Source organism: Actinacidiphila sp. bgisy144, from assembly GCF_057708105.1.
In genome coordinates, this window is record NZ_JBYIRM010000018.1 from 57,672 (window position 1) to 170,285 (window position 112,614).

Below are 112,614 nucleotides of genomic sequence, written 5' to 3' on the forward strand. Positions count from 1 at the left end.
AGCGGCGTGAGCACGTATGCACGGCAGGAGGCGGCGAACGTCACGCTGCCTTCCTCGCTCGACGAGGCGGTGGCGGCACTGGCCGACATGCCCAGTGCCGTGCCGGTCGCCGGGGGCACCGACCTGATGGCGGCGGTCAACTCCGGGCTGCTGCGCCCGGCCGCGCTCGTCGGCCTCGGCCGGATCAGCGAGATCCGCGGCTGGCAGTACGCCGACGGCGCCGCCCTCCTCGGCGCGGGCCTGACCCACGCCCGCATGGGCCGCCCCGACTTCGCCGCGCTGATCCCCGCGCTCGCCGCCGCCGCCCGCGCCGCGGGCCCCCCGCAGATCCGCAACGCCGGCACCCTCGGCGGCAACATCGCCACCGCCGCGCCCACCGGCGACGCCCTGCCGGTGCTGGCCGCGCTGGAGGCCAGCGTCATCCTCGCCGGGCCGGACGGCGACCGCGAACTGCCCGTCAGCCACCTGCTCACCGGCATGGACCCGCTGCGCCCCGGCGAACTCCTCGCCTTCGTGCGCATCCCGCTGCTGCACGCCCCGCAGACCTTCCTCAAGGCCACCGGCCGCACCGGCCCCGGCCGGGCCGTCGCCTCCGTGGCGCTCGTCGTCGACCCCGCCCGGCGCCAGGTGCGCTGCTCGGTCGGCGCCGTCGCGCCGGTGCCGCTGCGCCCGCTGGAGGCCGAGCAGTGGGTGGCCGGGCTGATCGACTGGGACGGCGAGCGCAGCCTCGCCCCGGAGGCGTGCACGGCCTTCGGCGAGTACGTCGCCGCCGCCTGCATCCCCGACCAGCCGGGCGTCGAACTGCCGCCCGCCGCCGTCCAGTTGCGCCGCACCGTCGCCGCACTGTCCCGCCGAGCGCTCGGGAGGGCCCTGGCATGACCGACCAGCAGCCGAACGAGCTCGACCAGCGGGAGCAGCAGGAGGTGTACGGCCCGGGCAACGCCGGTGCCTGGCAACCGGTGCCCGGCGGCGGGGACTACGACCCCGACCAGACGATGCACGTGTCGTTCGCCGCCCAACTCCCGCCCGAGCCGCGCCCCGGCGAGGACCCGCTCGGCGCCCACGGCCCGGCCGGCCCCGGCTGGAGCGGCCAGGGCGGCTACCAGGAGGACGGCGGCTACCGGGTCAGCGGGCCGCTGTTCGCACCCGGCCCCGACGACGGCGGCGGCTACGGCTACCCGCCGCAGGAGCACACCGGCCCGCACACCGGCCAGTTCGACCAGCCGCACAGCGTCCCCGAGCAGCCGTACGAGCACCAGGGCGGCGCGGGCTACCCGGACCACACGGCCGACGGCACAGGCGGCACAGGCGGCACTGCCGACACCGGCGGCTACGGCGACTTCGGCGGCGGCCAGGGCACCGGCGACGGCGCCCCCGCCGGGGACTCCGGCGCTGCCCCCGCTCCGTCCGGCGGCGCGCCCGACCCGGCCACCACCTGGTCGATCCCGGTCATAAGGGAGGACGCCGAGGCCGAGTCCGGCGAGTACTCCCTCGGCGCCTTCTCACCCGCCTGGGACCAGACGCCCTCGCCCGCGCCCACCCACTCCTTCCCCGCCGGGATGTTCGGCCAGGGCGCGGCCGCGGCCGCGCAGGCCGCCCAGGAGCGGGCCGCGGCCGAACGGGTGCGCGGCGGCGCCGAACACGCGCCGTCCGACGGCGGCAGCGGCCACTGGGACCTGCCCTACACCGTCCCCGAGGGCGGCGATGCGGTGCCGTGGCTGCCCGCGCACGCCCCGGCCTCGGACGCCGCCTGGTCGGGCATCGTGGACGACCCCGAGGCCCCGCCCGCGGCGCCCCCGGCCGCCGCCGACCCCGAGCGGCCCGCGGGCCACGACACCGCCGCCGGCAGCCAACAGCCTTACGTCGTACCGCAGTTCGGTGGGCCCGCCGCCGCGGAACCTCCCGTGGCGCAGGTTCCCGGGCCGGACGGCTACGGGGAGGTGCCCGCGGGGCCGGAAGGCGCGAGCGGCCCGGACGGCGCCGAGCAGGAGCCCGGGCGGGGCGAGGGCCCCGACCCTGCTGCCGAGCCCGCAGCGGGCGCCCTGGAGGGCGGCACGCCCGCATCTGAGCCCGCGCCCACTCTCCCGTCCCCGGACGATGCCGAACCGGCCCCCGCGCCCGGAAGCGGCGACGCCGCCCAGGAGTTCGGGGCCGACAGCGCCGAGCCCGCGGCCGAACCCGCAACCGACGCCGAGCCCGTCCCCGACGCCGAACCCGTTGCGGACCCCGTACCCGGGCCGGACGTCACATCCGGCGCCGACCTCGTAGCGGACCCCGATCTCGTAGCGGACCTGGACCAGAGGCAGGACCTCGACCCTGCGGCCGAAGCCGCTGCCGGGCCCGACCCCGTATCCGAACCCGACTCCGCGGCCGAGGCCGAGGCCGCGGCGGCCGAACCCGCCGTCGAGACCCGCAGCGAGCACCCGCTCGCCTCGTACATGCTGCGCGTCAACGGCACCGACCGGCCCGTCACCGACGCCTGGCTCGGCGAGTCGCTGCTGTACGTGCTGCGCGAGCGGCTCGGGCTGGCCGGCGCCAAGGACGGCTGCGAGCAGGGGGAGTGCGGCGCCTGCTCCGTCCAGGTCGACGGGCGGCTGGTGGCGTCCTGCCTGGTGCCCGCGGCGACCGCGGCCGGCAGCGAGGTGCGCACCGTCGAGGGCCTGACCGTCGACGGCCGCCCCTCCGACGTCCAGTGCGCGCTGGCCGACAGCGGCGCCGTGCAGTGCGGCTTCTGCATCCCGGGCATGGCGATGACCGTCCACGACCTGCTCGAGGGCAACCACCACCCGACCGACCTCGACATCCGCCAGGCGCTCAGCGGCAATCTCTGCCGCTGCTCGGGCTACCGCGGGGTCATCGACGCGGTCCGCTCGGTCGTCGCCGAGCGCGACACCGGCCGCGACGGCGACGACGGCGCGGCGCCCCCCGGCCCTGACGAAAGCGCCCGCATCCCGCACCAGAGCGGCCCCGCGACCTCGGGAGGCGACCGGTGAGCAGCATCGTCGAGGGCCCCTCAGCGGTGGCCGAGACCCCGGCCGGGCCGAGCGGCGAGCCGCACGGCATCGGCGCGCCGGTGCCCTCCGCCGACGCGCTGCCGAAGACCCAGGGCACCTACCCCTACGCCGCCGACCTGTGGGCCGAGGGCCTGCTGTGGGCGGCCGTGCTGCGCTCGCCCTACCCGCACGCGCGGATCACCCGCATCGACACTTCCGAAGCGGTCGCCATGCCCGGCGTGCGCGCCGTGGTCACCCACGAGGACGTGCCCGGCGACGCCATGCACGGCCGCAAGGTCGCCGACCGGCCGGTCTTCGCCCACGACGTGGTCCGCCACCACGGTGAGCCCATCGCCGCGGTCGCCGCCGACCACCCCGACACCGCCCGGCTGGCCGCGGCCGCGATCCTCGTCGAGTACGAGGTGCTGGAGCCGGTCACCGACCCGGAGAAGGCGTTCGCGGCCCCGCCGCTGCACCCCGACGGCAACCTGATCCGGCACATCCCGCTGCGCTTCGGCGACGCGGACGCGGTCGGCGAGATCGTGGTGGAGGGCCTGTACCGGGTCGGCCGCCAGGACCCCGCGCCGATCGGCGCCGAGGCGGGCCTGGCCGTGCCGCGCCCGGACGGCGGTGTGGAGCTGTACGTCGCCTCCACGGACCCGCACGCCGACCGGGACATCGCCGCCGCCTGCTTCGGCCTGGAGGCCGACCGGGTCAAGGTCGTCGTCACCGGCGTGCCCGGCGCGATGGGCGACCGCGAGGACTCCGGCATCCAACTGCCGCTGGGCCTGCTGGCGTTGCGCACCGGCTGCCCGGTGAAGTTCGTGGCCACCCGGGAGGAGTCCTTCCTCGGCCACGCCCACCGCCACCCCACCCTGCTGCGCTACCGCCACCACGCCGACGCCGAGGGCCGCCTGGTCAAGGTCGAGGCGCAGATCCTGCTCGACGCGGGCGCCTACGCCGACGCCTCCTCCGACGCGCTCGCCGCCGCGGTCTCCTTCGCCGCCGGCCCGTACGTGGTCCCGCATGTCTTCGTCGAGGGCTGGGTGGTGCGCACCAACAACCCGCCCTCCGGCCACGTCCGCGGCGAGGGCGCCCTCCAGGTCTGCGCCGCGTACGAGGGCCAGATGGACAAGCTCGCCGCCAAACTCGGCCTCGACCCGGCCGAGATCCGGATGCGCAACGTGCTCGCCACCGGCGACCTGCTGCCCACCGGGCAGACCGTCACCTGCCCGGCGCCGGTCGGCGAACTGCTGAAGTCGGTCCGCGACGCCGACCTGCCGCCGCTGCCCGACGGCGACGACGAATCGCAGTGGCTGCTGCCCGGCGGGGTCTGCGGCGCCGGCGAGCCCGGGGCGGTGCGCCGCGGCGTCGGCTACGCGCTCGGCATGGTGCACGTCCTGGGCGCCGAGGGCGCCGACGAGGTGTCCACCGCGACCGTCCGCATCCACGACGGCCGCGCCACCGTCATCTGCGCGGCCGTCGAGACCGGGCAGGGGTTCACCACGCTGGCCCGGCAGATCGTGCAGGAGGTGCTCGGCGTCGACGACGTGCGGGTGCTGCCCTCCGACACCGACCAGCCCCCCGCCGGGCCCGCCGCCCGCGGCCGCCACACCTGGGTGTCGGGCGGGGCGGTGGAGCGCGCCGCGAAGATGGTCCGCACCCAGCTGCTCCAGCCGCTCGCGGCGAAGTTCGGCATGTCCGTGGAGCTGCTGTCCATCGCCGACGGCAAGATCACCTCCTACGACGGGGTGCTCTCCACGACCGTCGCCGAGACGCTCGACGGCAAGGAGCTGTGGGCCACCGCCCAGTGCCGGCCGCACCCCACCGACCGGCTCGACGACAACGGCCAGGGCGACGCGTTCGTCGGGCTGACCTTCTGCGCGATCCGCGCCGTGGTCGACGTCGACATCGAGCTGGGCGCGGTCCGCGTGGTCGAGCTGGCCGTCGCGCAGGATGTCGGGCGCGTGCTCAACCCGCGGCAGCTCGCCGCCCGGATCGAGGCCGGGGTCACCCAGGGGGTCGGGCTCGCCCTCATGGAGGACCTGCGGGCGCCGCGCGGCGTCATCAAGCGGCCCAACCTCACCGGGTACTCCCTGCCGACCGCCCTCGACGCCCCCGACGTGCGGGTCGTCAAACTCGTCGAGGAGCGCGACGTCGTCGCCCCCTTCGGGGCCAAGGCGGTCTCCGCGGTGCCGGTCGTGACCTCTCCGGCGGCCGTCGCCGCCGCCGTCCGCGCCGCCACCGGCCGCCCCGTCAACCGCCTCCCCATCCGCCCCCAGGCGGCCGTCGTCAAACCCCCCACCGCGTAACGCTGTTCCCCGCACTCCCCGCACCTCCGAGGGGGCGCGGGGAGCCCGGGCGGTCCGGCGACGGCGGGTCAGGAGGCCAGGCCCGCCGCGACCTCGCGCAACGCGTCCAGCGCCTGGTGGTGGAGCCCCCCGCCGAATGTCACCCGGGCGGCACCGAACACCCCGAGTTCACGCGGCGCCGGCCCACCCGCCCGGCACAGCGCGTTCACCGGCAGGCCGACCCCCGCCGCGATCGCGGCGAGCTGCGCCGGCGGCGCGAGGATCGGGTAGAGCACGTCCGCACCCGCCGCCGCGTACCGCACCCCGCGGGCGATCGCGGCCGCGGGCGTACGGTCCGACCCCCGCAGATACGTATCCACCCGCGCGTTGACCACGAGCGCGTCGCCCGCCGCGGCCCGCACCTCCGCCAGGAACTCCGCCTGCTCGCCCGGGTCCCGCAGGGTCCCCGTCGCCGGGTCGGAGTCCTCCAGGTTGCAGCCGGCGGCACCGGCCGCCAGCAGCCGTTCCACCAACTCCGCGGCGGGCAGCCCGTATCCGGCCTCGACGTCCGCGGTCACGGGGACGTCCACGGCCCGGGTGATCCGGCCGATCGCGGCGAACATCTCGTCCGGGGGCGTGCCCTGGCCGTCGGCGTACCCGAGCGCAGCGGACACCCCCTCGCTGGGCGTCGCGAGCGCCGGGAACCCCGCGTCCGCGAAGACCTTCGCGCTCGCCGCGTCCCACGGCCCGGGCAGCACCAGCGGATCGCCGGGGGCGCGGCCGTGGTGCAGCGCCCGCAGCGCCTGCGCGCCGCCGCTCACACCAGGTTCCCGGGGGCCGTCCGGTACGCCACGTTGAAGCGGTTCCACGCGTTGATCGCCACGATCGCGCTGACCAGCCGGGCGAGTTCGGCCTCGCCGAAGTGCGCGGCGGCCCGCGCGTACACCTCGTCCGGCACGAATCCCTCGGTGAGCAGCGTGACCGCCTCGGTCAGCGCCAGCGCCGCCCGCTCCCGCTCCGTGTACAGCCCGTCGACCTCCTCCCACGCGGCCAGCAGGTCGAGCCGCTCCTCGCTCTCGCCCGCCTTGCGCGCCTCCTTCAGGTGCATGTCCAGGCAGAACGCGCACCGGTTGATCTGCGAGGCCCTGATCTTCACCAGCTCCCCGACCACCGGGTCCAGCCCTTCCACCGCGGCCTGGCCGAACGCCCGCATCGCCTTGAACACGTCCGGCGCCAGCCGTGCGTAACTTCCTCGTTGCGTCATACCCCCGACGCTACGGCCCCCCACCCCGCCCTCCTTGGTCCACTCCACCCCCCGTTCCCCGGGCCAATCCCCGCGGGCGTCAGGGCAGGGCGATGCGCAGGACGTAGCCGGCGTGGCCGGCGAGGGTGAGGCCGGACGGCGTGGCGGCCATGGTGGTGGGCAGGGCGCAGGGGAGGGCGGTGGCGCGGACGGGGAGGGGGAGGTGGCAGGTGCCGGAGGTCGCGTCCGTGGCGGCGCGGGCGACGAGTTGGGCGGTGCCGTCGTGCAGGTGGAGGACGTAGCTGCGGTCGGACGCGGACACCAGGGCGTACACACCGTGGGTGCCGTCGCCCGGGGCGTGCGGGGCCGGTCGGTGCGGCGGTAACGGACATGTCGGTGTATCCCCCCTGCGGACGGTGGCCGGGTGAGCGGCCCCGTGGTCCTGGACGTTCCACCGTAGGTGCCGGGCCGCGGGCCCGGCGCGGATTCGGCGGGAACCGGGGGGAAGGGGGCGGGCGTCATGGGGGTGGCGGGGGTGGGCGGTTGCTAGAGTGCCGGGGTTCGGGCGTGCCCGGGCTTTTGGGCGGTAACAGACGGCAATTGGGGCAAGTCGCGCGTGCAGCGCGGAATGGGGGATGGGCGTGGGACTGTTCGACGCGATCCGCGGCGAGTTCATCGACATCGTGGAGTGGACCGACGACAGCCGGGACACCATCGTGTGGCGCTTTCCGCGGCACGACAACGAGATCAAGATGGGCGCGAAGCTCATCGTGCGCGAGTCCCAGACGGCCGTGTTCGTCAACGAGGGCCAGATCGCCGACGTCTTCACGCCGGGCACCTACACCCTCCACACCCAGAACATGCCGATCCTGTCCACGCTCAAGGGCTGGAAGTACGGCTTCGACTCGCCGTTCAAGGCCGAGGTCTACTTCGTCACGACCCGCCAGTTCACCGACATGAAGTGGGGCACGGCGAACCCGGTGATCGTGCGGGACGCCGAGTTCGGGATGGTACGGCTGCGGGCCTTCGGCTCGTTCGCCGCGAAGGTGGTGGACGCGGCGGCGCTGCTGCGCGAACTGGCCGGTACCGACCCGCAGTTCCGCACCGAGGAGGTGCAGGAGTACCTGCGCCAGCTCATCGTCGGCCGGCTGTCCACCGCACTGGCCACCTCGGGCGTGCCGATGCTGGACCTGGCCACGCAGCAGGACGCGATCGGCACCCGGCTGGCCGGTGTGCTCACGCAGGAGCTGGCGCCGGTCGGCATCTCGGTGCCGAAGTTCGTGATCGAGAACATCTCGCTGCCGCCGGAGGTCGAGGAGGCCATCGACACCCGGTCGCGGATGGGCATCGCGGGCAACCTCGACCAGTACACGCAGTTCCAGGCGGCGAACGCGATCGGGGACGCGGCCCGCAACCCGGGCGGCGGAGGCGAGGGCGTCGGCCTTGGCGTCGGCCTGGCGATGGGCCAGCGGATCGCGGCAGGGCTCGCGCCGCAGGGCCAGCCGGTCCCGCAGGCCCCCGCGGCCGCCGCACCGGCACCCGCCCCGGCCCCCGCGTCCGCCGCGGCCACCCCGCCGCCGCTGCCCCAGCCGGCCCAGTGGTTCGTCGGCGTCGGCGGCACCCAGCAGGGCCCCTACGACGCGGCCGCGCTCTCCGGGCTGGTCGGCGCGGGCACCCTCACCCGCGAGACGCTGGTCTGGAAGGACGGTATGGCCGGGTGGCTGCCGGCCGCTCAGGTCCCGGAGGTCGGCGGGCTGTTCGGCGCGGTGCCGCCGCCGCTGCCGCCGCAGGGGTGACCTGAGGCGGTACGGGCGGTGCGGGCGCTGCGCACCCCGCTCCCGCACCGCCCGCACCGCCCGCGCCGCCCGTACCGCGCGCAGCGCACACTCCGCACGCACGCACACCCCGGCGCCGGGCCGGCGTCCCGCACGGACAAGCACACCAACGGTGGGGAGAGCACAGCCATGACCACGCAGGAGCGGGGCCCGGAGGGCTACGGGCCCGCCGCCGGTTCCACGGAAGCCCAGGCACAAACCCAGCCGGCCGTCGGCGTGCAGTCGTACCCCTGCGACGCCTGCGGCGCGACCGTCGAGTTCTCACCGGGCGCGGGCACCCTCAAGTGCCCTTACTGCGGCCACGAGCGCGCCCTCGCCGAGGTGCCCCGCCAGGTCCGCGAGCACCCCATCGAGGAACTCGCGACCCTGCGCGACAAGCCGCGCGCCCTCGTCCTGGGCGAGGCCCGCGCGTTCGTCTGCCCGGGCTGCGGCGCCCGTACCGAGACCGACGACCTGTCGGCGCGCTGCCAGTTCTGCGCCACCCCGCTGGTCGCCGACGCCGAGCAGACCGAGCGGGTGGTGCCGGAGGCGGTCGTCCCGTTCGGCCTGGACCGCGGCGCCGCCCGGGACCGGCTCAACTCCTGGACGTCCTCCCGCTGGTTCGCGCCGAGCAGCCTGAAGAAGGTCACCGAGGCGGAGACGTTCAAGGGCAGCTACCTGCCGCACTGGACCTACGACGCCGCGACCACCTCGCACTACCAGGGCCAGCGCGGCGAGCACTACTACACCACCGAGACCTACACGGCCACGGAGAACGGACAGCAGGTCACCCGCACCCGCCAGGTCCGGCACACCCGCTGGCACCACGCCTCCGGCACCGTCGCCCGCGCCTTCGACGACATCCTGGTGGCCGGCACCACCCACGTGAAGACCGCGCAGCTCGACAAGCTGACCCCGTGGCCGCTTCAGGAGGCGCGCCCCTTCCAGCCGGAGTACCTGGCAGGCTTTCAGACCGTCCGCTACGACGTCGAGCCCGAACAGGGCCTGGAGACGGCCAAGCAGCGGATGGCCACCACGATCGAGGCGGACTGCCGCGCCGACATCGGCGGCGACGAGCAGCGCGTCACCTCCGTCGACACGCGCTACGACGACGTGACGTACAAGCTGATGCTGCTGCCGGTGTGGTTCCTGACCTACCTGCACGCCGGCAGGAGCTGGCAGGTCATGGTGAACGCCCGCACCGGCGAGGTGATCGGCGACCGCCCGTACAGCGCCGCGAAGATCACGGCGGCGATCGCGGCCCTGGTCGTGCTGGTCGCGGTGATCGTGGCGGTGGTCAAGCTCAGGTGACCGAACGGCCACCGGCCCGGCCCCTTCCTGAAAAAGGGTGCCGGGCCGGCGGCCGTTCCACTGGAGGCCGCGACCGGATTCGAACCGGTGTAGCTCGCTTTGCAGACGAGTCCCTAACCACTCGGGCACGCGGCCGCGTGTCCTTGCACGTACGACGATCCCGCCCCGCCCCCGCCCCGGTCAACGCCCCGCCCCGCCCCGCAACACGACTGCCATACGCCGTTCACGCCGCCCCGCGCCCGCCGGGCGAGGGGATCGGCCGGTACCGGTAGGGGAGCAGGGGCCGCGGCGGCCCTTACCCTGGCCGGATGGCACCGACGAGACCGAACCCGGGTACCCGCCGCGGACGGCGGGCTGCCGGCCCGGCGGTACCGCGGCCGGCGAGGTGGCAGGAGCAGGCGGAAAAGGAGGCACCGCGGGGCGGCGGTGACATCGGCGGGCACGTCGGCGCGGACGTCGGCAGTGACCTCGGTGAGGACCTCGGTGGGGACGTCGGCGGGGTGCTGTCGAGGCAGTACCGGGCGCTGACCTTCGGCATCGTCTCCGTGGTGCTGATGATCGCCTTCGAGGCGACCGCCGTGAGCACCGCGATGCCGGTCGCCGCCCGGGACCTGCACGGCGTCGGGCTGTACGCCTTCGCGTTCTCCGGCTACTTCACCACCTCGCTGCTCGCCATGGTCGTCAGCGGGCAGTGGTGCGACCGCAGCGGGCCGCTGGCGCCGCTGAGCTGCGGCATCGCCGGTTTCGGCGCGGGCCTGGTGGTCAGCGGCACCGCCCGCGCGATGGACGTGTTCGTGCTGGGCCGCGCGGTGCAGGGGCTCGGCGGCGGCCTGGTGATCGTGGCGCTGTACGTGGTGGTGGGCCGCGCCTACCCCGAGCGGCTGCGGCCCGCGGTGATGGCCGCGTTCTCCGCGTCCTGGGTGGTGCCCTCGATCGTGGGGCCGCTGGTGTCCGGCACGGTCACCCAGCACCTCGGCTGGCGCTGGGTCTTCATGGCGATCCCGGTGCTGGTGGTGCTGCCGCTGGCGGTGATGCTGCCGGCGCTGCGCCGGGCCGCCCGGCGCGACCCGCACGAGCGGCCCGCCACCCGGCCGGACGCCGGCCGGATCGGGTGGGCGGGGGCGCTCGCGGCCGGTGCCGCGCTGCTCCAGTACGCCGGGCAGGACCTGCGGCCGCTGTCCGCGCTCCCGGCCGCGGCCGGTCTGGCCCTGCTGGTGCCGGCCGCGCTGCGGCTGCTGCCGCGCGGCACGTTCCGGGCGGTCCGCGGCCTGCCGACGGTGGTGCTGATGCGCGGCATCGCGGCGGGCTCCTTCTTCGCGGCGGAGAGCTTCGTCCCGCTGATGCTCGTCACCCAGCGCGCGCTGTCGCCGACCCTGGCCGGGCTGTCGCTCGCCGGGGGCGGCCTGACCTGGGCGCTGGGCTCCTTCCTCCAGTCCCGGCCGCGGCTCGAACCGCACCGGGAGCGGCTGGCGCAGGCCGGGATGGCGCTCACCGCGGCCGCGATCGGCACGGCGTCGTGCGCGCTGCTGCACGCGGTGCCGCCGTGGATCGTGGCCGTGGCGTGGTGCTGGGGCGGTCTCGGCATGGGGCTGACCATCTCGGTCCTGAGCGTGCTGCTGCTGCGGCTGTCCCCGCCCGCGGAGGCCGGCGCCAACTCCGCGGCCCTCCAGGTCGCCGACGCCCTGGCGAACGTCCTGATGGTCGGCGCCGCCGGCACCGTCTTCACCGCGCTGGGCGGCGGCTCGGTCGGCGCGGCCACCGGCGCCGTGGCGGCGGGCGCGGCCACCGGCCACCCGGCCGCGTTCGCCGCGGTGTTCGTGCCGGCCGCGGGCGTGGCGCTGGTGGGCATGCTGGTCGCGGCGCGGCTGCGTACGGCTCGGGCGGACGCGCGTCAGGTGACGGTGACTTCGAGGGTGTAGTGCACCATGCCGTCCAGGGCGAGCCGGCCGTCGCGGTAGGCCATGCCGGCGGGCAGTGCGCAGGGCAGTTGGAGGGCGCTCACCGCGTGCTGGAGGGTGCAGTCGAGGACGTGCGCGGCGGTGCGGCTGTGGGCGACGACGCTGGCCTTGCCGCCGTGCAGGTGCAGGACGTAGTCGTCCAGGCCGGCGGTGGCGGTGGCGGTGCCGGTGGGGGTGGGGGCGCCGGCGGAGGCGGTGGAGGTGCTCGTGCCGGCGGCGTCCGCGACCGCGTCGACGTAGACCCCGTCGGCGCCGTCGCCCGCCAGTGACCGCACGGTGAGCCGGTCCGGGCCGCCGGGCAGGCCCGGGATCGTGGCCGGGACGGCGACCTGCGTCTGCCTGCCCGCCGGGGTGACCCGGGTGATGCGGTGGGCCAGGCCGGGAGCGGGGTCGGCGCCCGGCACGAAGTACGCGTCGCCGTCGGCGTCGGCGGTGGGGCGTACGGCCCTGGTGTCGGTGCCGTCGTCGAGGGAGGACGCGCCCCCCGGGGTGTCCCGCACCTTGGCGGCCGCGCCGTTCGCGACGGTCCAGACCGCGCTGTCGTCCTGGACGACGAGGGCGCCGTCGGAGCGGGTGCCCAGCGGCCGGGCCACGCCCGTGAAGCCGGTGGTGGCGCCGGTGGCGGTCGAGCCGCCCGCCGAGCCGTCTCCTGAGCTGCTGCCCGAGCTGCTGCCCGATCCGCTGCCCGAACTGCCCTTCCCCGAGCCGTCCCCCGAGCCGTCGCCCGCGGCCGTACCGCTGCCCGGTGCCGGGGCCGGGCTGCCCGCCAGCACGGACGCCTTGCCGTGGGCGTCGATCCGCAGCAGGCCGCCGCGGACGCCGACCGCCACGGCGCCGTCGGCCAGCACCGTCAGACCGCCGGTGGTGTAGCCGCCGGCCCGCCAGACCCGGGTGACGACGCGGTCGGGCGAGACCTTGAACAGGTCGGTGCGCAGCAGGTACAGCGAGCCGTCGGGCGCGAAGGCCATGCCGTCGTCGGCGCGGATCGTGTTGAGGTCGAGCCCGGAGCCGGCCTGGTCCGGGGTGAGCAGGATCGACGCCTGCCCGGTGCGCGGCGGCACGTACGGGCTGCCCTTGTCCCGCTCCCGGTACTTCACCACGGCCACCACCGCGACCAGCACGAGCAGCAGCACCGCCGCCACCGCGACGTTCCGCCGCCGCCCCCCGCGCCACACCCGGCGCCCGGACCACCGCCCGGCCCACCCCCGCGCCCCGCGTCCACCACGTCCACCGCGTCCGGCCCGGGGCCCTTCCCCGCCGTCCGTCCCGCCCCCACCGGTTCCCATCCCGCCCCCCGCTCCCATCCCGCCCCCTTCTCGGCCACCGCCCCTCGTCGGCTACGCAGTCTGCCGCACCGGGTACGCCCCGCGCGCGACCCCGGCGCCTCATTGTGAGGTGGGTCGCACCGCCGCGGCACACCCGCGCCGCCGCCCGGCACCCGCCGCACCGCCCGGTAGGCTGAGGCGGTTTTCGTACCGAACCGCACCGCGCGCGCCCGCCGCGCCGACAACCCCCTTACGGAGACCGTGACTACCGCCGCCTCGCACCCCCACTCCCACCACCTGTCGCCCGCCTTCCCCGGGAGGGCCCCCTGGGGCACGGCGAACAAGCTGCGGGCCTGGCAGCAGGGCGCCATCGACGCCTACGTGGCCGCGCAGCCGCGGGACTTCCTCGCGGTGGCGACGCCGGGCGCCGGCAAGACCACGTTCGCGCTCAGCCTGGCGTCCTACCTGCTGCACAACCACATGGTGCAGCAGATCACCGTGGTCGCCCCGACCGAGCACCTCAAGACGCAGTGGGCGGACGCCGCGGCGCGGATAGGGATCAAGCTCGACCCGGACTACAGCGCGGGCCCGGTCGGCCGCGAGTTCCACGGCGTCGCGGTGACGTACGCGGGTGTCGGGGTGCGGCCGATGCTGCACCGCAACCGCTGCGAGCAGCGCAAGACCCTGGTGATCCTCGACGAGATCCACCACGCCGGCGACAGCAAGTCCTGGGGCGAGGCGTGCCTGGAGGCGTTCGAGCCGGCCACCCGCCGGCTCGCGCTGACCGGCACCCCGTTCCGCTCCGACACCAACCCGATCCCGTTCGTGGTCTACGAGGAGGGCAACGACGGCATCCGCCGCTCCGCCGCCGACTACACGTACGGATACGGCAGCGCGCTCGCCGACGGCGTGGTCCGCCCGGTGATCTTCCTCAGCTACTCCGGCACCATGCGCTGGCGCACCCGGGCCGGCGACGAGCTGTCCGCGCGGCTGGGCGAGCCGATGACCAAGGACGCCACCGCCCAGGCGTGGCGCACCGCGCTCGCGCCCACCGGCGAGTGGATTCCCAACGTGCTCAAGAGCGCCGACCAGCGTCTGACCGAGGTCCGCAAGGGCATCCCGGACGCGGGCGGCCTGGTGATCGCCACCGACCAGGACTCCGCCCGCGCCTACGCCAAGCTCCTCAAGGAGCTGACCGGACACAAGCCGACGCTGGTGCTCTCCGACGACACCGGCGCCTCCAAGCGGATCGAGGAGTTCTCCGCGTCCGACGACCGCTGGATGGTCGCGGTCCGGATGGTCTCCGAGGGCGTCGACGTGCCGCGCCTGGCGGTCGGCGTCTACGCCACCACCATCTCCACCCCGCTGTTCTTCGCGCAGGCGGTGGGGCGCTTCGTGCGGTCCCGGCGGCGCGGCGAGACCGCGTCGGTGTTCGTGCCGACCATCCCGATGCTGCTGGAGTTCGCGAACGAGATGGAGGTCGAGCGCGACCACGTGCTCGACAAGCCGAAGAAGGCGGGCGAGGAGGACCCGTTCGCCGAGGAGGACAAGCTGCTCGCCGAGGCCGAGCGGGCCGAGGACGAGGCCACCGACGACGACATGCTGCCGTTCGAGGCGCTGGAGTCCGACGCGGTCTTCGACCGGGTGCTCTACGACGGCGCCGAGTTCGGCATGCAGGCCCACCCGGGCAGCGAGGAGGAGCAGGACTACCTCGGCATCCCCGGGCTGCTGGAGCCGGACCAGGTGCAGATACTGCTCCAGCGGCGGCAGGCCCGGCAGATCTCGCACAGCAGGAAGAAACCGGACGAAGAGGCCGACCTGCTCGAACTGCCCGCCGAGCGGCGGCCGATCGTCACCCACCGCCAGCTGCTCGAACTGCGCAAGCAGCTCAACACGCTGGTCGCCGCATACCACCACCAGAGCGGCAAACCGCACGGCGTCGTCCACAACGAGCTGCGCCGGGTCTGCGGCGGCCCGCCCAGCGCGGAGGCGAGCGCCGGGCAGCTGGCCGAGCGCATCAAGAAGGTCCAGGAGTGGGCGACCCGAATGCGGTGATCTCCGCCGGATTGTAGGTGATCGGCCCCGCGTCGAACCTCAAAGTCCGGTCAAGGGAACGCCCGGATTGTGGACGACCCCTTCCGCTGAGCGGTACTCCCTCGCTACGGTGCCGGTCACGCACGCGCCGTGGCAGTGCAGCCGCGGAGCGCAGCCGGGTAACGAAACCGACCGGCGGCCTCTCCGCGCACTGCCCCGGGACCGGCAGTGCGCACCCCGCAGCTGGGGCAGTGGGATGCGCCGCCGATTTCACGAGGAGGGGGCGTCGTGACCGCGGAGACGTCTCAAACGCTCGACCGGGGCCTACGGGTCCTCAAGCTGCTCGCCGACACCGACCACGGGCTGACCGTGACGGAGCTGGCGGCCAAGCTCGGGGTGAACCGCACGGTGGTCTACCGTCTGCTGGCCACGCTGGAGCAGCACTCGCTGGTCCGCCGGGACCTCGGGGGACGGGCCAGGGTGGGGCTCGGCGTGCTGGGCCTGGCGCACCAGGTGCACCCGCTGCTGCGGGAGGCGGCGCTGCCCGCGCTGCGGGCCCTGGCCGAGGACATCGGCGCGACGGCCCACCTGACCCTCGTCGACGGCACCGAGGCGCTGGCCGTCGCCGTGGTCGAGCCGACCTGGACCGACTACCACGTCGCCTACCGCACCGGCTTCCGGCACCCCCTCGACCGCGGCGCCGCCGGGCGCGCGATCCTCGCCGGGCGCGGCATGCAGCCGACCGCCGACGGCGTGGGCTGGGAGCGGGTCGAGAGCGAGGAGCTCGCCGGGTTCGCCGCGCGTTCCGCCGGGCTCGCCGAGCACGGCTTCGACGGCACCGACCGCGTCATCGGCGCCGGCGGCGCCGTCGGCCAGGCCCGCTGCGTCATCACCTCCGGTGAACTCGAGGCCGGCGCCGCCGGCGCCGCCGCGCCCCTCCTCGGCGTCCCCGGCATCGAAGGCAGCGTCGGCGTCGTCATGCTCGCGGATTCCGTCCCGGAGCGCGTCGGCCACCGCGTGGTCGAGGCCGCCATCGAGGTCTCCGAAGCCCTCCGCTGACCCTCCGGGGTGGTGCGTTCCGCCGGTTCCGGGACCACCCGCCGGTGGTGGGCTTGTCGCGCAGTTCCCCGCGCCCCTGGATTGCGCTCGGCTCTTCCCACGAAAAGAAGCTCGCGCCCGAAGGGGCGCGGGGAACTGCGCGACAAGCCACCGCGGACCGCAAGGTCCCGTGGCTGACAGGACGGGGCAGGGCCGGGGGTGCCCACCCACCGGCAGGTGGTCCCGGAACGGGCAGGACGGGGGCACCCGGGCGGGTCCCGCCCACCCGATAAGCTTCGCCGCATGCCTGCCGTTTCCCGCCGCACCCTGATCCTCGGCCTGTGCGGCGCGTTCGTGGTCGCCCTGCTGGCCGTCGCCGCGTTCGCGCCGCTGCCGATGTCGATCGTGGTGCCCGGGCTGACCGCGAACGTCCTGGGCGCGGACAAGGGCACCCCGGTGATCACGGTGACCGGCGCGCAGACCCGCACCACCAGCGGCCAGCTCCGCCTGGTGACCGTCGCGGCGACGGCCCCGAACGCGTCGGTGCACTTCTCGGACGTCGCGAAGGCGTGGTTCAGCTCCGGCAAGGCGGTGATGCCCCGCGACTCGGTCTACCCGACCGGCGGCTCCGTCGAGGAGATCCAGAAGGCGAACCAGAAGGAGATGACCGACTCGCAGCAGGACGCCACCACCGCGGCCCTGAAGCACCTGGGCCTGTCGCCGTCGAAGGTGAAGGTCACCCTGCGGCTGGCGGACGTCGGCGGCCCGAGCGCGGGCCTGCTCTTCACCCTGGGCATCATCGACAAGGTCGAGGGCGACGGCCACGGCGGCGACCTGACCGGCGGCAAGGTGATCGCGGGCACCGGCACCATCGACGGCTCCGGCAAGGTCGGCGCGGTCGGCGGGGTCCCGCTGAAGGAGAAGGCCGCGGTCCGCGACGGCGCCACCGTCTTCATCGTGCCGCGCGGCGAGTGCAGCGACGCCAAGGCCGCGCTGCCCGGCGGGCTGAAGCTGGTCCCCGTCACCACACTGGACGGCGCCCTGTCCGCGCTGGCCGACCTGCGCGCGGGCCGTCAGACCCCCACCTGCTGAGCCGCTACACCTCGGCGCCGACCTGCTCCTGGGCCTCGGCGGCCGCCTCCGCCCCGGCCGCGTCCCACGCGCGGAACGCGGGCAGCACCAGCGGGCTCAGCGTGGCCAGCAGGTAGAGCGCGCTGACCGCCAGCATCCCGGTGCGCAGGCCCGCGTACTGCACGACGTACCCGCCGAGCAGGCCGCCCAGCGGCACCGCGACCAGTACGCCCGAGGTCACCGCGCCGAACACCCGGCTGCGCAGCCGCTCCGGGATCAGCCGCACCATCTCGGTGCCGATGATCGGGTTGAGCACGCCCGCGCCGAGCCCGCACACCGCGCAGACCACCAGCAGCGGGGCCAGTCCGGGCAGCAGCGCGGCCACCGCCGTCCGCGGGAAGCCGCAGACCAGGAACCCGCCGATGTACAGGGCCCGTTGCGAGAAGCGGTGCCCGACCGCCCCGAAGAGCAGCGACCCGGCCAGCGCGGAGCAGGCGAACACCCCGGAGACCAGCCCGACGCCGACCGATCCGCCCAGGTGCTCGCGGGCGTCCACCGGCAGCAGCACCGCCGACCACGCCTGGTCCAGCGCGTTGGTCACCATCACCATCGCCACCACCGCGAACAGCAGCCGGGCGCGCAGCAGATAGCGGTATCCCTCGGCGAGCTCGGCCCGGTACGCCGCCAGCTTCCCGCCTCGCCCGCCCCGCGCGCTCCCGGACCGCTCGCCGCGCACCGCGCCGCGGGTCCGCTCGTGCACGCCCAGCCCGATCAGCAGCGCGGAGACCGCGAAGGTGCCCGCGTCCAGCAGCAGGACGTTCGCCGCGCCGATCCCCGCGATCAGCACGCCCGCCAGCGGCGCGCCCAGCATCCGCGCCCCGCGCGTCGCGCCCTCGTACCCGCTGGAGGCGCGGGCGACCGTGGTGCCCGCGCGGGCGGCCAGCCGCGGCATCAGCACCTCGCGGGCGGTCTCGCCGGGGGAGTGGAACAGCCCGCTGACCGCCACCAGCACCAGCAGCAGCCCGTACGTGAGGTGCCCGGTGGCGTGCAGGACGGGGACGGCGACCGTGGCCAGCGCGCAGACCGTGTCGGAGACGACGCTGGTGACGGTGTAGCCGAGCCGGTCGATGAGCGGGCCGCCGAGCAGCGCCGCCAGCACCACCGGCACGGTGGAGGCGAAGGCGACCAGCCCCGCGCGGGCCGGGCTGCCGGTGGTGGCGAGCACGAACCACGGGACGGCGACCAGGGTGAGCATGTTGCCCGCGACGGAGACGACGTTGGCGGTGAGCAGCAGGGCGAGCGGGCGGCGGTCCCTGGGGCCGGCGGATATCCCGCCGGCGGGGTCCGGCCCGGAAGCGGGCATGGCGGATGAACTCATGGCGGGTCCCCCCGTGAGTGCGATGAGCGGTATGGGATCAGTGCGGGTGCGGGTGCGGGTGCGGGTGCGGGTGTGGGGACAGGTCAGTCGACGCGGCGCGGGAACGCGTGGAAGTGGACGCGTACGCTCGCCGAGCCGTCGGCGGCGGGGCTGCGCGGGTGCTCGCCCTCGGCCGGCTCCGGCACCCGGTCGCGGTAGGACTCGATCAACTCCTCGACGCGGCGCCCGAGTTCCGCCGCGAGTTCGGGGGTCAGCCGCAGCGTGAAGCTGCTGATGTCCCCCGACTCCCGCCAGGGCTCGGGCCATTCGTCGGAGGTGCCGAGCCAGGTGGTGAGGGCCTCGGCGTGCTCCACCGCGATCTGGTGCAGGAACGACCGCATGGCGCCGCGCACTTCGGGGTCGGCGTGCCCCAGGAACTCCTGGGCGCTGTCGAACCGGGTGCCGCGGTGCACCGCCTTCCACCACCGCTCGCGGCCGGTGCCGCGCTCCGGGTCGTCGGCGACGAAGCCGTGCGCGGCGAGCTGGCGCAGGTGGTAGCTGGTGGCGCCGCTGGACTCGCCGAGCCGCTCCCCGAGCCCGGAGGCGGTGGCGGGGCCGTACTCGCGCAGCGCGGCCATGATCCGCATCCGCAGCGGGTGGGCGAGGGCGCGCAGCGCGCGCGGGTCCATGACGCGGACCTCGCGCGGCTGGTCGGGGTGGCGGACGCCGTCCGCGGGGTTCTTGGGCACACCACCACGGTAGGGGAATGCAAAGATTCTTTGCAAGACTCCTTTGCAAAGAATCTTTGCATCCATGCGGCGGGGGATCAGCCCGCCTTGATGAAGCCCTCCTTCTCCAGCCAGTCCTTCGCCACGTCGTGCGGGTCCTGGCCGTCCACGTCCACTTTCGCGTTGAGCTGCTGCGCGACCGCGGTGGTGAGCTTCGCGCTGAGCGGGTCCAGCAGCCGCGCGATCACCGGGTGCTTGCGGAACGCCTTGGAGTAGATCACCGGCGCCGCGTTGTAGTTGGGGAAGAAGTTCCGGTCGTCCTTCATGACGGTCAGGTTCATCGACTTGATCCGGCCGTCGGTGGTGTACACCTCGCCCAGCAGACAGGAGTTGCTCTTGTTGATCTGGGTGTAGATGATCCCGGCGTCCATCTTCTGGATGTTCCCCGACGGCAGGCTCATGCCGTACGCCTTCTCCATGCCGACCAGGCCGTCCTGCCGGGACGCGAACTCGTTCTCCACACAGAGCGTGACGGCCTTGGGGTCCTTGCGGGCCAGCGCGGCCACGTCGGAGAGCGTCCTGAGGTGGTACTTCGCCTCGTTGCGCGCGCTGACCGCCAGCGAGTAGGTGTTGTCGAGGGTGGACGGCGGCAGCCAGGTCAGGCCGTTCTTCAGGTCCGCGTCGCGCACCGCCTGCCACTGCGCGTGCGGGCTCGCGATCGGCGTGGTGTGCCCGAGGTAGGTGATCCAGGCGGTGCCGGTGTACTCGTACATCGCGTCCGCCTGGCCGGACTTGACCGCCTCGCGGGCGCCGATCGACCCGGTGATGTTGGTGCGGTCCAGCACCGAGGCGCCGGCCGCCTTGAAGACCAGGCCGATCATCTCGCCCAGGATGATGTTCTCGCTGAAGTTCTTGGAGGTGACGGTCAGCGAGGCGCCCTTGAGCGGCTTGCCGCGCCCGAGGGTGCCCGGCTGCACATCGTCCACCAGCGGGCTGCCGCTGGTCAGCCCGCAGGAGGAGACCACCGCGAGCGCCGCCAGCCCCGCGGCGGCCGCCGCCACCGCCCGCCGCCCCGGTGCCCGGCGGCCGGCCCGCGGCGGCCGGGCGCCGTGCCGCAGCCCCGCGCCCCGCCTCACGCCTTCGCCCCCAGCCCGCGCGGCCGCAGCAGCGCCTCCGCGATCGAGGCGAGCCAGTCCACGAACAGCGCCAGCACCACCGTCAGGATCGAGCCGAGGATCAGCACCGGCATCCGCTGGTTGACGATGCCCGAGGTGATCAGGTCGCCCAGCCCCCCGCCGCCCCCGAACGTGGCCAGCGTCGCGGTGCCGACGTTGAGCACCAGCGCGGTGCGCACCCCGGCCAGGATCAGCGGGACCGCCAGCGGCAGTTCGACCCGGGTCAGCACCCCGCGCGCCGACATCCCGATGCCGCGCGCCGCCTCCACCATCGTCGGGTCGATCGCCCGCAGCCCGGCGATCGTGTTCGACAGCACCGGCAGCACCGCGTACGCGACGATGCCGATGATCGCCGTGCGCGCCCCGATGCCCAGCCAGATCACCAGCAGCGCCAGCAGCCCGATCGCCGGGGTGGCCTGCCCGATGTTCGCCAGCGCGGTGAACGCCGGTGCCACCGGCCGCAGCCGGCGCCGGGTCAGCGCGATGCCCAGCGGGATCGCGATCAGCAGCACCCAGAACGTGGAGATCGCGGTGAGCCGGATGTGCTGCCACAGCCGCAGCTGCACGTTGCCGTTGTCCAGGGAGTTGTGCTCGATCGCGTCCAGGTGGATGTTCGTGATCCACAGGTAGGTGGCGACCAGGGCGACCGCCAGGACGGCCGGGGTGATCACCAGCTTCTGCCAGGTCACCTTCCGGGCCGGACGGCCGCCCCGCCCACCGCCCCGGCCCGGGCCGCCGCCCCCCTGGTCCGTGTCGCGGCCGTCCGGGTCGGCCGCCGGATCGCCTTCGTGCTCCGGCGCGAGCCCGGTGGCCCGGCCCGCGGTGTCCCAGCGGCTCGCCCCGCCGCGCTCGCCACGGTCGTCGCGCTCGCCGCCGTACCCGTCGCGCTCGCCGTCCCGGACCCCGGTCATGACGGCGCCTGCCCGTCCTCGCCGGCTCCCGGCCCGCCCTCCTGCCGCGCCTTGACCTCCTCCAGCTCGTGCCGGTGCTCCAGCGCGGTCAGCCGGTCCGCCTCCAGCATCTCGTGCACCGAGTTCATCAGCGTCTCCATGTCCACCACGCCGATGAACTCCCCGCGCCGCCCGGTCACCGCCACCCGGCCGCCGCTGTCGGTGAGCACCGCCTCCAGCGCGTCCCGCAGCGTCGCGTCCCGGGTGACCGTGTGCGTCACCAGGGTGCCGGAGCGGGCCAGCGAGCCCCGCGCCCGCATCAGGTCGCCGCGCCGCAGCCACTTGTACGGCCGCCGCCGGCGGTCCAGCAGCAGCAGTTCGTTGTGCTGGCCGGCCCGCAGCCGGTCGAAGATCGACTGGAGCGGCTCGTCCACCGTCACCGCCGCGAAGTCGGCGATCTCCACATCCCGCACCCGGGTCAGGTTCAGCCGCTTCAGCGCCGCGCCCGCACCCACGAAGCCGGCGACGAACTCGTCGGCCGGGTTGGTGAGGATCGCCTCGGGGGTGTCGAACTGCGCGATGTGCGAGCGCTCGCGCAGCACCGCGATCCGGTCGCCCAGCTTGATCGCCTCGTCGAAGTCGTGGGTGACGAACACGATCGTCTTGTGCAGCTCGTGCTGGAGCCGGATCAGCTCGTCCTGGAGGTGGTCGCGGGTGATCGGGTCCACCGCGCCGAACGGCTCGTCCATCAGCAGCACCGGCGGGTCCGCGGCCAGCGCCCGGGCCACGCCGACCCGCTGCTGCTGCCCGCCGGACAGCTGCCGCGGATAGCGGCCGTGGAACTCCCGCGGGTCCAGGCCGACCAGGTCGAGCATCTCCTCCACCCGGTCCCGGACCCGGCTCTTGCCCCACCCGACCATCTTCGGCACCAGCCCGATGTTCTCGGCGACCGTCATGTGCGGGAAGAGCCCGGAGGACTGGATCGCGTAGCCGACCTTGCGGCGCAGCTTCACCGGGTCGATGCCGGTGACGTCCTCGTCGCCGATCCGGATGCGCCCGGACGACGGCTCGATCAGCCGGTTGATCATCTTCAGCGTGGTGGACTTGCCGCACCCCGACGGCCCGACCAGGATCACCGTCTCACCGGCGCCGATCTCCATGCTGACGCTCTCCACGGCCGGCCGCGGGTTGCCCGGGTAGCGCTTCGTCAGGTCCTCCAGGACGATCGCGGCGCCCGAGGCCCGCCCCTGGCCGCCGCCGTGCTCCTCGCCGGCCGCCGTACGGTCGGCCGCCACCCGCGCACCCGTGCTCGCGCCCGCGTCCGTGTCGGGCTCCGCCGCTTCGGGCCGGTCCGCTGCTTCAGCCACGAATCCCCCTCGGGATGGTCAGCCGGCCGATCAGGACGTAGACCGCGTCGAAGGCCAGCGCCAGCACGATGATGCCGAGGGTGCCGGCCAGCACCTCGTTGAGGGCGTTGGCGCTGCCCAGCGACGCGATCCCGGTGAAGATCTCGTTGCCCAGGCCCGGCCCGGAGGCGTAGGCGGCGATCGCGGCGATGCCCATCAGCATCTGCGTGGACACCCGGATGCCGGTGAGGATCGGCGGCCAGGCCAGCGGCAGTTCGACCCGCAGCAGCCGGGCCGCCCGGGACATGCCGATACCGCGGGCGGCCTCCACCAGCGACGCGTCCACCCCGCGCAGCCCCACGATCGCGTTGCGCACGATCGGCAGCAGCCCGTACAGCACCAGGGAGGTGACCGTCGGCGGCACGCCCAGGCCGAGCATCGGGATGAGCAGGCCGATCAGGGCCAGGGACGGGATGGTGAGGATCACCGCGGTCGTGGTGATCGAGAGGTTGCCGGCCCACTCGGCGCGGTAGGTGAGCACCCCGATCAGCACGCCGACCACGGTGGCGACCACCATGCACTGGAAGACCGCGCTGGCGTGCTGGTAGGCGTCGAACAGCAACTGCTGGTGCCGGTTGGACAGGTACTGCCAGAAACTCACGGCCGCCCTCCTCCCGTCGCCTCGCGTCCCGCGCCGGCCGCGGGGCCCGCGCGTCCCGCACGGACCGTCAGGTGTCCTGTGCGGCCTGCTCCACCAGCGGGATGATCCGCAGCGGCACCGGGTTCTCCATGACGATCGCCGTGGCGGCCCGGACGATGCCATCAAAGCCGACAACCCGATCGATCACCCGTTGGAGGTCGGCGTTCGACCGGGCCACCAGCCGGCAGAGCATGTCGCCCTCCCCGGTCGTGGTGTGCAGCTCCAGCACCTCCGGCACCCCCGCCAAGTGCGCCCGGACGTCCGTGCCTTGGCCCTGCCGGATCTCCAGCGTCGCGAACGCCGTCACCGGGTAGCCGAGCGCCGCCGGGTCCACCTGCGGTCCGAAACCGCGGATCACTCCATTGGCCCGCAGCCGGTCGAGCCGCGCCTGCACGGTGCCGCGCGCCACCCCCAGCCGCCGCGACGCCTCCAGCACGCCGATCCGCGGCTCCTCGTCCAGCAGTGTGATCAACCGGCCGTCCAGCGCGTCGATCCCCATCCCCGCCCGCCTTCCATGGTCATACTGCACAGATTGACGGTACGAGCCTGGCCTCGGCTGCACATACTGTCCAGTGAAAACCGAAACTATTGCGCACTCTGAAGGGCGGCGGGACGCTTTTCCCATGACTGCACTCACTGGGACCCCGGATGCTTTCCCCGTCAAGGGCATGGACGCCGTCGTCTTCGCGGTGGGCAACGCGAAGCAGGCGGCGCACTACTACTCCACCGCGTTCGGCATGCGCCGCGTGGCGTACGCCGGCCCCGAGAACGGCAGCCGCGAGACCGCGTCGTACGTCCTGGAGTCGGGCGGCGCGCGCTTCGTCTTCACCTCGGTGATCAAGCCGGACACCGAGTACGGCCGCTTCCTCGCCGAGCACGTCGCCGCGCACGGCGACGGCGTGGTCGACCTCGCCATCGAGGTCCCCGACGCCCGCGCCGCCTACGCCTACGCCACCGCGCACGGCGCCACCGGCCTCACCGAGCCCTACGAGCTGAAGGACGACCACGGCACCGTCGTGCTGGCGGCCATCGCGACCTACGGGCAGACCCGGCACACCCTCGTCGAGCGCACCGGCTACGACGGCCCCTACCTGCCCGGCTACGAGGCCGCCGCGCCCCTCGTCGAGCCGCCCGCGCGGCGCTTCTTCCAGGCCGTCGACCACTGCGTCGGCAACGTCGAACTCGGCCGGATGAACGAGTGGGTGTCCTTCTACAACGACGTCATGGGCTTCACCAACATGAAGGAGTTCATCGGCGACGACATCGCCACCGAGTACTCCGCGCTCATGTCCAAGGTGGTCGCCGACGGGTCCCGCAAGGTCAAGTTCCCGCTCAACGAGCCGGCCGCGGGCAAGAAGAAGTCCCAGATCGACGAGTACCTGGAGTTCTACGGCGGGCCGGGCGTCCAGCACATCGCGCTGGCCACCAACGACATCGTCGCGTCCGTCCGCGCGATGCGCGCCGCCGGCGTCGAGTTCCTCGACACCCCCGACTCCTACTACGACACCCTCGGGGAGTGGGTCGGCGAGACCCGGGTGCCCCTCGACGAGCTGCGCGAACTCAAGCTGCTCGCCGACCGCGACGAGGACGGCTACCTCCTGCAGATCTTCACCAAGCCGGTCCAGGACCGCCCGACCGTCTTCTTCGAGATGATCGAGCGCCACGGCTCCATGGGCTTCGGCAAGGGCAACTTCAAGGCCCTCTTCGAAGCGATCGAGCGCGAACAGGAGCGCCGCGGCAACCTCTGACGGCTCCCGTCGGGGGGCGGGGCGGGCGGGTGGGCGGGAGAACGCCCCTCCCCAACGGGGGAGGCATATGACACGCTGTGCGGCATGCACGATGACGTGAGAGCCGAGCTGTCGTCCGTCCTCCCGCCGGAGGCGATCGTCACGGACCCCGACGTCGTGGCGTCCTACGCCCACGACATGGCGAGCTTCTCGGACGCGGGCACCGCAGCCCTCGTCGTGCGCCCCACCTCCGTGGAACAGGTCCAGCACGTGATGCGGACGGCCACCCGGTTCCGCGTCCCGGTCGTCCCGCAGGGCGCCCGCACCGGCCTGTCCGGGGGCGCCAACGCCGTGGACGGCTGCATCGTGCTGTCGCTGGCCGCGATGGACCGCATCCTGGAGATCGACCCGGTCGAGCGGATCGCCGTGGTGGAGCCGGGCGTCGTCAACGCGGTGCTCTCCCGCGCGGTCGCCGAACAGGGCCTGTCCTACCCGCCGGACCCCTCCAGCTGGGAGCAGTGCACCATCGGCGGCAACATCGGCACCGGCGCGGGCGGCCTGTGCTGCGTGAAGTACGGGGTGACCGCCGAGTACGTCCTCGGCCTGGACGTGGTACTGGCCGACGGGCGGCTGCTGAGCACCGGCCGGCGTACCGCCAAGGGCGTCGCCGGCTACGACCTGACCCGGCTCTTCGTCGGCTCCGAGGGCACCCTCGGCGTCGTGGTGAAGGCGGTCCTCGCGCTCCGGCCCGCCCCGCGCCCCCAGTTGACCCTGGTCGCGGAGTTCCCCTCCGCCCAGGCGGCCGGCGCCGCGGTGTGCGCGGTCATGGAGTCCGGCCACGCCCCCTCGCTGCTGGAGTTGATGGACGCCACCACCATCCGCGCGGTCAACGCCATGGCGCGGATGGGCCTGCCGGAGAGCACCGAGGCGCTGCTGCTGGCCGGGTACGACTCGGACGACCCGGCCGCGGACCTCGCCGTGCTCGCCGAGCTGTGCACGGCCGCGGGCGCCACCGAGGTGGTGCCGGCCGAGGACCCCGCCGAGTCGGAGATGCTGCTCCAGGCCCGCCGGCTGGCGCTGCCCGCGCTGGAGCGGGTCTCCACCGCCTCGATGATCGACGACGTGTGCGTGCCGCGCGCCCGGCTGGCGGCCCTGCTCGACGGGGTGGCCGCGATCGCCGCGAAGTTCGACCTGACCATCGGGGTGTGCGCGCACGCCGGGGACGGCAACACGCACCCCATCGTCTGCTTCGACGTGCAGGACCCGGACCAGACCCGCCGGGCCCGCGCGTCCTTCGACGAGATCATGTCCCTCGGTCTGGCCCTCGGCGGCACCATCACCGGTGAACACGGCGTGGGACTGCTGAAGAAGGACTGGCTCGCCCGCGAACTGGGCCCGGTGGGTCTGGAGGTGCAGCGCGGTGTGAAGGCGGTCTTCGACCCGCTCGGGCTGCTCAACCCGGGTAAGGTGCTCTGACCGCCGCCGCGCTCACGCACTGGCGTCCGGGGTGTCGTCGGAGTCCGACCACGGGTCGCGCAGCCACAGCTCGTCGCCGGCCGCGGGAGCCAGCAGCCGGCTCAACCCGTCGTCCATGCCGAGCTGTTCGTGCTCGCTGCCCGGCGGCACCACCCGCAGCGTGCGCTCCAGCCAGGCGGCCACCGGCGAGGACGGCGCCTCCAGCAGCGCGTCGCCGTCGGGCGAACTGAGCGCCATGCACAGCACGCTGCGCCCGTTGACCTTCGTCGGCCAGATCCGCACGTCGCCGTGCCCGCACGGCCGGAACACCCCCTCCACGATCAGCTCACGGGCGAACGTCCAGTTGACGGGCGCGTCGGAGCCGATGTGGAAGGTGATGTGCACCGCATACGGATCGTCCGTGCGGTAGGTCAGCCGAGCCGGCACCGGAATGCTCCGTTCCGGTGAGAGCACGAGCTGCATCTCCAGTTCACGTTCCACCACGTTCTGCATGAGTCCGACGTCCTTTCCTTGGCGCGGTGGCCCCGGGTGCGGGTGTCGCGACGGGGCCTGCACCTGGAAGAGAGCGCGTACCTCTCCAACCATTACGCGGGTTTCCCCGATTCGCTTCAGATTTCTCGAACCCGGAGCGGACGGCGGCGCACCGGGGTAATGACATGTCAACGAGACGTCGTGGAGCGGGGTGCGCGCCGGCGTGGACCCGCCGGGCCGGTCATTCTGGTAGATGTGGACGTGACACCACCCCGCGGTCGAGCAGATACGGAACTGTGACCATGAGCGCACCCACCTCTGGCTCCTCGGGTTCGTCGGCATCCCCCCAGCCGTCCGCGTCCCCGGGTGGGTCCGGCGCTCCTGTGCCCGGGTACTACCCGGACCCGTCGATCCCGCACTACATCCGGTACTGGAACGGCTCCGCGTGGGTGCCGGGCACCAGCCGCCCCGCGCCGGTGGACGGGGCGCTGCCCGGCGGGTCCCCGGCGCCCGTACCCGCGCCGGCCCCCGCCCCCGTACCGGCCCCGGCGCCCGCGCCCGCCGCGCCCGGTCCGCCCGCGCTCGACGAGTCCGGCCCGATGTTCCTCGACGAGGACCCGGCCGCACCTACCGCCGAGCGGTGGAGCGAGACCGGGGTCGGCCCCGTGGCGGCGCCCGCCCCGCAGCGGCCGGTGCCCGACCCGCGGACCCATCTCGCCCAGGAGCAGGCGCCGTCCTGGCCGGCCCCGCACACCGGTGCCGGTGCCGGGCTGCCCCCGATCTCCTGGGGTTCCCCGCAGTCCCCGGCCGTCCAGGAGCCCCTGCCGGCGCCGCAGCCGCCGGCCCCCGCGCCCTTCCCGGCACCGGCCCAGCAGTCCCCGCCGCTGTCGCCCCTGGTGCCCGCACCGGCTCCGGCCCCTGCTCCTGCTCCGGCCGCGCCCGCACCCGTTCCCGAGTCCGCCGCGCAGGCGTCCGCCCCGTGGGCCGCGCAGGTGCAGGACCTGGCCCGGGGCGAGGGCGGGGTGGTGCCGTGGCGGCCGCCGGTGGACGACCCGTTCGGGGCGTCCCGGGCCCCCGACCGGCCCGGCGGGCTGGTCCGCCGGTTCCTGGCCCGGCTGGTCGACGCCGTGGTGCTCGGCGCGGTGACCGCGGTCGCCGCCGTGCCGCTGGGCACCGCGGCCTACCACCACGCCAAGGACAAGGTGGACCAGGCCCGGCTGACCGGGGAGACCGTCCGGGTCTGGCTGATCGACAGCACCACGGGCGCCCAACTCGGCGCCGTACTGGCCACGTTCCTCGTCGCCGGCGTGCTGCTGGAGGTGCTGCCGACCGCGAGGTGGGGCCGTACGCTGGGCAAGCGCCTGGTCGGGCTGCGGGTGCTGGACATCGAGGCGCAACTGCCGCCCGGCTTCGGCCTCAGCGCGCGCCGCTGGCTGCTGCGCACCGTGCTGAACCTGCTGGCGGTCGGCGTGGTCGGCGTGGCCTGGTGCCTCTTCGACCGCCCCTGGAAGCAGTGCTGGCACGACAAGGCGGCCCGTACGTTCGTCGCCCGCGGCTAGCTTCGCCGTACTCCGATCGGCTGCGGCCCGCGGGCGGGGGAGCGGCACCCGGGCTTGACTCGGGGCATGAGTAGCGATCAGCCCGGCGGCGGCTCACCGTACGACAAACCGTCAGGCGGGCAGCAGCCCCCGCCGGACCAGCCGCCGCCCGGCAACCCGTACGGCGGCAACCCGTACGGCGGGGGCCCGGGCGGGCAGAGCCCGTACGACCAGAACCCGTACGGTCAGCAGCCCTACGGCGGCGGCCCGGGCGGCCCCGACCCGCTGGCGGGGATGCCGCCGCTCGCGGAGGCCGGCCGGCGGCTGCTGGCGCGGATCATCGACATCATCATCGTGCTGATCCCCTCCTACCTCCTGGACTGGGCGTCCGTCGGGGCGCAGGGCAGCCACTTCACCGCGGGCCGCTCCGCGGTCGGCGGGATCTTCACCGCGGGCATCGGCTTCCTCTACGAGTTCCTGATGACCCGCGCGACCGGGCAGACCGTCGGCAAGCGCCTGCTCGGGATGCGCGCGGCCATGCTGGACAACGGCCGGGTCCCCGACTCCTACGCCGCCGCGATCCGCGCGGCCATCCTGTGGCTGCCCGCCTTCTGCTGCTCCTGCGTCTGGTTCCTCGTCATCGGCGCGACGATCGTCATCGACCGCCCCTACAAGCAGGGCATCCACGACAAGGCCGCCAAGACCGTCGTGGTCCAGGCCACGCCGTAGTGCGGGAGGCCGGGGCGCCGGGCGCCGCGGCTCAGCGCAGGGAGTGCTCCCGGGCCGGTGCCGGGGCCGCCGCGCGCGCCGGCTGTTCGGCGGCACCGTCCCCGGCGGGCCGCAGCGCGGCCGCGACCACCACCCCGAGCAGCAGCCCGAGCGCGGCGAACCCGATCACCGCCCCGGTGGAGGACGCCCCCGTCAGCAGCAGGACCGCGAAGGTGAACAGGACCACGGTGCCGGCACCGTAGGCGACTTGCGCGTGCGTGGGGCGTGGCATGAGGGGACCGTCCTCAAGGGGGTGCGTCGAGATGCGGGGGCCTGCTGACGGGCGTGACTCTACGGTTCGAAATGCCCAGACCCGTCCCCGGGTAAGCGTTGCCTCACCCGCGGTGCGGAGCACGGGGGGCGCACGGGGTCGCACGTGTGACCGATACCTCAACGCCTGTGCGACGCAGTCCCGTTGGGGCCGCTGGCGTCCGGTCGGCGGATCGCGGTCACCGGGAAGCGGCCCAGCTAACCAGCACGTCATGCGCAAGTCAAGATCTGTCTTTTCGCCCGTCGCTCCGGTGCAATGGCATTTCCCAAGGGGAGGTCAAGGATCTTGAAAAGACAGCACTGGATCAGCCAAAGAGCCGCCCTGGCAGCCGCGATAGCCGTGCTCGCGGTCCCGGCCGCCGCCACCGGCGCGGCCGCGGCGTCCGCGGGCTCCGGCAGCACCGGCACCACATCCGCCGCCGCCGAGCACGACCCGGCGCAGGCCGAACCGCACAACCTGCCGGGCCCGTTCAGCAAGCAGCAGGCCGCCGAGCACTCCGCGGCCCTCCAGCAGGTCGTCTCCGGCGACGCCACCGTCCAGCAGCGCGACGGCTCCCAGGTGGTCCAACTCGGCCACGGCAAGGGCAAGCAGAGCAAGTACGTCGAGCTGGGCCGGGAGAAGACCGACAAGATCTTCACCATCCTGGTGGAGTTCGGCGACCAGGTCGACGACACCACGACCTACGACCCCGACGGCCCGGACGGACCCGAGCCGCCCGTGGCCAAGTACGGCGGCGACCCCGGCCCGGCCCACAACACCATTGCCCAGCCGGACCGTTCGCAGGACAACAGCACCGCCTGGCAGGCCGACTACGACCAGCAGCACTTCCAGGACCTGTACTTCTCCCACGCCAAGGACACCGAGTCGCTGGCGAAGTACTACGAGAAGCAGTCCTCGGGCCGCTACTCGGTCGACGGCGAGGTCTCGGACTGGGTCAAGGTCCCCTACAACGAGGCCCGTTACGGCTCCGACTGGTGCGGCTCCACCATCTGCTCCAGCGCCTGGGACCTGATCCGCGACGCCACCACCGCCTACGTCGCCGACCAGCAGGCGCATGGCCGCACCGCCGCGCAGATCAAGGCCGACCTGGCGCAGTACGACCAGTGGGACCGCTACGACTACGACGGCGACGGCGACTTCAACGAGCCGGACGGCTACATCGACCACTTCCAGATCGTGCACGCCGGTGAGGACCAGTCGGCCGGCGGCGGCGCCCAGGGCACCGACGCGCTGTGGGCGCACCGCTGGTACGCCTACGGCAGCGACGCGGGGAAGACCGGGCCCGAGGGCGACAAGGCCGGCGGCACCGAGATCGGCGACACCGGCATCTGGGTCGGCGACTACACCCTCCAGCCGGAGAACGGGGGCCTGGGCGTCTTCGCCCACGAGTACGGCCACGACCTCGGCCTGCCCGACGAGTACGACACCTCCTACGTCGGCGAGAACAGCACCGCGTTCTGGACGCTGATGTCCTCCGGCTCCTGGATGGGCACCGGCCAGAACGCCATCGGCGACCTGCCCGACGACATGAACGCCTGGGACAAGCTCCAGCTCGGCTGGCTGAACTACGGCACCGCCAAGGCCGCGACCCGCTCCACCACCAAGCTGGGCGTCGCCGAGTACAACACCAAGGACAAACAGGCGCTGGTGGTGCAGCTGCCCGACAAGTCCGTCACCACCACCGTCACCACGCCCGCCGAGGGCGACAAGCAGTGGTGGAGCGGCATGGGCGACGACCTGTCCAACACCCTGACCCGCACCGTGGACCTCACCGGCGCCACCACCGCCGCCCTGGACCTCAAGGGCTGGTGGGACATCGAGCAGAACTACGACTTCCTCTACACCGAGGTCTCCACCGACGGCGGCGCGAACTGGACCGCGCTGGAGGGCACCGCGAACGGCAAGGCGCTGCCCCGCGACGGCAGCGACCGCCCGGCCCTGACCGGCACCTCCGGCGCCTACGAAAACCTGTCCTTCCCGCTGGACGCCTACGCCGGCCGGCAGATCCAGCTGCGCTTCCGCTACGCCACCGACGGCGGCGTGGCCCAGCAGGGCTTCGCGGCCGACGCGATCAGCGTCACCGCCGACGGCGAGGCGCTGCTCACCGACGGCGCCGAGACCGACGACAACGGCTGGAGCGCCGACGGCTTCTCCCGGATCGGCGCCTCCTTCAGCAAGGACTACCCGGAGTACTACATCGCCGAGAACCGGCAGTACACCTCGTACGACACCACGCTGAAGACCGGCCCGTACAACTTCGGCTGGACCAGCACCCGGCCGGACTGGGTGGAGCACTACCCGTACCAGACCGGGCTGCTGGTGTGGCTGTGGGACACCTCGCAGCAGGACAACAACGTCGGCGCCCACCCCGGCAGCGGCGAGATCCTGCCGGTGGACGCGCACGCCAAGCCGGAGACGTTCACCGACGGCACCGTCATCCGCAACCGGGTCCAGGCGTACGACTCGCCGTTCAGCTGGTACCCGTCGGCCGGGTTCACCCTCCATGACGACGGCGTCGCCAAGCGCATCGCCGCCAAGCCCGGCGCCCCGGTCTTCGACGACCACTACGGAACGTACTGGTACGCGAGCAACCCGTACGGCAGCGTCAAGGTCCCCGACACCAACACCCGGCTGACGATCACCGGCCAGGCCCTCGACGGGAGCACCCTGACGGTCCAGGTGAGCCCGTCACATCGGTAACATCGGTCACACTCGCCGCGCTGACCTGCGGTGACGCGACGTACGGCCGCCGTCCCCTGGTGGGCGGCGGCCGATGCGCAGAAGATGTGCTCATGGCGGTCGGCGGTTTCATCAAGCTCCCGGGCGGCACGGTCGTGGTGGCGCTCGCCCTGCCGCACCCGGCGTGCCCCGAGCTGGCCGTACGGGTGGTGGTGCACGCGGTGAACCGCCAGCGCGCCCTGACCCGGCTGAGCAACCTCGGGTTCCGCGGCGCGCGGCTGACCGGCAACGCCGAGCCGCCCACCCCCGACGAGGTCTCCGCGGTGCTGCACCACCCCGACGGCCTGGTCTGGCGGGAGTACGGGGCCCTGGGCACGGACCCCTGGTACCCGATCTCCACGCTGAAGCGGCTCAGCCACCACGCGTAGCCGGCGGGTTCCCTTGCGCGGGACCCGGGCAAGGGGCAAGGGGCCTGGGGCCTGGGGTCACGCTCCGCCCGCGGCCGCGACCTCTCCGTGCAGCTCCACCCCGGCCGCCCGCAGCTGCACCAGCGCCTGCCGGGTGGTCTCCGGCGCCACCCCCGCGGTCAGGTCCAGCAGCACCCGGGTGGTGAAGCCCTCCCGGGCCGCGTCCAGCGCGGTGGCGCGCACGCAGTGGTCGGTGGCGATCCCCACCACGTCCACCTCGTCGACCTCCCGCTCGCGCAGCCACGCGGCCAGCCCGGCGCCGTTCTCGTCCCTGCCCTCGAAACCGCTGTACGCCGCCGCGTAGGCGCCCTTGTCGAAGACCGCGTCCACCGCGCCCGAGGCCACCGCGGGCGTGAAGTTCGGGTGGAACCCGACCCCCTCGGTGCCCGCGACGCAGTGCGGCGGCCAGGACGACACGTAGTCCGGCTCGTCCGAGAAGTGGTCGCCCGGGTCCACATGGTGGTCGCGGGTCGCCACGACGTGCCGGTACACCCCGGCGGACTGCCCGATCAGGTCGGTGACCGCGGCGGCCACGTCCGCGCCCCCCGGCACCGCGAGGCTGCCGCCTTCGCAGAAGTCGTTCTGCACGTCCACGATGATCAGTGCGCGGTGCATGTCTGTCTCCGAGTGCTTTCCGGTTCGCCGGTGCCGAGCGTAGGGACTGAGCCCCTCCCACGGGAAGAGGGGGCGCGGGCCGCCTCTTCCCGCGGGCGGCCGGGACCGGCCTACATGGTCTCCGTGGGGAGCACCGGCTCGCCACGCGAGAGCTGGGTCGCCGACAGCGGCAGCCCCGCCCGCGCGGCGATGTGCCGGGTGCGCGCGGCGTCCAGCGGCTCGCGCCCGACCACCTCGCCGCCGCGCACCAGCGGCACCAGCAGCTGCCGGTCCACCAGGTCCGCGGGGATCTCGCCGCTGCCCACCACCTCGGCCTCGGCGACGCCGTCGGCGTCCAGCCGCCGCGCGGCCCACTTGCGGCCGCCCACGCTGGTCTTCCCGCCCAGCGCCCGCTTGGCGACCGGGGTGAGCGGCGCGTCCGCCTCGCCGGGCACGGACGCGCGGGCGACCAGCTTGTAGACCATCGCGCAGGTGGGGTGCCCGCTGCCGGTGACCAGCGACGTGCCGACCCCGTAGGCGTCGACCGGCGCCGCGGCCAGCGACGCGATCGCGTACTCGTCCAGGTCGGAGGTGACCACGATCTTCGTCTCCCGCGCCCCGAGGTCGTCCAGCTGCTGCCGCACCCGGTGGGCGAGCAGCAGCAGGTCGCCGGAGTCGATCCGGACCGCGCCCAGCTCCGGCCCGGCCACCTCCACGGCGGTGCGCACCGCCTCGGTCAGGTCGTAGGTGTCCACCAGCAGCGTGGTGCCGCGGCCGAGCGACTCGACCTGCGCGGTGAAGGCGTCCCGCTCGCTGTCGTGCAGCAGGGTGAAGGCGTGCGCGCTGGTGCCGATGGTGGGCAGCCCGTAGCGGAAGCCGGCGGCGAGGTTGGAGGAGGAGCGGAACCCGCCGACGTAGGCGGCCCGCGCGGCGGCGACCGCGGCCAGTTCGTGGGTGCGCCGCGCGCCCATCTCCATCAGCGGCCGGCCGCCGGCCGCCACCGCCATCCGGGAGGCGGCCGCGGCGATCGCCGAGTCGTGGTTGAGGATCGACAGGACCACCGTCTCCAGCAGCACCGCCTCGGCGAAGCTGCCCTCCACCCGCAGGATCGGCGAGCCGGGGAAGTACACCTCGCCCTCGGGGTAGCCCCAGATGTCGCCGGTGAAGCGGTAGTCCGCGAGCCACTTCAGCGTCGCTGCGTCCACCACCCGCTCCCGTTCGAGGAACTCCAGCACGGGAGCGTCGAACCGGAAGTTCTCCACCGCGTCCAGGACGCGGCCGGTGCCGGCCGCGACGCCGTAGCGCCGCCCCTCCGGCAGCCGCCGGGTGAACGCCTCGAAGACCGAACGGCGGTGCGCGGCGCCGCTCTTGAGCGCCGCCTGAAGCATCGTGAACTCGTACCGGTCGGTGAACAGCGCGGTGGACGGCACGTCCACCGGCAGTGCCAGGTCTGCTGTGCTCATGGCGATGATGCTACCCCTCATTTCGTCAAACTGACGAGATCTCGCTCTGTGGGCCCTCTCACACGCCCATTTGTGCGACGGCCCCCCGGGGCGGCAGCATGGAACCTGTGAGTGTCGCGCCTGTTGAGATCGAGCGTCCCGAGTCGAGCGGGGCCCCTTCCGTGGTCCCCGAACCGGACGTTCCGTGGGTGACGCTCGTGCACAACGACCCCGTCAACCTCATGAGCTACGTGACGTACGTGTTCCAGACGTACTTCGGGTACTCGAAGAGCAAGGCCACCAAGCTGATGAAGGACGTCCACTACAAGGGGCGGGCCGTGGTCTCCAGCGGCACCCGCGAGGAGATGGAGCGGGACGTGCAGGCGATGCACGGCTACGGTCTGTGGGCGACGCTGTCCCAGGACCGCTGATGGCGCGCCGACGGGCCCGCGCCGGCTACTTCGAGCCGGTCCGCGGCGGCGGGGCGGCCATCGCGCTGGACGAGGTGGAGATCTCGATCCTGCGCAGCCTGACCGTGCAGCTGCTGGAACTGGTCGGCCCGGGCGAGCAGCCGGACGGCGCCGACGACGACCCGCTCGCGCGGCTCTTCGCCGAGGGCCCCACCAAGCCCCCGGACGACCCCGCGCTGGCCCGGCTCTTCCCGGACGCCTACGAGGAGACCGCCGACGCCTCGGAGTTCCGCCGCTTCACCGAGAACGACCTGCGGGCCCGCAAGCGCGACGACGCGCTGGCGGTGATCCGGGGCCTGGACGCGGGCGGACCGGTGCTGAAGCTGACCGGCGACGAGTCCCGGCAGTGGCTGGGCACCCTCAACGACCTGCGGCTGACCCTGGGCACCCGGCTCGGCGTCAGCGAGGACGAGGGCAGCGAGCTGTACCACCTGCCCGACAGCGACCCCCGCAAGCCGCTGGTCATGGCCTACCTGTGGCTCGGCGGGCTCCAGGAGAGCCTGGTCGAGACGCTGATGCACTGATGCACTGATGCACTGATGCACTGATATGTACTGAGGGCACTGACGGCTCCTCGCGCGGCGCACCCCCGCCCCAAGCTCCCGCGCAACCCGGGCGGCGCGTTCTTCGGCCTTTACGGTGGCGTGCGGCCCGGCTGCCCCGCCGACCGGGCCGCGGCGCCCGCCACGGGGTACACATCCGCGCATGGCGGACGAAACGCGTGTGCGGCCCGGGCCCGGCGAGCCCGCGGACACCGAGGGCTACGCCCGGGGCCTGGGCAGCCGGCAGGTCCAGATGATCGCGATCGGCGGCGCCATCGGCACCGGCCTGTTCCTCGGCGCCGGCACCGCGATCCACCGGGCCGGCCCCGGCCTGCTGCTGATGTACGCCGTCGCCGGCGCGGTCGTCTTCTGCATCATGCGCGCCCTGGGCGAACTGCTCACCTACCGCCCGGTCTCCGGCTCCTTCGCCGACTACGCCCGGGAGTTCCTCGGCCCCTTCACCGGCTACGCCACCGGCTGGACCTACTGGCTGATGTGGGTCGTCACCGGCATGGCCGAGGTCACCGCCGCGGCCACCTACACCGCCTACTGGTGGCCGGCGGTGCCGCAGTGGAGCGCCGCGCTGGTGTTCCTGCTGCTGCTGGCCGGCGTCAACCTGGTCTCGGTGGGCCTCTTCGGCGAGATCGAGTTCTGGCTGTCCACGGTGAAGGTCACCGCGATCCTCGGGATGATCCTGATCGGCGTCGGCGTGCTCACCCTCGGGGTGTCGGCAGCCGGGCACACCGCGTCCGTCGGCCACCTGTGGCGGGACGGCGGCTTCTTCCCCCACGGCGTCGGCCGGTCGCTGCTGACCTTGCAGATGGTGATGTTCGCCTACCTCGCCGTCGAACTCGTCGGCGTCACCGCGGGCGAGGCCCGCGAACCGCGCCGCACCCTGCCCAAGGCGATCAACACGCTGCCGTGGCGGATCGCGCTGTTCTACGTCGGCGCGCTCGCGGTGATCCTGTGCGTGGTGCCCTGGACCCGCTTCCAGCCCGGCGTCAGCCCCTTCGTGGCCGCCTTCGCGGAGATCGGCATCCCTTTCGGTGCTGGGGTGGTCAACTTCGTGGTGCTCACCGCCGCCCTGTCGTCCTGCAACTCCGGGATGTACTCCACCGGCCGCATGCTGCGCGACCTCGCCGCCAACGGGCAGGGCCCGCGCGCCTTCGACCGGCTCACCGCCCGCCGCACCCCGGCCGCCGGCACCCTCGCCTCGGTGGGCGTGATGGGCGTCGGCGTATGGGTCAACTACGTCGACCCGGACGGGGCGTTCACCTACATCACCGCCTTCGCCACCGTGGCCGCGGTGTGGACCTGGGCGGTGATCCTCCTCGCGCACATCCGCTACCGCGCCGCCGTACGCGCCGGTCGGGCCGCACCCGCCTGGTTCACCGCACCCGGGGGAGCGGCCGCCAGCTGGTGCGCGCTGGCCTTCCTCGCCCTCGTCCTGGTGCTGATCGGCATCGACACCGACGCCCGGGTGTCGCTGTACGGGGTGCCGCTGTGGGCGGCGCTGCTCGGCGCCGGCTACCGGGTGCTGCGCCGGCGCGACCCGGCGGCGTTCGCCCGCCGCCCGCACCTGCCGCCGGGTGCCCCCGGCGCGGACGGCCCCGGGCCGGGCGCCCCGGACCCGGCGGTAGGCGAGGCCGGCGGACTGCCCGGCACCCCGGCCGTGTAGCCGCCGCGGCGGCCCCTGTTACTTTTCCCGCATGCTCACCATCACCCAGGACCTGTACGACGCGATCGTCGCCCACGCCCGCGCCGACCACCCCGACGAGGCGTGCGGGATCGTGGCGGGCCCGGCGGGCAGCGGCCGCCCCGAGCGGTTCGTGCCGATGCTGAACGCGGCCCGCTCGCCGACGTTCTACGAGTTCGACTCCACCGACCTGCTCCGGCTCTACCGCGACATGGACGACCGCGACGAGGAGCCCGTGATCGTCTACCACTCGCACACCGCGACCGAGGCGTACCCCTCCCGGACCGACATCAGCTACGCCAACGAGCCCGGCGCGCACTACGTCCTGGTCTCCACCGCGGAGGAGTTCCAGTTCCGCTCGTTCCGCATCCTGGACGGCCAGGTCACCGAAGAACCGGTCGAAGTGGTGCCATCCGCGCCCTGACCTTCCGGATGCTGGGACGGGCTCGCCGGGCGCCGGGCGGGAATCGATACGATGACCGCATGGTTGTCCATGGTGTGAGCGACTCATGAGCGGCACCGCACCCGGTGCGCTGCTCGTGGCGCGGCTGCACGTCGACCTGTGCCGCCGCACCGCCGCGGCGTGTCAGTAGCCACGTACGCCCTCCGCCGAGGCGACCCGCCGCCCGCCGTGGCCCGGCCCCCGTGGTCCGGCAGAAAACCGCACGGCCCGCACCGCACCACCCCGGCTCCAGACCGGCGTCACCCACCCCGCTTCGTCCGCACCCACAGGAGCACCGTCATGGCCATCGAGGTCCGCATCCCGACCATCCTCCGCACGTACACCGACGGCCAGAAGGCCGTCGAGGGTGCCGGGACCACGCTCGACGAGCTGTTCACCGACCTCGACTCCCGCCACGCCGGGCTGCGCGACCGGGTCGTCGACAACGGCGAACTGCGCCGCTTCGTGAACGTGTACCTCAACGACGAGGACGTCCGCTTCCTCAAGGGCATCGCCACCGAGGTCGCCGACGGCGACAGCGTGACGATCCTGCCCGCCGTCGCCGGCGGCTCGACCGCCGTCACCGCCCCGTCCGGCCACCGCTGATGCGGTACGACAGCCCGCTGGCCGCGGTCGGCAACACCCCGCTGGTGCGGCTGCCCCGGCTGTCGCCCTCGGACCGGGTGAGCGTCTGGGCGAAGCTGGAGGACCGCAACCCGACCGGCTCGGTCAAGGACCGGCCCGCGCTGCACATGATCGAGCGGGCCGAGGCCGAGGGCGTGCTCACCCCCGGCTGCACCATCCTGGAGCCGACCTCCGGCAACACCGGCATCTCGCTGGCGATGGCGGCCCGCCTCAAGGGCTACCGCATCGTCTGCGTGATGCCCGAGAACACCTCGTCCGAGCGGCGCGAACTGCTGGCGATGTGGGGCGCGGAGATCATCTCCTCGCCCGCGGCCGGGGGTTCCAACACCGCGGTGCGGGTGGCGAAGGAACTCGCCGCCGAGCACCCGGACTGGGTGATGCTCTACCAGTACGGCAACGCGGCCAACCCCGGCGCCCACTACGCCACCACCGGCCCGGAGATCCTCGCCGACCTGCCCACCATCACGCACTTCGTGGCGGGCCTGGGCACCACCGGCACCCTGATGGGCGTCGGCCGCTACCTGCGGGAGAAGGTGCCCGGCGTCACCATCGTGGCCGCCGAGCCGCGGTACGACGACGTCGTCTACGGCCTGCGCAACCTCGACGAGGGCTTCGTCCCCGAGCTGTACGACGAGTCGGTGCTCTCCACCCGCTACTCGGTCGGCTCGCAGGACGCGGTGCGCCGCACCCGCGAACTGCTGTCCGAGGAAGGCATCTTCGCCGGGGTCTCCACCGGTGCCGCGCTGCACGCGGCGCTCGGCGTGGCCCGCAAGGCGGAGCACTCCGGCGAGCGGGCGGACATCGTCTTCGTGGTCGCCGACGGCGGCTGGAAGTACCTGTCCACCGGCATCTACACCGCCGCCTCCACCGAAGAGGCGGTCGCCGCGCTGCACGGCCAGCTCTGGGCGTAAGGCGCCTGCGGCGAACGGCACTTGGCCCGGCGGCGCCCCCGCGCGGGACGACCGCCCGGACACCGCCTACCACGGACGACCCGCCCCCGGCCGCACGGTCGGGGGCGGGTCGCGTTCGCAGCGGGGTTCGGGGTGACCCGGACTGGTGATTCCGCCCACAACCGGTGCCCGTAAGAGCGCGCTGCGCAGCGGCCCGCTTTACCCTTCCTAGAACGTGGCGGGAGTCCGCCACCCTAGGAGCCGGAATCGGGGCGAGCGCCGCGCCCTCGGAGGTGGACCCCGCGATGAACCTCACCGTCGTCGGCTGCTCGGGCTCGTTCCCGTCCGCGGACTCGGCCTGTTCGAGCTACCTGCTCGAAGCGGACGGCTTCCGGCTGCTGCTCGACATGGGCAACGGGGCCCTGGGCGAACTCCAGCGCCATTGCGGCCTGTACGACCTGGACGCGGTGCTCCTCAGCCACCTGCACGCCGACCACTGCATCGACATGTGCGGCTACTTCGTGGCCCGCTACTACCGGCACGAGGGCGGCCCGGTCTCGGCGATCCCCGTCTACGGCCCGGCCGGCACCGAGCGGCGGTTGAACATCGCCTACGGCGACGTGCCGGACGAGAAGTGCATGAGCGAGGTCTTCGACTTCCGCACCCTGGAGCCCGGCGCCTTCCGGCTCGGCCCGTTCCAGGTCACCACGGACGCGGTCAGCCACCCGGTGGAGGCGTACGGCTTCCGGATCGAGGCGGACGGCCGCAGCCTCGCCTACTCCGGCGACACCGGGCCCTGCGAGGCGCTCAGCGGCCTGGCCGAGGGCGCCGACCTGTTCCTGTGCGAGGCGTCCTTCACCCACGGCAAGGAGGACATCCCCGACCTGCACCTCAACGGGCTCCAGGCCGGGCAGATCGCCGAGAGCGCGGGCGCGGGGCGCCTGGTGCTCACCCACATCCCGCCGTGGACCAACCCGTCGGTCAACCTCCGTGACGCGCAGACCGCCTTCGGCGGGCCGGTCGAGCTGGCGAAGGCGGGCGCGGTCTACGAGATCTGACCGGCCCCCGGCCGTACGCCCGGCGCCGGTGCACCGTCCGTGACCGCCGGTGACGTCCCCCCAACAGTGGGTTAGTGTGACATATCGGAAACACACCGACCCGCCCGGCGGGCCCCGGCACGCCACAGCAGCCGGGGCCAGGACGACAGGAGACGCGGATGGCCACCAAGGCAGAGAAGATCGTCGCCGGGCTCGGCGGGATCGACAACATCGAAGAGGTCGAGGGCTGCGTCACCCGGCTGCGCACCGAGGTCGTCGACCCCGGCCGGGTCGACGAGGACGCCCTCAAGGCCGCCGGCGCCCACGGGGTGGTCAAAATGGGCACCGCGATCCAGGTCGTCATCGGCACCGACGCCGACCCGATCGCCGACGAGATCGACCAGATGATGTAGCCGCGCCGGCCACCTGGGCCGCCCGGGCCGCCCCGCCCGGCGCCCCCGGCCCCGCGCTCCCAAAGGACGGCGGCAGACCGTGACTCCGGGTGGCCGTTCACCCGGATAGGCTCCACACATGTCACGATTCGACGGCCGCACCCCCGACCAGCTCCGCCCCGTCACCATCGAGCGGGGCTGGAGCAAACACGCCGAAGGGTCCGTCCTGGTCTCCTTCGGCGACACCCGAGTCCTCTGCACCGCCAGCGCCACCCAGGGCGTACCCCGCTGGCGCAAGGGCAGCGGCGAAGGCTGGGTCACCGCCGAGTACAGCATGCTGCCGCGCGCCACCAACACCCGCGGCGACCGCGAGTCCGTCCGCGGCAAGATCGGCGGCCGCACCCACGAGATCTCCCGCCTGATCGGCCGCTCGCTGCGCGCCGTCATCGACTACAAGGCGCTCGGCGAGAACACCGTCGTCCTCGACTGCGACGTCCTCCAGGCCGACGGCGGCACCCGCACCGCCGCGATCACCGGCGCCTACGTCGCCCTCGTCGACGCCGTCAGCTGGATGCAGGCCAACCACCTGGTCCGCCTCAAGGCCAAGCCGATCACCGGCAGCGTCGCCGCGGTCAGCGTCGGCATCGTCGACGGCGTCCCCGTCCTCGACCTCCCCTACGAGGAGGACGTCAAGGCCGAGACCGACATGAACGTCGTCTGCACCGGCGACGGCCGCTTCGTCGAGGTCCAGGGCACCGCCGAGGGCGCCCCCTTCGACCGGGCCGAACTCGACGCGCTGCTCGCACTGGCCACCGGCGGGTGCGCCGAGCTGACGAAGATCCAGCAGGCGGCTCTCGCCGAGGGCTGACCGCAGTTGATCGCCCGCCCCCGCGCGGGCGGCCCCGTGTACCGTGTGCCGCGTGTCAACCGACGTGCGGCACACGGCCGTACGCCCGCGACAGGGGAGGGGCCACCGCATGAACGTCCGCCGCCGCACCGCGGTCCGCACCGCCGTCCGCGCCACCGCCCGCACCGCCCCAGGCGCCGCACGCTCCACACCGGCCGCCCGCTTACCGGTCCCCGCCGCAGCCCTCCCGGCCGCCGTCCTGCTGCTCACCGCCTTCCTCACCACCGCCTGCCAGGGCGCCGCCGCCCGCGCACTGGACTGCGCCAAGACCGCCGCTGCCATCGCCGGCGACATCCAGGACCTCCAGAGCACCGCCACCAACGTCGGCCAGGTCTCCGACGCCGGCCGCCGCAAGGACACCGTCTCCGCGCTCGACAAGGTGCAGAAGGACCTCAACCGGCTCGGCAGCGGCCACGGCTCCGACGTCGGCCACGCCGCCTCCGACCTGTCCACCTCGGTCCGCCACGCCCGCACCACCGCCGCCGGCGGCCACGACCCCGACCTGCGCCCCGTCGCCTCGGCGGCCGGCCGGCTGACGGTGGTCTGCGCCAAGGGATAACGGCGCCAAGGGATAATCGCGGCATGACCACCCGCCTCGTCCTCGCCACCCGCAACGCCCACAAAGTCACCGAACTGCGGGCCATCCTCGCGGCGGCCGGCCTCGACCACGAACTCGTGGGCGCCGACGCCTATCCGGAGATTCCCGACGTCAAGGAGACCGGGGTCACCTTCGCGGAGAACGCGCTGCTCAAGGCGCGCGCCCTCGCCGACGCGACCGGACTGCCCGCGATCGCCGACGACTCGGGCCTGTGCGTGGACGTGCTGGGCGGCGCCCCCGGCATCTTCTCCGCCCGCTGGGCCGGCCGGCACGGCGACGACGCCGCCAACCTCGACCTGCTGCTCGCCCAGCTCGGCGACATCGAACACCCCCACCGCGCCGCCCACTTCACCTGCGCGGCCGCCCTGGCGCTGCCCGACGGCACCACCCGCGTCGTCGAGGGCCGGCTGCGCGGCACCCTCCGCCACGCCCCCGCGGGCACCGGCGGTTTCGGCTACGACCCCATCCTCCAGCCCGACGGCGAGGAGCGGACCTGCGCCGAGCTGACCGCCGAGGAGAAGAACGCCATCAGCCACCGCGGCCAGGCCTTCCGCGCCCTGACCCCCCTCCTCACCGACCTCCTCCCCTGAGCAGGCGGAAAAGCAGCGAGCCCGCCGGGAACACCCAGCGGGCTCGCCTTGCACGTGCGGTCGGTGGGACTCGAACCCACATGGGATTTCTCCCACGGCGTCCTAAGCGCCGCGCTTATGCCAGTTCAGCAACGACCGCCAGCAGCCTCATGGTATCGGGTCGCCCTACTTCGTGTCGGCCCCACATCAGGCCACAGCCGTCACCGCTCGGCACCAGGCTCCGTCCGCCCACCGCCACGGCACCAGGTCGATGTGACCGCATGGCAGTTCGGGCAGAGCAGCCGTAGGTTCGGTGCGCGGTTGTCCGCAGGGTCGCCGTTCACATGGTCGACCTCCAACGTGATCGGCTGCCCGCGCCACACCGGTGGTGTCCCGCACTCGGCACACGTCTCCGGAACTCCCGTCTCCAGCAGCGCTCGGCGCAGCAGCGATGTCCTCGTTCGGGCCGCGTCGCCACGCTTGACGAGGATCTCGGCGGGTGCCCGGCGCGGTATCGGGCCCGGCCGGCCTCGGCCGTGCGCCTGGCCGAGGAGGTGCGAGGTGTCGAGCCGGTCCTCGGCCACCCAAGCCCGCAGCAGCGCGCGGGTCCGGCTGCCGTCCGGTATGCCCAGAGCGCGGAGCACACCCGCGATCGAGACCGCGTCGGCGACGGCGTCCCGCAGCCGCTGTGGTGCAGGCCGTGCGGCCGCTCCTTCGCCGGCCGCCCTGCTCACGAGGCACGACCCTTCGCCCGACCGCGGTAGGAATCCGTCGCCGCATGGCAGTTGGGGCAGAGCAGCCGTAGGTTCGGTGCGCGGTTGTCCCGCCAGTTCGCGTCGACGTGGTCGACCTCCAGGGGCAGGGGCCGGCCCCGCCAGACCGGACCTGTGCCGCAATGTGCGCACTGCTCCGGGACACCCCGCGCCAGCAGGGCCCGCTTGAGCCGGTCGCCGGGTATCCGCCGGGCGCGGGCGGGAGCCTGCACCACCAGCAGCGACTCCGGGGACGGCCGTCCGCGACGCTCGCCCTGCCGGGAAGGCGGCGCGAAGTGCGAGGTGTCGATCCCGAGCGCCCTGACCCGGCGGGTGATGTGCGTGTGGTGGCCGCCGGTCACGTCGAGACCGAGTCGGCGTAGAACCTCGCACATGGTGGTCGATGCCGCGACGGCCGGCGCCAGGGCCTCCTTCGTCCACCGAGTGCCCTCCCGCCGTAGGTGGGAGGTGTCGATCCCGTGGCGGCGGATCAACTCCCGGACGTACTTGCGGGTCGGGCTGCGCGGGTCCACCCCGAGGCGCCGCAGCGCCTCGGAGAGCGTCTGCGACGGCGCCACGGCCGCCGCGAGACGCTCCCGCGTGTAAGGACTCACTCTTCGCGCCGCCATGACGCCCCCGCGCTCGTTCGTGTGTTCGCTTCTTCGTACGGGTCAACGAGGCGGGGCAGCCGGAGTTACGTGGACGGAGGGTCAGATCTTGAGGTCGCGGAGGAGTTTGGCGACGTGGCCGGTGGCCTTGACGTTGTAGAAGGCGTGTTCGACCTTGCCGGTGGGGTCGATGACGAGGGTGGAGCGGATCACGCCGGTGACGGTCCTGCCATACATGGTCTTCTCACCGTAGGCGCCGTAGGAGGTGAGGACGGCGCGGTCGGGGTCGGCGAGGAGGGTGACCTTGAGGGACTCCTTGTCGCGGAACTTCGCGAGCTTCTCCGGCTTGTCCGGGGAGATCCCGATCACGTCGTAGCCGGCCTCGGCGAACACCTCGAGGTTGTCGGTGAAGTCGCACGCCTGCTTGGTGCAGCCGGGGGTCAGGGCGGCGGGGTAGAAGTAGACGACCACCCGGCGGCCGAGGTGGTCGGCGAGCGAGACCTGCTTGCCGTCGGCGTCCGGCAGGGTGAACGCGGGGGCGGTGTCGCCGGGGGCGAGACGGTCGGACATGGAGGCTCCTGGGGCAAACGGGGGTGCCGACGAGGCGCGGGCCGCGTCGTACTGACAGACTGTCCGAACGCTACCTAATCAGGCGATGGAGGCAGTGCGGTGTCGGAAGGTGCCAGGACGGCCGCTCAGATCGAGGCGGATATCGCCCGCAGACGGCAGGACCTCGCGGTGACGCTGGACGAGATCGCGGTCCGGGTCCACCCGGTGACGATCATGCGGGACACCAAGGCGAAGGCGGTCTCCGCGCTCGACCACACGGTGGGGCAGGCGTACGTCGCCGCGAACCGTGCGGTCAGCCGGGCGCGGGCGCAGTTCGTCGACGAGGACGGCGCGCCGCGCATGGAGCGGGTCGTGCCGGCCGCGGTGGCCGGGGCGGCGGTCGTGGTCGCGGTGGCCGGTCTCATCGTGCGGCGCCGTCGCCGGTAGGTTCGTCGGCGTGAGTTCGAAGAGTGCACACGACAAGCTGCCCATCCGGATGCTGCACGACCGCGTGCTGGTGCGGCAGGACAACGGTGAGGGCGAGCGCCGCAGCGGCGGCGGCATCCTGATCCCGGCGACCGCGGCCGTCGGGAAGCGGCTGGCCTGGGCGGAGGTCGTCGCGATCGGCCAGCACGTGCGGACCGTCGAGGTCGGCGACCGGGTGCTGTTCGACCCGGAGGACCGGGCGGAGGTGGAGGTGCAGGGCGTGGCGTACGTGCTGATGCGGGAGCGCGACCTACACGCCGTGGCCGCCGAGCGCCTCCAGGGCGACGACTCGACCGGCCTGTACCTGTAGCACGCCGGCACCAGCACCAGCACCAGCACCGGCACCCGCGCCGGGGGCGGCCGCCCTATCCGCCGCGGGTGCCGGTCAGGCTGTCGGTGCCGCCGGTCCGGCCGGTGCCGCTCTGGTCGCCGCCCTGCGGGGCGAGGGTGTCGGTCGGGTCGCCGCCGGTGGGCGGTTGGACCGGGTCGGTCGGGACCGTGCTCGTCGGCGGGGTGGTGGGCGGGACGGTGGTGCCGGTGGTGGGCGGGGTGGTGGTCGGCTGCTGGCTGGGCGGTGTGGTCGCGCCGGTGGACGGCGCGGTGGTGATGCCGCCGTCGTCGGGTGTGGTGGGCTGGTCGCTCTGCGGGGCGACGGTCTGGCTGCCCTGCTGCATGTCGAGGTCGAAGTCGCTGACCTGCTGCCCCTTGAGCGCGGTGGCGGTGTAGTCGGCCCAGAGCGCGCCGGGTGGGCCGCCGCCGTTGATGCGGGCGGTGTTCATGGAGCCGTTGAGCTTCTCCTGGGCGCCGTTGGCGGGGTTCATGCCGAACAGGGCGACCACGGTGGCGAGTTTCGGCGTGTAGCCGGCGAACCAGGCGGCCTTGTCGTTCTCCGCGGTGCCGGTCTTCGCGGCGGACGGCCAGCCGGAGGCCTGTGCGGCCGCGGCGGTGCCGCCGGGGGTGTCGACGACGCTCTGGAGCATCGCGGTGGTGGTGTCGGCGGCGCTGCGCGGCACCGCCTGCACCGGCTTGCGGTCCGGCAGCCCGAGGGTGTCGCCGTCCTTGGTGATCTTCGCCACGATCGAGTAGGGGATCTCCACGCCGTGGTTGGCGAGGGTGGCGTACGCCTGGGCCATGTCCAGCGGGCTGGCGCTGTTGGGGTCGGACTGGCTGCTGCCGAAGGCGCCCAGTGCCATGGCCGGGGTCTGCGGGATGTCCACGGCGTCGGGAATGCCGAGGTCGTGGGCGGTCGCGATGACCTTCTTGGTGCCGACGTCCTGGGCCATCTGCGCGAAGACGGAGTTGACGGACTTGTCCATGGCCCGGGTGACGGTGATGTTGCCGTAGTCGGTGCCGTCCTCGTTGTCCGGGTGGTAGCCGACCGGGCCGTTCGGGCCCTGGACCTGGCGGCCGCTGGTGCCGTTGTAGATCGTGGTGGGGGTGATGGTCCGCCCGTCCTGGGTGGTGGAGTCGTTCTGCAGCGCCGAGGTGAAGATCACCGGCTTGAAGGTGGAGCCGGGCTGGTAGGTCCGGTTGGTGGCGCTGCTGACGTACTGCTTGGTGTAGTCGATGCCGCCGTAGAGCGCGACGACGTCGCCGGTGGCGGGGTCGATGGAGACGCCGCCGGCCCGGACGTACTTGTCCTGCTTGGCGTGGCCGAGCTGGTCGTAGACGTCCTTCTGGGCCGCCTTGACGAAGGCGTCCTCCTTGGGCTTCTGGATGGTGGTGACGATGCGGTAGCCGCCCCGGGACAGCGCGGAGGCGTCCACGATGTGGTTGTCGGTCAGGTACTGGTTGACCGCCTCGATGATGTAGCCGCGCTGGCCGGCCTTGCTCGCGACGGGCTTGGGTTTGCCGATCGTCGGGAACTTGGTGGCGGCGCGCTGGGCGGGGGTGAGCCAGTGCTCCTTGACCATGCCGTCCAGGACGTAGTTCCAGCGGGCCTTGGCGGCGGGCGCGTTCTCGGGGTGCGCGGACAGGTCGTACTCGCTGGGCGCGTTGAGCAGCGTGGCGAGGTAGGCGCCCTGGGCGGTGGTGAGGTCGGAGGCGTTCTCGCTGAAGTACGCCTGGGCGGCGGCCTCGATGCCGTACGCGTTGCGGCCGTAGTAGCTGGTGTTGAGGTAGCCCTGGAGGATCTGGTCCTTCGACTCGTTCTGGTCCAGCTTGATCGCGATGAAGAACTCCTTGACCTTGCGCGAGGCGGTCTGGCTCTGCGTGAGGTAGTAGTTCTTGACGTACTGCTGGGTGATCGTCGAGCCGGACTGCTTGCCCTTGCCGGTGGCGGTGTTCCAGGCGGCGCGCAGCATGGACTTCGGGCTGACCGCGGACTCGTGGTAGAACTTGCGGTCCTCCGCGGCCAGGGTGGCGTAGCGGGCGGTCCTGGCGATCTGGTCGAGCTGGACGTTCTGCCGGTTGACCGCGCCGTCGCGGGAGATCTCGGTCTTGCCGTCGGAGTAGAGGTAGACGTTGCTCTGGGCGGTGGCGGCGGCGTTGGCGTCGGGGATGGACACGAGCGCGTAGCCGACGAAGAACGCGCCGACCAGGAGCAGCAGCAGGGTGAGGGTGCCGCCGAGCGCCATCCGCCAGGTCGGCAGCAGCCGGCGCAGGCCGGTGCGGCGCGGTCGGCCGGAGGCGGCCGGGCGGGGCGCCCAGCCCTCCTGGCGCAGGCCCGCCGCCTGGTGTGCGTCCGGGCTCGCGTTCGAGTCCGCGCCCCGGTCCGTACTCCGGTTCGGATCGTCACTCATGTCTGTAAGGACTCCTCGGCCGCCGCCAGGGTTGGCCTGGGGCGGTACATCATGGACCAACCGTTACGTACGCGTCCGTACACCCACGTAGTCCTCCGACTCCCACACTGTCGCATCATCTGTGCGGTGCTGATCGGCATCGCACTTCCGTGACAGGGCTGTGACGAGCCCTACGGGGTGGCTCGATCACCCGTTCGGCCCAGGAAAACCGTTGGCAGCAGCGGGGTGTGCGGGGCTAGGGTCGGCGGTTTGTGTGTCGGGCCACGTGAGGGGGTTCACAGCCGATGGGCGGTTTCTACGGGGCGGTGGTCACGCGGGGCTTCCGCCGCTACGCCACCTACCGGGTCGCCACCGCCGCCGGGGTCTTCACCAACTGCGTCTTCGGTCTGATCATCAGCTACAGCTATCTCGCGCTGTGGGACCAGCGCCCGCACCTGGGCGGCTACGACCGGGCGCAGGCGCTGACGTACGTGTGGCTGGGGCAGGCGCTGCTGACGCCGATGGCGCTGATGGGCGGCGGGTGCGAGGACGAGTTGATGGAGCGGATCAGGTCGGGGGACATCGCGGTGGACCTGTACCGGCCGGCCGATCTCCAGGGCTGGTGGCTGGCGACGGACCTGGGGCGGATGGGTTTCCAGCTGCTGGGGCGCGGGGTGCTGCCGGTGCTGTGCGGCGCGCTCGTCTTCGACGTGGCGCTGCCGTCGGCGCCGTCGACCTGGCTGCTGTTCGCGGTGTCGGTGGTGCTGGCCGGGCTGGTCAGCTTCGCGCTGCGCTTCATGGTGGGCCTCAGCGCGTTCTTCCTGCTGGACGGCGCCGGGGTGAGCCAGGCGCTGATGCTGACCGGGTTGTTCTTCTCGGGGATGCTGCTGCCGCTGACGGTCTTCCCGGGCGCGCTGGGCGAGCTGGCGCGGGCCCTGCCGTGGGCGTCGATGCTCCAGGTGCCGGCGGACGTGCTGCTCGGGCGGCACAGCGGCGCCGGGGCGCTGCTGGCGCTGTGCGGCCAGGCCGGCTGGGCGGTGGCGCTGCTGGGCCTGGGGCGGCTGCTCCAGTCGGCGGCGACGCGCAGGGTGGTGGTCCAGGGTGGCTGAGGCCGAAGCCGGGACGCGTACGGGCGGTGCGCGGGTGCCGCGGCCGGCCGGGGCGTACGACCGGTCCGGTCCGTGGGGCGATGACGGCGGCGGGCGCCGCGGCCCGTACCGCCTGGCGGTGCGGGCCCGGGAGGCGGTGCGCGCCTACGGCCTGATCGTGGGGATGTGGGTGCGCTCCACCATGGCCTACCGCACGTCCTTCGTGCTGACCACGCTCGGCAACTTCACCGCGACGCTGCTGGACTTCGTCACGATCGTGCTGATGTTCGGGAACATCCACCGGCTGGGCGGCTTCACGCTGCCGGAGGTGGCGTTCCTGTATGGGGCGTGCAGCACCTCCTTCGGCATCGCCGACCTGGTGATGGGCTCCATGGACCGGCTGGGCCGCCGGGTGCGCGACGGCACCTTGGACACGCTGCTGCTGCGCCCGGTGCCGGTGCTGGCGCAGGTCGCCGCGGACCGCTTCGCGCTGCGCCGGATCGGCCGGATCACGCAGGGCGCGGTGGTGCTGGGCTGGGCGCTGTGGCGGGTGGACGTGCACTGGACGGCGGTGAACGTACTCATGGTGCCGCTGATGCTGGTGTCGGGCGGGGCGATCTTCAGCGCGGTGTACGTGGTCGGCGGCGCGTTCCAGTTCTGGGCGCAGGACGCCTCGGAGGTGCAGAACTCGGTGACCTACGGCGGCAACACGATGCTCCAGTACCCGCCGGGGATCTTCGCCCGCGACCTGGTGCGGGGGGTCACCTTCGTGGTGCCGCTCGCCTTCGTCAACTGGCTGCCCGTGCTGCACGTGCTGGGCCGGCCGGACCCGCTCGGCCTGCCCGGGTGGCTGGACTTCGCCTCCCCGGCCGTCGCCGCGGTCTGCTGCGTGCTCGCGGCCGCGGCCTGGCGGCGGGGTCTTCGTACCTACCGCAGCACAGGGAGCTGAGACGGTGAGCGACATCGACCGGCCGGCCGGGCAGGACCCGGACCCGGCCACGGATACGGCCACGGATACGGCCGCGGGTACGGGCAGGGCCACGGCCCCGGGTACGGCCGCGGCTACGGCCCCGGCCGACCCGGTCATCGAACTCGACGGCGTGGAGAAGGTCTTCGACGTACGCCGCAAGGCCGGGTGGCTGCGGCGCGAACGGCACCAGGTGCGGGCCGTGGACGGGATCAGCTTCAGCGTGCCGCGCGGCGAGATCGTCGGCTACATCGGGCCGAACGGCGCGGGCAAGTCCACCACGATCAAGATGCTCACCGGCATCCTCAACCCCAGCGCGGGCCGGGTGCGGGTGGACGGCATCGAGCCGGCCCGCGACCGCACCCGGCTGGCCCGGCGGATCGGCGTGGTCTTCGGGCAGCGCACCACCTTGTGGTGGGACCTGCCGCTGCGCGACTCCTACGAGCTGGTCCGGCGGATGTACCGGATTCCGGCCGCCTCCTACGCCCGCAACCTCGGCGCCTGCGTGGAACTCCTCGACCTCGGGCCGCTGCTGGACGTGCCGGTGCGGCAGCTCTCGCTCGGGCAGCGGATGCGCGGGGACATCGCGGCGGCGCTGCTGCACGACCCGGAGGTGCTCTACCTCGACGAGCCGACGATCGGGCTGGACGTGGTGAGCAAGAGCCGGGTGCGGGACTTCCTGCGGGACTTCAACGCCGAGCGGGGCACCACGATCCTGCTCACCACGCACGACCTCACCGACATCGAGAGCCTGTGCCGCCGGGTCATGGTCATCGACCACGGGAAGGTCATGTACGACGGCGACCTCACCGGGCTGCACGCGGTGGGGGAGAGCGAGCGGACGCTGGTCGCGGACTTCGCCCGGGAGCTTCCCCCGGTTCAGCTGCCGGGGGCGCGGCTGGTGGCGGTGGACGGGCCGCGGCAGTCCTTCGCCTTCCCCGCGCACGCCTCGGCGGCGCCCCTGGTCGCGGAACTGGCCGCGCACCACCCGCTGGTGGACCTCTCCCTGCGCGAGCCCGACATCGAGGACGTCATCGCGCGGATGTACGCCGGGCGCGGCTGACCCCGTTCCGGCAGGCGGGCGGCCCGCACCGTCACAAGGACGCGAGGGCCGCCCGCACGCGGGAGATCGCCGCGGGCGTGGTGGAGGCGTGGGCGGACAGCCGGAGCGAGTCGGTGCGGGTGGTGGGGGTGACCCCGTGCGCGTGCAGGGCGGCTGCGACGTCGGCGGCGGGGGTGCCGGGCATGCGGAAGGAGACGATGCCGGCGCGTTCGGCGGGCGCGTCGGGGGACAGCAGCAGCCCGCCCGCGCCGCGTACGGCGTCGATCAGCTCGCCGGTCCGGGTGCGGATGTGCGCCTCGATCGCCGGTACGCCGACGGCCTCGACCAGGGCGAGGGCGGCCTCCAGCCCGGCGGCGGCGACGGGGCTGAGGTTGGTGACGCTCCAGCGCTGGGCGCCGTCGGCCGGCGGGTGCTCCTCGTCGTCGAAGAGCCCGGCGTCGCGGACGCCGGTCCAGCCGGTGAGGGTGGGTTCGAGCCGCTCGAGGGCGCGGTCGGAGAGGGTGGCGAACCCGGTCGACCAGCTGGCCCGCAGCCATTTCTGCCCGCCCGCGACGACGACGTCGGCGGCCTGCCAGGGCAGGTCGGCCGCGCCGAAGCCCTGGATGGCGTCCACGACGAGCAGCCGGTCCGGCCCGATCACCTCGCGCAGGGCCGCGAGGTCCGCGCGGTGGCCGGTCCTGAAGTCCACCGCGCTGACCGACAGCGCGACCACGTCGCCGGTCAGGGCCGCGCGCACCGCGTCGGGGGTGACCCGGCCGTCCGGGCCGGCGGCCAGCCAGCGCGGCACGGCCCGGCCGAGCCCGGCCGACCGCCGCCACGGGTAGTGGTTCGCCGGGAAGTCCCCGGCGGGCACCAGCACCGCGCCGCCGGGCAGCCCGAACGCGGCGTGGAACATCCCCGTGGAGGCGTTCGGCAGCAGCACCGTGTGCGCCGGGTCGGTGCCGGCCAGCCGCGCCGCGGCCTGCTGGGCGCGCTGCTCGGCCCGCATGAGGTCGTTCACGGTGTGCTGGTCCGCACGGGCGGAACGGGCCAGCGCGTCGGAGGTGGCGGCGAGCACCTGGCGGGACGGCGGCCCGTACCGTGCGAAGTCGAGGTAGCCCTCGGGCTCCTCGAAGTGCTCGGCGTACCCGGGCAGCCCTCCGCCGGTGTGCTGCGGTGTCATCGCGGTGTTCTCCTGGGGTCTGCTGGGGTCTGCTGGGGTGTGCGGGCCGCTGCCGGGGCCCTCCTCGCAACCTCCCGCGGCGCGCGGGGAGGCGCCGGGAACCTGTCGTACGTTGCCGGAGTGTTCCCGGAGTGGCAGTGGCGGTGACAATACGCGGGTGGAGCCGATGGAGGCGGGGCGAGTGGACGGCACGCGCGGCGCGGGCGGTACCGACGGTACGGGAGCCGACCCGGACGAGGCACGGCGGGCGGGCGTACGCCGGATGAAGCTGATCGCGACCGGCTTCCTGCTGGCCGCGACGGTGGTGTACGCGCTGGCGAAGGCGGCCGGGGCGCACGGCGCGGGCAGCTGGGCGGGATACGTCTCGGCGGCCGCCGAGGCGGGCATGGTCGGCGCCCTCGCGGACTGGTTCGCGGTCACCGCGCTCTTCCGCCGCCCGCTGGGCCTGCCGATCCCGCACACCGCGATCATCCCGACGAAGAAGGACGCGCTGGGCGCGAGCCTCGGCGAGTTCGTCGGGGAGAACTTCCTGTCCGCCGACGTCGTACGGGCCCGGCTGCGGGCGGTCGGGATCGGGTCGCGGCTGGGCGGCTGGCTGGCGGAGCCGGCCAACGCGGACAAGGTCACCGAGCAGGCGTCGGCCGCGCTGCGCGGCGCGCTGCGGGTGCTGCGCGACTCCGACGTGCAGGCGGTCGTCGGCGAGGCGATCACCCGGCGGGCCGACGCGCAGGAGATCGGGCCGGGGCTGGGCAGGCTGCTGGAGCGGGTGGTGGCCGACGGCGGCCACAAGCGGCTGGTGGACCTGGTGTGTGTACGCGCCCACGACTGGCTGGTGCAGCACGGCGACTCCGTGATGGTGGCCGTGCAGGGCGGGGCGCCCGGGTGGACGCCCCGGTTCGTGGACCGCAGGATCGGTGAGCGCGTCTACAAGGAGCTGCTGCGGTTCGTCACGGAGATGCGGGACGCCCCGGGGCACCCCGCGCGCGGCGCGGTCGACCGCTTCCTCGGGGACTTCGCGGCCGAGCTCCAGTCCGACCCCGACACCCGGGCCCGGGTGGAGCGGCTGAAGAAGGAGCTGCTGGCGCGCAGCGAGGTGCAGGACCTCATCGCCAGTGCGTGGGGTTCGGTACGGACGATGGTGGTGGCCGCCGCGGACGACGAGCGCAGCGAGCTGCGGCAGCGCGCCCGGGTCTCGCTCCTCGGGCTCGGCGCGCGCCTGGCGGGCGACGCCCGGCTCCAGGCGAAGGTGGACTCCTGGCTGGAGGACGCCGCCACCTACCTCGTCACCACCTACCGGGACGAGATCACCTCGCTCATCAGCGAGACCGTCGCCGGCTGGGACGCGGAGCAGACCTCCCGCAAGATCGAGGCCCACGTCGGCCGCGACCTCCAGTTCATCCGGATCAACGGCACGGTCGTCGGCGCCCTGGCCGGACTGGTCATCTACGCCGTCTCCCGCGCTGTCGGGGGCTGACCGGAACAGCCCGGGACGGCACGGCGCCCCGTGGCGGGGGCTTGTTGACGGCCGGGCCGGCCGCGGGGAGGATGCGAGGAGACATCGGATGACCTGAGGGGTGGAGTGCACCTGTGAAGCTGTTGCGCGTCGGACCTGCCGGAGCGGAGCGCCCGGCCGTGCTGGACCCGGAGGGCACCCCGAGGGACATCGGGGCGGTCGTCCCGGAGATCGACGGGTCGCTGCTCGCGGACCCGGCGGCGCTCGCGCGGGTGGCCGCGGAACTCGCCGCGGGGACGCTGCCCGCGCTGGACCCCGCGCAGCGGGTGGGCCCGCCGCTGGCCGGCATCGGCAAGATCGTCTGCATCGGCCTGAACTACCACGACCACGCCGCCGAGACCGGTGCCGAGCCGCCCGCCGAGCCGGTGGTGTTCATGAAGGCGCCGGACACCGTGGTCGGCCCGGACGACACCGTGCTGGTGCCGCGCGGCAGCGAGAAGACCGACTGGGAGGTGGAGTTGGCGGTCGTCATCGGCCGCGAACTGCGGTACGCCGCCTCGCACGAGGAGGCGATGGCGGCCGTCGCGGGCTACGCGGTGGCGCACGACGTGTCCGAGCGGGCGTTCCAGATCGAGCGCGGCGGGCAGTGGGACAAGGGCAAGAACTGCGAGACGTTCAACCCGCTCGGCCCGTGGCTGGTCACCGCGGACGAGGTGCCCGACCCGCAGGCCCTGCCGCTGAAGCTGTGGGTGAACGGCGAGCTGAAGCAGGACGGCTCGACCGCCCACCAGATCTTCCCGGTGGCCGAAGTGGTGCGCTACCTCAGCCAGTTCATGACCCTCTACCCGGGCGACGTGATCAACACCGGCACCCCCGCGGGCGTGGCCATGGGGCAGCCCGAGCCCAAGCCGTACCTCAGGGCCGGGGACGTGGTGGAGCTCGCCATCGACGGACTCGGCCGCCAGCGCCAGGAGTTCAAGGACGCGTGAGCGTCAGTGCGGGCCTTGGGCCCCGGGCCTGGGTGGGGCCCGGGGTCGGGGCGGGGGCCGGTCACAGCCGTACGCTCTGCCCGCTCGCCGCGGAGCGGTGGGCCGCCTCGATGACGTCCAGGGCCGCGGCGGCCTCGTACGCGGTGACCGGGGCGGCCCCGCCGGTGCGCAGCGCGGTCGCCACGGCCGCGTAGAAGGCGGGGTAGTCGCCCGGGAGGGTCGGCACCGGTGCCGCGTCGTCGTCCGTGCCGGCGGTGCCCCAGGCGGCCGGCGGCACCTCGCCCCAGGGGGAGCCGTCGCCCGGGCGGCGGCCCGCCCGCAGGTCGGCCTCCTGCGGGTCCAGCCCGTGCACGACGTACCCGCCGGTGTCGCCGAGCAGGCGGAAGCGCGGGCCGAGCCGGGGGGTGAGCGCGCTCATCCACAGGTGGGAGCGGACCCCGGAGGTGTGGGTGAGCGCGATGAAGGCGTCGTCGTCGGTGCTCGCGCCCGGCCGCAGCGCGGCGGCCTCGGCGTACACCTGCGCGGCCGGACCGAACAGGACGAGCGCCTGGTCGACGAGATGCGCGCCCAGATCGTAGAGCAGACCTCCGATGTCTGCCGGGTCGCCGGACTCCCGCCAGCCGCCCTTGAGCCGGGGCCGCCACCGTTCGAACCGGGACTCGAAGCGGTGGATGTCGCCGAGCGCGCAGCGCGCCACCAGGTCGCGCACGGTGCGGAAGTCGCCGTCCCAGCGGCGGTTCTGGAAGACGCCGAGCAGCAGCCCGCGGTCGTCGGCGAGCGCGGCGAGGGTGCGCGCCTGCGCGGCGGTCGCGGCGATCGGCTTGTCCACGATGACCGGCAGCCCGGCGGTCAACGCCTCGGTGGCCAGCGGCACATGGGTGCGGTTGGGGGAGGCGAGGACCACCAGGTCCAGTTCCCCGGCCCGCGTCCACAGCTCGTCCGCGCGGTCGGCGAAGCGCACGCCCGGGTGCTCGGCGCCCGCCCGGGCCCGGCGGTCCGGGTCGGCGGTGGCGATCGTGTCCAGGGCCAGGCCCGGGGTCGCGGCGATCAGCGGCGCGTGGAAGAACGAGCCGGCGGGGCCGTATCCGACCAGGCCGACGCGCAGGGTCGGTGGAGTGCTCATACCCGCCACTGTCGCACCCGCCGGCTGCCGGCCGACGCCGGCAGGCACACCGCCCCGGCTACTCTTGGTACATCTCAGGCGGTCAGGTGGCACCCCCAGGACAGGAGCAACCCGTGTCGACACGCAAGCCGATCGAGTCGTGGCTCACCGACATGGACGGGGTGCTGATCCACGAAGGCACGCCGATCCCCGGCGCGGACGCGTTCCTGAAGAAGCTCCGGGAGTCGGGCAAGCCGTTCCTGGTGCTGACGAACAACTCCATCTACACCCCGCGCGACCTGCACGCGCGGCTGACCCGGATGGGCCTGGACGTGCCGGTGGGCAACATCTGGACCTCGGCGCTGGCCACCGCGAAGTTCCTGGACGACCAGCGGCCGGGCGGCACCGCGTACGTCATCGGCGAGGCCGGCCTGACCACGGCGCTGCACGACGTCGGGTACGTCCTGACCGACCACGACCCGGACTACGTGGTGCTCGGCGAGACCCGCACCTACAGCTTCGAGGCGCTGACGAAGGCGATCCGGCTGATCAACGGCGGCGCCCGCTTCATCTGCACCAACCCCGACCAGACCGGCCCCTCGCCGGAGGGCGTGCTGCCGGCCGCCGGCTCGGTGGCGGCGCTGATCACCCGGGCGACCGGCAAGGACCCCTACTTCGTGGGCAAGCCGAACCCCCTGATGATGCGGGCCGGGCTCAATGTCATCGGCGCGCACTCCGAGACCAGCGCGATGATCGGCGACCGGATGGACACCGACGTGCTGGCCGGGCTGGAGTCCGGCATGACCACGTACCTGGTGCTCACCGGCCTGACCACGGTGCCGGACATCGACCGCTACCCCTTCCGCCCGTCCCGGGTGGTCGACTCGATCGCGGACCTCGTCGGCGAGATCTGACCCGCCGGGCCTTTACGCTCCGTATGCCGACAATCACCCTGATGGACCACTGAGCCGCCGCCCGGAGTGCGGGCGGCGGCGGGCGGCGGAATCTTCGTAAGCACCGGGCGCGGGTCCCCGCTCCCGGCTGAGCGGAGGTCCTCATGTTTGGTCTGAAACTGCCCGCCGTCGCTGCCGCCGGCGCCGTCGCCGTGCTGGCCGTGGGCGGGGTCTCCGGACTGCCGAAGCCGGCCGCGGCCGACGACGGCGGGGGAGGGTCGGGCAGCTCCTCGTCGAGCAGTTCGTCCAGCTCGTCGAGTTCGTCGAGTTCGTCGAGCAGCTCGTCGTCCGGCATAGGCGGGATGGACGTCTCGCCGCGCACGGTCGCGCCGGGCGGCGTGGTCTCCCTGCACCTCGCGACCTCCTGCAAGGCCGGGAAGAGCGCGACCGCCAGCGCCGACGTGTTCGTGGACACCGTGACCCTGTCCCCGTCCGGGAGCGGCGGCGGCATGGACGGCGACGCGTTCATCAAGTCCACCGCCGTCCAGGGCTCGTACGCGATCGCGGTGCGCTGCCAGGACGGCACCAGCTCGGCGAGCGCGTCCATCACGGTGCGCGGCAGCAGCACCACCACCCCGGTCAACCCGATCCGCCCGGTGCCGGCCGGCGGCGGTGGCGCCGCCCGGCAGCTCGCCGCGCGCGACACCGGCGCCGAGCAGCTGGCCGCCGGCCCGGCCGCGGCCGGCGGCAGCACCGGGCCGCTGCTGGTCACCGGGGGCGTCGCGGCAGCCGGGCTGGCCGGGCTGGCGCTGTACCGCCGCCGCGGCACGAACCGCGGCTGACCGGGCATGGCGGCAGGGCAGGAGACCGCGGCCGACACCCGGGCCAAGGCCGACGGCAGGACGTGGACGGCCCTCGCGGTCGGCCTGCTCCTGCTCGCGGCCTGGCTCACCGGCCACGGCTCCGGCGGCCGTACCGCGCCCGGCGGGGCCGGCGGCGCCGGCGGGGTCTCGGCCGCGGCGGCGGGCGACCACCCACCGCACCTGTACGCGGCGCACGTGCCGCTGCCCGCGTCCGACCCGGTCCGGATCGACATCGACTCGATCGGGCTGCACGCCGGCCTGGTCGGGCGCGGGCTGACCGACGGCACGATCGACCCGCCGCCGTACTCGACGCCGAAGGTCGCCGGCTGGTACACCGGCGGCCCGACCCCGGGGGCGGCCGGCGCGGCGCTGATCGTCGGGCACGTGGACACCGAGACCGGCCCGGCGGTGTTCTTCCCGCTGAGCACGGTCGAGCCGGGCGCGCTGGTCGCGGTGACCCGGGCGGACCACTCGGTCGCGGACTTCTCCGTCGAGGCGGTGGAGGTGGTCCCCAAGGACCACTTCGACGCGACCCGGGTCTACGGCGCCGACGCGGCGAACCGCCCGGAGCTGCGGCTGATCACCTGCGGCGGCGACTTCGACAGCGCCCGGCAGGCGTACTCGGCGAACGTGGTGGTGTACGCCTCCCTGACCGGCTCGCGCGCGGCGTCCGGCAGCGGGGCTTAGGGTGCGCACAGGTGCAAGGGTGCCCAGGAACGGTGTGCGAAGCGGTGTGACGATCCCCTGACCCGGAGGAACGGATGCCCAAGCGTGACCCGCAGCGGGACAGGTGGCGGCCCGCCCCCGCCACGGCCGTGCGCCCGGCGCCGGACCGGGTCGAGGAGGCCCGCGCGGGCGGCACCCCGCCCGGCCTGCGCGCCGACCTCGAAGCGCTGCTCGGCCCGGGCAAGGTGCTCGGCGGCGCCCCCGACCTGGTGCGCTACGCCACCGACGCGAGCCCGTACCGGTTCGTCCCGCAGACGGTGGTGGTCCCCGACAGCGTGCAGGACGTCGTCAAGCTGCTGGGGTACGCCCGCGCGCAGCGCCGCAACCTGGTCTTCCGGGCGGCCGGCACCAGCCTGAACGGGCAGGCCCAGGGCGAGGACATCCTCGTGGACGTGCGGCGCCACTTCGCCGGCGTCGAGGTCGAGGCCGGCGGCACCCGGGCGCGGGTGCTGCCCGGGACGGTGCTGGCCCGGGCGAACGCCGCGCTCGCCCGGCACCGCCGGGTGCTGGGGCCCGACCCGGCGAGCGCGGCCGCCGCCACGGTCGGCGGGGTGCTGGCGACCAACGCCGCCGGGGCGGCCGCCGGCAGCGCCCGCGACTCCTACCGCACCGTCGTCTCGCTCACCGCGGTGCTGGCCTCCGGCACCGTCGTGGACACCGCCGACCCCGACGCCGACGCGGCGCTGGCCGCCGCGGAACCCGAGCTGTACCAGGGTTTGCTGGACCTGAAGGACGAGATCGAGGGCGACCCGGCGCTGACCGCCCGCATCCGCGCCAAGCACGCCGTCCGCAACACCGGCGGCTACCGGCTGGACGCCTTCCTCGACGCCGAGACCCCGGTGCAGATCCTGCGCGGGCTGATGATCGGCTCGCAGGGCACCCTCGGGTTCGTCGCCGAGGCGGTCTACGCCACGCTCCCGGCCCGGCCCGCCGCCACCGCCGGGCTGCTGTTCTTCCCCACGCTGGACGCCGCCGCGGGCGCGGCCGCGCCCTTCGCGCAGGCCGGCGCGGCGGCGGTGGAGCTGATGGACGGCCAGGTGCTGGCCGCGGCCGCCGGCCTGCCCGGCGCCCCCGGCGACTGGCACCGGCTGCCCGCCGACTGCGCCGCGCTGCTGGTGGAGTTCCGGGCCGCGGACGACACCGAACTGGCCGCCTACGAACGGGCCGCCCGCCGGGTCCGCGACGACCTCGGGCTGGTCACGCCGGTGGCCTCCGCGGACAACTCCTTCAGCCGCGACCCGGCGGCGGTCTCCCGGCTGTGGCGGCTGCACCGGGCCGCCGCGGCCGCGGTCGGCGGCGCCCGGCCGCCCGGCACCACCCTGGTCACCGTGGACTTCGCGGTGCCGCCGCACCGGCTCGCCGAGGCGTGCGCGGAACTGCGGGCGCTCCAGCGGCGGCACGGCTTCGAAGGTGCCGTGGCCGGCCACGCCGCCCACGGCACCCTGCGCTTCCCGCTCGCCCTCGACGCCGCGGAGCCGGCCGACGTCGAGCGCTACGCCGCCTTCACCGACGACTTCTGCCGCACCGTCACCGAGCGGTTCGACGGCTCACTGGCGGCCGGGCACGGCACCGGGCGCACCCTCGCGCCGTTCCTGGAACGGGAGTGGGGGCCGCGCGCCACCGCCCTGATGTGGCGGGTCAAGGCGCTGCTCGACCCCGTCGGCGTGCTCGCCCCGCGGGTCGTGCTCGACCAGGACCCGCGCGGCCACCTGCGCGGCCTGAAGACCCTCCCGGTCACCGGGGAGGCCGCCGACGCCTGCACCGAGTGCGGCCTGTGCGAACCGGTCTGCCCCAGCCGGGAGGCGACCACCACCCCGCGGCAGCGGATCGCGCTGCGCCGCGAGATGTTCCGGCAGCCGCCCGGCTCGCCGGTACTCCGCGCCCTCCTGGACGCCTACGGCCACGACGCCGTGGACTCCTGCGCCGGGGACACGCTGTGCGCGACCGCCTGCCCGGCCGGCATCGACACCGGCGCCCTCATGCGGGACCTGCGGCGGGTCCGGCACACCCGCGCCGAGCAGCGCGCCGCCACCGCGCTCGCCACCCACTGGCAGACCGCCGCCCGCGCGGTGCGGGCCGGGATGAGCGCGGCCGGCGCCGTACGCGGCAGCGGGCGGGTGCAGGCGCGGCCCGGCCTCGCACCGCGCCTGCCGCGCACCGAACGGCAGGGCGCCGCCGCGGTCTACCTGCCGTCCTGCGCCAACCGGATCTTCGGCCCGCCGAGCGGCGGCCCGAGCGGCGGCCCGGGCGGCTGGGTGGTGCACGCGCTGGTCGCCCTGGCCGAACGGGCCGGGCAGCCGCTGTGGATTCCGCCCGGCGTCACCCGCACCTGCTGCGGCGCCGGTTGGCACGCCGGCGGCTACGACGAGGGGCACGCGGTCATGGCGAACCGGGTGGTGGAGCACGCCTGGGCGTGGACCGGCGGTGGGCGGCTGCCGCTGGTCGTGGACGCCCAGTCCTGCGCGCTCGGGCTCACCCGGGACCTCGCCCCCCACCTCACCGCCGCCAACCGCGCGCTGCACGTCGAGCTGACGATCCTGGACGCGGTGGCCTGGACGGCGGCGCAGCTGCTGCCGAAGCTCACCGTCAGCAGGCCGCTGGACTCCGCGGTGCTCCACCCCACCTGCGCGGCCGCCCACCTCGGCGCGGACCCGACCGGCGCGGACCTGCTCGGTGCGAGCGCCCTGGAGACCGTCGCCCGCGCGTGTGCCCGCGAGGTCGTCGTCCCCGACGACGCCGGCTGCTGCGGCGCCGCGCCCGACCACCGGCTCCGCCGCCGCCCGCACGGCCCCCTCACCGCGGCCGCCACCCGCCCCGAGGCCGAGGAGGTCGCCGCCCGCCCCTTCACCGCGCACCTCTCGGCCGACCGCAGCTGCGAGCTGGCCCTCGAAGACGCCACCGGGGAGCCCTACGCCTCCGTCCTCACCGCACTGGAACGCGCCACCCGCCCCTGAATCCCGCCCCCGGCGCACGGGCCCGGGCCACGGCGGCCTGTGGAGCGGGGACTCAGAACAGGGGCGGGTCCGGGGGGTGGGTGGGGAGGGGGCGGGGGATGGGGGCCAGCAGGAGAAGGACCACGTCGTCGGAGAGGGAGCCGCCGGCGTGGGCGAGGAGGTCGGCGTAGACGCGTTCGACGGCGCCGTCCAGGTCGTGGCCGCAGCCGGCGACGAGGGGGCCGACCCGCTCGGAGAGCGGGTAGAAGGTGTTGTCGCGGGGGCTGCGCGCCTCGATGACACCGTCCGTGCACAGGACCAGGATGTCGCCGGGCAGCAGCGGCACCCGCCAGGGCACCGGCCCCCGGGTGACGGGCGGGGCGACGTCGGCGGCCGCGGGCGCGGACTCGGGCACCGCCACCGGCAGCGACCCGGGGCCCGGCGCCGGATCGTCCGAACCGCCCGAGCCGGCGCCGACCATCCCGGCCAGCCCCAGCGGCACCCACGGGTCGACCGGCTCCAGGGTCTCCACCTTGCCGTCACGGGAGACCCGCAGCGGCGCCACATGGCCGTAGTGCAGCAGCTCCACGCTGTCCGGCCGGTCGAACTGGGCGAAGAGCGCCGTGATGAAGTCGCCGGTGTCCACGTGCCGCGCCACACTCGTGTCGACCCGCGCGGCGACCGTGTCGAGCCCGCCCTCGTCGTACGCGGCCTCGCGGAACGCGCCGAGCACCACCGCCGAGGTCTGCACGGCGGCCAGCCCCTTGCCGCGGACGTCGCCGATCATCGCCCGCACACCGTGCGGGGTGTCGAGCACGGCGTACAGGTCCCCGCCGATCTGCGCGGCGTCGGCGGCGGAGACGTACCGCACCGCGAGCCGGATCGTGCCGACGCGCGGCGCGGGCGGCCGCATCAGGGCGTGCTGGGCCGCCTCGGCGACGGACGTGATCGCGCTGAACGCCTTCGCCCCGGTCTCCCGCCGCCACGCGATGTACACGCTGAAGAGGCTGACCAGGCAGTAGGAGATGAGCTGGCCGACCAGGACGTCGTGGTTGCGGATGTGGGTGATGCCGTCGTAGGGCGACAGCGCGGCCTGGATGGTGGCGCCGAGCACGCAGATGAACAGGGTCCGCTTCCACGTCACGGTGATGGCGGCGAGCGGGGGCGCCACGATGATGCCGGGGGTCAGGTAGTGGTCCCGGCCCGCGGACACGTCGATCAGCGTGACCAGAACCAGCGCGAGGAGCGGCAGCGACATGCCCATGCGGGAGAGGTAGTCGGTCTCCAGCCGCTGCACGGCTCGCATCCAGGCGTTCTTCACGTGGAGTACCTGTCTGGCCTTCCCGGTCGCCTCGGCCGCGTGCCTCCCGCGCCACGCACCCGGCCGGCCGCGGCCGGCACACCGTGGCCAGGAACGCTGCGCACACATCCAACGTTCCCCAGCTTCACGCACGCGTGCAACCCGATGGCGGGCGCCGTCCCCGCGCGCCCGACCCGGCAGACCTCCCGGCGGCCCGGTTTCCGCGGTTTCCGCGTCCCCCGGAGAACCCCGCCCGGGCTCGCGGCGGGGGCCGCCCGCCGCGTAGGGCACCATGGACGCGGGCGGGGCGTCGGTCCGGCCGGCGGAACGGACCTTGCGAAGGGGCGCGCGTGACCACGACGGAGGACGCCCCGGCGGCCCGGCCGGGCGGGGAGCCGCCCCTGCTGCGGGCGGACTGCGCGAACTGCTTCGGCCTGTGCTGCGTGGCCCTGGCCTTCACCCGCTCCGCGGACTTCGCCGACGACAAGGACGCCGGCGATCCGTGCCGCAACCTCGCCGCCGACCACCGCTGCGGTATCCACGCCGGGCTGCGCGACGCCGGCTACCGCGGCTGCACGGTCTACGACTGCTTCGGCGCGGGCCAGCACCTCTCGCAGGTGACCTTCGGCGGCCGGGACTGGCGCGGCGCGCAGGACGGCGGCCGGGCGATGTTCGCCGCGCTGCCGCGGATGCGCCAGCTGCACGAACTGCTCGCCTACCTCACCGAGGTACGCGCCCGCCCGGCCGCCGCCGCGCTCCACCCGGCCGCGGACCGCGAGCTCGCCCGGGTCCGCGCGCTGACCGCCCTCGCCCCGGACGCCCTGGCCGGCCTCGACCTCGACGCCGAGCGCGCCGCGGTCAACCCGCTGCTGCTGCGGGCGAGCGAGCTGGTGCGGGCCGCCGCCCCGGACGGGCGGCGCCGGCCCGGCCGCCGCGGCGCGGACCTGCTCGGCGCCCGGCTGCGCGGCGCGGACCTGCGGGGCACCGACTTCCGAGGCGCCTGCCTGATCGCGGCCGACCTGCGCGGCGCCGACCTGCGGCTGGCCGACCTGATCGGCGCTGACCTGCGGGACGCGGACCTGCGCGGCGCCGACCTGACCGGCGCCCTCTTCCTCACCCGGTCCCAGGTGAGCGCGGCGCGCGGCGACGCCCGCACCCGGATCGCCGCGGACCTGGGCCGCCCCGCGCACTGGTCCTGACCCGCGCCCGTCCTGACCCGCGTCCGGGACCGATCCGCGCGCCGGTCCCGATCCGCCCGGGCCACGCGGAAAGGGTCCGGGCCCTGACCGTCGAAACCGACCGGTCAGGGCCCGAACCCTTACGTCATGTGCGCCGCCAGGGACTCGAACCCCGGACCCGCTGATTAAGAGTCAGCTGCTCTAACCAACTGAGCTAGCGGCGCCTGCTGACGTGGAAAACCATACCGCATGGCCGCCGTGCGGCGAAAATCAGATGCTCATGCTCAGCAGCACCGGAGCGGCCCGTTCGTGCAGGGTGTCCACGGCCGGCCGCAGCCGGTGCGCCTGGGCGTACGGCATGGACAGCGCCAGGCACGCGACGGTGCTGCCGATGGTGACCGGGATCGCCGCGCAGACGGTGCCGACCGCGTACTCCTGGAGGTCGAGCGTGGGGATGCTGGCCGGCTGCCGCTCCAGCTTGGTCAGCAGCACCCGGTCGTCGATCACGGTGCGGGAGGTGAGCCGGGCCGGGCGGTGCCGGGACAGGTGCTCGCGGCGGCCGTTGTGGTCGAGCTGCGCCAGCAGGCACTTGCCGACCGCGCTGGCGTGGGCGGCGGAGCGGAAGTCCACCCACTCGTTGACCTTCGGCGCGTTCGGGCCGTCGGCGAAGTCGATGATCCGCACCTCGCCGTCGTCGTACCGGCTGAAGTAGACGGCGGCGCCGACCTCGTCCCGCAGCTCGGTCAGGATCACCCGGAGCTTCTCGGCGAGCGCGGCATCGCGCTTGGCGGCGCCGAGCAGCACCAGCGACTCTCCGATGACGTAGCCGCCGCCGGGTACGAATCCGAGGTAGCGTTCCCTGCGCAGCATGGCGAGCAACTGGTTGAGGTAGCTCAGCGGCACGCCGATGTCGCGGGCGAGCTGCTCGGCGGTGATGCCGCTGCTGTGCGTGGTGACGGATTCGAGCACGCGCAGCGCGTACTGGACCGCTTGCACCCCCGGCCCGACCTGTCGGTGTTCCAGCGCCACGGTGACCCCCTGCAAGGTAAGACCGTCTGCGTGTGTGGTCCGACCGCTGGTCGTGGGTCAGTATCAGGGCTGACCCGCGGCGGGACCGGAACTCCACGATAGCGCCAATGCCCTTTCCGGCAGAGGCGGTTGAAAGCGATTCGAACCGCTCGCGTACGTATACCCAGGAAGAGGGCACGGTGGCATATGACATGGTCATTGCCCTCTTCGGGCTGATCTGCAAGTGCTGATTCGCGCCGGTCCGATGGGAGCGCGCGGAAGCGGGAATAAGGCGGCCGCGCGCCCCGGTTGCACTGGGCGGACGATCACACGCGTCCGCACCCGCACTTCATCCACTCGCGCAGCACAAGGAGGCGCCCACCGTGGCCGACGCAAGCCTGCCCGACCCGGGACACGGTATCCGGGGGACGGTCCGCGGGAGCGCTCCGGTGCCCCTGTCGGTGCTCGACCTGGCCACCGTCGGCAGCGGCTACACCGCCGGGGACGCGCTGCGCACCAGCGTGGAGATCGCCCGGGTCGCCGAGACCCGCGGCTATCACCGGATGTGGGTCGCCGAGCACCACTCGATGCCGGGCGTCGCCAGCTCCTCGCCCGCGGTGATCCTCGCCCACCTCGCCGCCCACACCCGCACGCTGCGGCTCGGCTCGGGCGGCGTCATGCTGCCCAACCACGCGCCGCTGGTGATCGCCGAGCAGTTCGGCACCCTCGAAGCGCTCGCCCCCGGCCGCGTCGACCTCGGCCTCGGCCGCGCCCCGGGGACCGACGGCGCGACGGCCGCCGCGCTGCGCCGCACCGAGTCCCTGCACGAGGGCGCCGACGACTTCCCGCGCCAGCTGGCGGAGTTGACCCGGTTCCTGGACGACTCCTTCCCCGACGGCCACCGCTTCGCGCGCATCCACGCCATCCCCGGCCCGGTCCAGGGCACGGCGGCCGGCGGGGTGCAGTCCCCGGCCCGGCCGAGCGTGTGGCTGCTGGGGTCCTCCGGCTTCAGCGCGCAGCTGGCCGGTGCGCTCGGGCTGCCGTTCTCCTTCGCGCACCACTTCTCCGCGGCCAACACGCTGCCCGCACTGGCGCTGTACCGCGAGTCGTTCCGCCCCTCGGAGGTCCTCGACCGGCCGTACGCCTCGATCGGCGTGGCCGCGCTGGCCGCCGAGGACCCGGAGGAGGCCCGCCGCCAGGTGCTGTCCGGGGCGCTGAGCATGCTCCGGCTGCGCACCGGCCGCCCCGGGCTGGTCCCGACGCCCGAGGAGGCGGCGGCGTACGAGTTCAGCCCGATCGAGCGGGACTTCGTCGACTCCTGGCTCGGCAACGTGATCTACGGCGACCCGGCGGCGGTGAAGGCCGGGCTCGACGAACTGGCGGGGCGCACCGGCGCCGACGAGCTGGTGATCACCGCGAACGCGCACACCCCGTCCGCCCGGCTGCGGTCGTACGAACTGATCGCGGACGCGTACGACTTCCCGAAGGACATCGCCGCGTCCGCCTGAGCGGGCGCGGCTCTGGCAGGTGAGCCGCCGTCGGCCGAAGGGGCCGGCGGCGGCTTCGTCGTGCGCCGGCGGCGGTTAAGGGAGGGTTACCGGCCGGTCGGTGGTCCGTTCGGTGCGCGGCGGCCGGCGGGCGCCGAACGCCGACTTAAGTACGACTTAAAGCCCTCGTCACGGCTGTCGCCGCACGTCGGCGCCATGTCGGCGGGGTGCCGCGCCGCGCCCCGGCACCGTCCGATTGGTCTAGTCCAACTCTGGTTCAGACCATTGACGTGCACTTGACCAAGGGTTAACCATTCTGGACGCCCCTTGTTGTTCCTCCCTCTCCCCCCGGAGGTCCTTGTGCACTCAAGGTCAAGGAAGAGAGCGTTCGTGGCCGCGGCCACCAGCGCCGCCGTCGGACTGGGCCTGTTCGCCGCCCTGGTCGGCGGGGTCGGCACCGCGCAGGCGGACTCCGCCGGCGCCGCGGCGAAGGCCGCCGCGGCCCAGCCCGCGGCCGCCGCCGCGAGCAGCGGCGGGGCCAAGATCGCCTACTACGACCAGTGGAGCGTCTACGGCAACGCCTTCTACCCGAAGAACCTGGACACCGAGGGCATCGCCGGCAAGCTCGACATCCTCAACTACTCGTTCGAGAACATCGACCCGACCAACCTCACCTGCTTCGAGGCGACCAAGGCGTCGGACTCCACGAACGAGTCGGACCCGAACGCGGGCGACGGCGCGGGCGACGCGTTCGCCGACTACCAGAAGTCGTTCGGCTCGGACATCAGCGTCAACGGCACCGCCGACGTCTACAACCAGCCGATCGTGGGCAACTTCAACCAGCTCAAGGAGCTGAAGGCGAAGTACCCGAACCTGAAGATCCTGGTCTCGCTGGGCGGTTGGACCTACTCCAAGTACTTCTCCGACGCCGCGGCGACCGACGCCAGCCGCAAGAAGCTGGTCAGCTCCTGCATCGACATGTTCATCAAGGGCAACCTGCCCGTGCAGGGCGGCTACGGCGGCGACGGCAGCGCGGCCGGCATCTTCGACGGCTTCGACATCGACTGGGAGTACCCGGGCTCGGCGAACGGCCATGTCGGCAACCACTACAGCGCCGACGACAAGGCCAACTACACCAAGCTGCTCGCGGAGTTCCGCAGCGAGCTGGACGCGTACGGCACCGCCAACGGCGGCAAGCACCTGCTGCTGACCGCGGCCCTGCCGTCGGGCCAGGACAAGATCGCGAACATCGAGACCGACAAGATCGGCCAGTACCTCGACTACGCGAACGTCATGACGTACGACATGCACGGCGGCTTCGAGGCCACCGGCCCGACCAACGAGCAGGACCCGCTCTACGAGTCGCCGGACGACCCGTCCACCGCGGTCGCCCCGGGCACCGAGAAGTACAGCACCGACAACGCGCTCAAGGCGTGGACCCAGGGCGACGCGGCGTACGGCATCCCGGGCGGCATGCCGGCGGCCAAGATCACCATGGGCTACCCGCTGTACTACCGCGGCTGGACCGGGGTCGCGGCCGGCAGCAACCACGGCCTCTACCAGTCCGCGACCGGCCCCTCCGCGGCGCGCGGGATCAGCGCGACGGCCGGGATCGCCTACTACAAGGAGCTGAGCGGGGTCGTCGACAACTCCGCCGACACCTTCTACGACGCCAAGTCGCAGTCCGCGTACTTCTACGACGGGTCCACCTTCTGGACCGGCCTGAGCGACCAGTCCATCACCGCCAAGGCCGACTACGCGCACTGCAACGGCCTCGGCGGGTCGATGATGTACTCGCTGCTCGACCTGGACGCCTCCGCGACGCTCTTCAACAAGATCGTCACCGCGACGAACGGCTCGGCCACCGACTGCTCCGGCAGCTCCACGACCGGCGGCACCAGCAGCGGTACCACCAGCGGCAGCACGACCGGCGGCACCACGTCCGGGACCACGTCGGGCACCACGTCCGGCACCACGGACGGCGGGACCACCTCCGGCACCACGTCCGGCACGACCTCGGGCACCACGTCCGGCACCACGGACGGCGGGACCACCACCACCGGCGGGACCACCACCGGCGGCACCGGCGGCACCTGCACCCTGGCCTCCTGGAGCGCCAGCGCCGTCTACGTCGGCGGCAACCAGGTCTCCTGGAAGGGCCACAACTGGCAGGCCAAGTGGTGGACCACCAACGAGGAGCCCGGCACCACCGGCGAGTGGGGCGTCTGGAGCGACCTCGGCGCCTGCTGAACCGCCTCTTTGCCCGCGGGGCGGGCTGCCCCCACGCTCCCGCCCCGCCCAAGGGCCCGCGTCCTTACTCCCCCCGAGGACGCGGGCCCCTCCCTCGCGCGCCTTCACGCCCCCGTGGCCGTCATCACCACCAGGACCACCAGCAGCAGCCCCACGTACGCCGCCGAGTGGACCCGGTCCGGGACCCGGCCGGCGGTACGCCGCAGCAGCGCGATCACCGGCAGCGAACCGGCCAGCAGGGCGGCGCCCGCCGCGGGGTCGACGTAGCCGAGCCGACCGGCGCCGCCGGCCGCGGTCACCGCGGGGGCGAGGGCGTAGACCAGGGTGCCGGTCAGCGCGACGGGGACGCTGAGCGGGTTGGCCGTCGCGGTCGCCTCGGCCATCGGCAGCCCGCGCCGCCGCAGCAGCGGCACCGTCATGACGCTGCCGCCCACCCCGAGGCCCGCGGCCACCAGCCCGATCCCGACCCCGCCGAAGGTGACGGTGGAGCGGCCCAGCGGCCGCGGCCGCTCCCGGGCCACCGCGGCGAGGAAGCCCTTGCGCAGCAGGCTGTCGGCGATCGTCACCAGCAGGTAGGCGGCGAACAGCAGCCGCAGCGCGGTGCCGCCGACCAGGGTCGCGGCCAGCGACCCGGCGGCGGCGCCGAGCGCGATGTAGCCGGCCAGCGGCCAGACGTACTCCGTGCGCAGCCGGTCCGCGCGCCACTGGGCGAGCGCCGCCGCGGAGGCGTTGACGGCCATCACGGCCGCCGAGGTCGCGACGGCGACGTGCATGGCGTCGGCGCCGCCCGCCGCCGGGCGCGCGGCCACGGTCAGCACGCCGTAGACGACGGGCACCGTGACGAAGCCGCCGCCGAAGCCGAAGAACACCGTGGTGACGCCGGTCAGGCAGCCGAAGCCCACCAGCGTGAGGAACGAGATCAGCACGCCCACGACGCTAGGCAGCGGCCCCGATGGCGGGCAATCGATGCTCGGCCACCTTCCTACGCGCAGCAGACAGCGCGGGTGATCGCGCGTAGCCTCGTGCGCATGCGCAACGTCCCGCTCGCCGAGGTGGACAGCCTCGACCGCGCGGTGCTGGCCATCGGCACCGACTACCCGCGCGAGCACCTGCTCGCCTGGCACGAGCACCGCCGCGCCCAGGTGCTCTACGCGGCCACCGGCGTGATGCGGGTCGAGGCCGCGGACGGCCGCTGGACCGTGCCCACCGCCCGGGCCGTGCTCATCCCGCCGCGCACCCGGCACCAGGTCGCGATGACCGGCGTCAGCACCCGCAGCCTGTATGTCGAACCGGCCGCGGTGCCCTGGTTCCCCGACCGCTGCCGGGCCGTGGACGTCTCCCCGCTGCTGCGCGCGCTGCTGCTGGCGGCCGTCGACATGGAGCCGCGCTATCCCGAGCACAGCCGGGACGCGGCCGTGGTCGCCCTGATCCTGCACGAGCTGAAGGACCTCGCCCCGCTGCCGCTGGACGTGCCGCTGCCGGCCGACCCCCGGCTGCGCGACCTGTGCGAGGCGTTCTGGCGGCACCCGGACATCCACGACCCGCCGGCCCGCTGGTGCGCCGTGCTCAACGTGAGCGAACGCACCCTGGCGCGGCTGTTCCGCCGCGGCACCGGCCTGAGCTTCGCGCAGTGGCGGCAGCGCGCCTGCATCCTGCACTCGCTGCCGCACCTGGCCGCGGGCACCCCGGTCACGCAGGTCGCCGCGCTGCTCGGCTACGACAACCCCGCCGCGTACACCGCCGCGTTCGGCCGGCTGCTGGGCCGCCCGCCCACCGCCTACGCGGGCCCGGCGCCGGGGCGCGCGGGGCGCCCGGACCACGCGGGCGCCGGTCAGCGCGGCGGGGTCCGCGCCAGCAGCTCGGAGATGGCGGCGGCGGCCACCGGACGGGAGTAGTGCCAGCCCTGGCCGGTGTCGCAGCCGATCCGGCGCAGCCGCTCGGCCTGTTCGGCGTTCTCCACGCACTCCGCGGTGACGGTCAGCCCCAGCCGGTGCGCGAGGTCCACCAGCGCCTCCACGATCGTCTCGTCGGCGGGGTTGGGGTGTTCGGCCGAGCGGAAGCCCTGCACGAAGGAGCCGTCGAGCTTGAGGGTGGAGACCGGCAGCCGGCTCATGTAGGCGAGGTTGGAGTAGCCGGTGCCGAAGTCGTCGATGGCGATCCGCACCCCCATCTCGTGCAGCGCGTGCAGCGCCTGGAGCGGGCGGCCGGCGCTGCCCATCACCGCGGACTCGGTCAGTTCGAGTTGGAGCAGCCGCGCGGGCAGCCCGGTCTCGCGCAGGATCGCCGCGACGTCGGCGACCAGGTCGGAGTCCCACACCTGGCGCACCGCGACATTGACGCTGACCACCAGGGGAGTGCCGGGCCGCTCCCGCCGCCATGCGGCGGCCTGCCGGCAGGACTCGGCGAGCACCCAGCGCCCCAACTGCACGATGGAGCCGTCCTCCTCGGCCAGGCCGATGAAGCGGCCGGGCGCGAGCCGCCCGAACCGCGGGTGCTCCCAGCGCACCAGGGCCTCCACCCCGCGCACCTCGCCGCTGCCGAGCGCGACCAGCGGCTGGTACTCCAGCACGAACTCGCCGCGCTCCACGGCCTGCCGCAGGGTGCTGGACAGGGACTGGCGGGTCATCCGGTGCTCGTTGCGCTCGGGGTCGAAGAGCGTCCAGCGGCCCTTCCCGTCGTCCTTCGCCCAGTACAGCGTGGTGTCGGCGGCCTGCATCAGGCCGGTCGGCGTGGTGCCGTGGGCCTCGCGTTCGACCACGCCGATGCTCGCGGAGACCGCCAGGCGGTGCCCGGCGACGTCGAACGGCTGCCGGAACGCCTCGAGTACGGCCTCGGCGAGCGCGGTGGCCTGCCCGGTGCCGGTGGAGTCCCGCAGCAGCAGCGCGAACTCGTCGCCGCCCAGCCGGGCCGCGAGGTGGCCGCCAGGACCGGCGCAGGTCAGCAGCCGGTCGGCGACGGCGGCCAGCAGTTCGTCGCCGACCCGGTGCCCCAACGTGTCGTTGATCGCCTTGAACCCGTCGAGGTCGAGGTAGCACACCCCGATCCGGCCGGTGCCGCGCTCGGGGGCGCGGGCGCAGGCGTCCGCGAGCCGCTCGAAGAACAGCGCCCGGTTGGGCAGCCGCGTCACCGGGTCGTGCATCCGCAGGTGCCGCAACTGCCGCCGCAGCGACTCGCGTTCGCTGACGTCCTCGACGCTCAGCAGCAGCGTCCGGCCCTCGGTGCGGCACAGCGCCAGCTCCGCGCGCAGGTCGCCGCCGTCGGACCGGGTCAGCCGGCGGGTGCAGCGCAGCCGGCGCCGCCGGCCGGCCAGGACGTCGTCGAAGGCGGTGGAGACGTGCGGGTCGCCGGCCAGGCCGAGCAGAGTCCGGGCGTCGGCCGCCAGCATCCGCTCCCGCGGCATTCCCAGCAGCCGGGCCAGCGCGGCGTTCGCCGCCAGCACGCCGCCGTCGGGGCCGAGCAGCGCCAGCGCCGAGCGGGCGGCCGCGAAAGCGGCCCGAAAGTCACCTGGCTCCGCGGCGTACGAGGACCTGCGCGACCGGTCACAGCGGGTGATGGTGGCTGCTGTGCTGTCGGGCTCGACGCCGGGGCCGCCCGAGGGTCCGCCCATGGACTGCTCCCTGTTCGCACTGTCGTCAGTCGCGATCATATGGGCAGGCGGAGCGGGCGATCCAGCGTCGCACCGGCGATGTGTCGCGGGGGTCCCACCCAGGCGGGCCGTTACCGCCGGTCCCGCTCGATCACCTGAACGCCCCCCGCACACCACGACGCAGGGTAGTCACCCGCAGGGGTGGCGACCGACCCGCGCCGGCGCCCGCGCCCACCCGTACCGGCGCGCCGGTCGTACGTTTCTGCGCCTCTTCCACCTCCCGCGCCCCGCACGCCCGTACGTCGGTATGCCCACCCCGGTCGACGCCCGCCGCGGCACCGTTCCGGCGGCAACCCGCACGGAGCAGCCGAAGCCGACATAACGCCGTAATCCATAGCAATGTGGGGAAAGTCCCGGACCGGAACCCGAACCTCCCGGAGGTCCTTGTGCGGCGGTCAGACCTCGCGTCAGGCAACCCGGCGGACGGTCCCCCCGCGACGGGCGCCGGCCGCCGCCCGCGGGTGCTGCGCGCGTTCGGCGCCGCGCTCGCCGGGTTCGCCGCGCTGGTGGCCTGGACCCTGATGACCGGACCGGCCGCGGGCGCCGCCGAGGGCACCGCGTGCCTGCTGCCGCGCACCGCCGTGCACCACTCCGAGGGCGTCGACAGCTGGGACGGCGACTACGCCCGGCCCGACGGCGACGTCAAGGCGCTGATGGTCTTCCTGTCCTTCCCCGGCTCCCCTCCGCAGCTCACCCCCGCCCAGGTCGCCGCCGACCACTACCCGGCCACCAGCCGGTTCTGGGAGAACGCCTCCTACGGGCAGTTCCGGCTGCACCTGCACGCCGACACCCGCTGGCTGCGGATGCCCCGCCCCGCGACGGACTACCTGATCAGCCGGAACTGGGACGCCGCCGACCGGGACGCCTACCTGCGCGACGCGATCGCCACCGCCGACCCGACGGTGGACTTCGCCGGATACGACGTGGTCTACCTCGTCGCCGACCCCGACGCGCCCGGCGTGGACTCCGACGCCACCAAGGTCGTCAACCTCGCCGCCCCGATCACCGTGGACGGCAACCCGATCCGCCACATGGTCACCGTCTTCGAGCACCACCCGCCGGACCGCAACGTGCTCGCCCACGAGACCGGCCACATCTTCGACCTGCCCGACCTCTACTACCAGCCGCCGCCCGGCAGCGACGCCGACTGGGACACCCACGTCGGCGACTGGGACCTGATGGGCAGCCAGTTCGGCCTGGCCCCCGACCCCTTCGCCTGGCACAAGTGGCGGCTGGGCTGGCTGCGCCCGGACCAGGTCGGCTGCGTCACCGGCGTCGGCACCACCTACCACGACCTCAGCCCCGACGAGACCCCCGGCGGCACCAAGCTGCTGGTGCTGCGCACCGGCGAGGACACCGCGCTGGCCATGGAGGCCCGCACCCGCACCGGCAACGACCGCATCGCGTGCAGCGAGGGCGTCCTGCTCTACGACGTCCGCTCCGACCGCGAGTCCGGCGCCGGGCCGATCGACGTGGTCGACGGCCACCCGGGGCACTCCGCCTGCCCGGCCACCTCCGTCTACCCGCCGCTGGCCGACGCGCCGCTGGGCGTCGGCGAGTCGTACACCACGCCCGACCACAGCACCGAGGTCACCGTGCTCGGGCACCTGGGCGACGGCACCTGGTCGGTGCGGGTCACCGAGGCGGCCGCCGGCACCCTGGACCGGCCCGCCGACGGCGGCACCGCAGGCACCGGCGGCACCGCCTCCGGCCCGGGCACGGGCGGCACCGGCACGGACAGCACGGGCACGGCGGGCTGACGGGTGGACCTCCGCCGCCTGCGCCGGCGCCCCGGCATACGCGCCGCCGCCCTCGCGTTCTGCGGGCTGCTCGCCGTCGGCTCCGCCATCGTCGCCGAACCCCGCCCGGCCGGCTCCAACGCCGCACCGCCCGCCTCCCGCCCCTGCGCGCTGCGCGCCCAGCCCGGCGTCGCGATGTCCGAGGGCTTCCCGCCGCACCCGTACCACGGCAGCGACGAGGAGTTCGCGCCCTCCACCGGCAAGGTCCGCGCGCTCACCCTGCTGATCGACTTCCCCGACGCCAAGGCCCCCTACAGCGCCCGCGAGCGCTACGGCGAGTTCTTCCCCGCGGTCAAGCAGTGGTACGCCGCCGCCTCCTACGGCCGGCTCGACTACGAGTCCACGCCCGTGCTGCGCTGGATACGCATGCCGCGGCCGTTCTCCGCCTACGGGATCGGCCGCGGCTACGGCTGGGACCAGCACACCGCGATGATGCGGGACCTCGTCAAGGCCGCCGGCCCGAGCGTCGACTTCCGCGGCTACGACATCGTCAACATCCTCGTCACCCCCGACGCCGGCCCGCCCGCCGACCAGGCGGTGCTCTCCGTGACGTGGACCGGCGCCTCGGCCGCCACCACCGGCGACGGCACCCGCCTGGACAAGGTCTCGCTCATCTACGGCCACGACCAGTCCGGCTTCCGGGTGCTGGCCCACGAGAACGGCCACGCGCTGGGCCTGCCCGACCTGTACGCCGTCGACGACTTCCAGCGCACCGACCGCCTCGCCGGCCAGTGGGACAGCATGTCGCTGGACTGGGGGCTGCAAGGCGACCTGCTCGCCTGGCACAAGTGGAAGCTCGGCTGGATCGACGACCAGCAGATCGACTGCGTCACCACCGCCGGCACCCGCACCTACACGCTGCGGCCGATCGAGGTGCCCGGCGGCGGCAAGGCGGTGATCGTGCCCTTCGGCGACACCACCGCCTACGTCCTGGAGCTGCGCGAACCGCTGGGCGACGACAAGGACGCCTGCCGCAAGGGGATACTCGCCTACCGGGTGCGCACCGACGTCGACTCGGGGAAGGGCCCGGTCACCGTGGAGGACGCCCATCCCCGCACCGCTGCCTGCACCTACAGCAGCGCGTCCTTCAACTCGCTCAACGACGCGCCCTTCGGCCCCGGCGAGGGGTGGACCGACCGGGCGGACGGCTTCGGCTTCAAAGTGCTGGCGCCGGACGCGGCCGGCGACTGGCGGGTGCGGGTCACCCGCCGCTGAACCCGGCCGGCCGGCGGGGCCGACCGGGCTCGTGCCACGGCGCGGGGATCAGGCCAGCAGCTCGGCCTCGAGGGTGATGTCCACACCCGCGAGCGCCTTGCTGACCGGGCAGTTCGCCTTCGCGTCCTGCGCGGCGGCCTCGAACGCCTCGGCGGTCAGGCCCGGCACCCGCGCCTTGACCGCCAGGGTGATCCCGGTGATGCCCTCACCCGGCTGGAAGGTGACGTTCGCCACGGTCTGCACGGTCTCCGGCGGGGTGCCCGCGCCGGCCAGGCCGTGCGAGAGCGCCATCGAGTAGCAGGACGAGTGGGCGGCGGCGATCAGCTCCTCGGGGCTGGTCTTGCCGTTCGCGGCCTCGGCGCGCGACGGCCACGACACCTCGTACGTGCCCACGCCCGAGGTGTCCAGCGAGACCGTCCCGGCGCCGCCCATGAGCGGGCCCTTCCACTGGGTGGTCGCGGTACGAGTGGTTGCCATGGTGAAAGCCTCCAAGAGTACGAACCGGCCGGCGGATCGGGCCGCCGTAGGAACGCTACCCCGCGGCGGGTTCGCCGTGTGTGAGGTACCCGCGCTCCACGTGCGGGGCGGGCGCGGGCGCGTCCCGGCGGCACGACGAAGGCCCCCCGCTTCCGCGGAGGGCCTTCGCCTCTCAGGTGCGCCGCCAGGGACTCGAACCCCGGACCCGCTGATTAAGAGTCAGCTGCTCTAACCAACTGAGCTAGCGGCGCCTGCTGACGTGGAAGACATTAGCACCCGGCTGAGCAGGGTGTGAAATCGATGGCCGGCGCCCGCCGGACCGCCCGTACGCAGGCCCACAGCAGCACGTCGGCGCCGGGCAGCCAGGGCTTGCGGGTGTCGGGCGCGACCACCCAGCGGGAGCGGCTGTCCCCGGGGCGCGGCGCCCGTCCGGCAGGCGGGCTGTCGTACAGCGGCGGCACCGTCACCGCGTCGCCGCGGCCGTGGCAGAGCAGCGGCGGCACCCGGCGGCCCCACTCCTCCCACGCCAGCAGCGAGGGCAGCCGGTGGGCGGTGCCCGGCGCGGCGAGCACCAGCACCCGGCCGCGGTGCACGGCCGCGGGGCCGGAGCCGGGCCCGGCCGCCCACAGCTGCTCCAGCACCTGCCGCCCGAAGAGCAGGGGGAGGTTGACCACGTCGAAGACGGTGCCGCAGGGCAGGACGCTCGGCGCGGCCGGGCGGGCCGCCCACAGCGCCTGCACGCTGCGCGGGAAGGCGCTGGCGGAGGCGAGCCATGCGGCGCCCGCCGAGGTGACGTAGGAGGTGTGCTGCTGACGCTGGATCTCGTCCATGTCTCCACATCTACCGACGTCACGCCCGCACCCCGGCGGAATCGGGGGAACGCGGGACAGCGGTGACGGGTGGCGGGTACCGTGCCCCGGGCCAGGAGGGTACTGGGGGTACGGTGCCCCGGCTACGGGGTGAGGCCGCCGCCCTTGATCAGGCTCTCGCCGTGCTCGACCATCTTCCGGGCGTAGTCCTCGGTCCACCCCGCCTGCTCGGCCAGGGTCGCCAGGGTCAGCCGGTCGAAGCGGCGCGGGTCCGCGAGTTGGGCGGCCGCCATCGCCTGGAAGTCGGTGGCCCGCTCGGCCGCGGCGCGGAACGCCACCGCCAGTTCGGTGGCGCGGACCAGCAGATCGCGGGGGTCCTCCATCGACTCCAGGTCGAAGAAGCGGTCGGACCCCTCCTCCACCACGGCCCCCGGTTCGAAGAGCAGCGGCGCGGGCCTCTTCGGCCGCTCCCCGCCCGGCCGACGCGCCTGCGGCGGCTGGCTCATCCCTACCTCCACCAGTCTCGACAACACCCCCCCATTGTCCCGCACCCCGAAGCCGAAGGGGCGGGGGACCTGGGCGCCCTGCCACGACGGTGCCGCAGGCGGGACGGGGGCGGCGGCGGGACGCGGGCCGTGCCTCAGGACGAGGCGAGCATCCAGTGGCTGAACGCCGCGTAGCGCTCCGCGAAGTCGGCTGCCCCATCGGCGTGTTCGACGGCGCGGGAGTGCACGCGGACCTGGTCGAAGCGGGCCCGGCGCTCGCGCTCGTAGCGGGTGAAGGCGGTGGCGGCGTCGGGGCTGCTCGCGAGGTGGGTACGGAGGACACCGATGTCCTCGACGCCGAGGGTGCCGCCGGCGGCGATGTGCGGGGACAGCCCGTGGGCGGCGTCGCCGACGAGGGCGACGCGGCGGCCGGTCCAGCGCGGGAGCGGGGGCACCAGCGTGATCAGGTTCTCCAGGATGGCGTCCTCGGGGGTCGCGGCGATCATCTCCAGCAGGTCGTTGTGCCAGCCTTGCGCGGCGAGGTGCCGGGCCCGGGTGAGGGCGCGGTCCCGCTTGGTGCCGGTCGGCTCGCCCGCGTCGAACTGGTTGACCATCCACATGGTCCGGTCCGCGGAGACCCGCGCGTAGCCGCCGCGGGTGCGCTCGGCGCCGATGGTCAGGACGCTGCCCTCGGGCCGTTCGGCCCCCGCGGGCACCAGCGCGCGCCAGGCGTAGTGCCCTTCGTGCGGAACGGCGTCGCTGCCGGGCACGAGGCTCGCGCGGATGCGGGAGTGCACGCCGTCCGCGCCGATCAGCAGGTCGGCCCGCAGGTCCGTGCCGTCCGCGAGGTGGACGACGACCTCGGTGCCGGTCTCGGTGCAGCCGGTGGCCCGGGCGCCCAGGCGGATACGGTCCAGGCCGATCCGGTCGGCGAGCAGTTGGTTCAGCGCGGGCCGCGGCACCAGCAGTAACCGGTGGTCGTCGGGGCCGTAGCCGGCGGCGCGCTGGGGCCGGCCGGCCGGGTCGAAGAACCAGGTGTCGATCCAGGCGCCCAGGTCGCGGACGTCGGCGCCGACGCCGATGTGGTCGAACTCCCGCAGCGCGTTGGGCCACAGCCCGATGCCCGCACCCGCGGCCCGGATCTCCGGCGCCTGCTCCAGCACTGTGACCTCGTGGCCGATCGACTGCAGGGACGCCGCCGCGGTGAGTCCCACCAGGCCGCCTCCGGCGATCACTGTACGCATCACTGCCTCCTCGTTCTCCGGTCCGCGGTCACCGGTTCGCGTTCTCCGGTCCGCCCGTGCCCCGTTCGGGACTAGTCCCAGTGAACAAGCGCACTCGTATAACCTCAAATGCATAGAGCTGATCGATAGCATTACCTCCATGCATATGGATCTGAACCTGCTCACCGCGCTGGACGCCCTCCTCGACGAACGCAGCGTGGGCGGCGCGGCCGACCGGCTGCACCTGTCCCAGCCCGCCATGAGCCGCACGCTCAGCCGGATCAGGCGGGCCACCGGCGACGAGATCCTGGTCCGCTCCGGCCGCGAGATGCTGCCGACCCCGTACGCCGAGCAGGTCCGCGAGGAGGTCCACCAGCTCGTCACCCGGGCGCAGGCCGTGCTCTCGCCGAACGCCGAGGTGGACCCGGCCGCGCTGGAGCGCACCTTCACCCTCCAGTGCAACGACGTCGTCGCCGGCGCCCTGCTGCCGCGCCTGACCCCCGTCCTCGCCGGCACCGCCCCCGGGGTGTGCCTGCGGCTGCTCGGGGAGGGCTCCACCACCGCGGACGAACTGCGCCGCGGCCGCGTCGACCTCCAGATCAGCGACCGGGCGGCCGACCACGCCGACATCCGCAGCACCACCCTGTTCACCGACGAACTGGCCGCCGTGGGCCGCCGCGACCTGCCGTACGACCCGACCGGCTGGGACGGGTTCGCGGCCCTGCCGCACGTCGTCGTCTCCCGCCGGGGCCGCACCCGCGACCGCATCGACGACCTCCTCGACGAGCGGCGCCTGCGCCGCCACGTGGCGTTCACGGTGCCCACCCTGGCGCTGGCCCTCGGCGCCGTGGCCGCCCATCCGATGGTCACCGTCGCCCCGGCCGCCCTCACCGAGGGCCTGCTGCCCGCCGCCCTGCGCACCTACCCGCTGCCCGCCCCCACCCCGCCGGTAGCCGCCGTCCTCGCCTGGCACGCCCGCCACGACCGCGACGCTGCCCACCGCTGGCTCCGCACTCTGCTCACCACCACCCTCACCGGCTGACCACGTTCGACGGCTCGTCCAGCCACACCGCCTGGCGGTCCGCCGTGACCGTCAGCCCGAAGCGCCGGAACCCGGGCCGCCCCTGGTCCTGCCACCAGCGGAAGGCCGCCGACACCTCGTCCCACAGCCGCCGCTTCCCGGACTGGTGGACGATGGCGGTGTCCTGGCCGTCGCGGAAGACGACCACGGCCCACGACCTGTCGGTCAGGCCGTAGAACCACACGGGCCGGCGCCCTGCCTGCTTGCGGTCGGGGACATGCGTGCAGTGCGGCACCCGCAAGCCGATCGCGAACCCCGCCACGTCCAGGTCGCCGGTCAGGAACTCCGCTTCCGTGACGGTGGTCGTCGACCTCTCCGCGTCCCCCGTGCCGCGCGCCGGGACGTAGGCGCTGTGCCCGGGGCGGACGAGGCGCTGCGCCCGCAGGCGCATGAAGGCGACCGGCCGCGTGAAGTGCCCGGACGCGCTGCCGCCGTCCCCGGCCACCACCAGCCGCACCGTCGCCTCGGTATACGTGTAGTAGGTGCCCCAGGGTGCGACGACCACGCCGCCCGGGGCGGTCTGCCGCACCCACGTGAACAGACCGGACCGCACCCCGCACGTGGCGATCACCCGGTCGTAGGGCGCGCCCGGCGGATGGCCGAGCAGACCGTCCCCCGTGACCACCCGCACCCCGCCGTATCCGGCCCGCCGCAGTGCCTGCCGTGCCGACTCGGCCACGACCGGGTCCACCTCCACCGACACCACGTTTCCGGCGCCGGCCCGGTGCGCCAGGAGTGCCGCGTTCCACCCGGTGCCGGTGCCGATCTCCAGCACCCGCCGGCCGGGCCGTACATCGAGGTCCGTGAGCATCGAGGCCACCACGCTCGGCATGGACGACGACGAGGTGAAGACGGTGCCCGGCGCCGTTCCGGTGTGCGCTCCGTCGTCCCACTGCGTGACGATCGGCACGTCGGCGTCCGCGTACCGGTGCCAGGCCTCCGGGTCCACCGCCCTGTCGACGGCGACCGCTCGGCCGCTCGCGGCGTCGTGCGGCCACATCAGGCCGGGCAGGAAGGCGGTACGGGGCACCGCGGCGAACGCCGGGGCCCAGTCGGCCGGCACGAACCCCGCCTCGGCAAGGGGGCGGCCCGAATCCGGCCGCCCACCGTATCCGTCGGTCACTTGCGGTGCTTCCCGTCGCCCTCTGGGCTGCCGCCGTCGGGGCTGGGCTCCGGCGGCGTCCAGGGAGTACCGGGCAGGTTGTCCTCATCCCCGTCCCCGCCCGCTGCATCTAACGTTCCGAGCGACTTCATGAGCCCTCTCCTTTGCTTCGGTACGCGCCGCGTACCCCTTCGCGCGGCTTTGTGAGCGTAATGCCGTGCCTCCGGGCCGGGGCCGGAAAGGCCGTTGCTCAAGGGCGCGGGCAAGCGGGCGCCGCGTTCGGGTCGGGCGGGGTCAGGGCGTGGCGGGGGTGCGGGCGCGGTGGGCGCGGATCTCGTCGTGGTGGTCGGAGACCCAGGCGATCAGCGAGGTGACGATCGCGTGGACGCTGCGGCTGAGCGGGGTCAGGGCGTACTCGACGCGCGGCGGCACCTCGGCGTACGCGGTTCTCGACACCAGCCCGTCCTCCACCAGTTGGCGCAGGGTGAGGGTGAGCATGCGCTGGGAGATGCCGGGGACCTCGCGTTGCAGGTCGGTGTAGCGCAGCGGGCCGGCCTCCAGGACGGCGATCACCAGCATGCTCCACTTGTCCCCGATCCGGTCCAGCAACTGCCGGATGAAGACCATCTGTTCGGCCGGGATGCCGGCGCACGGCCCCCGGCCTGCGACGCCACCCGTCTGGGCGCTGACCTCCATGGCGCACATTCCTCTCCGGTACGGACACCGGTGTTCCTTTTGTACGGCCTCCCATACTGGTCCACCATGGCGTTACGCACAAGTTGTAGGAATTGGTTGGCGCCGCGCTCGTCGGCGGCCCATCCCGCCGTGTCCGCACGGCTTCCACCCACCTGAGAGGCCCCGCCATGTCCTATCTGCTGCACATCGACGCCTCGTCCCTGGGCGCCGGCTCCGTATCCCGCCAGGTCGCCGGGTCCTTCCGCGACGCGTGGCGGGGCGAGGTGGTGCACCGCGACCTCGCCCTCGCGCCGGTGCCCCACATCACCGCGGAGGGCATCTCCGCCCGCACGACCGACCCCGCGCGGTACACCCCGGAAGAGGCGGCGGCCGCCCGGCTCCAGGACGAGCTGATCGAGGAGTTCCTCGGAGCCGGCGCTTACTTGTTCACGGTGCCCCTGTACAACCTGTCGATGCCGTCGGTGTTCAAGGCGTGGCTGGACCAGATCATGGTCGTCGGCCGGACCCTGGGCTTCACCGGCACCGCGCCTTCCGCGGGGCGCCCGGCCGTCGTGATCTCCGCCCGCGGCGGCGGTTACAGCCCCGGCACCCCCAACGAGGGCCGCGACCACCTGCTGCCCACGCTGGAGACCATCCTGGGGTGGTCCCACACCCTCGGGCTCACCGTGACCTCGGTGACCCCCGAGCTGACCATGGCGCCCGACGTGCCGGCGATGTCCGACCTCGTCCCGCTCCACCGGGCGTCCTTGGCCCGCGCCCACGAAGAGGCCCGCCGGCTGGCCGTGACGATCGGACGCCGGCCCGCCGCCTGACCGTGTCCGCCGCGCACGCCGTGGCCGCCGGTCCGCGGCCGCTCCGCGCCTTTACGGCTGCCAGGCGGTGCGGTGTTCGGCGAGGTGCGCGAGCACGGCGTGGTTGGCCTCCCAGCCGTCGGGGAACTTGACGGTGACGCCGAGGCGGACCGGCTCGGAGGACGGGTGTTCGTCGAGGAGGTCGGCGACCCCGGCGCGGCAGACGACGATGCAGGCGTGCCGGTGCCGGGAGGCGAGCACGCAAAGGCGCCCGGTCTCCAGGTGGAACGCGGTGGCGTCGGGGCGGCCGGACAGCGGGTGGAGCACCACGGTGACGTCGAACTCCCGCCCCTGGAGCCGGTTCGCGGTGTCCACGGCGACCCCGGCCACCCCGAGCGAGGCGAGCGCGGCGCGCACCGCTGCGGCCTGGTCGCGGTGCGCGGTGCCGACCGCGATCCGCTCGGCCGTCAGCGGCTTGGGGTCGGGGTCGGGCGCGGAGTGGGTGAGCCCGCCGCGGTCGAGCAGGCGCCGTACGACCAGGGCGACGGCCCGGACCGCCTCCGGGTCGGTGCGCGGGGTGTGCCGGGCGGGCAGCTCCAGCAGGCCCCAGCCGCTCACCGCCGCCTCGTCCAGGACGCGGTCCAGGCCCCCGCCGTCGCCGCGGACGCCGAACCCGAGCCGCCGGTCGCCCGGTCCGGTGCCGCTGCGGAACGGCGTGTACGGGTAGAACGCCCGCGACACCAGCGGCGCGGCGGACGCGGGCAGCCGCCAGGACACTGGCAACCGGTGCTGCGGCAGGCCCGGGTTGTGCGCGAGCAGCGTCACCACCGCGCTCGCCGAGGGGTCCCAGCTCAGCCCCGCCCACTGCTCCGCGCCCACCACGCTGAACGGGTCGAGCTGGCCGGGGTCGCCGACGAACAGCGCGCGTTCGAAGAGCCCGGCGACCTGGAGCAGCGCGTCCGAGCGCATCTGGTACGCCTCGTCCACGATGGCGTGCCGCCAGGGCTCGACGTCCTTGACGTACGCCCACTTCGCCGCGGTCGCGATCACCACCGCCCGGTCCCGCAGCTCCGCCACGGACGTGGACTTCGCGAGCGAGGGGTGGCGGTCGAGCGCGGGGTCCGGCGGCGAGTCGGTGCCGTGCAGCCGCCCGACCGGCAGGTCCGGGTCGGCGGTGGCCAGCCGGTCGGCGAGGTCGTCGACCTGCGCGTTGGTCTGCGCGACGATCATCAGCGACTCGCCGGCCGCGGCCAGTTCGCGGGCCGCGCGCACCACGAGCGTGGACTTGCCCGCGCCCGGGGGCGAGTCCACGACCACGCCGCGCTCGGTGCCGTACAGGGTGCTCGCCAGGATCGCGGCGGTCGCCTCGGCGGCGGCCCGGCCCGGATCGAACGGCTCGGCCTCGCCGCCCGGGGCAGCAGCCCCGGCGCCTGGCACGGGCACGGGCTCGGTCACAGGAAGTCCTCCGCGGTCACGGGGTCGGGGGCGGTCGGGGCGGGGTCGGCGCCGGGCGGCCCGCCGTGGGTCCACGGGGTCAGCTCGGCGTCGGGCAAGGCGGGGCCGCTGCGCGGGTCGTGCTCGAACAGCGTGAAGGTGACGGTGTCGCCGGGTGCCGGGACCGAGCCCTCCCGCGGGGTGCGGCCGCTTCCCATGCCCCCGGTCAGCTTCACCCGCACGCACCACCGGGAGCCGGAGCCGTTGCCGCTGCCGGGCTCGGAGCCGCAGCCCGCCTCGTCACTGGACCCGGAACCGTTGCCGGCCCTGGCCTCATTGCCGGACCCGCCCTCGGAACCGCCGCCGGTCTCGCGCACCTCCACCAGCTCCACCACCTCCACCAGCTCCGCCGTCTGCGCCGACTTCGCGTCCGCCAGTGCCCGGTACGCCTTCGCGCCCGGCTCGGCCTGCGGCAGGTCCCCGGTGGTGAGGGTGAGCACCGGCCGGGGCATCGGGCGGCGGCCCTCGGACATGGTCATCTCGACCTCGACCACGGTCCCGGTGAACGCCTCCCCGGACAGCCGCCGCGCCGCCATGGCCAGCGGGTCGTCCAGCGCCTCCTGGGCGGAGAGCCGGGCCTGCGCGGTCTCCCGCCCGGCCAGCTTCTGCGCGGCGGTGATCGCGTCGTCGCGCTTGGGCTGGGGCGGCTCGCCCGCGCGGACCCGGTCGCGGTGCCCGGTGAAGGACCAGCGGTCCCGCTTCCACCGCTCCTCGACGTGGGCGGCCTCGGGCAGCGACCGCAGCAGGTCCAGGCCGCGCCACATGTCGTCCCAGGTGGGCCGCAGCTGGGAGGCGACCAGGTCCCTGATCGCCGTCTCCGCGGCCGCGCGCTCGGCGGCGCCGCGGGCCTTGTCGTACCGGGCCTGGGCCGGGGCGAGGACGCGGTTGTCGAAGACCGGGTCGGTGGCCGGGCCGGCCGGCGGGCTGAGCAGCAGGCCGTCGCGGGCCCGGCCGGTCTGGGCGCGGGCGGCGGCGGTGGGCCCGTCGGAGCCGGGCGGCGGGTCGATCCAGCCGAGCAGCGCGCCGAGGTGCTGGTCCTCCATGGCGCTCTGGCCGGTGGCCCAGTGCCGGGTGAGCAGGTCGGTCATGGCGAGCAGCAGCCCGCTGCCCGGGGTGCGGGAGCGTTCCGCGTAGTGCGTGAGCCAGCGGCCGAGCAGCGGCACCGGCACCGGCACCGGGTGCGGGGCGTCCGGGTCCTCGACGGTGCGCAGGAAGCGGGTGGAGCGGCCGACCAGCCGGACGTACTCCACGGCGGCGCTGTTGGGCACCACCATCTGGAGGGCGTCGGCGCACAGCTCGGTCTCCTCGCGGGTGCGGGTGGCCGGCTCGATCTCGACCTCGTCGGTGTACTGCTCCAGCGCGCGCAGCAGGGCCGCGGCGAGCCCGGCGAAGAAACCGAACCGCAGTTCGCGGTCGAGGGGTTGGGGCACCACCAGCAGTTCGGGGGCGTCCCGGTCGGTGCCGATCATCGCGCCCAGCGGCGCGCCCGCCTCGCCCGCGGTGGTGAGCGGCACCAGCACCAGCGGCCGGTCGGCGAGGTGGCAGTGGCGTACGGTCGCGGCCGGGACCGCCCGGCGGGCGGCGACCGCCTCGGCGCGGGCGAGGGTGTGCAGCACGCTCACGCCGGGCCTCCGGCCGTACGGGTCGGGGCGCCGGTGCCGGTGCCGGTACGGGTAGGGCCGCCGGTACGGTCGCGCGCCGGCTCGTCGGAGTCCGGCCGGGCGTCCCGCAGATCCCCTGTCTCCGGGGCGGGCGGCCGCGCGGGAGTCGGGACGGCGGGAACGGGAGCGGTAGCGGGAGTGGGAACGGGGGCACCGTCCGCCGCCGAAGGCGCGTCGGCCCCCGCGGCCAGCGCCTCCGCGCGCAGCGCCGCGGCCCGGCGCAGCGCCGAGACCGCCGGGTCCCGCGGGTCGCCCGCGCGGCCGTGCGCGGCGGCGAGCACCGCCTCCACCGTGGTCAGGTCGCCGAGCTCGCCGCGCAGCGACCGGCCCAGCGCCTCGACCCGGCCCGCCGCCCGGGAGCGGTCGCGGCAGTGGAAGGCCAGCTCGCAGGTGGACAGGCACTCCGGGGCGTACGCGGCCGGGACGAGCTCCACGGCGGCGGCCAGCTCGGCCCGCGGCCGGGTCGGGGTGCGGCCGTCGGGGGTGTACGCCAGGTCGAAAGTGGTGTCCTCGGGCAGCAGGCCGGCGATGTCCGAGATCCGGGTCAGCCGGGTGAGCTGGCGGCGGGTGACGGCGAGCTGTTTGCGGATGTCGACCCGGTCGGCGGTGGGCAGGTTGGAGAAGTCCTTCGGGCAGACCAGCAGGATGTCGGCGCGGGTGCGGCCGGCGGCCACCGCGTCGAGCGCCAGGACGTAGACCGCGGACTGCCGGGCGGCGGCGCCGACCTTCATCGCGTCGGCGCCGCCGTCCAGGATCGGGAAGGACTTGATCTCGACGACGGTCCAGCTGCCGTCGGGCGCGACCGCCACCGCGTCGGGTTCGAGGTGGACCGTGGAGCCGGCGACGTCCAGCGCGAGCAGCGGGTGGTCGAGCAGGGTCCAGGCGCCGGGGGCGGCCTCGGCCAGCGCCATCCGGGTCCTCGCCACCCGGCCCTCGGGCCCGGGCGCGGCCAGGTCGGGCAGGGCCGCGCGGCCCTCGGCGCCGAGCAGCCGCAGCAGTTCGGCGCAGCCGTCGGCCTTGACCCGCGCCTCGAAGGCGTGGCCGCGGGAGAAGGCGAACCGGGACTGGCCGAACCGGGCGGGGGAGCCGAGCGCTTCGGCGACGGCGCCCTTGTCCACCCCGGCGGCGTCCATCACCGCGCGGCGCTTGCAGCCGGGGTTGGCGGCGAGTGCGGCCAGCGCCCGCGCGTCCATCGGGCGGGGAGTGGTGCCGGGGCCGCGCAGGACGGCCAGCCGCTCCCGCAGGGAGTGCGTAGTGCTCACCCGGGAGAGTGTGTCATCCGCCACGGACAACGGCCCCGAGGGCGCCCCGGCAACCGGTCGGGACCCGCGGTCAGTTGTGGCCGGCGGGTTCGCCGGTCCGGTCGTCCTCGCCGGTCAGCTCGCCGCTGGCCTGCTCGGTCCCGCCGGCGGCGGCCGGAAGCTGGCGCGGCACGGACGGCTTGGCCGCCGGGGTCCGCCCGGCTCCCGGAGCCGGGGCGCCGCCGTGTGCGGCGGGGGCGGGGGCGGGGGCCGCCGGGGCCGAAGCGGCCGAAGCGGCCGTGGAGACTGAAGCGGCCGGGGCGGCGGCGGACCGGGTGAGGCCGATCCGCGCGTGCAGCCCGTCCACCATCCGCAGCGCCGGCCGGGCCAGCAGGAAGCCGACGCCCATCACCGCGACGCCCGCGGCGGCGTCCATCAGGTAGTGGTTGGCGGTGCCCATCACCACGAGCGCGGTCATCAGCGGGTAGAGCACGCCGAGGGTGCGCACCGTCCAGTGCCGCCCGTAGCGGAAGAGCATGATCCCGCACCACAGCGACCAGCCGACGTGCAGGCTCGGCATCGCCGCGTACTGGTTGGTGAGGTCGCCCATGCCGCGCGGCGCGCTCGCCTCGCCGCCCCACCAGCCGTAGGAGCCGTACTGGGCCATGGTGTCGATGAAGCCGTGGTGGCCGGTGAGCAGCCGCGGCGGGGCCGTGGGCAGCAGGGTGAAGCCGATCAGCCCGATCAGGGTGGACAGCATCAGCCAGGTGCGGGCCATCCGGTAGTGGGTGGGCCGGCGGCGCCACAGCCAGACCAGGACCGTGGGGGTCACGATGTAGTGCAGCGACGCGTACATGAAGTCGGCCGGCACACCGAGGAAGGCGTGGTCGGTGAAGAGCCGGTTGAACCAGTGCTCCGGGTCGAGGTGGACGATCTGCTCGAAGTGCAGGATGTCCGCGCCGTGCTGCACCGCGCTGCTCACGTCACCGCGGACCAGCAGCCGCGCCCCGGAGTAGAGCGCGTAGACCACGGCGATGAGCGGCAGTTCGGTCCACCAGCGCAGCCGGCCGCGGTAGGCAGCGGCGCGCGGCGCAGCGGCAGTGATCGTCATCCGGACGTCTCTCCAGGTTCTCCGTTGGCCGCGGGTCCGGCGGTCTGGTCGGTGGCGTACGCTCAACCGTACGCCGTACGGTAAGTGCGGCGCACATCGCCCCCGAAGTTTCGCAGATACCCCGAGTTCGTACGGTGTTCAGCCCGGACATGCCGGGTGGGCACGCTCCGAAGGACGCCCGGTTACCGCTCCCGGGTTGCCGCACGAGGTACGAAGGAGACGAGAACAGAGATCCCGATGTCGGTGTCCCCGTCGGCCCGGCCGCTGCGCACCCCACGGCGCCGCGCCCCCCGCAACACGCTCAACCCGGATCGTATCCTCGATGCGGCGATCGCTCTGCTCGATCGCGACGGCGCCGAGGCTTTCACCATGCGTGCACTCGCCGAACAGCTGGGTGTCGCCCCGATGGCGATCTACTCGCACTTCCGCGGCAAGGACGAGATCAGCGACGCCGTCGCCCAGCGCCTGCTGGACACCGTGGAGCTGCCGGGCACCTGCGGCGCGCACCCGGACCGCGAGCTGCGCGAGGTCTGCCTCGGGGTCTACCGGCTCTTCACCGACCACCCCTCCGCGCTGCAACTGCTCACCACCCGCCCCACCCGCGGCGACGACGCGCTCGCGGTCATCGACCGGATGCTGGCGCTGCTGCGGGCGTGCGGGCTGTCCGGGCAGGACGCGGTCCGCGCGCACGTGGCGCTCATGCAGTACACCGTGGGCTCGGCGGTGTGGAGCATCCGCCGCACCCGCGCGAAGTGCGAGGAGGGGGCGCGGGAGCGGGCCCGGACCAAGCTGGACGCGCTCCAGCCCGAGCGCTACCCGGCGCTGGTCGCCCTCGTCCCCGAGCTGCTGTGCGCGCAGGACGACGCTGGGGGCCAGTACGAATGGGGCCTGGACCGGCTGCTGGGCGGGCTGCTCGCCGAGCGCTGAGCGGCCGGCGCGCAGGTGCCGGGCAGCCGGTGCTCAGGGCGGTGAAGGGCGCCCGCGGGCGGTGGGTGATGATGGAGGCGTTTTCGGCCGGTCCGCGAAAGGTCCTTCGGTATGGCAGTGGTGGCGCCGCGTGTCCTCCTGGTCCGGCACGGGCAGACGGAGTGGTCCCGCACCGGGCGGCACACCGGCCGTACCGACATCCCGCTGACCGACGAGGGACGGCGTACGGCGCGGCTGCTCGGCGAGCGGCTGGCCCGCGCCCCCTGGTACGGCCTGCCCGACGCCGAGGTGCGCACCTCGCCGCTGGTCCGCGCCTCCGCCACCGCGGAACTCGCCGGCTTCGGCCGGGCCAAGGAGTGGGACCCGCTCGTCGAGTGGGACTACGGCCGGTACGAGGGCCTGACGCCCGCGCAGCTCCAGGAGCGGCGGCCCGGCTTCCACATATGGCGGGACGGCGTGCCCGGCGGCGAGACGCTGGCGGCGGTCGCCGAGCGCGCCGACGAGGTGATCGGGTGGGCCCGGTCCGCGCCGCGCGACGTGGTGGTCTTCGCGCACGGCCACTTCCTGCGGGTGCTGGGCGCGCGCTGGCTCGGCCTCGACCCCGCCTTCGCGGCGGCGCTGCGCCTGGAGCCGGCGTCGCTGTCGGTGCTGGGGTGGGCGTACGGCGCGCCGGCGCTGGAGCGCTGGAACGACACCGCGCACCTGGAGTAGGGCCGGAATCCGGACTTCCGCACCTCCCGGAGTACGCCGGCCGGTGCGCCCGGGCGCACTCCCACCGCCCCCGCCACCCCTCCTTCACCCCCGAACAGGGGGTTCACGCCGTGATTCGCCAGGGAACGCCACCCCTGGCGCGGGCCCCGGACGGGTACGGACGCCGTTGTACGAAGTGGGAGCCGATCACCTCGGCCCCCTTCGGAGGGAGGTTGCCGTGGAGAAGAGAAATGCTGCGGGCCACAGCCCGGAAGTGGTCGTGCCGGCGGCGCGGGACGTGGTGACCGTGCCGTTCCGGCAGGGCCTGGAGGCCGTGGACCTGCTCCGGCTGAGCACCGGGGTGGGACCGGTCTTCCACGACCACGCGGCGGACAGCCTGGCGTTCCTGGTGCCACTGGGCACCGCGGACGGCTGGGACCTGCCCGGCAGCCAGTGCCACCGCAGGGGCGGCGGTTCCACGCCCTGCGGCGGCGGCTGGCTGGTCCCGCCGCGGACCGACGGGGCGGTGACGGACCCGGCGCAGCTGCGGCAGGCGCTGGGCGCGGCCGCGCGGACCATCGAGCTGGTCGACGGGTTCGCCCAGCCGCCGGCGGTGTCCTGATCAGCCGCGCGCAGGCGCGGGCGCCGGGGTGCGGGGGCACCGGCGCCGCCGGTCGATAATCGGACCATGGCACGTCAACGGCACAGCACCGCCGCTTCCCGCACCGTCCCCGTGGGCGGCGGCCTCGCCGAGCTGCGCCCGGACCGCGAACGGCCGCAGTCCTGGACCCTCCTGGTGGGCGGCGCCCCCCAGTCCCACGTCGACCTCGCCGACCCGGCCCGCCTCGACTTCGCCTACCAGCGCCGGCTGGGCCATGTCGTCGACCTCGCCGCCCCGCCCGGCCGCCCGCTGCGGGTGGTCCACCTCGGCGGCGGCGCCCTCACCCTCGCGCGCTACACCGCGCACACCCGGCCGCGCTCCACCCAGCAGGTCGTCGAGATCGACACCGCCCTGACCGAACTGGTCCGCACCGAACTGCCCTGGGACCGCACCTGGCGGATCAAGGTCCGCGGCGCCGATGCCCGCGAGGGCCTGGCGAAGGTCCCCGACGGCTGGGCCGACCTCGTCATCGCCGACGTCTTCGCCGCCGCCCGCACCCCCGCGCACCTGACCAGCGCCGAGTTCCTCGCCGACGTACGCCGTGCCCTCGACCCGGCCGGCATCTACGCCGCCAACCTCACCGACGGCGGCCCGCTCGCCTTCGTCCGCGGCCAGGTCGCCACCGCCCGGGCCGCCTTCACCGACACCGCCCTCGCCGCCGACCCCGCGGTACTGCGCGGCCGCCGCTTCGGCAACCTCCTGCTCGTCGCCGCCGCCCGCCCGCTCCCGCTTGCCGAACTCACCCGCCGCATCGCCACCGACCCGCACCCCGGCCGGCTCGAACACGGCCCCGCGCTCGCCGACTTCACCGCCGGCGCCCCCGTCGTCACCGACGCCACCGCCGACTCCTCCCCGCCCCCGCCCGCACACGTCTTCGACTGATCCGCCCCCGCAGGGCAGGATGGGGGCCGTGCGCAGGGCGGTGCTCCACCTCGGTGTCTGGGCAGTGGCGACCAGCATGGCGGTGGCCGTGTCCTGGTTCGGCGTGCGCTCCGTGCTGCGCAGCACCGCCTACGGTCCGCCGCGCGCGCTGCCCCTGCAACCCGCCGCCACCGGCTCGCCCCCGGGCATCTCCACCGCCGTCCACCGCCCCAAACCCTCCACCGCGCCCCCCACTTCCCCCACCACCCGCCCCCGCCCCACCCCCACCCGCTCCTCCACCCCGACCCCGACCCCCACGCCCACCCCCACCAACCCCGGCACCGTCCACAGCTACACCCTCTCCGGCGGCCAGGTCGTCCTCTCCCTCACCACCACCTCCGCCTCCCTCGTCTCCGCCACCCCCAACCCCACCTGGACCATGCAGCTCTGGACCGACCAACCCGGCTGGCTCCGCGTCACCTTCACCTCCGCCTCCGGCACCACCGCCGCCACCCTCCTCGCCACCTGGAACGCCCACCCCCCAACGGTCCAAACCTACGAGGACCACTAACGGCACTGCACCCGGAAGTGCCGAGCAATTCATAAGCCCGCGCGGCGTTTGAGCGCAGACAAGCGAAGGCCCCGCACAACCTCCAAGCCCGCGCGGCGATTGAGCGCAGACCGGCCCACCCGGGCACACCACACACGGCTCCACCCGCGGAGCGATTAGGTTCGGGTCATGCCAACAGTCCTCGTCGTCGAAGACGACCACTTCGTGCGGTCAGCCCTCATCCGGCACCTCGCCGACGCCGGGCACACCGTACGCAGCGTCGGCACCGCGCTGGAAGCGCTCCGCGAGGTCGCCCAGTTCGGCTTCGACGTGGTGATCCTGGACCTGGGCCTGCCGGACCTGGACGGCTCCGAGGCGCTGAAGATGCTGCGCGGCCTGAGCGACGTCCCCGTGATCGTGGCGACCGCGCGCGACGACGAGACCGAGATCGTCCGGCTGCTGAACGCGGGCGCGGACGACTACCTGGTCAAGCCGTTCTCCGTCGAGCACCTGTCGGCGCGGCTGGCCGCGGTACTGCGCCGGGCCCGCGGCGGCGGCACCGGCGCGCCGCCCGCGGACGAACGCATCCGCGTCGGCGGTCTGGAGATCGACGCCCGCCGCCGCCTCGCCCTCCTCGACGGCCACCAACTCGACCTGACCCGACGGGAGTTCGACCTGCTCGCCTTCCTCGCCGCCCGCCCGGGCGTGGTGGTGCCGCGCCGCGAACTGCTCGCCGAGGTCTGGCGCCAGTCCTACGGCGACGACCAGACCATCGACGTGCACCTGTCGTGGCTGCGCCGCAAACTCGGCGAGACCGCCGCCCGCCCCCGCTACCTGCACACGCTGCGCGGTGTCGGGGTCAAGCTGGAGCCCCCGGCGTGAGCGGCGCGCGGACGGCGGCCCGCCGATGAGATGGGCGCTGATACGGGTCTCGCTCGCCGTCACCGCGATGGTGGTGCTCGCCTTCGCGGTGCCGCTCGGCCTCGTGGTGAGGGAACTCGCCCGGGACCGCGCGCTGACCAACGCCGAACGCCAGGCCGCCGCGGTGGCCCCCGCGCTGGCCATCACCACCGACCGCGCCGAACTCGCCCGGGCCGTGGCCACCGCCCAGGCCGGCGGCGAGAACCGGATCGCGCTGCGCATTCCGGCCACCGCGCACACCGCGGCGGTGGACCTCGGCCGGCACCGAGCCTCGCGCGCCGCGCTGGCCGAGGCGTCGGCGCACGGCGCCGCCGCGACCGTACGGGTGCCCGGCGGGTACGCCCTGCTGCGGCCGACCGCGGTCTCCACCGGCACCATCGCGGTGGTCGAGGTGTTCGTGCCCGAGGCCGACGTCACCCGGGGCGTGGCCACCGCGTGGCTGGTGCTCGCGGGTGTCGGGGCGGTCCTGGTCGCGGGGTCCGCGGTGGTCGCCGACCGGCTCGGCAGCCGCACGATCCGGCCCGCGGTGCGGCTGGCCGGCGCCGCCCGCCGGCTCGGCGAGGGCGACCTCGCGGTGCGGGTGCCGGAGGCCGGCCCGGACGAACTGCGGGCCGCGGCAGCCGCGTTCAACGCGATGGCCGACCAGGTCGTCCAACTCCTGGCCAACGAACGGGAACTCGCCGCCGACCTGTCGCACCGGCTGCGCACCCCGCTGACCGTGCTGCGGCTCAACACCGCCTCGCTGGGCGGCACTCCGGCCGCCGAGCACACCCGCGCGGCCGTCGCCCAACTCGAACGCGAGGTGGACCAGATCATCCGGGCCGCCCGCGGCCAGCGCACCGCACCCGCGGTGCCCGCCGGGTGCGACGCGGCCGAGGTGGTGCGCGAGCGGATGGCGTTCTGGTCGGCGCTCGCGGAGGACGAGAACCGCGAGGTGCGCACCGCGGGCGCCGACCGCCCGGTACGGGTGCCGGTCGCCCGCGCCGACCTCGCCGCCGCGCTCGACGCGATGCTCGGCAACGTCTTCCGGCACACCCCGGAGGGCACCGCCTTCGCCGTCGACGTCCACGAGTTCGACGGCGCCGTGATCCTGCTGGTCTCCGACGCCGGGCCGGGCGTCGCCGACCCCGACGCCGCGCTGCGCCGCGGCCACGGCGCGGGCGGGCCCGGCTCCACCGGCCTCGGCCTGGACATCGTGCGCCGCGTGGCGGAGTCCACCGGCGGGGACCTGGCCGTCGGCCGCAGCGTGCTCGGCGGCACCGAGGTCCGTATCCGCCTGGCCCGCACCCTGCCCGCCCCGGCGCCGCGCCCCACCCACCGCCGTACCTGAGCACCGCGCCACCGACCGCCGTACTTGAGCACCGCGCCACCCACCGCCGTACCACCGTCGCCGTACGCCCGGCTTGGCGCGTCACCCCAGTGACGCCCCGTGAGTGGCGGGGCGCCTGGGCCGTCCCTAGCGTCGAAACGGCGGCCCGAGCCGCCGTTTTTCACGTCCATGCCCCCGGTGGGGGGCCGTAGGGAAGCGGGTCGGGCGATGGTGAAGCGTGTGATCGCGGGAGCGACGGTGACGGCCGCGGCGGTGGCCGCGATGGGCGCCGCGGGTGCGCCCGCGCGGGCGGCGGCGGTGCGGGTGGTGCACCCGGGGGAGTCCATCCAGGCGGCGGTGGACGCGGCCGCGCCGGGCGACACCGTGCTGGTGCTGCCGGGCACCTACCGCGGCAGCGTGCGGATCGGCACGCCGGACCTGACGCTGCGCGGCACCGGCGCGGGCAGCACCGTCCTGGCCCCGCCCACCGCGGGCACCGACCCGCACAGCGCGGCCGGCGCCGACCAGCCGGCGACCGCGGGCGCCCAGACGGGCGCCGCCGCGTGCGCCGCGGCCGGCGACGGCCTGTGCGTCACCGGCGCGTCCGGTGTGCGGGTGGAGTCCCTGGCGGTCACCGGTTTCGCCAAGTACGGCCTGTGGGCCACCGCCGCCGACCGCCTCACCGTCGACCACGTCCGGGCCGACCGCAACGGCCAGTACGGCATCGGCCAGGAGAAGTCGGTCCGCTCGCGCTTCACCGGCAACGAGGCGAGCGGCAACGGCGAGGCCGGCCTGTTCGTGGCGAACACCGTCTCCGAGGAGGGCGGCGCCACCGACACCCAGGGCACCGAGATCCGCGGCAACCGCCTCACCGGCAACCACATGGGCCTGGTCGTCCGCCGGCTGCGCGACGTCACCGTGGACGGCAACACCATGAACGGCAACTGCGCGGGCGTCTTCCTCGTCGGCGACGAGAACACCCCGCGCGCGGGCGAGATGACGCTCACCGGCAACACCGTGGACGCGAACAACGCCTACTGCCCGGCCACTGCCCGCCTGCCCTACGTCCAGGGCGCGGGCGTGGTGCTGACCGGCGTGGAGAACACGGTGCTCGACGGCAACGAGATCAACGGCAACGTCGGCGACTCGCCGCTGTCCGGGGGCGTCGTGCTCTTCCCGAGCTTCACCGGCAAACCCGACTCCGGCAACACGGTGCGGAACAACACGGTGCTGCGCAACGGCCCCGCCGACCTCGCCGACCGCGACCACGGCACCGGCAACACCTTCACCGCGAACACCTGCCAGGTCTCCCTGCCCGCCGGCCGCTGCTGACGGCACCCGCCGCACACCGGCGCTCCCCCCACCGCGCCCCACCGCCATGACGCCATGAGAAAGGGCGGCACCATGACGACCACACCGGACACCGAGGCCCAACCCCCCCTGAACACCACCCCGTTCGGAAACGACACCCAAGCCGACACCGCGACCGGCCCCGGCAAGGACGACGGCACCGACGACGGCGCCGCGGCGATGCGGCTGCGCGAGATCGTCTTCGGCGCCGCCTGCGCCGCCTCCGTACGCGCCGCCGCCCGCCTGGGACTTCCCGACGCGCTCGGCGAAATCCCCGCCACCGCCGAGGAGTTGGCCGAGCGCCTCGACGTGGCACCCGAACCGCTGCGCCGGCTGCTGCGCGCCCTCGCCTGCTACGGGGTCTTCGCCGAAGCCGCCGACGGCCGCTTCACGCACACCGGCATGTCCCGGCTGCTGCGCGAGGACACCCCCGGCAGCCTGCACCACATCGCGCTGTGGTGCACCGAGCCCTGGACCTGGGACGCCTGGCCGCGGCTGGACGATGCCGTCCGCTCCGGCCGGGACGTCTTCGCCGACCTGTACGGCAAGAGCTTCTTCGAGTACCTGCACACCGACGCCGCTGACTCCGCCCGTGTCTTCGACCGCGCGATGACCTCCTCCAGCCGCCAGGCGGCGCGCGACCTGGCCGCGTACGTGGACCTGACCGGGGTCCGCTCTGTCGTCGATATCGGCGGCGGCCAGGGGCTGGCGCTCGCCGGGCTGCTGGAGAAGGCGCCCGGGCTGCACGGCACCCTGCTGGACCTGCCCGACGTCGTCGCCCACGCCGACCCGCGGCTGCGGGAAGGCGGCGCGCTCGCCGACCGGGTGCGGCTGGTCCCCGGCGACTGCCGCACCGCGATCCCGGTCCGCGCCGACCTGTACGTCCTGAAGAACATCCTCGAGTGGGACGACGCCAGCACCCGCGCCACCCTGCGCAACGTCATCGCCGCCGCCGAACCCGGCGCCCGGGTGCTGGTGATCGAGAACCTCGTCGACGACAGCCCCTCCATGCGCTTCACCACCGCGATGGACCTGCTCCTGCTGCTCAACGTCGGCGGCGCCAAGCACACCCGGGCGAGCATGACCGCCCTGATGGAGGAGGCGGGGCTGCCGGTCGAGGCCGTCCGCCCGATCAACCCCCACCTGCACGCCTTCGAGTCGCGGGTGCCCTGACCCCAGGACGTCCCCTTCACCGCGAAGCGGGTGGCCCCGTACCTTCCGGGACCACCCGCTTTCGCGGTGCCGTCACTGCCCGCCGAGCGCCTACGCGCGGTCCCAGCGGTAGAACTCCTGGGCCATCGCGTCCTTGGGCTCGCGCCAGGTCACCGGGTCGTACGCCGAGACGTACGGCGCGAGGGCCTCGCTGATGCGGCGGAACTCCGGGTGCCGCGCGTGCTGGGCGACCTCCGGCCCCGGCGGCCGCTCGGCCTCGATCAGGTGCAGGTAGAGGTCGTCGTGGAAGCGGAACAGGCTGCGCCCGGTCACCCCGATCAGCCCGGGCAGCTCACCCCGGTCGGACGCGGCGAACTCCTCGGCGACGGCGGCCGCGGCGTCCGGCTTCATCCGGGCCACGATCAGGCTGCGGTGCATCGCCCTCACGCCCTTTCCGCGGTGCGCGGCGGCATCGCGGTCAGCCCGCGTTCGGCGGCCCGCTTCTCGACGCGCTCGCGGATGCGCTCCATCTGGATCACGGAGTTGCGGTTGATCCGGTCGGTCATCTCCGCGTCGTCGACCGGCGCGGTCGGCTTCATCGCGAAGTCCTGCACCCACCGCATCGAGGTGCCGCCGGGCACCTCGGCGTACTCCCAGCGGATGTCCATGTGCGCGAACGGGCCGGTCTCCACCCGCCGGGCGCGCACCGTCAGGTTGCGGCGGTCCATCACCCGCTCGGAGACCCAGCTCCACACGGTGCCGTTCTCGTCGGGGTGCATGGTGAGCCGGAAGGTGACCCGGTCGCCGTCGCGCTCCATGACCTCCACCGCGGCGTACTCGCTGAACAGCTGCGGCCAGCTCTCCAGGTCGTTGGTGAGCTCCCAGGTGAGGTCCACCGGGGCGGCGATGGTGATGGAGTTCTCGGTGTGGCCTGCGGTCGGTGCTGCCATGAGCTGCGCTCCTTGTCTGGTGCGTGCGTGCGTGCGTGCGTACGGCGCGGGCGCCAGTGTTCCGGTGCGGCGCCCGCGTGCGGTGCGGCGGACGGGTGCGGTCAGGCCGCGGCCGCCTTCAGCTGGGAGTTGACGGTGGCCAGGAACACGTGCGGGGTCTTGCACGTCTCGGCGTCGTCGCCGATCCGGCGCCCGTAGCGCTTCTCCAGCTCGGCGACGATGCCGAGCAGCCCGAGGGAGTCGAGGTTGAACTCCTCGAACGTCGTGGCCGGGTCGGCCGCCAGCTGGTGCGGCTCGACCGCGAGCCCGGCCCGGTTTCTCATCAGATCGGCCAGCTCGTCGAAGGTGACGGGGCCGTCCGCGGTCGTCTTCCGCCGCGGGTCCGTCTGCTGCTCGTCCATGGGGGTGCTCCTTCGGTGGGGGGATTCTGTGGGGATCGGGTTCAGGGGATCGGGTTCAGTGGGGGGAGCGGGCCGGATCGGGCGCGCGCAGCACCATCGCCGCGTTGCACCCCATCAGCCCGCGGCTGAGCACCAGGGCGGTGCGCAGCGGGATGACACGTGCCTCGCCGGTGACCACGTCGAGGTCGTGCCGCACCTCGGCCACGTTCGGGGTGGGGGGCACCACGCCGTGTTCGAGGGCGAGTACCGCCGCCGCGGCGTCCAGTGCCGAGGCGGCGGAGTAGGCGCGGCCGAAGCCGGTCTTGGGGGCGGTGACGGGCACGGTCGCCGCGCGCGGCCCGAGCGCGTCGGCGATGGCCAGCGCCTCGGCCTGGTCGGCCGCGGGCACGCCCAGCGCGTCGGCGAAGACCACGTCCACGTCCGCGGGGGCGCAGCCGGCCGCCGCGAGGGCGCCGCGGGCGGCGCGGGCCAGCCCCTCCCGGGAGTCCCGCCAGGAGCGGGTGCCGGTGAAGGTCGCCGCGTGCCCGGCGACCACCGCCCGCACCCGCGCCCCGCGCCGCCGGGCCGCCGCCTCCTCCTCGACCACGAACATCGCGCCGCCCTCGGCGGGGGAGTAGCCGCGGGCGTCGTCGGTGAACGGCAGGTAGGCGCGGCGCGGGTCGCCGGCCAGGCTCAGCTCGCCGTAGCCGAGCTGGCACACCACGGAGTACGGCGCGAGCGGCGCCTCGGTGGCGCCGGTGACCATCGCGTCGGTGCCGCGCCGGATGGTCCGGGCCGCGTGCGCGAAGGCGTCCAGGCCGCCCGCCTCGTCGTCGGCGAGCACCCCGCACGGCCCGCGGAACCCGCCGCGGATCGAGATCTGGCCGGTGCTGGCCGCGTAGAACCAGGCGATGGACTGGTAGGGGCCGACGAACTGCGGTCCGCTGCCCCACAGTTGCTGCAACTCGCGTTGGCCGAACTCGCCGCCGCCGGAGCCGGCCGCGGTGACCACGCCGATCGCGTACGGGTCGTCCGGGTCGGCCGCCAGGTGCGCGTCGGCCAGGGCGAGTTCGGCGGCGGCCATGGCCAGGTGGCTGAACCGGTCGGTCTGCACGAGGAAGCGCTCCTCGACCAGCCCGCCCGGGTCGAAGCCGTCCGGGCCGCCCTGGACCTGCCCGGCGACCTTCAGCGGCAGCTGCTCGCAGCCCTCCCGGCGGACCGGGCCGAGCACCGAGGTGCCCTGCTGGACCGCCTTCCAGAACGCCTCGCTGCCGACGCCGTTCGGCGCGACCACGCCGAGCCCGGTGACCACCGCGGTCCGCTCTGCGCTGCCGGACCCGCTCATGACGCACTCCTCTCGGCGTGGGCGAGGACCACCGCGGACTGGAAGCCGCCGAAACCGCTGCCGACCGACAGCACCGACCTCAGCCGGACCTGCCGCGCGGTACACGGCACGTAGTCGAGGTCGCACTCCGGGTCGGGGGTCTCGTAGTTGGCGGTCGGCGGCACCACGTCGTGCTGCAACGCCAGTGCGCACGCGGCGAGTTCGATCGCGCCGATGGCGCCGAGCGAGTGCCCGACCATGGACTTGATCGAGCTCATCGGCACCGTGCGGGCGTGCTCGCCCAGCGAGCGCTTGACCGCGGCGGTCTCGTGCCGGTCGTTCTGCTTGGTGCCGGAGCCGTGCGCGTTGACGTAGTCCACCGCGGTGCGGTCGATCCGCGCGTCGGCCAGGGCCCGGTCGATGGCATGGGACATCTCCCGGCCCTCGGTGGTCAGCCCGGTCATGTGGTAGGCGTTGCCGAACGTCGCGAAGCCGCGCAGCTCGCACAGCACCCGGGCGCCGCGCGCCCGCGCGTGCTCCCACTCCTCCAGCACCAGCACCGCCGAGCCCTCGCCGAGCACGAAGCCGTCCCGGTCGGCGTCGAACGGGCGGGAGGCGTGCGCCGGGTCGTCGTTGCGGGTCGAGGTGGCCTTGATCGCGTCGAAGCAGGCCACCGTGATGGGCGAGATCGGCGAGTCCGCCGCCCCGGCCACCACCACGTCGGCGCGGCCCTCCTGCACGGCGTGGAAGGCGTGGCCGACCGCGTCCAGGCCGGAGGTGCAGCCGGTGGACACGGTGTGCACCGGGCCGTGCGCGCCGATGTCCTCGGCCACTTCCGAGGCGAGCGCGCTGGGCTGGAACGCCCGGTGCAGGTGCGCGCCGGCCTCCTCCGGGGAGACGTCCCAACGGCTGCCGGACGCACTGACCTTGACGTAGTCGCGCTCCAGCCGGGTGGTGCCGCCGACCGCGGAGCCCAGGCACACCCCGACCCGCCACGCGTCCTGCGCGGCCAGGTCGAGCCCGCTGTCGCCGATCGCCTCGCGCGCCGCGACCAGCGCGAACTGGGCGTAGCGGTCGGCGCGTTCGGCCTGCGCGGCACTGAGACCTGCGGCGCGCGGGTCGAAGTCGCACTCGGCGGCGATCCGGGACCGGAAGCCGGCCGGGTCGAAGAGGCTGATGCCGCGGGTGGCCGTCCGGCCGGCGGTCAGCAGGTCCCAGAAGGCCGGTACGCCGATCCCGCCGGGGGCGACCACCCCGACGCCGGTGATGGCGACCCGCCGGCTCCCGTCCGGGCCGGGGCCTGGCCCGCCGGGGCGCTTCACGCCTGTGCCTTCGCCGGGTCGGGAGGCGCGAGGTCGACCTCTCCGGCCACCTCCGCCGCCGGCTCGCGGCCGGTCTGCCCGGTGGACCCGTTCTCCTCGCCCTCCTCGGTGTCCACGTGGCCCAGCTCCGGGCGCGGCGCGAGCGGGCCGAGGTGGAAGACCATCCGGGCCTCGGTGTCGCCCACGTTGCGGAAGCGGTGCCGCATGTCGATCGGGATGAGCAGGCCCTGCTCCGGCCGCAGCGGGTGGCTCACGCCGTCCAGGTCCACTTCCAGCTGCCCGCTGAGCACGTAGACGAACTCCTCGGAGTACGGGTGGAAGTGCTCGCCGATCCGCTCGCCGGGCTGCATGATCGCCACGCCCATGAAGCCGCTGGTCGCGCCGCAGGAGGTGGGCGTGATCAGGGCCCGCAGGTCGCCGCCGCGCCGGCGGTTGGGGCTGGTGTCGTCCAGGTGCACGATGCGCACGTCGTTCGTCATGGCGGCTCCTCGATGTCCTTCGAAATCGCCCGGCCCTTCCTGGGGCCGGGGCTGTGGCTGGGGGGTGGTGCCGCACGCACTGCACGCGCTTCGCCTGCTCCGCGTGCTTCGGGTGCTGCGGTGCGCGGGGACCCGCGGGTCCCCGCGGCCGGTGTCAGTGCGAGGTCCGGTCCGTGACCGGCGTCATCGGGTGGCCGCCGAGGCCGAGCCCGGTGGGGTCGGCCGGGCCGCCCGGCACGAGCAGCTCGCGCAGCACAGCGGCGGGGTCGCCGTCGGCGGCGGGTGCGGCCGGGCCGTCGGAGGGCAGCCCGCGCACGTCGACCACCCGCACCACGGTGTCCTCGCGCCGGAAGACCGTGGCCGCGGCCAGCGGGTGCGCCGGGTCTGCGGCGGCCTCGGCGTCGAGGGCGCCCAGCAGCCGGGCGGCGTCGGCGCCGCGGCCGGGCCGCACGGGGTACAGGAACGCAAGGCGGGTCAGCGGCCCGCCCCCCTCGCTGATCTCACCGGTCTCGCCGCTGCCGGCACCGGACGCGAGGGCCGGGTCCGTCTCGTGGCAGGCGGCCGGCAGGGCCGCCCGGGCGAAGAAGGCGCGCGCCGACGCGGGCGAGGTGAGGTCGCGCTCCTCCTCCAGGTAGGGGTTGATCGCCTGCTCCACGGCCCGGATCTCCGGCTGCGCGGCCACGTGCCGCAGCGCGTTGCCGAGGTCGCCGGCCACCTCGACCGCGCGTACCACCCGGTTGCCGTACATGAACAGCGAGGTGCGCAACAGCCGCGTGGTGTCGTCCACTTGGGGCTGCGGGGCGCGGTAGTCCGCCAGCAGCTTCGCCACCTCGGCCTCGCTGCCCGGCTTCACCGTGAAGGTGATCGCGTGCCGCACCACCCCGTTCGAGCACAGCGGCGGCGCGGGCAGCGGGTCGATCTCGTCGGCCGGCCTGCCCGAGCCCGTGTACGAGCGGGCGGCCGAACCGGCGGCCGAGCCGGTGACGGGGACGGCGCCCGGACCGGCGGACGCGGCGCCGCGCGGCTGTGCGGCACCCTGCTCCGGGGTCTCCCGGGCGACCAGGAACCGCAGGGACGTGGTGTCCCGCACGCACCCGTGCAGCGGCTCGACCATCGTGCGGTGCGCGGCGCTCTCCACCCACTCCAGGAACGGCTCGCTGCCCTCCCACTCGCTGGTGATCAGCCACTGCGAGGAGTTGCCGAGCGACTGGCACAGCTGGTCGCTGATGTGGCCGGGCACGGCCGCCACTTGGTGCCGTATCTGCTCGTACGCCGCCAGGAAGTTCTGCTGCCTGCCGTCGAGCACGTCCAGCAGCAGTACGACGCGCAGCCGGGCGGTGGGCGGGGCGGCGGCGGAGGGGGGCGGGGCGAGCCGGTCGTCCAGAGTCGTCACGGGAGTTCGTTCCTCTCGGGTGGGGCGGGTGCGCACGGCGGTGGGCCGGGCCCGGGCGGGGCGGCGGTGCCGGTGCCTCGGGGGGCGGTGGTGCCGTCGGATGTGCTGTTGGCGGGGCGCGGCCGAGGGCGCTGGGCGCGGTGGGCCGCCGCGGGCGGTGGTGCCTGCCGCATATGCGTTCTGCCGTATGCGCGGGGCCGGGCCGCCTGGTTCCGATGCTCACGCCCGGGCGGGAATCGTGCGCGGCACGTGAGGCGGCAGAGTGAAGCACGGCCCGGCCCGGCCCGCGGAGCGCCCCGGCAGGGAAGGGAACCACCGGGAAGCATCCCCTGGCCGCGGGCCCGGCCCCGCCGCCGCGTGCGCCCCCACCCCACCCCCCCACTCCGGGAGACCCCCATGACGAACGCCCCGCACCCCGCGCCGCCACCCGGCCGCGACGGGCACACCGACGACCGCGTGCCCGTCCTGATCGCGGGCGGCTCCCTCGTCGGCCTGTCCGCGTCGCTCTTCCTCGGCCGCCTGGGCGTGCCGCACCTGCTCGTCGAACGGCATGCCCGCACCTCGCACCACCCGCGCGGCCGGGGCAACAATGTCCGCACCATGGAGCTGCTGCGCGCCGCGGGCGTCGAGGACCGGGTGCGCGCGGCCGCGTCCGTGCTCGCCGACAACCACGGCATCCTCCAGGCGGACACCCTCACCGGCGCCGAGCAGGAGTGGCTGTTCCGCACGATCGACCCCGGCGGCGCGCTGTCCCGGATCAGCCCGAGCGGCTGGTGCCTGTGCAGCCAGAACGACCTGGAGCCCGTACTGCTCGCCGCCGCCCGCGAGTTGGGCGGCGACATCCGCTTCGGCACCGAGCTGGTGTCCTTCGCGCAGGACGCCGACGGCGTCACCGCCGAGATCACCGACCGCGCCTCCGGCACCTCGCGCACCGTCCGCGCGGACTACCTGATCGCCGCGGACGGGCCGCGCAGCCCGGTCCGCGAGCGCCTCGGCATCCAGATGACCGGGCCGGGCGACCTCTTCCACAACGTCAGCATCACCTTCCGCGCCAAGCGGCTGGCCGACGCGGTCGGCGACCGCCGCTTCATCGTCTGCTACCTCACCAACCCCGACAGCCCCGGTGCGCTGCTGCCCGTCGACAACGCCCAGGACTGGGTCTTCCACGCGCCCTGGCGGCCCGACGACGGCGAGACCCTCGACGACTTCACCGACGAGCGCTGCGCGCACCTCATCCGCACCGCCGTCGGCGTGCCCGACCTGGAGGTCGAGATCACCGGGAAGGCACCCTGGCACGCCGCCGAACGCGTCGCCGAGCGGTACGGGCACGGCCGGGTGCTGCTCGCCGGGGACTCCGCGCACGAGATGTCGCCGACCGGCGCGTTCGGCTCCAACACCGGTATCCAGGACGCCCACAACCTCGCCTGGAAGCTCGCCGCGGTGCTCGCCGGGTGGGCCGGGCCGGGCCTGGTGGACAGCTACGACGCCGAGCGGCGCCCGGTCGCGCTGGCCACCGCCGCCCGCGCGTCGGCCCGCTCCGCCGAGCACAGCCACCCCGGGTACGACGCCGCGCCGGTCGCCGGCGGGCCGCGGTCCGGGATGATGCCGGCGGTGCTCGGCTACCGCTACCCGGGCGGCGCGGTGCTCGGCGCCGACCCCGGACAGCCCGCCGTACCGGACGAGTTCAGCCCCCGCGCGGTGCCCGGCGGCCGCGCACCCCACGTGTGGGTGCGGTGCGGCGGCGAGCGGATCTCCACGCTCGACCTCTACGAGCGCACGCCGGTGCTGCTCACCGGCCCGGCGGGCGGCGCCTGGTACGACGCGGCGCGGCTGGCCGCCGAAAGGATCGGGGTGCCGCTGGCCTGCTACCGGCTCGGCCGCGAACTGAAGGTCCTGCCCCCGGCGGAACAGGCGGACTCGGCGGGACAGGCGGAACGGGCGGACTCGGCGCGACCCGGGCCCGGGGGTCCGGCGCGACCCGCGCCCGACTTCTGCGGGCTGCACGGCATCGGGGAGGAGGGCGCGGTGCTGGTCCGCCCGGACGGCTTCGTCGCCTGGCGCTCCGAGGGCCCCCGCCCCGACCCCGAGTCCGTGCTGCGCACCGCCCTGACGGAGGCGTTCCGCCGCGCCTGACCTCGTGACGGCTGCCCCGTCCGCCGGCGGGCGGTCCCCGGACCGGTCGGACGGGGCAGCCAGGCGGGTCGGTCACCGCGTCACGCGGTACCTCCCCGCCATCCCGTGCATCATGTGGGCCGCCACATGGCAGTGGTAGAGCCAGTCGCCCGGGTTGTCCTCCAGGTACTCGGCCGTCAACGTGGTGGCGGGGCCGAGGAGTTGGGAGTCGGTCCAGCCGGCGGGGCTCAGCCAGCGGTGGCCGTGGACGTGGAAGACGTGGAAGGAGTTGCCGAGCGTGGCGACCCGCCACCGGACCCGTTCGCCCTCGCGCGCGGTGAACGTGGGGGCGTTGTCGACGAAGGCTCCTCCGTTGCACAGCGAGAGGTCCTGCTTCAGGCCGGTGGCGTCGTTCGCGGACAGGTCGTGGAAGAAGAGCACGAACTCCCGGTCGACGTCCGGCGTCTGCCGGTCGGTGACCGCGATCATCCCGAACAGCCCCAGCTCCGCGCCGATCTCCATGACCGGGCCGCTGCCGCCCAGCGCGCGGGAGTTCATCGAGTCGTGGGCCGGGGGCGGGGTGGTGCCGCCGGAGCCCCCGGCGGGCTGCGGCGGCGTCTGCGGTGCCGCGTGGTCGTGGTAGGGCCAACTCCCCACCGAACTGGGCACGCAGGTCCAGGTGTAGGTGTAACTCCCGCCGTAGGGCACGGCCGTTCCGGGAGAGTCGGGGTCATCCGCCATCCAGCCGCCGTCACTTGCCGGGGCGTACCGCACCCCGTGCGGGTGCATGCTGTGCGGCCACTTGTAGTGCGCGTCGTTGTTCCGGAAGTGCACCCGCAGCACGTCGCCGACCTCGGCGCGCAGCACCGGGCCGGGGATGCCGCTGTTCGGGCCGATGCCCTGCGGGCCCAGGTCGGCCGGCAGCGGCTCCGCCCAGTCGGGGGTGTAGGCGCGGTAGCCGATCGCCTGGTAGGTGGTGCGGTCCGCGGTGAAGGCCATCCCGGTCATGCCGTCGCGGCCGTTGGGCACGGCGTTGTGCGCGAAGGAGTCGGCCTGGACCCAGTACTCGCGGACCCGCCCGCCGCCGACCGCGCGGAACGCCTCCGCGGCGAACGGGTCGGCGCCGGCGCCGGGGGCCGTGCCGGAGCCGCCGAAGGCGGTGGCGGAGGTGGCGGCGGAGGCAGCGGCGGCGTCGGCGGGCGGGCCGGCCAGCGCCAGCGCGGCAGCCGCGCTGCCTCCGGTCAGCGCGCGCAGCAGGTTCCGGCGGTCGCTGCCTCGGCGCGGTTCGCGTACCGGCTCCGGTGACATGGGCGTCCTCTCGCTCGGGGGTGGGCGGCCGCCGCCCCGCGCTCCTGAGGCGCACTCAGGCGACCGCCGGGCGCGGCCCGCGGGCGTCGCCCGCCGCACGCCCACTGTGCGGGTCGAATCACCCGTCACGCGGGTGCCCCGCCCTGGAGAGTGACCGAACCAGGCAGGTGGCGGCGTCTGCCACCCGAAGAGCGGACCCGGTCACCCTGATGCGGCGATCTCCGGTGGCGGGCCCGCCGGGACTGGCTGACGGTGATCTTGTCGCCACTGCGCTTGTCGGGCTGACATGTTGTCAGCCGGCGTATGTCGGCGGCGGAAGGAATCGTCCCCATGCGTACTGCCCGCACCCTCGTGGCCGGAGCCGCGCTCACCGCCTGCCTCGCCCTCGCTGCTCCGGCCGCCCACGCCGCGGGTGCCGTCAACATCTACGACCCGAGCGGCCAGGGCTCGTCGTCGTCCTCTTCCTCGTCCTCCTCCTCTTCCTCCTCGTCGGACTCCGGCAAGTACTCGCACTCGTCCGGCAGCGACAGCTCGCAGGACGAGTCCGGCCAGGGCTCGGACGACAGCCAGTGGCACAAGCCGCACGGCGGCATGCACACCGGTGGCGGCGGCATGTCGGCGGCCGGCGGCAGCAGCCTCGCGGCCGGTTCGGTGCTGCTGCTCGGCGGCCTCGGCGCCGGTGCGTACGTCCTGCGCCGCCGTCGCGGTACGGCCGCGGCCGGCGCCCTGGCCTGACCGGTTCGCGCTCCGGTTCCCCCCTCCGGCTGCCCGGGCCGGGAGAAGAACCGCGGCTGAACCGGACCTGAGCCGGACCTGGCAGTGGCCGCCGTCGCGGTACGGCGGCGGCCGCGTCCCGGAACCCGGCCGGGACCTCCCACCGGCGGCCGGGCGCGTGCCGTCCCGCACCGCGCCCGGCCGCCCGGCTGCCCGGGACCGTCCCCCGTCCCGCCCGCGGCAGCCGCCCCACCTCTTCCCCTCCCGCGTACGCGCGGCACCCGTCATCCCGCGGACCGTCAGAAGGGCAGCACCGTATGAGCAGGCAGCAGCCGCAGCGCGAGCCACGGCCGGCGGACGCGCCGCCGGTGCGGGACCGCGGCACCCGGGTGATGCACTGGGCGATCGGGGCCACGCTGCTCGGCGCGTTCCTGGTGTTCCGCTCCTTCGGCTCCTCCGACACGGGCAGCGCCATCGGCGCGCCGATGCCCGCGCCCGCGGCGAGCGCTGCCTCGGGTTCCTCGCCCGACCCGACGGTGACGATGGGGGCCACCCCCGGCCCGTCGCTGCCGCGCTCCGTCCCGACGAAGATCTCCATCCCCACCATCGGGGTGAACGCCCCCTTCACCCCGCTGTCGATGGACGCGACCGGGGTGCTCCAGCCGCCGCCCGCCACCGACCGCAACCTCGCCGGCTGGTACCAGGGCGGTGTCACCCCCGGCGAGCGCGGCAACGCGATCGTCGCCGGCCACGTGGACACCACGACCGGCCCCGCCGTCTTCTACCTGCTGTCCTACCTGCGCAAGGGCGACCCGGTCGACATCACCCGTACGGACGGCTCGGTCGCCGACTTCACCGTGGACGAGGTCGACACCTTCTCCAAGGACGACTTCCCCGACCAGCGCGTGTACGGCGACACCTCCGACGCGCAACTGCGGCTGATCACCTGCGGCGGCGTCTTCGACCACAAGACCCGCGACTACGAGTCGAACGTGGTCGTCTTCGCGCACCTGACCTCGTCGCGGAACTCCTGACCCGGCCGGGCCGCGGTGCCCGGCCGCTCAGCGAGCGCCGAGTGTCCCCGGCACCGCTCGCCGAGCCGATCGTTAAGCCGTCCCTTCCGCTTCCTTAAGCCCGCCCTAAGAACCTGCCCGGCGGCCCTGAACTGGGCTTTTGTCCGTTCGGTGCCCGCTAGCGTGCTGCCCGCCCCCACCCCTCGAGTGCAAGGCAGGCAGCCATGGCACCCACCACCCACCGCCGCCGTCCCGGCCGCAGGACGCAGGTGCTCTGCGCGACCGTCGTGGCGGCGGCCGCCGCGGGCGGCGCGTTCGCCTTCGCCGGCTCCGCGAGCGCCGCCACCGTCGCGGCCGCGTACTCCACGACCAGCGACTGGACCACCGGCTACACCGGGCAGTACGAGATCAGCAACTCCAGCAGCAGCCCCCTGGACGGCTGGACGCTCACCTTCCGGCTGCCGTCCGGTACGACCATCGGCACGCTGTGGAACGGCCAGTACACCGTCTCCGGTCAGACCGTGACGGTCACCCCGGACAGCTGGAACCACACCGTCGCGCCCGGCGCGAAGGCCGAGGTCGGCTTCACCGCGAACGTCACCGGCGGCGGTACCTCCCCGGCCGCGGCCCCCGCGGACTGCACCATCAACGGCGCGAAGTGCTCGGTGGACGACGACCCCACCACCGCGCCCACCGGCCGCCCCACCGACACCGCCACCCCCACGGCGCAGCCCACCCAGACCCCCACCACGACGGCCACCCCGACCGCGACCCCCACCGCCACGCCCACTTCGAACTCCGGCCCGGGCGCCGGCTCGGCCGGCTCCGGCGGCTTCGCCCCCTACGTCGACACCTCGCTCTACCCCGCCTACGACCTGACGGGCGCGATGAAGGCGAACGGCGTCAAGCAGTTCAACCTCGCCTTCGTCGTCTCCGGCGGCGGCTGCACCCCGAAGTGGGGCGGCGTCACCGACCTCGACAGCGACGCGGTGGCCGCCCAGATCGGCGCGGTCCGCGCGGCGGGCGGCGACGTACGGGTCTCCTTCGGCGGCGCCAACGGCACCGAACTGGCCGGCGCCTGCTCCTCGGCGAGCGACCTCGCGGCGGCCTACGGCAAGGTCGTCGACACCTACCAGCTCACCAAGGTCGACTTCGACATCGAGGGCGGCGCGCTCACCGACACCGCCGCCGACACCCGCCGGGCGCAGGCGATCGCGCAGCTCCAGGCGAGCCACAGCGGCCTCGAGGTCTCCTACACGCTGCCCGCGATGCCCAGCGGCCTCACCCAGGACGGCATCGACGTGCTCTCCGACGCCAAGAGCAACGGCGTCGACGTGCACGCGGTCAACATCATGGCGATGGACTACGGCTCCTCGTACACCGGCGACATGGGGCAGTACGCCATCGACGGCGCCACCGCCACGCAGGCCCAGGTCAAGAGCGTGCTCGGGCTGTCCGACACCGACGCCTGGCACGCGGTCGCGGTCACCCCGATGATCGGCGTCAACGACGTGAGCAGCGAGACCTTCACCGTCGCCGACGCGGGCAAGCTCGCCGACTTCGCCACGTCCAAGGGCCTGGCCTGGCTGTCGATGTGGTCGGCCACCCGCGACAAGCAGTGCGCCGGCGGCGCCCAGAGCTACGCCGACGCCACGTGCAGCTCCATCACCCAGTCCGACGGCGACTTCGCCAAGGCCCTCGGCTCCTACACCGGCTGACCGGGCACCGGCAGCGCCGGACGCCTTCCTGCCCTCCCCCCACGGGGCAGGACGGCAGCGGGCTCCGGCCGTCGCGCACCCTCGTTCGCGACGGCCGGAGCCCTTTCGCCCCCTCAGGACCCGTCGGCCTCCTCCGACAGACCCCGAAGGGCGTTGGTGCGCGCCACCTCCGCGTACCAGTGGGCGCTCTGCTTGGGGACGCGGCGCTGGGTGCCGAAGTCGACGTACACCGCGCCGAAGCGCTTGCTGTAGCCGTAGGACCACTCGAAGTTGTCCAGCAGCGACCACAGGAAGTAGCCGCGGATGTCGGCGCCGTCGGCCAGTGCGCGGTGCACCGCGGACAGGTGGCCGCGCAGGTACGCGATCCGCCGCGGGTCGCTGACGGTGCCCTCGGGCGAGACGTAGTCGTCGTAGGCGGCACCGTTCTCGGTGACCATCATCGGCAGGTCGGGGTGCTCGTGGTGGACGCGCATCAGCAGGTCGTACAGCGCGCTGGCATCGACCGCCCAGTTCATCGCGGTGGTCTCGCCGGGCGAGAGGTGGAAGGCCACGTGCTCCGAGCCGGGCCAGGGCGAGTAGTCGCTCGCGCCGTGGCCGTCGTTGCGCGGCAGGTCGGTGCTCTCCCGGCCGTCGGAGACCAGCGTCGGCGTGTAGTAGTTGACGCCGAGCAGGTCGATCGGGCGGGCGATCTCCTCCAGGTCGCCCGGGCGCACCAGCGCGTCCCAGTCGACGAGGTGGCCGGTGTCGGCGAGCAGGTCCGCCGGGTAGCCGTCGCCGAGGATCGGGCCGAGGAAGACCCGGTTGCCGACCGCGTCGATCCGGCGGGCCGCGTCCAGGTCGGCGGCCGACTGGCTGAAGGCCCGCACCTGGTGCAGGTTGAGGGTGATCGAGGTCTGCGCGGTGGCGGGGAGCACCGAGCGCAGCGCCCCGATCGCCCGGCCGTGCGCCAGGTTGAGGTGGTGCGCGGCCTTCAGCGCCGACTCCGGCTCGGTCCGGCCCGGCGCGTGCACGCCCGAGCCGTAGCCCAGGAATGCCGAGCACCACGGCTCGTTGAGCGTGGTCCAGTACGGCACCCGGTCGCCGAGTGCCCCGGCGACGATCTCCGCGTACTCCGCGAAGCGCTCGGGCGTCTGGCGGACCGTCCAGCCGCCGGCGTCCTCCAGCTCCTGCGGCAGGTCCCAGTGGTAGAGGGTCGCCACCGGGGTGATGCCCTTGGCCAGCAACTCGTCGACGAGCCGGCGGTAGAAGTCCAGGCCGCGCTGGACGGCCGGGCCGCGGCCGGTGGGCTGCACCCGCGACCAGGAGATCGAGAAGCGGTAGGCGCCCAGGCCGAGGTCGCTCATGAGCGCCACGTCGTCCTGGTAGCGGTGGTAGTGGTCCGCCGCGATGTCCCCGGTGTCCCCGTTGAGGACCCGGCCGGGGGTGTGGCTGAAGGTGTCCCAGATCGACGGGGTGCGGCCGTCCTCGGCCGCGGCGCCCTCGATCTGGTAGGCGGCGGTGGCCGACCCCCAGACGAAACCGGGAGGGAAGTGGAGTGCGGCCGGGCTCGCCGCGGCCTCCGCACTGTGCGAGTGGACTGCTGTCATAGCGGGGGACTCCAGGGGAATCAGGGGTCGTCGGGGGAAGAGGGACCGCGGGGCGCCGCGGACGGAATGGGTGCCGGGGAAGGGTGCGAACGGGCGCGCCGGCCGCGGCGGCGTCAGCTCTTGACCGCGCCGGCGGTGATCCCGCCGACGATCTGCCGGCCCAGCACCGCGAAGACCAGCAGCAGCGGCAGCGTCGCGACCAGCGCCCCGCACACCACCACGGCCTGGTTGATCGTGTGGTCACCGGAACCGAGCCCCTGCAGCGCGACCTGCACCGTCGGGTTCTGCTGGTTCAGCGCGATGAACGGCCAGAAGAAGTCGTTCCAGGACTGCACGAAGACGAGCATCCCGAGCACGGCCATCCCCGGCCGGGCGATCGGGAACACCACGTGCCAGATGATCCGCAGGCTGTGCGCCCCGTCCACCCGCGCCGCCTCGACCAGTTCGACCGGCAGCGCCTCGGAGAGGAACTGCCGCATGAAGAACACGCCGAACGCGGCCACCAGCGACGGCAGGATCACCGACTGGATGTGCCCGACCCAGCCCACCTTGGTGATGATCTGGTAGAGCGGGATCACGGTGAGCTGCGGCGGGATCGTCATGGTCGCCACCACGAGGGTCATCAGCGCGTTGCGGCCGCGGAACTCCAGCTTGGCGAAGGCGAATCCGGCCAGCGTCGCGAAGAGCACGGTGCTCACCGCCACGCAGCCCGCCACGATCGTGGAGTTGATCAGGGCCTTGGTCATGTCGACCTGGTCCCACACGATCTTCAGGTTGTCGACGAGGTGGCTGCCGGGCAGCAACGGCGTCGGCGGGGTGACCAGTTCGGTACCGGTGCGTGAGGCCGCCACCACGGTCCAGTACAGCGGGAACAGCGAGACCAGCGTGGCCAGGATCAGCAGCACGTACGCGATCGGGCCGGCCTTCTGCTGGCCGCCGGCGCTGCGGGCGCGCAGCCGGTGCCGCTTGCGCAGCTCGGGGGAGGAGTGCCGGGGCCCGGCTGACGGGATCGGCTGGGTGAGTTGTGCCATCGTCAGCTCCCAAGCTTCCGGCGGTTGCTGCGCATCACAAGGAGCTGGACCGCGCCGATGAGCAGCAGGATCAGCAGCATCACCCAGGCCACGGCGGACGCCTGGCCCAGCTCGCCGACCTGCCAGCCCTTGTCGTACATGTACAGGCTGAGGGTCTGGTACTGGTGGTTGGAGCCGCCGGAGACACCCACGTTGCCGCCGAACATCAGCGGCTCACCGAACAGCTGCGTGGCGCCGATGGTGGAGACGATGATCGTGAAGAAGATCGTCGGGCGGATCGACGGGACCGTGACGCTGATGAACTGCCGCCAGCGCGAGGCGCCGTCGAGCGCGGCCGCCTCGTACAGGTCGGCGGAGACCGCCTGCATCGCGGCCAGGTAGATCAGCGCGTTGTAGCCGGTCCAGCGCCACGTCACGATCGAGGAGATCGCTATCTGCGCCGGCCACTTGGACGACGCCCACTGCACGTTCCCGATGCCGATGTGGCGGAAGACCTCGTTGATCAGGCCGTAGTCGGGGTTGAAGAGCTGGATGAAGACCAGCGTGGCGGCGGCGATCGACGTCGCGTACGGCGCGAGGATCGCGACCCGGAAGAAACCGCGGGCCCGCATCTGGTAGTTGAGCAGGTGGGCCAGGCCGATCGCCATCAGCAGCTGCGGCACCGTGGAGATCACCCCGAGGGTGAAGGTGTTGCGCAGCGCGGTCCAGAAGAAGCTGTTGTCCCACAGCGTCGTGTAGTTGTCGAAGCCGACCCAGGTGGCGTGCGTGCCCAACTGCACCTGGTGGAAGGAGAGCCAGCCGGTGTAGATCAGCGGGAACAGCCCGAAGGCGGCGAAGCAGAGGAAGAACGGGGCGATGTAGGCGTACGGCGAGGCCTTGGTGTCCAGCCGGAACGCCTTGGCGCGCCAGCCGCCGGGCGGGCCGGGGTCGCCGCTCTTGCGGTTCTTGCGGGCGTCGGTCCGGGACGACCGGGGGCTGCCGTCGGACGTCGCCCTGACGGAGGTGGCCACGAGTGGCGTCCTTCCGGTAGGGGAATCAGCGGGTGTCGACGGATGTCGACCGGGGAGCGGGGGGAAGCGCGAAGAAGCGGGGGAGAAGAGGGGCGCGGGGCCCCGGACACGGGCCGCCCGGCAGGTGGGAGTCACTGCCGGACGGCCCCGACGCCGGTCAGCCCGTGCTGACCTGGTCCTTCACCGTGGACTTGACCTTGTTCCAGGCCGTGTCCTTGCTGGTGCCGTGCTGCTCCATGTCGAGCAGCCCGTTCTTGGTGATGATGTCCTTCACGGTGCCGTCGTTCGGACCGATCGGGGCGGGCTGGATGTTGTGCGCGGTGTCCGAGAAGATCTTGCCGATCGGGGTGCCCGGGAAGTACGCGTTGGTGGTGTTCGCCACCGCCGGGTCGTCAAGGCCGCCCTTGGTCGACGGGATGTTGCCGAACTTCTGGAAGACCTTCACCTGCTGCGCCGGGGCGGTCAGCCACTGGGCCAGCGCCTCGGCCTCGGCGGCGTGCTTGCTCGCCTTCGTCACGGCGAGGAACGAACCGCCCCAGTTGCCGGCCTGCGGCGGTGCGGCGACGTCCCAGTTGCCCTTGTTGGCCGGACCGGAGTCCGAGGCGACCTG

The 112,614-nt window shown here is 74.2% G+C and carries 105 protein-coding genes and 4 tRNA genes (1 of these 109 cut by a window edge); 58 read left to right on the forward strand and 51 right to left on the reverse strand.

All coding sequences use genetic code 11. The features are described from left to right. Positions 1-6 precede the first annotated feature (6 nt). Genes AC3EVP_RS21210 through AC3EVP_RS21220 form a run of 3 tightly spaced genes read left to right on the forward strand, consistent with a single transcriptional unit; the run spans position 7 to position 5,305 of the window. The gene (locus tag AC3EVP_RS21210) at positions 7-879 is read left to right on the forward strand and encodes an FAD binding domain-containing protein (protein WP_335977715.1); all 873 of its coding nucleotides are present in this window, start codon (positions 7-9) and stop codon (positions 877-879) included. Then, positions 876-2,993 (forward strand): (2Fe-2S)-binding protein, encoded by a 2,118-nt coding sequence (locus tag AC3EVP_RS21215; RefSeq protein ID WP_435131811.1) that lies wholly within the window; start codon positions 876-878, stop codon positions 2,991-2,993. Before AC3EVP_RS21210 ends, AC3EVP_RS21215 begins: the two co-directional genes overlap by 4 nt. Positions 2,994-2,998: 5 nt before the next feature. Then, positions 2,999-5,305, forward strand: coding sequence for a xanthine dehydrogenase family protein molybdopterin-binding subunit (locus AC3EVP_RS21220; protein WP_435132001.1), 2,307 nt, complete (start codon positions 2,999-3,001; stop codon positions 5,303-5,305). Positions 5,306-5,373: 68 nt separating this feature from the next. Here AC3EVP_RS21220 and AC3EVP_RS21225 read toward each other — a convergent pair whose 3' ends face one another. The 3 genes from AC3EVP_RS21225 to AC3EVP_RS21235 all read right to left on the reverse strand — a co-directional run bounded on the left by AC3EVP_RS21225 (position 5,374) and on the right by AC3EVP_RS21235 (position 6,849). Further along, entirely contained in the window at positions 5,374-6,105 is a 732-nt protein-coding gene (locus AC3EVP_RS21225) for an isocitrate lyase/PEP mutase family protein (protein ID WP_335977720.1), read from the reverse strand. Further along, a complete protein-coding gene (locus tag AC3EVP_RS21230; protein ID WP_335977723.1) occupies positions 6,102-6,548 on the reverse strand; it encodes a carboxymuconolactone decarboxylase family protein in 447 nt (148 codons plus the stop codon). Before AC3EVP_RS21230 ends, AC3EVP_RS21225 begins: the two co-directional genes overlap by 4 nt. 79 nt (positions 6,549-6,627) lie before the next feature. After that, complete coding sequence (locus tag AC3EVP_RS21235) at positions 6,628-6,849, reverse strand: hypothetical protein (RefSeq protein WP_435131814.1); 222 nt, start codon at positions 6,847-6,849, stop codon at positions 6,628-6,630. A 313-nt stretch (positions 6,850-7,162) separates the two neighbouring features. On the opposite strand from AC3EVP_RS21235, the gene AC3EVP_RS21240 reads away from it, so the two are divergent. Then, on the forward strand, positions 7,163-8,323 hold the full coding sequence (locus tag AC3EVP_RS21240) for an SPFH domain-containing protein (protein WP_435131817.1): 1,161 nt from the start codon (positions 7,163-7,165) through the stop codon (positions 8,321-8,323). Positions 8,324-8,491: 168 nt separating this feature from the next. Next, on the forward strand, positions 8,492-9,652 hold the full coding sequence (locus AC3EVP_RS21245; RefSeq protein WP_335977729.1) for a TFIIB-type zinc ribbon-containing protein: 1,161 nt from the start codon (positions 8,492-8,494) through the stop codon (positions 9,650-9,652). A 61-nt stretch (positions 9,653-9,713) separates the two neighbouring features. On the opposite strand, the gene AC3EVP_RS21250 is transcribed toward AC3EVP_RS21245, so the two are convergent. Then, positions 9,714-9,787: transfer RNA gene (locus AC3EVP_RS21250), tRNA-Cys, on the reverse strand. 173 nt (positions 9,788-9,960) lie between these two features. On the opposite strand from AC3EVP_RS21250, the gene AC3EVP_RS21255 reads away from it, so the two are divergent. Beyond that, on the forward strand, positions 9,961-11,571 hold the full coding sequence (locus AC3EVP_RS21255; RefSeq protein ID WP_435131819.1) for an MFS transporter: 1,611 nt from the start codon (positions 9,961-9,963) through the stop codon (positions 11,569-11,571). Here the strand turns inward: AC3EVP_RS21255 and AC3EVP_RS21260 are convergent. Next, positions 11,544-12,752 carry a hypothetical protein gene (locus AC3EVP_RS21260; protein WP_435131821.1) on the reverse strand — a complete coding sequence of 403 codons (1,209 nt, stop codon included), beginning with the start codon at positions 12,750-12,752 and terminating at the stop codon, positions 11,544-11,546. The genes AC3EVP_RS21255 and AC3EVP_RS21260 overlap by 28 nt on opposite strands. 384 nt (positions 12,753-13,136) lie before the next feature. On the opposite strand from AC3EVP_RS21260, the gene AC3EVP_RS21265 reads away from it, so the two are divergent. From AC3EVP_RS21265 to AC3EVP_RS21275, 3 genes are all read left to right on the forward strand, one after another. After that, entirely contained in the window at positions 13,137-14,930 is a 1,794-nt protein-coding gene (locus tag AC3EVP_RS21265) for a DEAD/DEAH box helicase (RefSeq protein WP_335977736.1), read from the forward strand. Positions 14,931-15,197: 267 nt separating this feature from the next. Then, complete coding sequence (locus tag AC3EVP_RS21270) at positions 15,198-15,968, forward strand: IclR family transcriptional regulator (protein ID WP_335977739.1); 771 nt, start codon at positions 15,198-15,200, stop codon at positions 15,966-15,968. A 282-nt stretch (positions 15,969-16,250) separates the two neighbouring features. After that, a complete protein-coding gene (locus AC3EVP_RS21275; RefSeq protein WP_435131825.1) occupies positions 16,251-17,039 on the forward strand; it encodes a hypothetical protein in 789 nt (262 codons plus the stop codon). A gap of 4 nt (positions 17,040-17,043) precedes the next feature. Here AC3EVP_RS21275 and AC3EVP_RS21280 read toward each other — a convergent pair whose 3' ends face one another. From AC3EVP_RS21280 to AC3EVP_RS21310, 7 genes are all read right to left on the reverse strand, one after another. Then, on the reverse strand, positions 17,044-18,396 hold the full coding sequence (locus AC3EVP_RS21280) for an MFS transporter (RefSeq protein ID WP_435131828.1): 1,353 nt from the start codon (positions 18,394-18,396) through the stop codon (positions 17,044-17,046). Positions 18,397-18,479: 83 nt separating this feature from the next. Then, positions 18,480-19,064, reverse strand: coding sequence for an ArsR/SmtB family transcription factor (locus AC3EVP_RS21285; RefSeq protein WP_435132004.1), 585 nt, complete (start codon positions 19,062-19,064; stop codon positions 18,480-18,482). A gap of 137 nt (positions 19,065-19,201) precedes the next feature. Next, positions 19,202-20,164 (reverse strand): glycine betaine ABC transporter substrate-binding protein, encoded by a 963-nt coding sequence (locus AC3EVP_RS21290; RefSeq protein WP_435132006.1) that lies wholly within the window; start codon positions 20,162-20,164, stop codon positions 19,202-19,204. Positions 20,165-20,235: 71 nt separating this feature from the next. Beyond that, complete coding sequence (locus AC3EVP_RS21295; RefSeq protein WP_435131831.1) at positions 20,236-21,189, reverse strand: ABC transporter permease; 954 nt, start codon at positions 21,187-21,189, stop codon at positions 20,236-20,238. After that, positions 21,186-22,535, reverse strand: coding sequence for a betaine/proline/choline family ABC transporter ATP-binding protein (locus AC3EVP_RS21300; RefSeq protein ID WP_435131833.1), 1,350 nt, complete (start codon positions 22,533-22,535; stop codon positions 21,186-21,188). Before AC3EVP_RS21300 ends, AC3EVP_RS21295 begins: the two co-directional genes overlap by 4 nt. After that, complete coding sequence (locus tag AC3EVP_RS21305) at positions 22,528-23,175, reverse strand: ABC transporter permease (RefSeq protein WP_335977748.1); 648 nt, start codon at positions 23,173-23,175, stop codon at positions 22,528-22,530. The genes AC3EVP_RS21300 and AC3EVP_RS21305 overlap by 8 nt, the downstream gene beginning before the upstream one ends. A gap of 67 nt (positions 23,176-23,242) precedes the next feature. Continuing rightward, entirely contained in the window at positions 23,243-23,713 is a 471-nt protein-coding gene (locus AC3EVP_RS21310) for an Lrp/AsnC family transcriptional regulator (RefSeq protein WP_335977750.1), read from the reverse strand. A gap of 124 nt (positions 23,714-23,837) precedes the next feature. On the opposite strand from AC3EVP_RS21310, the gene hppD reads away from it, so the two are divergent. Further along, positions 23,838-24,962: a 4-hydroxyphenylpyruvate dioxygenase gene (gene hppD / locus AC3EVP_RS21315; protein WP_335977751.1), complete on the forward strand. Its 1,125-nt coding sequence runs from the start codon at positions 23,838-23,840 to the stop codon at positions 24,960-24,962. Positions 24,963-25,046: 84 nt separating this feature from the next. After that, the gene (locus AC3EVP_RS21320; RefSeq protein ID WP_435131837.1) at positions 25,047-26,417 is read left to right on the forward strand and encodes an FAD-binding oxidoreductase; all 1,371 of its coding nucleotides are present in this window, start codon (positions 25,047-25,049) and stop codon (positions 26,415-26,417) included. A gap of 12 nt (positions 26,418-26,429) precedes the next feature. On the opposite strand, the gene AC3EVP_RS21325 is transcribed toward AC3EVP_RS21320, so the two are convergent. Further along, positions 26,430-26,909: an SsgA family sporulation/cell division regulator gene (locus tag AC3EVP_RS21325; protein ID WP_335977756.1), complete on the reverse strand. Its 480-nt coding sequence runs from the start codon at positions 26,907-26,909 to the stop codon at positions 26,430-26,432. A 281-nt stretch (positions 26,910-27,190) separates the two neighbouring features. On the opposite strand from AC3EVP_RS21325, the gene AC3EVP_RS21330 reads away from it, so the two are divergent. Further along, positions 27,191-28,447: an RDD family protein gene (locus AC3EVP_RS21330; protein ID WP_435131839.1), complete on the forward strand. Its 1,257-nt coding sequence runs from the start codon at positions 27,191-27,193 to the stop codon at positions 28,445-28,447. A gap of 66 nt (positions 28,448-28,513) precedes the next feature. Further along, the gene (locus AC3EVP_RS21335) at positions 28,514-29,155 is read left to right on the forward strand and encodes an RDD family protein (protein ID WP_435131842.1); all 642 of its coding nucleotides are present in this window, start codon (positions 28,514-28,516) and stop codon (positions 29,153-29,155) included. A 31-nt stretch (positions 29,156-29,186) separates the two neighbouring features. On the opposite strand, the gene AC3EVP_RS21340 is transcribed toward AC3EVP_RS21335, so the two are convergent. Then, a complete protein-coding gene (locus tag AC3EVP_RS21340) occupies positions 29,187-29,426 on the reverse strand; it encodes a hypothetical protein (RefSeq protein WP_435131845.1) in 240 nt (79 codons plus the stop codon). A gap of 324 nt (positions 29,427-29,750) precedes the next feature. Between AC3EVP_RS21340 and AC3EVP_RS21345 the strand changes: the two genes are divergently transcribed. Together AC3EVP_RS21345 and AC3EVP_RS21350 are read left to right on the forward strand one after the other, a co-directional pair. Then, positions 29,751-32,165, forward strand: a complete 2,415-nt coding sequence (locus AC3EVP_RS21345; protein ID WP_488179816.1) for an immune inhibitor A domain-containing protein — start codon at positions 29,751-29,753, stop codon at positions 32,163-32,165. Between the two features lie 92 nt (positions 32,166-32,257). Beyond that, on the forward strand, positions 32,258-32,572 hold the full coding sequence (locus AC3EVP_RS21350; RefSeq protein ID WP_335977761.1) for a hypothetical protein: 315 nt from the start codon (positions 32,258-32,260) through the stop codon (positions 32,570-32,572). A gap of 57 nt (positions 32,573-32,629) precedes the next feature. On the opposite strand, the gene AC3EVP_RS21355 is transcribed toward AC3EVP_RS21350, so the two are convergent. After that, positions 32,630-33,226, reverse strand: coding sequence for an isochorismatase family protein (locus tag AC3EVP_RS21355; protein WP_435131851.1), 597 nt, complete (start codon positions 33,224-33,226; stop codon positions 32,630-32,632). Between the two features lie 110 nt (positions 33,227-33,336). Further along, positions 33,337-34,668 (reverse strand): nicotinate phosphoribosyltransferase, encoded by a 1,332-nt coding sequence (locus AC3EVP_RS21360; RefSeq protein WP_435131854.1) that lies wholly within the window; start codon positions 34,666-34,668, stop codon positions 33,337-33,339. 98 nt (positions 34,669-34,766) lie between these two features. Here AC3EVP_RS21360 and clpS point away from each other — a divergent pair, with 98 nt between their 5' ends. From clpS to rdgB, 11 genes are all read left to right on the forward strand, one after another. Beyond that, positions 34,767-35,078, forward strand: coding sequence for an ATP-dependent Clp protease adapter ClpS (gene clpS, locus AC3EVP_RS21365; RefSeq protein WP_335977767.1), 312 nt, complete (start codon positions 34,767-34,769; stop codon positions 35,076-35,078). After that, on the forward strand, positions 35,078-35,641 hold the full coding sequence (locus tag AC3EVP_RS21370) for a DUF2017 domain-containing protein (RefSeq protein ID WP_335977769.1): 564 nt from the start codon (positions 35,078-35,080) through the stop codon (positions 35,639-35,641). Before clpS ends, AC3EVP_RS21370 begins: the two co-directional genes overlap by 1 nt. A gap of 181 nt (positions 35,642-35,822) precedes the next feature. Next, a complete protein-coding gene (locus AC3EVP_RS21375; protein ID WP_435131858.1) occupies positions 35,823-37,337 on the forward strand; it encodes an amino acid permease in 1,515 nt (504 codons plus the stop codon). 31 nt (positions 37,338-37,368) lie between these two features. Continuing rightward, positions 37,369-37,779, forward strand: coding sequence for a M67 family metallopeptidase (locus AC3EVP_RS21380; RefSeq protein WP_335977772.1), 411 nt, complete (start codon positions 37,369-37,371; stop codon positions 37,777-37,779). A 318-nt stretch (positions 37,780-38,097) separates the two neighbouring features. Beyond that, complete coding sequence (locus tag AC3EVP_RS21385) at positions 38,098-38,403, forward strand: MoaD/ThiS family protein (protein ID WP_435131861.1); 306 nt, start codon at positions 38,098-38,100, stop codon at positions 38,401-38,403. Continuing rightward, positions 38,403-39,353, forward strand: a complete 951-nt coding sequence (locus AC3EVP_RS21390; protein WP_435131864.1) for a PLP-dependent cysteine synthase family protein — start codon at positions 38,403-38,405, stop codon at positions 39,351-39,353. The genes AC3EVP_RS21385 and AC3EVP_RS21390 overlap by 1 nt, the downstream gene beginning before the upstream one ends. Positions 39,354-39,637: 284 nt before the next feature. Further along, positions 39,638-40,390 carry an MBL fold metallo-hydrolase gene (locus AC3EVP_RS21395; protein WP_335977778.1) on the forward strand — a complete coding sequence of 251 codons (753 nt, stop codon included), beginning with the start codon at positions 39,638-39,640 and terminating at the stop codon, positions 40,388-40,390. Positions 40,391-40,548: 158 nt separating this feature from the next. Next, positions 40,549-40,782, forward strand: a complete 234-nt coding sequence (locus tag AC3EVP_RS21400) for a PTS sugar transporter subunit IIB (RefSeq protein WP_335977779.1) — start codon at positions 40,549-40,551, stop codon at positions 40,780-40,782. A gap of 118 nt (positions 40,783-40,900) precedes the next feature. Next, on the forward strand, positions 40,901-41,629 hold the full coding sequence (gene rph / locus AC3EVP_RS21405; protein WP_335977781.1) for a ribonuclease PH: 729 nt from the start codon (positions 40,901-40,903) through the stop codon (positions 41,627-41,629). Positions 41,630-41,738: 109 nt separating this feature from the next. After that, complete coding sequence (locus tag AC3EVP_RS21410) at positions 41,739-42,227, forward strand: hypothetical protein (protein ID WP_335977782.1); 489 nt, start codon at positions 41,739-41,741, stop codon at positions 42,225-42,227. 23 nt (positions 42,228-42,250) lie between these two features. Further along, positions 42,251-42,856: an RdgB/HAM1 family non-canonical purine NTP pyrophosphatase gene (rdgB, locus tag AC3EVP_RS21415; protein ID WP_435131868.1), complete on the forward strand. Its 606-nt coding sequence runs from the start codon at positions 42,251-42,253 to the stop codon at positions 42,854-42,856. 55 nt (positions 42,857-42,911) lie between these two features. On the opposite strand, the gene AC3EVP_RS21420 is transcribed toward rdgB, so the two are convergent. From AC3EVP_RS21420 to bcp, 4 genes are all read right to left on the reverse strand, one after another. Continuing rightward, a tRNA-Leu gene (locus AC3EVP_RS21420) sits at positions 42,912-42,995 on the reverse strand. A gap of 61 nt (positions 42,996-43,056) precedes the next feature. Further along, positions 43,057-43,569: an HNH endonuclease signature motif containing protein gene (locus AC3EVP_RS21425; RefSeq protein ID WP_435131870.1), complete on the reverse strand. Its 513-nt coding sequence runs from the start codon at positions 43,567-43,569 to the stop codon at positions 43,057-43,059. Beyond that, the gene (locus tag AC3EVP_RS21430; protein WP_435131873.1) at positions 43,566-44,216 is read right to left on the reverse strand and encodes an HNH endonuclease; all 651 of its coding nucleotides are present in this window, start codon (positions 44,214-44,216) and stop codon (positions 43,566-43,568) included. Before AC3EVP_RS21430 ends, AC3EVP_RS21425 begins: the two co-directional genes overlap by 4 nt. An 81-nt stretch (positions 44,217-44,297) precedes the next feature. Next, positions 44,298-44,765, reverse strand: a complete 468-nt coding sequence (gene bcp / locus AC3EVP_RS21435; protein WP_435131875.1) for a thioredoxin-dependent thiol peroxidase — start codon at positions 44,763-44,765, stop codon at positions 44,298-44,300. Between the two features lie 99 nt (positions 44,766-44,864). Between bcp and AC3EVP_RS21440 the strand changes: the two genes are divergently transcribed. Beyond that, on the forward strand, positions 44,865-45,191 hold the full coding sequence (locus AC3EVP_RS21440) for a DUF3618 domain-containing protein (RefSeq protein ID WP_435131877.1): 327 nt from the start codon (positions 44,865-44,867) through the stop codon (positions 45,189-45,191). A 49-nt stretch (positions 45,192-45,240) separates the two neighbouring features. Then, on the forward strand, positions 45,241-45,540 hold the full coding sequence (locus AC3EVP_RS21445; RefSeq protein ID WP_202238557.1) for a GroES family chaperonin: 300 nt from the start codon (positions 45,241-45,243) through the stop codon (positions 45,538-45,540). A gap of 55 nt (positions 45,541-45,595) precedes the next feature. Here AC3EVP_RS21445 and AC3EVP_RS21450 read toward each other — a convergent pair whose 3' ends face one another. Continuing rightward, positions 45,596-47,971, reverse strand: coding sequence for a transglycosylase domain-containing protein (locus tag AC3EVP_RS21450; protein WP_435131879.1), 2,376 nt, complete (start codon positions 47,969-47,971; stop codon positions 45,596-45,598). A 284-nt stretch (positions 47,972-48,255) separates the two neighbouring features. On the opposite strand from AC3EVP_RS21450, the gene AC3EVP_RS21455 reads away from it, so the two are divergent. From AC3EVP_RS21455 to AC3EVP_RS21465, 3 genes are read left to right on the forward strand one after another with little or no spacing between them, the layout of a single operon-like run. Further along, entirely contained in the window at positions 48,256-49,059 is an 804-nt protein-coding gene (locus tag AC3EVP_RS21455; RefSeq protein WP_335977792.1) for an ABC transporter permease, read from the forward strand. Continuing rightward, positions 49,052-49,987: an ABC transporter permease gene (locus tag AC3EVP_RS21460; RefSeq protein WP_435131882.1), complete on the forward strand. Its 936-nt coding sequence runs from the start codon at positions 49,052-49,054 to the stop codon at positions 49,985-49,987. The genes AC3EVP_RS21455 and AC3EVP_RS21460 overlap by 8 nt, the downstream gene beginning before the upstream one ends. Positions 49,988-49,991: 4 nt before the next feature. Next, on the forward strand, positions 49,992-51,068 hold the full coding sequence (locus AC3EVP_RS21465; protein WP_435131884.1) for an ABC transporter ATP-binding protein: 1,077 nt from the start codon (positions 49,992-49,994) through the stop codon (positions 51,066-51,068). Positions 51,069-51,099: 31 nt separating this feature from the next. On the opposite strand, the gene AC3EVP_RS21470 is transcribed toward AC3EVP_RS21465, so the two are convergent. Further along, the gene (locus AC3EVP_RS21470) at positions 51,100-52,230 is read right to left on the reverse strand and encodes an aminotransferase class V-fold PLP-dependent enzyme (RefSeq protein WP_435131887.1); all 1,131 of its coding nucleotides are present in this window, start codon (positions 52,228-52,230) and stop codon (positions 51,100-51,102) included. A 166-nt stretch (positions 52,231-52,396) separates the two neighbouring features. On the opposite strand from AC3EVP_RS21470, the gene AC3EVP_RS21475 reads away from it, so the two are divergent. Next, a complete protein-coding gene (locus AC3EVP_RS21475) occupies positions 52,397-53,704 on the forward strand; it encodes a DUF445 domain-containing protein (RefSeq protein ID WP_435132009.1) in 1,308 nt (435 codons plus the stop codon). Positions 53,705-53,817: 113 nt separating this feature from the next. Continuing rightward, positions 53,818-54,672 carry a fumarylacetoacetate hydrolase family protein gene (locus AC3EVP_RS21480; protein ID WP_335977797.1) on the forward strand — a complete coding sequence of 285 codons (855 nt, stop codon included), beginning with the start codon at positions 53,818-53,820 and terminating at the stop codon, positions 54,670-54,672. Between the two features lie 61 nt (positions 54,673-54,733). Here AC3EVP_RS21480 and AC3EVP_RS21485 read toward each other — a convergent pair whose 3' ends face one another. Beyond that, a complete protein-coding gene (locus AC3EVP_RS21485; protein ID WP_435131889.1) occupies positions 54,734-55,795 on the reverse strand; it encodes a Gfo/Idh/MocA family protein in 1,062 nt (353 codons plus the stop codon). A 113-nt stretch (positions 55,796-55,908) separates the two neighbouring features. On the opposite strand from AC3EVP_RS21485, the gene AC3EVP_RS21490 reads away from it, so the two are divergent. The 4 genes from AC3EVP_RS21490 to AC3EVP_RS21505 all read left to right on the forward strand — a co-directional run bounded on the left by AC3EVP_RS21490 (position 55,909) and on the right by AC3EVP_RS21505 (position 61,210). Continuing rightward, entirely contained in the window at positions 55,909-56,688 is a 780-nt protein-coding gene (locus AC3EVP_RS21490; protein ID WP_335977801.1) for an HAD-IIA family hydrolase, read from the forward strand. Positions 56,689-56,831: 143 nt separating this feature from the next. After that, entirely contained in the window at positions 56,832-57,509 is a 678-nt protein-coding gene (locus tag AC3EVP_RS21495) for a hypothetical protein (protein ID WP_335977803.1), read from the forward strand. A 6-nt stretch (positions 57,510-57,515) separates the two neighbouring features. Next, positions 57,516-58,217 carry a class F sortase gene (locus tag AC3EVP_RS21500; protein WP_435131893.1) on the forward strand — a complete coding sequence of 234 codons (702 nt, stop codon included), beginning with the start codon at positions 57,516-57,518 and terminating at the stop codon, positions 58,215-58,217. A 74-nt stretch (positions 58,218-58,291) separates the two neighbouring features. Next, positions 58,292-61,210 carry an FAD-binding and (Fe-S)-binding domain-containing protein gene (locus AC3EVP_RS21505; protein WP_435131896.1) on the forward strand — a complete coding sequence of 973 codons (2,919 nt, stop codon included), beginning with the start codon at positions 58,292-58,294 and terminating at the stop codon, positions 61,208-61,210. Positions 61,211-61,262: 52 nt separating this feature from the next. Here the strand turns inward: AC3EVP_RS21505 and AC3EVP_RS21510 are convergent, their stop codons facing one another. Then, positions 61,263-62,495, reverse strand: a complete 1,233-nt coding sequence (locus tag AC3EVP_RS21510) for a PP2C family protein-serine/threonine phosphatase (protein WP_435131899.1) — start codon at positions 62,493-62,495, stop codon at positions 61,263-61,265. 344 nt (positions 62,496-62,839) lie between these two features. Here AC3EVP_RS21510 and AC3EVP_RS21515 point away from each other — a divergent pair, with 344 nt between their 5' ends. Then, positions 62,840-63,688, forward strand: coding sequence for a pentapeptide repeat-containing protein (locus AC3EVP_RS21515; protein ID WP_435131902.1), 849 nt, complete (start codon positions 62,840-62,842; stop codon positions 63,686-63,688). A 129-nt stretch (positions 63,689-63,817) separates the two neighbouring features. On the opposite strand, the gene AC3EVP_RS21520 is transcribed toward AC3EVP_RS21515, so the two are convergent. Together AC3EVP_RS21520 and AC3EVP_RS21525 are read right to left on the reverse strand one after the other, a co-directional pair. Continuing rightward, positions 63,818-63,891: transfer RNA gene (locus AC3EVP_RS21520), tRNA-Lys, on the reverse strand. A 46-nt stretch (positions 63,892-63,937) separates the two neighbouring features. Beyond that, a complete protein-coding gene (locus AC3EVP_RS21525) occupies positions 63,938-64,696 on the reverse strand; it encodes an IclR family transcriptional regulator (protein WP_435132011.1) in 759 nt (252 codons plus the stop codon). A 362-nt stretch (positions 64,697-65,058) separates the two neighbouring features. Between AC3EVP_RS21525 and AC3EVP_RS21530 the strand changes: the two genes are divergently transcribed. Both AC3EVP_RS21530 and AC3EVP_RS21535 read left to right on the forward strand, forming a co-directional pair. Continuing rightward, entirely contained in the window at positions 65,059-66,183 is a 1,125-nt protein-coding gene (locus tag AC3EVP_RS21530; protein WP_335977812.1) for an LLM class flavin-dependent oxidoreductase, read from the forward strand. A 369-nt stretch (positions 66,184-66,552) separates the two neighbouring features. After that, the gene (locus AC3EVP_RS21535) at positions 66,553-68,412 is read left to right on the forward strand and encodes a glycosyl hydrolase family 18 protein (protein ID WP_435131906.1); all 1,860 of its coding nucleotides are present in this window, start codon (positions 66,553-66,555) and stop codon (positions 68,410-68,412) included. Between the two features lie 104 nt (positions 68,413-68,516). Here the strand turns inward: AC3EVP_RS21535 and AC3EVP_RS21540 are convergent, their stop codons facing one another. After that, positions 68,517-69,338 (reverse strand): sulfite exporter TauE/SafE family protein, encoded by an 822-nt coding sequence (locus tag AC3EVP_RS21540; RefSeq protein ID WP_435131908.1) that lies wholly within the window; start codon positions 69,336-69,338, stop codon positions 68,517-68,519. Positions 69,339-69,440: 102 nt separating this feature from the next. Here AC3EVP_RS21540 and AC3EVP_RS21545 point away from each other — a divergent pair, with 102 nt between their 5' ends. Continuing rightward, positions 69,441-70,307 (forward strand): AraC family transcriptional regulator, encoded by an 867-nt coding sequence (locus tag AC3EVP_RS21545; protein ID WP_435131911.1) that lies wholly within the window; start codon positions 69,441-69,443, stop codon positions 70,305-70,307. On the opposite strand, the gene AC3EVP_RS21550 is transcribed toward AC3EVP_RS21545, so the two are convergent. Beyond that, positions 70,244-72,019: a putative bifunctional diguanylate cyclase/phosphodiesterase gene (locus AC3EVP_RS21550; RefSeq protein WP_335977818.1), complete on the reverse strand. Its 1,776-nt coding sequence runs from the start codon at positions 72,017-72,019 to the stop codon at positions 70,244-70,246. The genes AC3EVP_RS21545 and AC3EVP_RS21550 overlap by 64 nt on opposite strands. Positions 72,020-72,444: 425 nt before the next feature. Between AC3EVP_RS21550 and AC3EVP_RS21555 the strand changes: the two genes are divergently transcribed. Together AC3EVP_RS21555 and AC3EVP_RS21560 are read left to right on the forward strand one after the other, a co-directional pair. Further along, positions 72,445-73,818: a M6 family metalloprotease domain-containing protein gene (locus AC3EVP_RS21555; RefSeq protein WP_435131913.1), complete on the forward strand. Its 1,374-nt coding sequence runs from the start codon at positions 72,445-72,447 to the stop codon at positions 73,816-73,818. A gap of 3 nt (positions 73,819-73,821) precedes the next feature. Further along, the gene (locus tag AC3EVP_RS21560) at positions 73,822-75,072 is read left to right on the forward strand and encodes a M6 family metalloprotease domain-containing protein (protein WP_335977821.1); all 1,251 of its coding nucleotides are present in this window, start codon (positions 73,822-73,824) and stop codon (positions 75,070-75,072) included. 48 nt (positions 75,073-75,120) lie between these two features. On the opposite strand, the gene AC3EVP_RS21565 is transcribed toward AC3EVP_RS21560, so the two are convergent. From AC3EVP_RS21565 to AC3EVP_RS21585, 5 genes are all read right to left on the reverse strand, one after another. Continuing rightward, on the reverse strand, positions 75,121-75,549 hold the full coding sequence (locus AC3EVP_RS21565; RefSeq protein WP_335977823.1) for an OsmC family peroxiredoxin: 429 nt from the start codon (positions 75,547-75,549) through the stop codon (positions 75,121-75,123). 177 nt (positions 75,550-75,726) lie between these two features. Then, a tRNA-Lys gene (locus AC3EVP_RS21570) sits at positions 75,727-75,800 on the reverse strand. A gap of 18 nt (positions 75,801-75,818) precedes the next feature. Next, positions 75,819-76,379 (reverse strand): bifunctional DNA primase/polymerase, encoded by a 561-nt coding sequence (locus AC3EVP_RS21575; RefSeq protein WP_335977824.1) that lies wholly within the window; start codon positions 76,377-76,379, stop codon positions 75,819-75,821. A 122-nt stretch (positions 76,380-76,501) separates the two neighbouring features. After that, on the reverse strand, positions 76,502-76,864 hold the full coding sequence (locus AC3EVP_RS21580; protein ID WP_335977826.1) for a hypothetical protein: 363 nt from the start codon (positions 76,862-76,864) through the stop codon (positions 76,502-76,504). A 134-nt stretch (positions 76,865-76,998) separates the two neighbouring features. Continuing rightward, positions 76,999-78,087 carry an FAD-dependent monooxygenase gene (locus tag AC3EVP_RS21585; protein WP_435131918.1) on the reverse strand — a complete coding sequence of 363 codons (1,089 nt, stop codon included), beginning with the start codon at positions 78,085-78,087 and terminating at the stop codon, positions 76,999-77,001. Between the two features lie 139 nt (positions 78,088-78,226). Here AC3EVP_RS21585 and AC3EVP_RS21590 point away from each other — a divergent pair, with 139 nt between their 5' ends. After that, on the forward strand, positions 78,227-79,108 hold the full coding sequence (locus AC3EVP_RS21590; RefSeq protein WP_435131921.1) for a LysR family transcriptional regulator: 882 nt from the start codon (positions 78,227-78,229) through the stop codon (positions 79,106-79,108). On the opposite strand, the gene AC3EVP_RS21595 is transcribed toward AC3EVP_RS21590, so the two are convergent. After that, on the reverse strand, positions 79,098-80,270 hold the full coding sequence (locus tag AC3EVP_RS21595) for a methyltransferase domain-containing protein (protein WP_435131924.1): 1,173 nt from the start codon (positions 80,268-80,270) through the stop codon (positions 79,098-79,100). The genes AC3EVP_RS21590 and AC3EVP_RS21595 overlap by 11 nt on opposite strands. A 273-nt stretch (positions 80,271-80,543) precedes the next feature. Then, positions 80,544-80,954 carry a winged helix-turn-helix transcriptional regulator gene (locus AC3EVP_RS21600; RefSeq protein WP_435131927.1) on the reverse strand — a complete coding sequence of 137 codons (411 nt, stop codon included), beginning with the start codon at positions 80,952-80,954 and terminating at the stop codon, positions 80,544-80,546. 158 nt (positions 80,955-81,112) lie between these two features. On the opposite strand from AC3EVP_RS21600, the gene AC3EVP_RS21605 reads away from it, so the two are divergent. Next, on the forward strand, positions 81,113-81,757 hold the full coding sequence (locus AC3EVP_RS21605; RefSeq protein ID WP_435131929.1) for an FMN-dependent NADH-azoreductase: 645 nt from the start codon (positions 81,113-81,115) through the stop codon (positions 81,755-81,757). Positions 81,758-81,808: 51 nt separating this feature from the next. Here the strand turns inward: AC3EVP_RS21605 and AC3EVP_RS21610 are convergent, their stop codons facing one another. From AC3EVP_RS21610 to AC3EVP_RS21625, 4 genes are all read right to left on the reverse strand, one after another. Next, positions 81,809-83,173: an AAA domain-containing protein gene (locus tag AC3EVP_RS21610; RefSeq protein WP_435132013.1), complete on the reverse strand. Its 1,365-nt coding sequence runs from the start codon at positions 83,171-83,173 to the stop codon at positions 81,809-81,811. Between the two features lie 14 nt (positions 83,174-83,187). Beyond that, a complete protein-coding gene (locus tag AC3EVP_RS21615) occupies positions 83,188-84,852 on the reverse strand; it encodes a hypothetical protein (RefSeq protein ID WP_435131931.1) in 1,665 nt (554 codons plus the stop codon). Next, on the reverse strand, positions 84,849-86,153 hold the full coding sequence (locus AC3EVP_RS21620; protein ID WP_435131933.1) for a hypothetical protein: 1,305 nt from the start codon (positions 86,151-86,153) through the stop codon (positions 84,849-84,851). Before AC3EVP_RS21620 ends, AC3EVP_RS21615 begins: the two co-directional genes overlap by 4 nt. A gap of 70 nt (positions 86,154-86,223) precedes the next feature. Then, a complete protein-coding gene (locus AC3EVP_RS21625; RefSeq protein WP_435131935.1) occupies positions 86,224-87,243 on the reverse strand; it encodes a phosphatase PAP2 family protein in 1,020 nt (339 codons plus the stop codon). Positions 87,244-87,480: 237 nt separating this feature from the next. Between AC3EVP_RS21625 and AC3EVP_RS21630 the strand changes: the two genes are divergently transcribed. The 9 genes from AC3EVP_RS21630 to AC3EVP_RS21670 all read left to right on the forward strand — a co-directional run bounded on the left by AC3EVP_RS21630 (position 87,481) and on the right by AC3EVP_RS21670 (position 95,685). Next, positions 87,481-88,170, forward strand: coding sequence for a TetR/AcrR family transcriptional regulator (locus AC3EVP_RS21630; protein WP_335977849.1), 690 nt, complete (start codon positions 87,481-87,483; stop codon positions 88,168-88,170). A 120-nt stretch (positions 88,171-88,290) separates the two neighbouring features. After that, positions 88,291-88,881: a histidine phosphatase family protein gene (locus AC3EVP_RS21635; protein WP_335978080.1), complete on the forward strand. Its 591-nt coding sequence runs from the start codon at positions 88,291-88,293 to the stop codon at positions 88,879-88,881. A 217-nt stretch (positions 88,882-89,098) separates the two neighbouring features. After that, positions 89,099-89,482 (forward strand): hypothetical protein, encoded by a 384-nt coding sequence (locus tag AC3EVP_RS21640; protein ID WP_435131938.1) that lies wholly within the window; start codon positions 89,099-89,101, stop codon positions 89,480-89,482. A 66-nt stretch (positions 89,483-89,548) separates the two neighbouring features. Next, positions 89,549-90,403 (forward strand): spermidine synthase, encoded by an 855-nt coding sequence (locus AC3EVP_RS21645; RefSeq protein ID WP_435131940.1) that lies wholly within the window; start codon positions 89,549-89,551, stop codon positions 90,401-90,403. A gap of 28 nt (positions 90,404-90,431) precedes the next feature. Continuing rightward, positions 90,432-90,953, forward strand: a complete 522-nt coding sequence (locus tag AC3EVP_RS21650; RefSeq protein WP_335977854.1) for a hypothetical protein — start codon at positions 90,432-90,434, stop codon at positions 90,951-90,953. A gap of 168 nt (positions 90,954-91,121) precedes the next feature. Beyond that, complete coding sequence (locus tag AC3EVP_RS21655) at positions 91,122-91,814, forward strand: response regulator transcription factor (protein WP_435131942.1); 693 nt, start codon at positions 91,122-91,124, stop codon at positions 91,812-91,814. Positions 91,815-91,839: 25 nt separating this feature from the next. After that, positions 91,840-93,183, forward strand: coding sequence for a sensor histidine kinase (locus AC3EVP_RS21660; RefSeq protein ID WP_335977858.1), 1,344 nt, complete (start codon positions 91,840-91,842; stop codon positions 93,181-93,183). A 207-nt stretch (positions 93,184-93,390) separates the two neighbouring features. Further along, complete coding sequence (locus tag AC3EVP_RS21665; protein WP_435131945.1) at positions 93,391-94,494, forward strand: right-handed parallel beta-helix repeat-containing protein; 1,104 nt, start codon at positions 93,391-93,393, stop codon at positions 94,492-94,494. A 72-nt stretch (positions 94,495-94,566) separates the two neighbouring features. Then, complete coding sequence (locus AC3EVP_RS21670) at positions 94,567-95,685, forward strand: methyltransferase (protein ID WP_435131947.1); 1,119 nt, start codon at positions 94,567-94,569, stop codon at positions 95,683-95,685. A gap of 90 nt (positions 95,686-95,775) precedes the next feature. Here the strand turns inward: AC3EVP_RS21670 and AC3EVP_RS21675 are convergent, their stop codons facing one another. The 7 genes from AC3EVP_RS21675 to AC3EVP_RS21705 all read right to left on the reverse strand — a co-directional run bounded on the left by AC3EVP_RS21675 (position 95,776) and on the right by AC3EVP_RS21705 (position 101,512). Continuing rightward, positions 95,776-96,102 carry a TcmI family type II polyketide cyclase gene (locus AC3EVP_RS21675; protein ID WP_335977862.1) on the reverse strand — a complete coding sequence of 109 codons (327 nt, stop codon included), beginning with the start codon at positions 96,100-96,102 and terminating at the stop codon, positions 95,776-95,778. 5 nt (positions 96,103-96,107) lie between these two features. Then, the gene (locus AC3EVP_RS21680; protein ID WP_335977864.1) at positions 96,108-96,614 is read right to left on the reverse strand and encodes an SRPBCC family protein; all 507 of its coding nucleotides are present in this window, start codon (positions 96,612-96,614) and stop codon (positions 96,108-96,110) included. A gap of 101 nt (positions 96,615-96,715) precedes the next feature. Beyond that, the gene (locus tag AC3EVP_RS21685; RefSeq protein ID WP_335977866.1) at positions 96,716-97,015 is read right to left on the reverse strand and encodes an acyl carrier protein; all 300 of its coding nucleotides are present in this window, start codon (positions 97,013-97,015) and stop codon (positions 96,716-96,718) included. 55 nt (positions 97,016-97,070) lie between these two features. Continuing rightward, entirely contained in the window at positions 97,071-98,339 is a 1,269-nt protein-coding gene (locus tag AC3EVP_RS21690; RefSeq protein WP_435131952.1) for a beta-ketoacyl synthase N-terminal-like domain-containing protein, read from the reverse strand. Further along, positions 98,336-99,640, reverse strand: a complete 1,305-nt coding sequence (locus tag AC3EVP_RS21695) for a beta-ketoacyl-[acyl-carrier-protein] synthase family protein (protein ID WP_435131955.1) — start codon at positions 99,638-99,640, stop codon at positions 98,336-98,338. Before AC3EVP_RS21695 ends, AC3EVP_RS21690 begins: the two co-directional genes overlap by 4 nt. Then, positions 99,637-100,119, reverse strand: a complete 483-nt coding sequence (locus AC3EVP_RS21700) for a cupin domain-containing protein (RefSeq protein WP_435131958.1) — start codon at positions 100,117-100,119, stop codon at positions 99,637-99,639. The genes AC3EVP_RS21695 and AC3EVP_RS21700 overlap by 4 nt, the downstream gene beginning before the upstream one ends. A 154-nt stretch (positions 100,120-100,273) precedes the next feature. Beyond that, on the reverse strand, positions 100,274-101,512 hold the full coding sequence (locus tag AC3EVP_RS21705; protein ID WP_435131961.1) for a SchA/CurD-like domain-containing protein: 1,239 nt from the start codon (positions 101,510-101,512) through the stop codon (positions 100,274-100,276). 396 nt (positions 101,513-101,908) lie between these two features. Here AC3EVP_RS21705 and AC3EVP_RS21710 point away from each other — a divergent pair, with 396 nt between their 5' ends. Further along, on the forward strand, positions 101,909-103,645 hold the full coding sequence (locus AC3EVP_RS21710; RefSeq protein ID WP_435131964.1) for an FAD-dependent oxidoreductase: 1,737 nt from the start codon (positions 101,909-101,911) through the stop codon (positions 103,643-103,645). A 72-nt stretch (positions 103,646-103,717) separates the two neighbouring features. Here AC3EVP_RS21710 and AC3EVP_RS21715 read toward each other — a convergent pair whose 3' ends face one another. Continuing rightward, a complete protein-coding gene (locus tag AC3EVP_RS21715) occupies positions 103,718-104,932 on the reverse strand; it encodes a multicopper oxidase domain-containing protein (RefSeq protein WP_435131966.1) in 1,215 nt (404 codons plus the stop codon). A 330-nt stretch (positions 104,933-105,262) separates the two neighbouring features. Here AC3EVP_RS21715 and AC3EVP_RS21720 point away from each other — a divergent pair, with 330 nt between their 5' ends. The 3 genes from AC3EVP_RS21720 to AC3EVP_RS21730 all read left to right on the forward strand — a co-directional run bounded on the left by AC3EVP_RS21720 (position 105,263) and on the right by AC3EVP_RS21730 (position 108,377). Continuing rightward, positions 105,263-105,667 carry a hypothetical protein gene (locus AC3EVP_RS21720; RefSeq protein WP_335977879.1) on the forward strand — a complete coding sequence of 135 codons (405 nt, stop codon included), beginning with the start codon at positions 105,263-105,265 and terminating at the stop codon, positions 105,665-105,667. 296 nt (positions 105,668-105,963) lie between these two features. Further along, positions 105,964-106,680, forward strand: a complete 717-nt coding sequence (locus tag AC3EVP_RS21725; RefSeq protein WP_435131968.1) for a class F sortase — start codon at positions 105,964-105,966, stop codon at positions 106,678-106,680. Between the two features lie 203 nt (positions 106,681-106,883). Further along, entirely contained in the window at positions 106,884-108,377 is a 1,494-nt protein-coding gene (locus tag AC3EVP_RS21730) for a glycoside hydrolase family 18 protein (protein WP_435131970.1), read from the forward strand. Positions 108,378-108,490: 113 nt separating this feature from the next. On the opposite strand, the gene AC3EVP_RS21735 is transcribed toward AC3EVP_RS21730, so the two are convergent. From AC3EVP_RS21735 to AC3EVP_RS21750, 4 genes are all read right to left on the reverse strand, one after another. Then, positions 108,491-109,963 carry a GH1 family beta-glucosidase gene (locus AC3EVP_RS21735; protein ID WP_435131973.1) on the reverse strand — a complete coding sequence of 491 codons (1,473 nt, stop codon included), beginning with the start codon at positions 109,961-109,963 and terminating at the stop codon, positions 108,491-108,493. Positions 109,964-110,076: 113 nt separating this feature from the next. Then, positions 110,077-110,994: a carbohydrate ABC transporter permease gene (locus AC3EVP_RS21740; protein ID WP_335977883.1), complete on the reverse strand. Its 918-nt coding sequence runs from the start codon at positions 110,992-110,994 to the stop codon at positions 110,077-110,079. 2 nt (positions 110,995-110,996) lie between these two features. After that, complete coding sequence (locus tag AC3EVP_RS21745) at positions 110,997-112,004, reverse strand: carbohydrate ABC transporter permease (RefSeq protein ID WP_335977886.1); 1,008 nt, start codon at positions 112,002-112,004, stop codon at positions 110,997-110,999. Between the two features lie 157 nt (positions 112,005-112,161). Continuing rightward, positions 112,162-112,614 carry the end of an ABC transporter substrate-binding protein gene (locus AC3EVP_RS21750; RefSeq protein WP_435131977.1) on the reverse strand. 882 nt of this gene lie beyond the right edge of the window, so 453 of the gene's 1,335 nt are visible here — the last part of the coding sequence; the start codon falls outside the window, past its right edge; its stop codon occupies positions 112,162-112,164.

Bases quoted from the DNA above. Each gene is read 5' to 3' on its own strand.
- AC3EVP_RS21215 (WP_435131811.1), top strand. From the start codon at position 876: ATGACCGACCAGCAGCCGAACGAGCTCGACCAGCGGGAGCAGCAGGAG.
- AC3EVP_RS21230 (WP_335977723.1), bottom strand. From the start codon at position 6,548: ATGACGCAACGAGGAAGTTACGCACGGCTGGCGCCGGACGTGTTCAAG.
- AC3EVP_RS21240 (WP_435131817.1), top strand. From the start codon at position 7,163: ATGGGCGTGGGACTGTTCGACGCGATCCGCGGCGAGTTCATCGACATC.
- AC3EVP_RS21245 (WP_335977729.1), top strand. From the start codon at position 8,492: ATGACCACGCAGGAGCGGGGCCCGGAGGGCTACGGGCCCGCCGCCGGT.
- AC3EVP_RS21255 (WP_435131819.1), top strand. From the start codon at position 9,961: ATGGCACCGACGAGACCGAACCCGGGTACCCGCCGCGGACGGCGGGCT.
- AC3EVP_RS21275 (WP_435131825.1), top strand. From the start codon at position 16,251: ATGCCTGCCGTTTCCCGCCGCACCCTGATCCTCGGCCTGTGCGGCGCG.
- AC3EVP_RS21280 (WP_435131828.1), bottom strand. From the start codon at position 18,396: ATGAGTTCATCCGCCATGCCCGCTTCCGGGCCGGACCCCGCCGGCGGG.
- AC3EVP_RS21285 (WP_435132004.1), bottom strand. From the start codon at position 19,064: ATGGACCCGCGCGCGCTGCGCGCCCTCGCCCACCCGCTGCGGATGCGG.
- AC3EVP_RS21295 (WP_435131831.1), bottom strand. From the start codon at position 21,189: ATGACCGGGGTCCGGGACGGCGAGCGCGACGGGTACGGCGGCGAGCGC.
- AC3EVP_RS21310 (WP_335977750.1), bottom strand. From the start codon at position 23,713: ATGGGGATCGACGCGCTGGACGGCCGGTTGATCACACTGCTGGACGAG.
- hppD (WP_335977751.1), top strand. From the start codon at position 23,838: ATGACTGCACTCACTGGGACCCCGGATGCTTTCCCCGTCAAGGGCATG.
- AC3EVP_RS21320 (WP_435131837.1), top strand. From the start codon at position 25,047: ATGCACGATGACGTGAGAGCCGAGCTGTCGTCCGTCCTCCCGCCGGAG.
- AC3EVP_RS21325 (WP_335977756.1), bottom strand. From the start codon at position 26,909: ATGCAGAACGTGGTGGAACGTGAACTGGAGATGCAGCTCGTGCTCTCA.
- AC3EVP_RS21330 (WP_435131839.1), top strand. From the start codon at position 27,191: ATGAGCGCACCCACCTCTGGCTCCTCGGGTTCGTCGGCATCCCCCCAG.
- AC3EVP_RS21335 (WP_435131842.1), top strand. From the start codon at position 28,514: ATGAGTAGCGATCAGCCCGGCGGCGGCTCACCGTACGACAAACCGTCA.
- AC3EVP_RS21340 (WP_435131845.1), bottom strand. From the start codon at position 29,426: ATGCCACGCCCCACGCACGCGCAAGTCGCCTACGGTGCCGGCACCGTG.
- AC3EVP_RS21350 (WP_335977761.1), top strand. From the start codon at position 32,258: ATGGCGGTCGGCGGTTTCATCAAGCTCCCGGGCGGCACGGTCGTGGTG.
- AC3EVP_RS21355 (WP_435131851.1), bottom strand. From the start codon at position 33,226: ATGCACCGCGCACTGATCATCGTGGACGTGCAGAACGACTTCTGCGAA.
- AC3EVP_RS21360 (WP_435131854.1), bottom strand. From the start codon at position 34,668: ATGAGCACAGCAGACCTGGCACTGCCGGTGGACGTGCCGTCCACCGCG.
- clpS (WP_335977767.1), top strand. From the start codon at position 34,767: ATGGAACCTGTGAGTGTCGCGCCTGTTGAGATCGAGCGTCCCGAGTCG.
- AC3EVP_RS21370 (WP_335977769.1), top strand. From the start codon at position 35,078: ATGGCGCGCCGACGGGCCCGCGCCGGCTACTTCGAGCCGGTCCGCGGC.
- AC3EVP_RS21375 (WP_435131858.1), top strand. From the start codon at position 35,823: ATGGCGGACGAAACGCGTGTGCGGCCCGGGCCCGGCGAGCCCGCGGAC.
- AC3EVP_RS21380 (WP_335977772.1), top strand. From the start codon at position 37,369: ATGCTCACCATCACCCAGGACCTGTACGACGCGATCGTCGCCCACGCC.
- AC3EVP_RS21385 (WP_435131861.1), top strand. From the start codon at position 38,098: ATGGCCATCGAGGTCCGCATCCCGACCATCCTCCGCACGTACACCGAC.
- AC3EVP_RS21390 (WP_435131864.1), top strand. From the start codon at position 38,403: ATGCGGTACGACAGCCCGCTGGCCGCGGTCGGCAACACCCCGCTGGTG.
- AC3EVP_RS21395 (WP_335977778.1), top strand. From the start codon at position 39,638: ATGAACCTCACCGTCGTCGGCTGCTCGGGCTCGTTCCCGTCCGCGGAC.
- AC3EVP_RS21400 (WP_335977779.1), top strand. From the start codon at position 40,549: ATGGCCACCAAGGCAGAGAAGATCGTCGCCGGGCTCGGCGGGATCGAC.
- rph (WP_335977781.1), top strand. From the start codon at position 40,901: ATGTCACGATTCGACGGCCGCACCCCCGACCAGCTCCGCCCCGTCACC.
- AC3EVP_RS21410 (WP_335977782.1), top strand. From the start codon at position 41,739: ATGAACGTCCGCCGCCGCACCGCGGTCCGCACCGCCGTCCGCGCCACC.
- rdgB (WP_435131868.1), top strand. From the start codon at position 42,251: ATGACCACCCGCCTCGTCCTCGCCACCCGCAACGCCCACAAAGTCACC.
- AC3EVP_RS21430 (WP_435131873.1), bottom strand. From the start codon at position 44,216: ATGGCGGCGCGAAGAGTGAGTCCTTACACGCGGGAGCGTCTCGCGGCG.
- bcp (WP_435131875.1), bottom strand. From the start codon at position 44,765: ATGTCCGACCGTCTCGCCCCCGGCGACACCGCCCCCGCGTTCACCCTG.
- AC3EVP_RS21445 (WP_202238557.1), top strand. From the start codon at position 45,241: ATGCTGCACGACCGCGTGCTGGTGCGGCAGGACAACGGTGAGGGCGAG.
- AC3EVP_RS21450 (WP_435131879.1), bottom strand. From the start codon at position 47,971: ATGAGTGACGATCCGAACCGGAGTACGGACCGGGGCGCGGACTCGAAC.
- AC3EVP_RS21455 (WP_335977792.1), top strand. From the start codon at position 48,256: ATGGGCGGTTTCTACGGGGCGGTGGTCACGCGGGGCTTCCGCCGCTAC.
- AC3EVP_RS21470 (WP_435131887.1), bottom strand. From the start codon at position 52,230: ATGACACCGCAGCACACCGGCGGAGGGCTGCCCGGGTACGCCGAGCAC.
- AC3EVP_RS21475 (WP_435132009.1), top strand. From the start codon at position 52,397: ATGGAGGCGGGGCGAGTGGACGGCACGCGCGGCGCGGGCGGTACCGAC.
- AC3EVP_RS21485 (WP_435131889.1), bottom strand. From the start codon at position 55,795: ATGAGCACTCCACCGACCCTGCGCGTCGGCCTGGTCGGATACGGCCCC.
- AC3EVP_RS21495 (WP_335977803.1), top strand. From the start codon at position 56,832: ATGTTTGGTCTGAAACTGCCCGCCGTCGCTGCCGCCGGCGCCGTCGCC.
- AC3EVP_RS21500 (WP_435131893.1), top strand. From the start codon at position 57,516: ATGGCGGCAGGGCAGGAGACCGCGGCCGACACCCGGGCCAAGGCCGAC.
- AC3EVP_RS21505 (WP_435131896.1), top strand. From the start codon at position 58,292: ATGCCCAAGCGTGACCCGCAGCGGGACAGGTGGCGGCCCGCCCCCGCC.
- AC3EVP_RS21510 (WP_435131899.1), bottom strand. From the start codon at position 62,495: ATGCGAGCCGTGCAGCGGCTGGAGACCGACTACCTCTCCCGCATGGGC.
- AC3EVP_RS21545 (WP_435131911.1), top strand. From the start codon at position 69,441: ATGCGCAACGTCCCGCTCGCCGAGGTGGACAGCCTCGACCGCGCGGTG.
- AC3EVP_RS21550 (WP_335977818.1), bottom strand. From the start codon at position 72,019: ATGGGCGGACCCTCGGGCGGCCCCGGCGTCGAGCCCGACAGCACAGCA.
- AC3EVP_RS21565 (WP_335977823.1), bottom strand. From the start codon at position 75,549: ATGGCAACCACTCGTACCGCGACCACCCAGTGGAAGGGCCCGCTCATG.
- AC3EVP_RS21575 (WP_335977824.1), bottom strand. From the start codon at position 76,379: ATGGACGAGATCCAGCGTCAGCAGCACACCTCCTACGTCACCTCGGCG.
- AC3EVP_RS21580 (WP_335977826.1), bottom strand. From the start codon at position 76,864: ATGAGCCAGCCGCCGCAGGCGCGTCGGCCGGGCGGGGAGCGGCCGAAG.
- AC3EVP_RS21585 (WP_435131918.1), bottom strand. From the start codon at position 78,087: ATGCGTACAGTGATCGCCGGAGGCGGCCTGGTGGGACTCACCGCGGCG.
- AC3EVP_RS21590 (WP_435131921.1), top strand. From the start codon at position 78,227: ATGCATATGGATCTGAACCTGCTCACCGCGCTGGACGCCCTCCTCGAC.
- AC3EVP_RS21600 (WP_435131927.1), bottom strand. From the start codon at position 80,954: ATGTGCGCCATGGAGGTCAGCGCCCAGACGGGTGGCGTCGCAGGCCGG.
- AC3EVP_RS21605 (WP_435131929.1), top strand. From the start codon at position 81,113: ATGTCCTATCTGCTGCACATCGACGCCTCGTCCCTGGGCGCCGGCTCC.
- AC3EVP_RS21625 (WP_435131935.1), bottom strand. From the start codon at position 87,243: ATGACGATCACTGCCGCTGCGCCGCGCGCCGCTGCCTACCGCGGCCGG.
- AC3EVP_RS21630 (WP_335977849.1), top strand. From the start codon at position 87,481: ATGTCGGTGTCCCCGTCGGCCCGGCCGCTGCGCACCCCACGGCGCCGC.
- AC3EVP_RS21645 (WP_435131940.1), top strand. From the start codon at position 89,549: ATGGCACGTCAACGGCACAGCACCGCCGCTTCCCGCACCGTCCCCGTG.
- AC3EVP_RS21655 (WP_435131942.1), top strand. From the start codon at position 91,122: ATGCCAACAGTCCTCGTCGTCGAAGACGACCACTTCGTGCGGTCAGCC.
- AC3EVP_RS21660 (WP_335977858.1), top strand. From the start codon at position 91,840: ATGAGATGGGCGCTGATACGGGTCTCGCTCGCCGTCACCGCGATGGTG.
- AC3EVP_RS21665 (WP_435131945.1), top strand. From the start codon at position 93,391: ATGGTGAAGCGTGTGATCGCGGGAGCGACGGTGACGGCCGCGGCGGTG.
- AC3EVP_RS21670 (WP_435131947.1), top strand. From the start codon at position 94,567: ATGACGACCACACCGGACACCGAGGCCCAACCCCCCCTGAACACCACC.
- AC3EVP_RS21675 (WP_335977862.1), bottom strand. From the start codon at position 96,102: ATGCACCGCAGCCTGATCGTGGCCCGGATGAAGCCGGACGCCGCGGCC.
- AC3EVP_RS21680 (WP_335977864.1), bottom strand. From the start codon at position 96,614: ATGGCAGCACCGACCGCAGGCCACACCGAGAACTCCATCACCATCGCC.
- AC3EVP_RS21685 (WP_335977866.1), bottom strand. From the start codon at position 97,015: ATGGACGAGCAGCAGACGGACCCGCGGCGGAAGACGACCGCGGACGGC.
- AC3EVP_RS21690 (WP_435131952.1), bottom strand. From the start codon at position 98,339: ATGAGCGGGTCCGGCAGCGCAGAGCGGACCGCGGTGGTCACCGGGCTC.
- AC3EVP_RS21700 (WP_435131958.1), bottom strand. From the start codon at position 100,119: ATGACGAACGACGTGCGCATCGTGCACCTGGACGACACCAGCCCCAAC.
- AC3EVP_RS21710 (WP_435131964.1), top strand. From the start codon at position 101,909: ATGACGAACGCCCCGCACCCCGCGCCGCCACCCGGCCGCGACGGGCAC.
- AC3EVP_RS21715 (WP_435131966.1), bottom strand. From the start codon at position 104,932: ATGTCACCGGAGCCGGTACGCGAACCGCGCCGAGGCAGCGACCGCCGG.
- AC3EVP_RS21720 (WP_335977879.1), top strand. From the start codon at position 105,263: ATGCGTACTGCCCGCACCCTCGTGGCCGGAGCCGCGCTCACCGCCTGC.
- AC3EVP_RS21725 (WP_435131968.1), top strand. From the start codon at position 105,964: ATGAGCAGGCAGCAGCCGCAGCGCGAGCCACGGCCGGCGGACGCGCCG.
- AC3EVP_RS21730 (WP_435131970.1), top strand. From the start codon at position 106,884: ATGGCACCCACCACCCACCGCCGCCGTCCCGGCCGCAGGACGCAGGTG.
- AC3EVP_RS21735 (WP_435131973.1), bottom strand. From the start codon at position 109,963: ATGACAGCAGTCCACTCGCACAGTGCGGAGGCCGCGGCGAGCCCGGCC.
- AC3EVP_RS21740 (WP_335977883.1), bottom strand. From the start codon at position 110,994: ATGGCACAACTCACCCAGCCGATCCCGTCAGCCGGGCCCCGGCACTCC.